The organism is Snodgrassella sp. W8132 (assembly GCF_016100865.1).
Taxonomy (GTDB): domain Bacteria; phylum Pseudomonadota; class Gammaproteobacteria; order Burkholderiales; family Neisseriaceae; genus Snodgrassella; species Snodgrassella alvi.
In genome coordinates this window covers 126,712-242,054 of the sequence record NZ_JACFRQ010000001.1, presented here as the reverse complement: position 1 = coordinate 242,054, position 115,343 = coordinate 126,712, and the positions used below count along the sequence as shown (strand labels likewise).

General features: G+C 41.1%; 105 protein-coding genes, 3 tRNA genes and 1 pseudogene (1 of these 109 running past the window's edge). 38 read left to right on the top strand and 71 right to left on the bottom strand.

Annotation, left to right across the window (positions count from 1 at the left end; all coding sequences use genetic code 11):
• Positions 1-99 precede the first annotated feature (99 nt).
• Positions 100-390, top strand: coding sequence for a ribosome assembly RNA-binding protein YhbY (yhbY, locus tag H3U82_RS01130; protein WP_041881436.1), 291 nt, complete (start codon positions 100-102; stop codon positions 388-390).
• A gap of 86 nt (positions 391-476) precedes the next feature.
• On the opposite strand, the gene greA is transcribed toward yhbY, so the two are convergent.
• Complete coding sequence (gene greA / locus H3U82_RS01125; protein WP_025331212.1) at positions 477-953, bottom strand: transcription elongation factor GreA; 477 nt, start codon at positions 951-953, stop codon at positions 477-479.
• A gap of 645 nt (positions 954-1,598) precedes the next feature.
• On the opposite strand from greA, the gene H3U82_RS01120 reads away from it, so the two are divergent.
• Positions 1,599-2,033: a hypothetical protein gene (locus H3U82_RS01120; RefSeq protein ID WP_198208780.1), complete on the top strand. Its 435-nt coding sequence runs from the start codon at positions 1,599-1,601 to the stop codon at positions 2,031-2,033.
• A 371-nt stretch (positions 2,034-2,404) separates the two neighbouring features.
• Here the strand turns inward: H3U82_RS01120 and H3U82_RS01115 are convergent, their stop codons facing one another.
• The 15 genes from H3U82_RS01115 to H3U82_RS01045 form a co-directional block, all read right to left on the bottom strand.
• Positions 2,405-3,007 (bottom strand): TIR domain-containing protein, encoded by a 603-nt coding sequence (locus H3U82_RS01115; RefSeq protein ID WP_100126226.1) that lies wholly within the window; start codon positions 3,005-3,007, stop codon positions 2,405-2,407.
• On the bottom strand, positions 3,004-5,061 hold the full coding sequence (locus H3U82_RS01110; RefSeq protein WP_198208779.1) for a TIR domain-containing protein: 2,058 nt from the start codon (positions 5,059-5,061) through the stop codon (positions 3,004-3,006). The genes H3U82_RS01115 and H3U82_RS01110 overlap by 4 nt, the downstream gene beginning before the upstream one ends.
• 54 nt (positions 5,062-5,115) lie before the next feature.
• Positions 5,116-5,712, bottom strand: a complete 597-nt coding sequence (locus H3U82_RS01105; RefSeq protein WP_198208777.1) for a TIR domain-containing protein — start codon at positions 5,710-5,712, stop codon at positions 5,116-5,118.
• A gap of 997 nt (positions 5,713-6,709) precedes the next feature.
• A complete protein-coding gene (locus H3U82_RS01100) occupies positions 6,710-7,243 on the bottom strand; it encodes a single-stranded DNA-binding protein (RefSeq protein WP_198208775.1) in 534 nt (177 codons plus the stop codon).
• Between the two features lie 84 nt (positions 7,244-7,327).
• The gene (locus H3U82_RS01095) at positions 7,328-7,951 is read right to left on the bottom strand and encodes a lytic transglycosylase domain-containing protein (RefSeq protein ID WP_198208773.1); all 624 of its coding nucleotides are present in this window, start codon (positions 7,949-7,951) and stop codon (positions 7,328-7,330) included.
• 222 nt (positions 7,952-8,173) lie between these two features.
• Positions 8,174-8,536, bottom strand: coding sequence for a hypothetical protein (locus H3U82_RS01090; protein ID WP_025331216.1), 363 nt, complete (start codon positions 8,534-8,536; stop codon positions 8,174-8,176).
• A 78-nt stretch (positions 8,537-8,614) separates the two neighbouring features.
• Positions 8,615-9,535: a VacJ family lipoprotein gene (locus H3U82_RS01085; RefSeq protein ID WP_198208771.1), complete on the bottom strand. Its 921-nt coding sequence runs from the start codon at positions 9,533-9,535 to the stop codon at positions 8,615-8,617.
• A complete protein-coding gene (locus H3U82_RS01080; protein ID WP_025331218.1) occupies positions 9,532-9,816 on the bottom strand; it encodes a lipid asymmetry maintenance protein MlaB in 285 nt (94 codons plus the stop codon). Before H3U82_RS01080 ends, H3U82_RS01085 begins: the two co-directional genes overlap by 4 nt.
• A 2-nt stretch (positions 9,817-9,818) precedes the next feature.
• The gene (locus H3U82_RS01075) at positions 9,819-10,415 is read right to left on the bottom strand and encodes a phospholipid-binding protein MlaC (RefSeq protein WP_025331219.1); all 597 of its coding nucleotides are present in this window, start codon (positions 10,413-10,415) and stop codon (positions 9,819-9,821) included.
• A 57-nt stretch (positions 10,416-10,472) separates the two neighbouring features.
• Entirely contained in the window at positions 10,473-10,982 is a 510-nt protein-coding gene (gene mlaD, locus H3U82_RS01070) for an outer membrane lipid asymmetry maintenance protein MlaD (protein ID WP_084547255.1), read from the bottom strand.
• 24 nt (positions 10,983-11,006) lie between these two features.
• Positions 11,007-11,783 carry a lipid asymmetry maintenance ABC transporter permease subunit MlaE gene (gene mlaE, locus H3U82_RS01065; RefSeq protein WP_078475685.1) on the bottom strand — a complete coding sequence of 259 codons (777 nt, stop codon included), beginning with the start codon at positions 11,781-11,783 and terminating at the stop codon, positions 11,007-11,009.
• Positions 11,783-12,583, bottom strand: a complete 801-nt coding sequence (locus H3U82_RS01060) for an ABC transporter ATP-binding protein (RefSeq protein WP_084563372.1) — start codon at positions 12,581-12,583, stop codon at positions 11,783-11,785. Before H3U82_RS01060 ends, mlaE begins: the two co-directional genes overlap by 1 nt.
• Before the next feature lie 75 nt (positions 12,584-12,658).
• Positions 12,659-13,651, bottom strand: a complete 993-nt coding sequence (gene pdxA, locus H3U82_RS01055) for a 4-hydroxythreonine-4-phosphate dehydrogenase PdxA (RefSeq protein WP_084565504.1) — start codon at positions 13,649-13,651, stop codon at positions 12,659-12,661.
• 135 nt (positions 13,652-13,786) lie between these two features.
• Positions 13,787-14,746: a peptidylprolyl isomerase gene (locus H3U82_RS01050; RefSeq protein ID WP_198208769.1), complete on the bottom strand. Its 960-nt coding sequence runs from the start codon at positions 14,744-14,746 to the stop codon at positions 13,787-13,789.
• Positions 14,746-17,082, bottom strand: a complete 2,337-nt coding sequence (locus H3U82_RS01045) for an LPS-assembly protein LptD (protein WP_198208768.1) — start codon at positions 17,080-17,082, stop codon at positions 14,746-14,748. Before H3U82_RS01045 ends, H3U82_RS01050 begins: the two co-directional genes overlap by 1 nt.
• A gap of 59 nt (positions 17,083-17,141) precedes the next feature.
• Between H3U82_RS01045 and amgK the strand changes: the two genes are divergently transcribed.
• Positions 17,142-18,146 (top strand): N-acetylmuramate/N-acetylglucosamine kinase AmgK, encoded by a 1,005-nt coding sequence (gene amgK, locus H3U82_RS01040; protein WP_084565505.1) that lies wholly within the window; start codon positions 17,142-17,144, stop codon positions 18,144-18,146.
• A gap of 70 nt (positions 18,147-18,216) precedes the next feature.
• Here the strand turns inward: amgK and H3U82_RS01035 are convergent, their stop codons facing one another.
• From H3U82_RS01035 to mraZ, 20 genes are all read right to left on the bottom strand, one after another.
• The gene (locus H3U82_RS01035; RefSeq protein WP_025331227.1) at positions 18,217-19,194 is read right to left on the bottom strand and encodes a hypothetical protein; all 978 of its coding nucleotides are present in this window, start codon (positions 19,192-19,194) and stop codon (positions 18,217-18,219) included.
• Positions 19,195-19,264: 70 nt separating this feature from the next.
• Positions 19,265-20,026 carry a class I SAM-dependent methyltransferase gene (locus H3U82_RS01030; protein ID WP_084585935.1) on the bottom strand — a complete coding sequence of 254 codons (762 nt, stop codon included), beginning with the start codon at positions 20,024-20,026 and terminating at the stop codon, positions 19,265-19,267.
• Complete coding sequence (locus tag H3U82_RS01025) at positions 20,026-21,510, bottom strand: sigma-54 dependent transcriptional regulator (RefSeq protein WP_198208767.1); 1,485 nt, start codon at positions 21,508-21,510, stop codon at positions 20,026-20,028. Before H3U82_RS01025 ends, H3U82_RS01030 begins: the two co-directional genes overlap by 1 nt.
• Positions 21,503-23,077, bottom strand: a complete 1,575-nt coding sequence (locus H3U82_RS01020) for an ATP-binding protein (protein WP_143556003.1) — start codon at positions 23,075-23,077, stop codon at positions 21,503-21,505. Before H3U82_RS01020 ends, H3U82_RS01025 begins: the two co-directional genes overlap by 8 nt.
• Before the next feature lie 6 nt (positions 23,078-23,083).
• Entirely contained in the window at positions 23,084-25,402 is a 2,319-nt protein-coding gene (gene parC, locus H3U82_RS01015) for a DNA topoisomerase IV subunit A (RefSeq protein WP_198208766.1), read from the bottom strand.
• Positions 25,403-25,748: 346 nt separating this feature from the next.
• Positions 25,749-26,927, bottom strand: a complete 1,179-nt coding sequence (gene ftsZ, locus H3U82_RS01010) for a cell division protein FtsZ (protein WP_084552070.1) — start codon at positions 26,925-26,927, stop codon at positions 25,749-25,751.
• 114 nt (positions 26,928-27,041) lie between these two features.
• The gene (ftsA, locus tag H3U82_RS01005) at positions 27,042-28,277 is read right to left on the bottom strand and encodes a cell division protein FtsA (protein ID WP_025331233.1); all 1,236 of its coding nucleotides are present in this window, start codon (positions 28,275-28,277) and stop codon (positions 27,042-27,044) included.
• Between the two features lie 42 nt (positions 28,278-28,319).
• The gene (locus H3U82_RS01000) at positions 28,320-29,096 is read right to left on the bottom strand and encodes a cell division protein FtsQ/DivIB (RefSeq protein WP_198208765.1); all 777 of its coding nucleotides are present in this window, start codon (positions 29,094-29,096) and stop codon (positions 28,320-28,322) included.
• Positions 29,080-29,991, bottom strand: coding sequence for a D-alanine--D-alanine ligase (locus H3U82_RS00995; RefSeq protein WP_025331235.1), 912 nt, complete (start codon positions 29,989-29,991; stop codon positions 29,080-29,082). The genes H3U82_RS01000 and H3U82_RS00995 overlap by 17 nt, the downstream gene beginning before the upstream one ends.
• Before the next feature lie 65 nt (positions 29,992-30,056).
• Entirely contained in the window at positions 30,057-31,469 is a 1,413-nt protein-coding gene (gene murC / locus H3U82_RS00990) for a UDP-N-acetylmuramate--L-alanine ligase (RefSeq protein WP_232336087.1), read from the bottom strand.
• A 78-nt stretch (positions 31,470-31,547) separates the two neighbouring features.
• Positions 31,548-32,615, bottom strand: a complete 1,068-nt coding sequence (gene murG / locus H3U82_RS00985; protein WP_198208764.1) for an undecaprenyldiphospho-muramoylpentapeptide beta-N-acetylglucosaminyltransferase — start codon at positions 32,613-32,615, stop codon at positions 31,548-31,550.
• 37 nt (positions 32,616-32,652) lie between these two features.
• Positions 32,653-33,807 (bottom strand): putative lipid II flippase FtsW, encoded by a 1,155-nt coding sequence (ftsW, locus tag H3U82_RS00980; RefSeq protein WP_198208763.1) that lies wholly within the window; start codon positions 33,805-33,807, stop codon positions 32,653-32,655.
• On the bottom strand, positions 33,804-35,150 hold the full coding sequence (gene murD, locus H3U82_RS00975; protein WP_198209941.1) for a UDP-N-acetylmuramoyl-L-alanine--D-glutamate ligase: 1,347 nt from the start codon (positions 35,148-35,150) through the stop codon (positions 33,804-33,806). The genes ftsW and murD overlap by 4 nt, the downstream gene beginning before the upstream one ends.
• A gap of 64 nt (positions 35,151-35,214) precedes the next feature.
• Positions 35,215-36,300, bottom strand: a complete 1,086-nt coding sequence (mraY, locus tag H3U82_RS00970; protein ID WP_025331240.1) for a phospho-N-acetylmuramoyl-pentapeptide-transferase — start codon at positions 36,298-36,300, stop codon at positions 35,215-35,217.
• Positions 36,301-36,450: 150 nt separating this feature from the next.
• The gene (gene murF / locus H3U82_RS00965; protein WP_084565513.1) at positions 36,451-37,809 is read right to left on the bottom strand and encodes a UDP-N-acetylmuramoyl-tripeptide--D-alanyl-D-alanine ligase; all 1,359 of its coding nucleotides are present in this window, start codon (positions 37,807-37,809) and stop codon (positions 36,451-36,453) included.
• A gap of 22 nt (positions 37,810-37,831) precedes the next feature.
• Positions 37,832-39,310, bottom strand: a complete 1,479-nt coding sequence (locus tag H3U82_RS00960; protein WP_084565514.1) for a UDP-N-acetylmuramoyl-L-alanyl-D-glutamate--2,6-diaminopimelate ligase — start codon at positions 39,308-39,310, stop codon at positions 37,832-37,834.
• A 76-nt stretch (positions 39,311-39,386) separates the two neighbouring features.
• Positions 39,387-41,129, bottom strand: a complete 1,743-nt coding sequence (locus tag H3U82_RS00955) for a penicillin-binding protein 2 (RefSeq protein WP_084552074.1) — start codon at positions 41,127-41,129, stop codon at positions 39,387-39,389.
• 66 nt (positions 41,130-41,195) lie between these two features.
• Positions 41,196-41,471: a cell division protein FtsL gene (gene ftsL, locus H3U82_RS00950; protein ID WP_084552075.1), complete on the bottom strand. Its 276-nt coding sequence runs from the start codon at positions 41,469-41,471 to the stop codon at positions 41,196-41,198.
• 24 nt (positions 41,472-41,495) lie between these two features.
• The gene (gene rsmH, locus H3U82_RS00945; protein ID WP_100125802.1) at positions 41,496-42,440 is read right to left on the bottom strand and encodes a 16S rRNA (cytosine(1402)-N(4))-methyltransferase RsmH; all 945 of its coding nucleotides are present in this window, start codon (positions 42,438-42,440) and stop codon (positions 41,496-41,498) included.
• Entirely contained in the window at positions 42,437-42,892 is a 456-nt protein-coding gene (mraZ, locus tag H3U82_RS00940) for a division/cell wall cluster transcriptional repressor MraZ (protein WP_025331245.1), read from the bottom strand. The genes rsmH and mraZ overlap by 4 nt, the downstream gene beginning before the upstream one ends.
• Positions 42,893-43,145: 253 nt before the next feature.
• Between mraZ and H3U82_RS00935 the strand changes: the two genes are divergently transcribed.
• Both H3U82_RS00935 and H3U82_RS00930 read left to right on the top strand, forming a co-directional pair.
• On the top strand, positions 43,146-44,330 hold the full coding sequence (locus H3U82_RS00935) for a class I SAM-dependent methyltransferase (protein ID WP_370524404.1): 1,185 nt from the start codon (positions 43,146-43,148) through the stop codon (positions 44,328-44,330).
• A gap of 244 nt (positions 44,331-44,574) precedes the next feature.
• Positions 44,575-45,612 carry an NADH:flavin oxidoreductase/NADH oxidase gene (locus tag H3U82_RS00930; RefSeq protein ID WP_084563388.1) on the top strand — a complete coding sequence of 346 codons (1,038 nt, stop codon included), beginning with the start codon at positions 44,575-44,577 and terminating at the stop codon, positions 45,610-45,612.
• Positions 45,613-45,677: 65 nt separating this feature from the next.
• Here H3U82_RS00930 and ybaK read toward each other — a convergent pair whose 3' ends face one another.
• On the bottom strand, positions 45,678-46,166 hold the full coding sequence (gene ybaK, locus H3U82_RS00925) for a Cys-tRNA(Pro) deacylase (RefSeq protein WP_025331248.1): 489 nt from the start codon (positions 46,164-46,166) through the stop codon (positions 45,678-45,680).
• A 256-nt stretch (positions 46,167-46,422) separates the two neighbouring features.
• On the opposite strand from ybaK, the gene H3U82_RS00920 reads away from it, so the two are divergent.
• The gene (locus H3U82_RS00920; RefSeq protein WP_174830553.1) at positions 46,423-46,782 is read left to right on the top strand and encodes a RidA family protein; all 360 of its coding nucleotides are present in this window, start codon (positions 46,423-46,425) and stop codon (positions 46,780-46,782) included.
• Between the two features lie 52 nt (positions 46,783-46,834).
• On the opposite strand, the gene argJ is transcribed toward H3U82_RS00920, so the two are convergent.
• The 6 genes from argJ to H3U82_RS00890 all read right to left on the bottom strand — a co-directional run bounded on the left by argJ (position 46,835) and on the right by H3U82_RS00890 (position 53,301).
• Positions 46,835-48,052: a bifunctional glutamate N-acetyltransferase/amino-acid acetyltransferase ArgJ gene (argJ, locus tag H3U82_RS00915; RefSeq protein ID WP_198208761.1), complete on the bottom strand. Its 1,218-nt coding sequence runs from the start codon at positions 48,050-48,052 to the stop codon at positions 46,835-46,837.
• A 60-nt stretch (positions 48,053-48,112) separates the two neighbouring features.
• Positions 48,113-48,895 carry a CDP-diacylglycerol--serine O-phosphatidyltransferase gene (gene pssA / locus H3U82_RS00910; RefSeq protein ID WP_198208759.1) on the bottom strand — a complete coding sequence of 261 codons (783 nt, stop codon included), beginning with the start codon at positions 48,893-48,895 and terminating at the stop codon, positions 48,113-48,115.
• Between the two features lie 27 nt (positions 48,896-48,922).
• On the bottom strand, positions 48,923-50,101 hold the full coding sequence (hflX, locus tag H3U82_RS00905) for a GTPase HflX (protein WP_198208757.1): 1,179 nt from the start codon (positions 50,099-50,101) through the stop codon (positions 48,923-48,925).
• 75 nt (positions 50,102-50,176) lie between these two features.
• Positions 50,177-50,938 (bottom strand): phosphatidylserine decarboxylase, encoded by a 762-nt coding sequence (locus H3U82_RS00900; RefSeq protein ID WP_041878867.1) that lies wholly within the window; start codon positions 50,936-50,938, stop codon positions 50,177-50,179.
• Between the two features lie 237 nt (positions 50,939-51,175).
• Positions 51,176-52,705 (bottom strand): ubiquinone biosynthesis regulatory protein kinase UbiB, encoded by a 1,530-nt coding sequence (gene ubiB, locus H3U82_RS00895; RefSeq protein ID WP_198208755.1) that lies wholly within the window; start codon positions 52,703-52,705, stop codon positions 51,176-51,178.
• 86 nt (positions 52,706-52,791) lie between these two features.
• Positions 52,792-53,301 carry a HugZ family protein gene (locus tag H3U82_RS00890; RefSeq protein WP_025331254.1) on the bottom strand — a complete coding sequence of 170 codons (510 nt, stop codon included), beginning with the start codon at positions 53,299-53,301 and terminating at the stop codon, positions 52,792-52,794.
• A 322-nt stretch (positions 53,302-53,623) separates the two neighbouring features.
• Between H3U82_RS00890 and H3U82_RS00885 the strand changes: the two genes are divergently transcribed.
• Entirely contained in the window at positions 53,624-54,178 is a 555-nt protein-coding gene (locus H3U82_RS00885) for a hypothetical protein (protein WP_174830555.1), read from the top strand.
• 88 nt (positions 54,179-54,266) lie between these two features.
• Here H3U82_RS00885 and obgE read toward each other — a convergent pair whose 3' ends face one another.
• The 3 genes from obgE to rplU all read right to left on the bottom strand — a co-directional run bounded on the left by obgE (position 54,267) and on the right by rplU (position 56,178).
• Positions 54,267-55,400, bottom strand: coding sequence for a GTPase ObgE (obgE, locus tag H3U82_RS00880; RefSeq protein WP_198208747.1), 1,134 nt, complete (start codon positions 55,398-55,400; stop codon positions 54,267-54,269).
• Positions 55,401-55,576: 176 nt separating this feature from the next.
• Entirely contained in the window at positions 55,577-55,849 is a 273-nt protein-coding gene (gene rpmA, locus H3U82_RS00875; RefSeq protein ID WP_025331257.1) for a 50S ribosomal protein L27, read from the bottom strand.
• Between the two features lie 20 nt (positions 55,850-55,869).
• Entirely contained in the window at positions 55,870-56,178 is a 309-nt protein-coding gene (rplU, locus tag H3U82_RS00870; protein ID WP_198208746.1) for a 50S ribosomal protein L21, read from the bottom strand.
• A 248-nt stretch (positions 56,179-56,426) separates the two neighbouring features.
• On the opposite strand from rplU, the gene H3U82_RS00865 reads away from it, so the two are divergent.
• From H3U82_RS00865 to H3U82_RS00855, 3 genes are all read left to right on the top strand, one after another.
• A complete protein-coding gene (locus H3U82_RS00865; RefSeq protein WP_174830557.1) occupies positions 56,427-56,792 on the top strand; it encodes a serine hydrolase in 366 nt (121 codons plus the stop codon).
• Positions 56,793-57,194: 402 nt separating this feature from the next.
• Positions 57,195-58,169: a polyprenyl synthetase family protein gene (locus H3U82_RS00860; protein WP_174832091.1), complete on the top strand. Its 975-nt coding sequence runs from the start codon at positions 57,195-57,197 to the stop codon at positions 58,167-58,169.
• Positions 58,170-58,217: 48 nt separating this feature from the next.
• Positions 58,218-58,292 (top strand) — tRNA-Arg (locus H3U82_RS00855).
• A gap of 33 nt (positions 58,293-58,325) precedes the next feature.
• Here the strand turns inward: H3U82_RS00855 and H3U82_RS00850 are convergent.
• The 5 genes from H3U82_RS00850 to H3U82_RS00830 form a co-directional block, all read right to left on the bottom strand.
• Positions 58,326-59,381: a nucleoid-associated protein gene (locus tag H3U82_RS00850; protein ID WP_198208745.1), complete on the bottom strand. Its 1,056-nt coding sequence runs from the start codon at positions 59,379-59,381 to the stop codon at positions 58,326-58,328.
• A 58-nt stretch (positions 59,382-59,439) separates the two neighbouring features.
• Positions 59,440-60,603: a sugar transporter gene (locus H3U82_RS00845; RefSeq protein ID WP_198208744.1), complete on the bottom strand. Its 1,164-nt coding sequence runs from the start codon at positions 60,601-60,603 to the stop codon at positions 59,440-59,442.
• An 861-nt stretch (positions 60,604-61,464) separates the two neighbouring features.
• A complete protein-coding gene (gene ptuB, locus H3U82_RS00840) occupies positions 61,465-62,109 on the bottom strand; it encodes a retron Ec78 anti-phage system effector HNH endonuclease PtuB (RefSeq protein ID WP_304944956.1) in 645 nt (214 codons plus the stop codon).
• Between the two features lie 13 nt (positions 62,110-62,122).
• Entirely contained in the window at positions 62,123-63,751 is a 1,629-nt protein-coding gene (gene ptuA / locus H3U82_RS00835) for a retron Ec78 anti-phage system effector ATPase PtuA (RefSeq protein WP_025331265.1), read from the bottom strand.
• Between the two features lie 2 nt (positions 63,752-63,753).
• Positions 63,754-64,692, bottom strand: coding sequence for a retron St85 family RNA-directed DNA polymerase (locus tag H3U82_RS00830; protein ID WP_025331266.1), 939 nt, complete (start codon positions 64,690-64,692; stop codon positions 63,754-63,756).
• Positions 64,693-65,137: 445 nt separating this feature from the next.
• Between H3U82_RS00830 and H3U82_RS00825 the strand changes: the two genes are divergently transcribed.
• Entirely contained in the window at positions 65,138-66,844 is a 1,707-nt protein-coding gene (locus H3U82_RS00825) for a formate--tetrahydrofolate ligase (protein ID WP_198208742.1), read from the top strand.
• 505 nt (positions 66,845-67,349) lie between these two features.
• On the opposite strand, the gene tal is transcribed toward H3U82_RS00825, so the two are convergent.
• Positions 67,350-68,405: a transaldolase gene (gene tal / locus H3U82_RS00820; RefSeq protein WP_198208741.1), complete on the bottom strand. Its 1,056-nt coding sequence runs from the start codon at positions 68,403-68,405 to the stop codon at positions 67,350-67,352.
• Between the two features lie 206 nt (positions 68,406-68,611).
• On the opposite strand from tal, the gene H3U82_RS00815 reads away from it, so the two are divergent.
• The 8 genes from H3U82_RS00815 (at position 68,612) to H3U82_RS00780 (ending at position 74,160) form a co-directional block, all read left to right on the top strand.
• Positions 68,612-69,586, top strand: coding sequence for a KpsF/GutQ family sugar-phosphate isomerase (locus tag H3U82_RS00815; protein ID WP_198208740.1), 975 nt, complete (start codon positions 68,612-68,614; stop codon positions 69,584-69,586).
• 41 nt (positions 69,587-69,627) lie between these two features.
• A complete protein-coding gene (kdsC, locus tag H3U82_RS00810) occupies positions 69,628-70,161 on the top strand; it encodes a 3-deoxy-manno-octulosonate-8-phosphatase KdsC (protein ID WP_198209937.1) in 534 nt (177 codons plus the stop codon).
• The gene (gene lptC / locus H3U82_RS00805; protein ID WP_037392710.1) at positions 70,158-70,742 is read left to right on the top strand and encodes an LPS export ABC transporter periplasmic protein LptC; all 585 of its coding nucleotides are present in this window, start codon (positions 70,158-70,160) and stop codon (positions 70,740-70,742) included. The genes kdsC and lptC overlap by 4 nt, the downstream gene beginning before the upstream one ends.
• Complete coding sequence (gene lptA, locus H3U82_RS00800; protein ID WP_038648995.1) at positions 70,723-71,226, top strand: lipopolysaccharide transport periplasmic protein LptA; 504 nt, start codon at positions 70,723-70,725, stop codon at positions 71,224-71,226. Before lptC ends, lptA begins: the two co-directional genes overlap by 20 nt.
• Before the next feature lie 9 nt (positions 71,227-71,235).
• Positions 71,236-71,979, top strand: a complete 744-nt coding sequence (lptB, locus tag H3U82_RS00795) for an LPS export ABC transporter ATP-binding protein (protein ID WP_078475710.1) — start codon at positions 71,236-71,238, stop codon at positions 71,977-71,979.
• A gap of 6 nt (positions 71,980-71,985) precedes the next feature.
• On the top strand, positions 71,986-73,362 hold the full coding sequence (gene rpoN, locus H3U82_RS00790; protein ID WP_198208739.1) for an RNA polymerase factor sigma-54: 1,377 nt from the start codon (positions 71,986-71,988) through the stop codon (positions 73,360-73,362).
• Between the two features lie 64 nt (positions 73,363-73,426).
• Positions 73,427-73,765: a ribosome hibernation-promoting factor, HPF/YfiA family gene (gene hpf, locus H3U82_RS00785; protein WP_198208738.1), complete on the top strand. Its 339-nt coding sequence runs from the start codon at positions 73,427-73,429 to the stop codon at positions 73,763-73,765.
• 191 nt (positions 73,766-73,956) lie between these two features.
• Positions 73,957-74,160: a glycine zipper 2TM domain-containing protein gene (locus tag H3U82_RS00780; RefSeq protein ID WP_025331276.1), complete on the top strand. Its 204-nt coding sequence runs from the start codon at positions 73,957-73,959 to the stop codon at positions 74,158-74,160.
• A 63-nt stretch (positions 74,161-74,223) separates the two neighbouring features.
• Here H3U82_RS00780 and H3U82_RS00775 read toward each other — a convergent pair whose 3' ends face one another.
• A complete protein-coding gene (locus H3U82_RS00775) occupies positions 74,224-75,789 on the bottom strand; it encodes a TerC family protein (protein WP_025331277.1) in 1,566 nt (521 codons plus the stop codon).
• Positions 75,790-76,066: 277 nt separating this feature from the next.
• On the opposite strand from H3U82_RS00775, the gene yihA reads away from it, so the two are divergent.
• On the top strand, positions 76,067-76,714 hold the full coding sequence (yihA, locus tag H3U82_RS00770) for a ribosome biogenesis GTP-binding protein YihA/YsxC (RefSeq protein ID WP_198209935.1): 648 nt from the start codon (positions 76,067-76,069) through the stop codon (positions 76,712-76,714).
• A gap of 132 nt (positions 76,715-76,846) precedes the next feature.
• Here yihA and H3U82_RS00765 read toward each other — a convergent pair whose 3' ends face one another.
• The 13 genes and pseudogenes from H3U82_RS00765 to hisB all read right to left on the bottom strand — a co-directional run.
• Positions 76,847-78,277 (bottom strand): cell wall metabolism sensor histidine kinase WalK, encoded by a 1,431-nt coding sequence (locus tag H3U82_RS00765; protein WP_084565536.1) that lies wholly within the window; start codon positions 78,275-78,277, stop codon positions 76,847-76,849.
• Positions 78,278-78,319: 42 nt separating this feature from the next.
• Positions 78,320-79,003 (bottom strand): response regulator transcription factor, encoded by a 684-nt coding sequence (locus H3U82_RS00760; RefSeq protein ID WP_025331280.1) that lies wholly within the window; start codon positions 79,001-79,003, stop codon positions 78,320-78,322.
• Positions 79,004-79,165: 162 nt separating this feature from the next.
• A complete protein-coding gene (locus tag H3U82_RS00755; protein ID WP_198208737.1) occupies positions 79,166-80,974 on the bottom strand; it encodes a PglL family O-oligosaccharyltransferase in 1,809 nt (602 codons plus the stop codon).
• A gap of 111 nt (positions 80,975-81,085) precedes the next feature.
• Positions 81,086-81,853, bottom strand: coding sequence for a twin-arginine translocase subunit TatC (gene tatC / locus H3U82_RS00750; RefSeq protein WP_025331282.1), 768 nt, complete (start codon positions 81,851-81,853; stop codon positions 81,086-81,088).
• Between the two features lie 13 nt (positions 81,854-81,866).
• Positions 81,867-82,343 (bottom strand): Sec-independent protein translocase protein TatB, encoded by a 477-nt coding sequence (gene tatB / locus H3U82_RS00745; RefSeq protein ID WP_084585739.1) that lies wholly within the window; start codon positions 82,341-82,343, stop codon positions 81,867-81,869.
• A 9-nt stretch (positions 82,344-82,352) separates the two neighbouring features.
• Entirely contained in the window at positions 82,353-82,553 is a 201-nt protein-coding gene (gene tatA, locus H3U82_RS00740) for a Sec-independent protein translocase subunit TatA (RefSeq protein ID WP_025331284.1), read from the bottom strand.
• Between the two features lie 84 nt (positions 82,554-82,637).
• Positions 82,638-82,985, bottom strand: a complete 348-nt coding sequence (locus H3U82_RS00735; RefSeq protein WP_078475718.1) for a phosphoribosyl-ATP diphosphatase — start codon at positions 82,983-82,985, stop codon at positions 82,638-82,640.
• Positions 82,986-82,997: 12 nt separating this feature from the next.
• Entirely contained in the window at positions 82,998-83,414 is a 417-nt protein-coding gene (hisI, locus tag H3U82_RS00730; RefSeq protein ID WP_025331286.1) for a phosphoribosyl-AMP cyclohydrolase, read from the bottom strand.
• A gap of 51 nt (positions 83,415-83,465) precedes the next feature.
• The gene (hisF, locus tag H3U82_RS00725; protein ID WP_025331287.1) at positions 83,466-84,233 is read right to left on the bottom strand and encodes an imidazole glycerol phosphate synthase subunit HisF; all 768 of its coding nucleotides are present in this window, start codon (positions 84,231-84,233) and stop codon (positions 83,466-83,468) included.
• A gap of 34 nt (positions 84,234-84,267) precedes the next feature.
• A complete protein-coding gene (locus H3U82_RS00720; protein WP_025331288.1) occupies positions 84,268-84,597 on the bottom strand; it encodes a hypothetical protein in 330 nt (109 codons plus the stop codon).
• A gap of 147 nt (positions 84,598-84,744) precedes the next feature.
• The gene (hisA, locus tag H3U82_RS00715; RefSeq protein WP_084553800.1) at positions 84,745-85,482 is read right to left on the bottom strand and encodes a 1-(5-phosphoribosyl)-5-[(5-phosphoribosylamino)methylideneamino]imidazole-4-carboxamide isomerase; all 738 of its coding nucleotides are present in this window, start codon (positions 85,480-85,482) and stop codon (positions 84,745-84,747) included.
• A gap of 49 nt (positions 85,483-85,531) precedes the next feature.
• Positions 85,532-86,179: an imidazole glycerol phosphate synthase subunit HisH gene (hisH, locus tag H3U82_RS00710; RefSeq protein ID WP_198208736.1), complete on the bottom strand. Its 648-nt coding sequence runs from the start codon at positions 86,177-86,179 to the stop codon at positions 85,532-85,534.
• A gap of 529 nt (positions 86,180-86,708) precedes the next feature.
• Positions 86,709-87,299, bottom strand: a pseudogene (gene hisB, locus H3U82_RS00705) (imidazoleglycerol-phosphate dehydratase HisB); the annotation flags it as partial.
• A gap of 242 nt (positions 87,300-87,541) precedes the next feature.
• Between hisB and H3U82_RS00700 the strand changes: the two are divergent.
• The 9 genes from H3U82_RS00700 (at position 87,542) to H3U82_RS00660 (ending at position 95,912) form a co-directional block, all read left to right on the top strand.
• Positions 87,542-88,501: a PhoH family protein gene (locus tag H3U82_RS00700; protein ID WP_041878921.1), complete on the top strand. Its 960-nt coding sequence runs from the start codon at positions 87,542-87,544 to the stop codon at positions 88,499-88,501.
• 205 nt (positions 88,502-88,706) lie between these two features.
• Positions 88,707-89,549 (top strand): SDR family NAD(P)-dependent oxidoreductase, encoded by an 843-nt coding sequence (locus H3U82_RS00695; RefSeq protein WP_198209932.1) that lies wholly within the window; start codon positions 88,707-88,709, stop codon positions 89,547-89,549.
• Between the two features lie 49 nt (positions 89,550-89,598).
• Positions 89,599-90,219: a TetR/AcrR family transcriptional regulator gene (locus H3U82_RS00690; RefSeq protein ID WP_198208735.1), complete on the top strand. Its 621-nt coding sequence runs from the start codon at positions 89,599-89,601 to the stop codon at positions 90,217-90,219.
• Positions 90,220-90,391: 172 nt separating this feature from the next.
• A complete protein-coding gene (locus tag H3U82_RS00685) occupies positions 90,392-91,384 on the top strand; it encodes an MDR family oxidoreductase (protein ID WP_198208734.1) in 993 nt (330 codons plus the stop codon).
• Positions 91,385-91,542: 158 nt separating this feature from the next.
• Entirely contained in the window at positions 91,543-92,148 is a 606-nt protein-coding gene (locus tag H3U82_RS00680) for a nucleoside triphosphate pyrophosphatase (RefSeq protein WP_198208733.1), read from the top strand.
• Positions 92,149-92,182: 34 nt separating this feature from the next.
• Positions 92,183-92,425, top strand: coding sequence for a hypothetical protein (locus H3U82_RS00675; protein WP_084553790.1), 243 nt, complete (start codon positions 92,183-92,185; stop codon positions 92,423-92,425).
• A 209-nt stretch (positions 92,426-92,634) separates the two neighbouring features.
• Positions 92,635-93,258 (top strand): LexA family transcriptional regulator, encoded by a 624-nt coding sequence (locus H3U82_RS00670; protein WP_198208732.1) that lies wholly within the window; start codon positions 92,635-92,637, stop codon positions 93,256-93,258.
• Positions 93,259-93,268: 10 nt separating this feature from the next.
• Positions 93,269-94,666: a 3'-5' exonuclease family protein gene (locus H3U82_RS00665; protein WP_198208731.1), complete on the top strand. Its 1,398-nt coding sequence runs from the start codon at positions 93,269-93,271 to the stop codon at positions 94,664-94,666.
• Entirely contained in the window at positions 94,650-95,912 is a 1,263-nt protein-coding gene (locus H3U82_RS00660; protein WP_198208730.1) for a Y-family DNA polymerase, read from the top strand. The genes H3U82_RS00665 and H3U82_RS00660 overlap by 17 nt, the downstream gene beginning before the upstream one ends.
• A gap of 211 nt (positions 95,913-96,123) precedes the next feature.
• Here H3U82_RS00660 and H3U82_RS00655 read toward each other — a convergent pair whose 3' ends face one another.
• Genes H3U82_RS00655 through H3U82_RS00645 form a run of 3 tightly spaced genes read right to left on the bottom strand, consistent with a single transcriptional unit; the run spans position 96,124 to position 102,156 of the window.
• Positions 96,124-99,450 carry a DEAD/DEAH box helicase family protein gene (locus H3U82_RS00655; protein ID WP_110414538.1) on the bottom strand — a complete coding sequence of 1,109 codons (3,327 nt, stop codon included), beginning with the start codon at positions 99,448-99,450 and terminating at the stop codon, positions 96,124-96,126.
• A 28-nt stretch (positions 99,451-99,478) separates the two neighbouring features.
• A complete protein-coding gene (locus tag H3U82_RS00650; protein ID WP_110414539.1) occupies positions 99,479-100,660 on the bottom strand; it encodes a restriction endonuclease subunit S in 1,182 nt (393 codons plus the stop codon).
• Positions 100,657-102,156 (bottom strand): class I SAM-dependent DNA methyltransferase, encoded by a 1,500-nt coding sequence (locus tag H3U82_RS00645; protein ID WP_110414540.1) that lies wholly within the window; start codon positions 102,154-102,156, stop codon positions 100,657-100,659. Before H3U82_RS00645 ends, H3U82_RS00650 begins: the two co-directional genes overlap by 4 nt.
• Before the next feature lie 891 nt (positions 102,157-103,047).
• Between H3U82_RS00645 and H3U82_RS00640 the strand changes: the two genes are divergently transcribed.
• The 5 genes from H3U82_RS00640 (at position 103,048) to H3U82_RS00620 (ending at position 111,170) form a co-directional block, all read left to right on the top strand.
• Complete coding sequence (locus H3U82_RS00640) at positions 103,048-103,593, top strand: cysteine hydrolase family protein (RefSeq protein ID WP_100125772.1); 546 nt, start codon at positions 103,048-103,050, stop codon at positions 103,591-103,593.
• A gap of 602 nt (positions 103,594-104,195) precedes the next feature.
• On the top strand, positions 104,196-105,647 hold the full coding sequence (locus H3U82_RS00635) for a DUF3375 domain-containing protein (protein WP_110414541.1): 1,452 nt from the start codon (positions 104,196-104,198) through the stop codon (positions 105,645-105,647).
• Positions 105,644-106,438: a DUF4194 domain-containing protein gene (locus H3U82_RS00630; protein ID WP_198208729.1), complete on the top strand. Its 795-nt coding sequence runs from the start codon at positions 105,644-105,646 to the stop codon at positions 106,436-106,438. Before H3U82_RS00635 ends, H3U82_RS00630 begins: the two co-directional genes overlap by 4 nt.
• Positions 106,431-109,814 carry an ATP-binding protein gene (locus H3U82_RS00625; RefSeq protein ID WP_110414543.1) on the top strand — a complete coding sequence of 1,128 codons (3,384 nt, stop codon included), beginning with the start codon at positions 106,431-106,433 and terminating at the stop codon, positions 109,812-109,814. Before H3U82_RS00630 ends, H3U82_RS00625 begins: the two co-directional genes overlap by 8 nt.
• A 153-nt stretch (positions 109,815-109,967) precedes the next feature.
• Positions 109,968-111,170, top strand: coding sequence for a DUF3322 domain-containing protein (locus H3U82_RS00620; RefSeq protein ID WP_078474210.1), 1,203 nt, complete (start codon positions 109,968-109,970; stop codon positions 111,168-111,170).
• Between the two features lie 197 nt (positions 111,171-111,367).
• On the opposite strand, the gene H3U82_RS00615 is transcribed toward H3U82_RS00620, so the two are convergent.
• Positions 111,368-111,443, bottom strand: a tRNA-Lys gene (locus tag H3U82_RS00615).
• 2 nt (positions 111,444-111,445) lie between these two features.
• Positions 111,446-111,521 (bottom strand) — tRNA-Asn (locus tag H3U82_RS00610).
• A 674-nt stretch (positions 111,522-112,195) separates the two neighbouring features.
• On the opposite strand from H3U82_RS00610, the gene atoD reads away from it, so the two are divergent.
• The 4 genes in view from atoD to H3U82_RS00590 are tightly spaced (at most 19 nt apart) and all read left to right on the top strand, a layout consistent with a single transcriptional unit that may run on beyond the window.
• Positions 112,196-112,852, top strand: coding sequence for an acetate CoA-transferase subunit alpha (atoD, locus tag H3U82_RS00605; protein ID WP_025331310.1), 657 nt, complete (start codon positions 112,196-112,198; stop codon positions 112,850-112,852).
• A 12-nt stretch (positions 112,853-112,864) separates the two neighbouring features.
• Positions 112,865-113,521 carry a 3-oxoacid CoA-transferase subunit B gene (locus H3U82_RS00600; protein ID WP_025331311.1) on the top strand — a complete coding sequence of 219 codons (657 nt, stop codon included), beginning with the start codon at positions 112,865-112,867 and terminating at the stop codon, positions 113,519-113,521.
• 5 nt (positions 113,522-113,526) lie between these two features.
• Positions 113,527-114,873: a TIGR00366 family protein gene (locus tag H3U82_RS00595; protein ID WP_025331312.1), complete on the top strand. Its 1,347-nt coding sequence runs from the start codon at positions 113,527-113,529 to the stop codon at positions 114,871-114,873.
• Positions 114,874-114,892: 19 nt separating this feature from the next.
• Positions 114,893-115,343: the 5' end (the start) of an acetyl-CoA C-acetyltransferase gene (locus H3U82_RS00590; protein WP_198208728.1), read on the top strand. The gene runs 731 nt beyond the window's last position; the window shows 451 of its 1,182 coding nt (coding positions 1-451); it begins with the start codon at positions 114,893-114,895; its stop codon lies beyond the right edge, outside the window.

Sequence of the window (115,343 nt, the reverse complement as noted above, 5' to 3'; positions counted from 1 at the left end):
CTCAACTATAAAAAATCGTCTGTCTCATTTAAAATAGCTCAACTCTGAATCTAACTTGAATAACAGGCTAATCAGATCGTAATCAATCCGGAAAGTAAAATGGCAACAGATAAATTAAACAGTAAAGAAAAAATGGCATTAAAAGCTCGTGCACATCAATTACATGCAGTAGTACTGATTGGTCAGCACGGACTGACTACTGAAGTAATCACCGAAACCAATCGTAATCTTGATGCACATGAACTGATTAAAGTACAGGTAGCAGGTGACGATCGTGCAGCGCGTATAGCCATTGCAGAAGAACTATGTAAAGCTACTCATGCCGAATTAATTCAGCATATTGGCAAACAACTAATATTATTCCGCCGCAAAGAGAATCCGGCAGAATAAATAAAAGCGATTCATTACATGAATCGCTTTTATTTTATCCGGCTAGTTTCTGTAAAACAGTAAACAATTTTTTAAATGCAGATAAATTAAATATAAAACACTTCAAGAATTTCATATTCGCGAATACCGCCCGGTGCCTGAACTTCTGCCACATCACCCTCTTCTTTACCAATCAGAGCACGTGCTATAGGTGAACCGACATAAATTTTAGCCTGTTTAATATCTGCCTCATCTTCACCCACAATCTGGTAACTCACTACTTCTTCGGTTTCCAGATCCTGCATTTTCACTGTAGCACCAAAAACCACCTTACCATCAGCATTGGTTTCTTTTGGATCAATAATATGCGCCAGGGAAAGCTTGTGCTCAATTTCAGCAATCCTGCCTTCAATAAAGCCCTGTTTTTCTTTAGCAGCTTCATATTCTGCATTTTCCGACAGATCGCCATGCGAACGTGCTTCAGCAATTGCTTCAATCACAGCCGGCCGAGCTACACTTTTAAGCTCTTGTAGCTCTTGTTTCAGCAAATTAGCACCAATTACGGTCAACGGAATTTTTTGCATCATATTTCTCCAAGATACCGCTGCAGAATGCATCAACGGTATTTCGTATTAATAACAAAAAGCAAGCCGCCCGATTTTGGCGGCTTGCGCTGTTCCATAGGTGCTATTTTAGCAGACCGGTATAAAATAGCAACGTTTATAACGACTATTTCATAGAATAATCAGCTAATTTAATTTGCCATAATATTCATCATCAATACTGCGGCTTTGTATGTTCATTAATCTGATTAATCGCACCAATCATCGCCAAATTTATCTGATGTCGAACTGCATTTAAATATATTTAATAAAAATATACATATTTTAATTCTTTTATTAATCTATGCCTCGGTTACCTAATCTTTTAGTTATTTCATAATATACAGTAAATCAATTCAACTTTCTTTTATGAAGTTTAAAAAATTCAGTTTCGCCTGATAAGGAGAATCACCTGGATATATGTTCTTTGTTGATATTTATCAGAACAAATTTACCAAAAGAATACTACTGCTAACTATTTAAAAAATATATACATTAATTGGTTTTTGATAAAATACTCAACATCACTACGCTAATTAGATTTAAATTAGGCTATTAGTATATCCTTTCGCTCTTGTTTTATATCTAATCAAATAATCCCGTTTAAAAATCCAAAATTATTTCAATATGAATCTATTTAAAACAAATAAAAATTTTGTAGCTATGCTATTAGTAATATTGTTATCTGCCTGTAATAAAACCAAATCATTAGAAGAAAGCTATAAAACAAATACTCTGAATGTAAATACAGAATTTATTACTGAAAAGAATATAAATATTAACCAAATACAACAGGTACCAGTTGATACTTTAGTATCAAAATACCCACCATTAACAGATAGTACTTTTATTTTAGGCAAAGGAGATGGTTTGATTACAGAATTCAGAATCCGTTTAAAAAAAACATTTACAGAAAAAGAAATTGAAAACAGAGACATTATAATCAGAGAAGTAATATGGTCTTGCAATCAAGATGAAAATTTAACTATTTGGTATGAGAAAAAACAACATCAATGGGTTCTAGTAGACCATTTAATCTGGCATAAAGATGCTTTATTTTAAAATCTATTTTTAATTATCAAATATTTTAATTGTTACTGTAATATACTTGGCTATATTATTTTATATACAAATTCAATTATGTACATTAATTTTTTCAGTTCTGAAAAAACAGATCGTAAACATAAAAATATAGCTCAGTTTATGAAAAAATTTAACCAAATTTCAACAGATAAAATTTATTATCAGTTTAATCCTTTAAACATAGATAGATAAAGCAAATAGCATGAACTTTAATAATTTTTACCTTTTTTTGGCATTATTATTTATCTTTTTGGCAAAACTTACCCTTCTACAATAAAAAATTTTAATATTTAAATCTACATTTTCCTTTTAAATTTTGAATAAAATTTGACCACCATGCTATTAGTATTTTATGAATTACGCTCTTTCATTTCTCTACCCAAATCATATTCACAATCAGCTTTACCATTAAATGTAAGTTCTATAAACCATTTTAATTTATTTTTATCTATGATTAATTCATCCCATTCAACTACTGAAATTTTAACTTCTGGTTTAAGCAAATTATCAATAATTCTTTTAGGCAAATAAGGAAAATAATCTTCAAATTCTTTTCTTGAGCTTATATTCTTCAAAAAAGTTTTATTCTGATAAAGTCCTTGTTTTTCTTTTTCACCATGCGAAATAAATTTATATTTTGGTTTAGTTGATGGAAGCTGAATTACAAGAATTCCTGATTTTTTATTTATCTTTCCATTATACATACTGGAATAAATTTCCCAGTCAATATGTTTCCTGTTTTTAGTATCTGTTCCAACTAGTAATATTGTTACTGTTGTATCTTTTAAATAGTTATCACGAATTATTTCACGAATTGTTTCTTGAGGTAAACTATCATTAATATCGCCTGTATCTACAGAACCATCAATAAAAATATCCAATTCTAACAAAGCTTCTTTTGCCCATTGATCATTTTTATGATGATAACTGATAAAAACTTTATGTTTGGTCATTTACATATTTCCTTATTTGAAAAATTTTTAATACCTTTTAAGATTAAATGAACACATTCATCTATAAAAGGTGTTACCATTAATCTAATATAATCGCCAGATGTTAATCCTACTTGTTGTGCTAGTTTATCAATCGAAATGTCTTCAATTATTGATTTAATTTCTTTATAATCAGTATGATGTTGGTACCCTGATGCAATAGTTTGAAGTTTTTTATAGCCTTTATTATGACTAATTTGCCATTGTTCTGTAAATTCTTCTGCTAACTCCTTATTTCTGATTGAAATACATAATTTTTCTATTAAACCACCAAGCCCACCAACCAAGAAAATCGGTTTACATTCGTTATAAGCGATTAGGAATTCCTCTAAAACTCCAGGCATTTTTCCTAAGTATCTTTCAAATTTACCACCAGAGAATATTCTGATATCAGATTCTTTAATGGACTTCTCTCGCATCTCTGTCAGACATCTAGACCAAATATATTTATCATCAGCACAATTTGGTTTAGGAAATTTACTATTATGAATCAATTTTTTTACATCTTCAGGTATACTAACATACACAGGTTCCACGACCGTACAATAATTTGCATACCATCTCCTTATCTCTGGATCAACATTCAGACTCTTCGGATCAACATACAAAGTCCAAGCTAAATAATTTTTAACAAACAGCTTATCTATTTGTAGGCGATCTCTCAACACTGTGGCTTCATCAAGGATAAATTGTGTAAAACCATCCTCTCTTAAATCGCCACTATAAATTAATGTATGCTTCCTTGCTAATAAATGACGAGCCAAAGATTGAGAAAATCGTTTTAGTTCATCTAAATTTTGGTTTTGTGTATTATATCCGTCAAATTTATAATCAGAGATAGATAATCCAATACATAAACTTTTATTTTCTGTACCGTATTTATCATATGACCACAAAGGAGTAGAAACTGTTATATTAAAATAATTCGCCCATTCAGTTTCTTCCTTATATAATGGTGGTTCTGGATAACAAATTATTAAGTTACGTCTTTTATTTTCTCTTTCAAGTATATTTACAATCTGCTGAATTTCTGGCGGTCTTGCAAAAATTTCTGATTTTTTATCTATCCACTTTTGATTTTTATAATATATTAATAATTTATATGCGTGCTCAAAACGAATTGTTTCTAACAAAGCCGCAATTAATATTCTTAATATATCTTTTTCTTTTAATGGTTTTGCTGTAATATGTACACAGGGGATATTTGATGCTGCAGGAAAAATTCTATCTTCATACTTTTCTAAACTATTTACGAGAATAATTGGACGCTGTTCTCTCTTTGCACATAATATTTCTCTTTGACACCAATAGCGAGAAGAATAAGCATCACTTTCAATAGCAATTACTGTAGATTTTTTAATATAATTTTCAATTTCTTTATTAAATTTAAATCCAGGTGAAATCGTATTTGCATCAAAAAAATGTTGCATATTAGATTTATCTAGAAATTGTTTAATTTTTTCAGCATGCTTTAAACCTGTATCTCCTTTTTTAGCATGACTTAAGAATAAACGAACGGAAAAATCAACCCCTAATTCATTATTGTCAATATCTTTTAATCCAAATCGATATAACTCATGCGACAAATTCAAAATCGCATATTCTGTTTTATTTTTATCTTTCCATTCAAAGAATCGAATACAATTAAAATTTTTCAAAGGATCTTCTGATGTATGTTGCATTCCTTCTTTTTGAACAGCAACAGGAACAATATGATAATTTTCTTGGGTAGGTAATGAATTAATATATTTATGCCAAGACGAAAACATCAATGTATTTGCACTAAGAAAAAGAAAAATGACATCTTTTTCAGCTAATTTTTTAGGCGAATTTGATGGAGCCTGTTCCTCTTCTTTGGAACTATATAAGAATGTAGGAATATTTAGCTCTCGAGAAAACGGACGCTCAATATCTCTTGTAAGGTGGCGTCTAAAATCCTTAATGATAGAATAAATTTTGTCATTAGGATGCCAAATAAAATGTACTGCTATTGGGGGAACAATTTGTTGTATCATTTACTGTTTTTAGATAAAAAAAATTTAAAATAAATTTATCAAACCTTTATAAAACTATTCCCAATGTGAACCAGAACGGTTGTTAACAAAATAATCACGACTATTATCGTGTACCCCAGAATTTCTTCTTTGATATGCCTCATGAATCCATTTTTTTAATTCGTAGGAAGATAAAGGGTAATTATAAATTTTTGCATAACCGCTTTGAATATTATCATACAGTCTTGGTGGGATGTTGCAAGGAGTGTAAGTAACACAATTTTCTGTTTTTTTTGCATCAGAAATACATTTTAATTCCAAATGTGGCTCATAATTTGGACTTGGTAATAAAATGCCAATTAAGCCAGAACGAGAATTTTTAGATGTTTGGGTTAGGCTATAACCAATCTCCCAATCTACATGTTTACGCTTCCATGTACTTGAACCAATCAATACAATAGTTACAGTTGAATCAGAGATAAAATTATCACGAATTTCTCGACGAATTGTAGCTGTACTATTTTTAGGATCTATTTCTCCATCACTAACAGAACAATTGACAAAAATTGAGTTAAATTCCTGTGAAAATTCTTTCTCAAATTTCTTACGACAACTATCATCTTGATGATGAAAGCTCAGAAATACTTTGTGTTTTGGTATATCATGAAACATAATCACTTTTTTAAATATAAATAAATTAACTTAATTTATATTGTTATATATCTAATCCAATATTTATTATTTATATTTTACATATATTTACCATAATAGATATATTTTCTACTTTTTTACCACTTATCTTACTTTTTTAATTATCATCTAAGGACTTCTATTTATGCAGATAGTTTTTACATTTTTTATTTTTGCTGGAGGCTTTTATTAATTATTATTCTAATTATTATTGATGGTTTCGAGTCATCCCTATATCAATAAATATAATTTTAATTGTCAATAGTTTTTTAATCTTTAATTTTTAGTAAAAAAATTAAATTTTTTAATGTTTCAATTACTAATGATCATCTGAATTAGAAAAATTCGTAATAGACATTAACTGATCGCATAGCCTATTTAGCAACTTTCTTTATGATTTTATTGATAATATTTTAGTCTTGATGTTTTAATTAGAGTAAATAATCTAGTCAATTTTTATAGATATTAATCATATACACAAATTAATTTAGAAAATTAATATATTCTGAAAGATTTGTTAATCTATTTTGTTGATAACTTTGAGAAAATGATAAATAAATGTTAATAGATTGAGTTCGATCTTTTATTAAAACGTTTCTTCTCATTTATACGGATTTTTGTTCAATAATATTTAGCTTCATGCCTTATAATAAACTCTAATCCATCAACCACAGTTGCGTCCTCTAATTTACTTCTAAATGTATTCACCGCAAATTGACAGTGTAGTTTTATAGTGATCCAATGTTAAATAAAAATCTAACATTTCAGTTTTCTTATTAACCAAATAAAGGAAAATTTTTTATTTGAAAAAGGGTTGTTTTTTATTTATTCATACCATCTTAATTAGTAAAATCAACATATGTAGGTACTATTAAAACAAACTAGGATATATAAAAAATAAACTGTAAAAAAGAGAAGTCTTTTTCTACAACGACTTCTCTTTTTTACAGTTTATTTTAATAGTACCTTACTATAAAATTTAGAACGGAATATCGTCATCTATATCATCTACCGGAGCAGGAGTAGGAGCAGGTCGTGGTGCCTGACGGCGCGGAGCTGCCGGTGGCGGACTGGAAGCAGCAGGTGCAGCATCATAACCGTCCTGATTATAGTTACCTCCCTGTGCATAGTTGATTCCGCCATTCATCTGATCATAGCTATTACCTGAGCCGGAAGCACCGTCATTGCGACTGCCCAGCATTTTCATTTCACTGCCGATAATATCGTATGCGGTGCGTTCGATACCATCTTTACCGGTATATTTACGGCTTTGAATCCTGCCCTCAATAAACACCTGACTGCCTTTACGCAAATACTGGCTGGCTATCTCACCCAATTTACCGAACAGAGTAATATTATGCCATTCAGTACGCGTCTGGCGTTCACCATTACGGTCACGCCACTGTTCATCAGTAGCTATGGAAAAGTTGGTTATTGCATCTCCGCTGGGCATATATCGTGTTTCAGGATCACGACCCAGACGGCCAACCAGGATGACTTTATTAACAGACATGGTGGTTTCCTAATAATGAATACAGGCTGTTCGAGATGACAACCCATAATAAAAAGATTACAAATATCGCAGAATGCCGGGAATTCAGGCCCATTGCCAGTGCCGTTGCCAGGCATTGATAACAGCATTCGAGTAAGTACTACGCCCTAAGCTACCATTATAACGCGCCAACGCTCTTACCATATTACCATTCTCACGATTTCGATAATAACGCAGGATAGTACATCCGTAACGTAAGTTAGTGCGAATATCGAATAAGTTATGTTCCGGACGACCAATTTGTTTTACCCAGAAAGGCATTACCTGCATTAAACCGCGGGCACCTACTCCAGAGATAGCATATTGACGAAAACGGCTTTCTACTTCGATCAAACCAAGTATAACCTGAGTATCCAGACCAGCACGCATTGATTCATACTGAATATTGGTTAATAAACGTTTACGTGCATAATCATCAGGAATATGTGAAGCAAGACGGCCCGACATTGCATTTAGCCAGCGGCTTGCCTCTGCAGGCGAAGAAAAAATTAGGCGCGGAGGATTGGCATTATTAACAGCATTGCGCATGATCGAAGCAACATCATCAGAAAGGGTTTCTTCACGCTGTGCACCTGCCAGCACCATACGCGGCACAGCTATCCCCAGTAAGGTAGCACTGCCTGCCTGTAACAGCCGGCGTCGCGAGACAGATTTATTTCTGTACGGCATATAATTTAATTCCGTTTGTGTATCGTATACAAACTGATTGCAAGATTACGATAGGTAATTTTAATTGATTATATTAAATATAGTTAGATATTTTAAAATTTATACAGTAATTTTTATGACAATATGAGTTTTTCAATTCACAGAATCCATACCAGACAACTGTTTTAAAGAAAAAAGCCAATATCAATATTGGCTTTTTTCATGATATAACAGCTGAACTGCTTAACTCAGGGCGATCGGTACAAAAGCTTCACGCGCCAGTTCTTCTTGTGCCAGATCAGTTACTACTGTGGAAAATTGTACACCAAACCAGTTTCTGAAATTTTCAAAGCTCAAATCAGGCCACAAGTTTTCATCCTCACACCAGTCAGCCAGTTCTGCTGCAAAGATATCCTCATAACGCTGTTCGATTTCAACCCACAAGCTATCTATATCTTCACTGGCGGAAGTCAGATAGGCATTGGCATCCTGTTGCAAAATATCCAGAGATAACTGTTCCAGATCAATATCAGGCAATTTTTGCAACCAGGCCCAGAATGGTTCAAGCGGAACAAGCAAAAATACACTGCGGTTAACTTCATACATAGTCTTATTCCTTGTTTTATACTGATCTGAATTTCAGTTTTCGGAATGATACTTTTTACTGTTATAAAATACTAACGTTTAATGCACATTCCAATAGGGCTGACTTGCCGAAACCGGAGATTCAGTCAATTTGTCGCCCGTATTTTTATCTGGTGTTGAATCAGTTGTTGCCGGAACATTATCATCTGATTCAGTTACTTTTTTAACAGATTGACTTGATGATACAGAAGCCGGCTGGGTAACGGCATTATCGCTACCCGGAGCTACCAGATTATCTATATCGTCATCATCTTCATCATCTGCCGGAAACAATGAGCCGCCTACCTGATTGTTACGCAATTTCATATATACATCACGCATGTATGTATAGCGATCCAGTGCGGCATCATTCAAGCTATCGGTTACATCCAGCAATGCTTCACGCGAGGCTACTCCATTCAGGCCGGTAAGACTCCAGCGTACAGCATCTTCCTTGAAAATAGCATTTTCTATCGGGAATACATCAGTAATGGTACTTCCGATACTATCACGTACTGTCGACGGACCCAAAAGAGGATAAACAAAGTAATTACTGTTTTTCCAACCCCATGAGGCAAAGGTATCACCAAGGGTATTTTTGTTGTTCGGAATCCGGCCTGCATCAGCAATATCCAGTAAACCGCCCAAGCCAAATGTAGTATTAATACCAACGCGCACGAAATCTGTACTGGCTTTCTCAATATCCAGACGCAGCAGATTACTGCCAAAACTCACTACATCGCGCAAGTTATTGAAAAAGTTGTTAACGCCTGTACGTACAGGTGAAGGAGTGACTTTTCGGTAACCGCGGGCAACCGGTGTCATGATATAACGATCAAGATGATCATTAATATTGAACATCACCCGGTTATAACCCTCATACGGATCTTTATAAGTATAGGTCTGTTCCGCTGCCGCCCAGCCAGCCTGACTGAGCACAAGCAGTACACAGCCTGTTAGCAACTTTTTCTTACTACTCATTGTAATGATTCCTCTACACCGTAAAGTGCCATCAGGGTAATGAGTCCCGCCGGCACACCGGCGATGTGCAACATAAATTTCTGTCTGTGCGCCAGCCGCTTAGCCGCCACGAGCAATGCCACGCAGGCAGAATCGGCTTCGGTTACACCACTGACGTCCACTTTTTCTATTTGTCCGGTTTGGATATAGTCACAGAAACGTTTGAAATCGTTTTCTCCTACTGTACCCATAGTTACCTTGTCATGAATCATCAGGGTTTTACCCTGCACGTTGGTTTGCATGATTATTTACCGTTTTTGGCACGTAAATCCGCTACTAAACCATCTATGCCTTTCTGGCTGATAGTCTGATTAAACTGGTTGCGGTATACAGTCACCAGACTGGCACCTTCTACAGCTACATTGTAAATACGGTATATATTGCCTGCCTGATACAGGGTGTAATCCATACGTACTGGTTTACTGTTAGGTGTTGTAACATCTACACGCACAATGATTTCGCGTCCGCCCTTATTAACGACAGGATTACTGTATACATTTGCCTGAGCATTTTTAAATTTCAGCATAGTGCCGGAATAAGTACGGATTAACAGGGTTTTAAACTCCTGAGTTAATGCCTGCTGCTGTGCAGTACTGGCGGTACGCCACGGAGCACCTACCGCCAGTGCAGTCATGCGCTCAAAATCAAAATACGGAATAGCATAGTTTTCAGCCTGACGGCGTACCTGATTATCATTTTTACCATTGGCTGAACTTAAAATATTCAATACCTGAGTAGCATTGTCTTTAAGCTGGCTTACTGCCTGCTGTGGTGAAGCAAATGCCATACTAATGCTCATAATCGCAATACTTACCGCCCCGAAAAATGAAGATTTATTCAGTTTCATTAATATATTCCTTTAATTAAATCAAATTTGTTTATCTACTGTTACTTTTACTTATTCACTTGCAGAAGCAGCAGTATCTGTTTTTTTATTATCGCTTTTGGCATTACCCTCAGCAAAACTGGTCATAAATTTACCAATTAACTGTTCCAGCACCAAAGCTGAACTGGTAATAGTAATATTATCCCCATCGGCCAGATTATCCGGGTCGCCGCCTTGCTCCAGTCCGATATACTGGTCGCCAAGCAAACCTGAAGTCAGAATCTGCGCTGAAGTGTCAGTACTAAACTGGTACTGTTTATCAATTTTTAAAGTCACTTTAGCCCAGTAAGTTTTCGGATCAAGTACAATTTTGTCTACCCGGCCAACCACAACACCGGCTGCTTTGACAGGCGCCTGTGTTTTTAAACCGCCAATATCGCTGAACGAGGCCGATAAAGTATATGTAGGCTGGGAAGAGCCGATACCATTACCGCCGGCTACCCGAAAAGATAAAAATAGAATTGCCACTATGCCTATTAAAACAAATAGACCAACCAGCATTTCCAGACTGTTTTTTTTCATATCATTACCTTGTTAATCTGCACCCTATTTGGTAAACATCAGAGCAGTCAGCATAAAATCCACTGCCAGAATAGTTAGTGAGCTGGATACAACAGTACGTGTATTGGCGCGCAAAATACCTTCTGATGTCGGTTTTGCATAAAAACCCTGATAAACAGCTATCAGAGTAACAACTACGCCAAATACCAATGATTTAATTAAACCATTTACAACATCGTAGTAAAAATCAAGATTATTCTGCATTTGACCCCAGAATACGCCGTTATCCATGCCAAAATATTTTACGCCAATCAGATAAGCACCATAAACGCCGGCAACATTGAATATTGAAGCCAGTAAAGGCATGGAAAGTACACCTGCCCAGAAACGTGGGGCGATAACTCTCGCCACCGGATCAATAGCCATGACATTCATGGCTTCCAGTTGTTCAGTGGTTTTCATCAAACCTATTTCACTGGTCATTGCACCACCGGCACTGCTGGCAAACAGTATTGCAGCCAGTACCGGACCAAGTTCGCGCAGCATGGCGGCAGCCACCATATAACCAAGAATATCAGCAGATTTAAATTTAGCCAGCTGTGTATAGGCCTGTAACCCCAGTACCATTCCGACAAACAGTCCTGATACTGCGATAATGACAATAGAAAGAACACCGGAAAAATACATTTGCCGGATCATCAGGCGCGGACGGCGTAAAACTGTTCCGCTGCGCAGCAAGGCGGCAAGCAGAAATAATGCTGCCCGCCCCAGATGCTGGACAAAACTCAGGGTTTTTGCACCCAGTTGCTCGATTGCTTTCATCACGCGATGTCTAAATCCTGTTGTAAGGTGGTGGTAGCCGGATAACGAAATGCTACCGGGCCGTCTGCCTGACCATGAATAAACTGATTTATCCATGGTGAATCCAGTTCACGCATTTGTTGCGGTGAACCGGAAAAAATAATTTCACCGTGTGCCAGAAAAACCACATGGCTGGCAATATCCAGAGATTGCTGGATATCATGTGTCACCATTACACTGGTAGTTTGTAAGGCTTTATTGACCTTACTCACCAGACTGGCTATTACCCCGAGTGAAATCGGATCCAGGCCGGTAAATGGTTCATCATATAGCAATAATGCCGGATCAAGTGCAATTGTACGAGCCAGTGCTACTCGTCTTGCCATACCACCGGAAAGCTCGGATGGCATTAATTGCTCTACCCCGCGTAAACCAACTGCATTCAGTTTCATGACCACCAGATCATGTATCATGCTTTCCGGCAAATCAGTATGTTCCCGCATTGGAAAAGCAACATTATCGAATACTGATAAATCCGTAAACAAAGCACCAAACTGAAACAGTACGCCCATGTTACGGCGATGGTAATACAGTTCTTCGCGGCTGAATTCGGCAATATCACGACCATTGATCAATACTTGCCCCTGTTGTGCACTGATCTGGCCGGTAATTAAACGCAACAAGGTTGTTTTACCACTTCCGGAACTACCCATAATAGCGGTAAAACTGCCCTGCTCCAGTTTAAAATTAATATTTTTTAAAATGGGTCGGTCGCCATAAGCGAAAACCACATCTTTCATTTCAATAAACGGCGTAGCCATATTGAGAATTCCCATGCCGTATAGCAACTTAGATTTTATGATGTCTGTTGGTATTTATCAAATACAAGTGCGTAATTACTGCCCTGCTTTCCAGTGCCTGCTCATATCCACTGCAGCATGAATTGCTGCAAATAAACTGCTGCTGGTTGCTTCACCAGTACCGGCAAGATTCAGCGCAGTACCATGATCCACTGAGGTGCGGATAAAAGGCAGTCCCAGAGTGATATTAACGCCCTCTCCAAAACTTGCATATTTTAATACCGGCAATCCCTGATCATGATACATAGCCAGAACAGCATCAGCCTGTTCAAGCATGAAAGGCTGAAACAGTGTATCTGCCGGAAATGGTCCGGTTATTTGCATACCCTGCTGTTGTAACTGGCTGATTACCGGAATAATAATATCATTTTCTTCATTTCCAAGATGACCGCCTTCACCAGCATGCGGATTGAGACCGGCAACCAGAATACGTGGCTGTATCAGCCCGAATTTTGTCTGCAAATCATGATGCAGAATAGTTAGTACTTCGGTTAATAATTCAAGTGTCAGGGTATCTGCTACTGCCCGCAGTGGTAAGTGAGTAGTGGCTAAAGCCACTCTCAGACCGCCACCGGCAAGCATCATTACTACTTGAGAAATAGCACTTTTAGCAGCCAGATATTCCGTATGGCCGCTAAAAGCAATACCGCTATCGTTGATAATTCCTTTATGAACCGGAGCAGTGACTATAGCAGCAAATTCACCCTGTTCTATGCCAGTATATGCTCTGTCCAGTAATTGCAATACATAAGCAGCATTTTGTACGTTTAATTTTCCTGCCTGAACAGATACCTGAACTGGAATATGACAAACTTCCAGTACTCCGGATACAGGTTTGTTACTATCTGGCTGATAAGCCTGTATGGTAATTTTTTTATTCAGTTGTGCCGCACGCTGCTGCAATAATTGCATATCTCCCAATACCACAATGCGTTGCGGCCAGTCCTGGCTGGCCAGATCCAGACAGATATCTGGACCGATACCTGCCGGCTCTCCGCTAGTAACAGCAATAATTAACTGATTCTTCATAAAAATAAGCCAGAATTATAATGATATTTTTCACAGAAAAATCAATAAAAAATACTTAGCTATCAGAATATACAAACTCTACATTTCGACACTGATACAGGCTGCACGCATTGCAGAAAAGTTGTTTTTATGCAGTTAATCCAAAGGACGAATACTGATATAGGCCTGATTATGTAACTGTTTCAGGAAATTCTGCAGTAGAATTTCGCGTTTTTCCTGTACCAGTACTGCACGCATCCCGTTACGCTGACGTTCTTGCGGGCTGTCATTGCTTCTGACAGCCACCAGACGGATTACGTGCCAGCCAAACTGAGTACGCACCGGCATGGATATCTGACCCGGCTGCAATGATTTCACCGCAGCTTCGAATGGCGGCACAGTCTCACCATCGATAATCCAGCCCAGATCTCCGCCATTTTGTGCACTGCCATCCTGAGAATACTGCCGTGCCAGCTGATCGAATGAGGCACCGGAACGTGCCTGCTGAGCAATCTGTTCAATCAGTTTTCGTGTGATATCGTTATCGTTTTTCAACAGAATATGTTGCACATGATAGGAATAGGCTGTAACCGGTGGCGGCAATGGTCGCCCTTCCTGCTGGGCACGTGCAATAGCATCATCTACCTCTGCATCACTGACCTGACTTTTGCCCATTACTTCACTTTGTTCAATTTTCTGTGCCAGCAGGTTTTCCGTTATGGTGCGGCGCAGCTGATCTTCATTCACACCTTCTTTAGCAATGCGCTGAATCAGCTCTTTAACTGTCATATGGCGTTGTGAAGCAAACAGTTCAATTGCTTCGTTTACATCGGCATTAGTCAGGCGGATATTGGAGCGCTTGGCAGCTTGCACCAGTAAATCCTTACGTATCAGCTGTGCAAGTGCCTGCTCGTGTAAATCTGCATTACTGATATTTTGTCCTTTTGGTAACTGTGAACGCATCTGGGCTGCTACTAAGTCCAGCTCGCGACGTGTTATTACATCATCATTGACAACTGCCACAATGTTATCAACTGGTTTGATATCCAATGCCATTGCCGAAGGCAATACTACAGCCAGCATAGTTGCTGCCAGCCAGGAATGTATCTTTTTCATTAATGTTTTACCTCATAAGTATTGCTGTAACCGGGAATTTGTGAAGTGAGCTGATTTAGGGAACCATTTCCCATACCTGTCAGGTCACGCAACTGCAATTGGAATAATACGGCGGTTTTGCGTTTTTTGTAATCATCTGTATAGCGGGAACCTACCAGTCCGGCACTCCAGCAATGACATGGACTCTGGTACTCTATCCCTACTGTCTGATTCAGAGATGTACTACTATTAAAATCATAATCCTGCCGTGCAACCAGAAAGTAATTACGGGTTAGCGGCCATTGAATACCGACATCTATTGTACGCATTTTGCCATAAACATCATCGTATAAATTTTCATAACGACCATATTTATAGCGAACACTGATAGTTTTACCTGCATTCGGTGTATAGCGGATGCCAAAGTTATAACTTTCAGATGTTTTTAAATCCTGATTGTAATGCCAGTTAGTTTCAGCTGTGATGTGCTCGCTCAGGGCAGCACGTCCAAAAGCCACCATATCAGAGCGTTTGCGTTCTTTATTTTTAGGCGTGTTGTCATTCAGTTTGACGTTATCATCACGGAAATAAAAGCGCTGACCAATACCGGCTGCGAAACGTTCAATACCGTTAGTACTATCATATATCCGAGATTGCAGCGCCGTTGTCATAAAATTAGCCGCATTGATTCTGTCCTGTCCTGAATAACGGTTTTCATGAAATAACTGATCATAAGTAAAACTGTTTTCGGCTGTATCAAACAAAGGCATATCATTCTGATTACGTCGCGGTATATAGGTATAAAACAGACGTGGTTCCAGTGTCTGAATATATCCCTTGTTTAATCGATTGTTTTTCCATAAACGCTCAAAGGTCACGCCTGAATCCACACTAAGTAAAGGTACGGCACGATCCATACTGCGGCTATCCTGATTATCCTGCCGGTTCATATCATAATGAGTGGCATGAAAACTCAGTTTTGGCCGGATATACCCCCAGTTATTGGAATAGTCAGCAGTAAATGTTGGCAATAACACCAGACGGGTACCATTGGGATATTTATGTATCCACCAGTCTTTATGACCAGTTTCCCTGCCCTCAAAATGGGTTGCTTCAGCATAGACATTGACTGCGTAATGATTACCAAAATAACGGTTCCACGTAGCAGATAAACGAGGTAAACGTGAGTAAGGCTGATCCTTATATCCACTGATTGAGGCCAGTGTCTGATATTTTTGCACCATTAAACTGCCATCAAATGTCCCGCCCCATAAATCTCGGTGGTAATTCAGCCATGCCTGCCGGTTCAGATTAGAACTGCCATTATCTCCGCTCCAGAAATCACGCCGGTAATCATCATCTGAGACCTGATGATAGTCAATACCGCCGGTTAATCCCTTTGCTAGTCTCTGGGAATGGGTAAAATCAATTTCAGCACGATTTTTGTGACTGCTTTTCTGATCATTCGGCACCCAGTCAGCACTAATCTGTCCCTGATAAGTCGGCTGCAGGTAACGGAAATCACCACCCAGCTGTAGACCACGGCTGCTAATAAAATGCGGCCGGATAGTTGCATCATAATTAGGAGCCAGATTCAGATAATAAGGAGTCATTATTTCAAAACCGTCAGATCCTCCTTTAAGTGTAGGCGTGAGAAACCCGCTTTTACGATTGCCGTTTAACGGAAAATCGATCCATGGTGTGTAAAACAGAGGAACACCGCCAAATACCAGCGTTGCATTACGGGCTACCCCGACATTTTTATCATAATCCAGATCAATACTGCCTGAACGGATATACCAGCTGTCATCGCCCGGATTACAGGTGTTGAATTTAGCACTTTGCAGACGATAGCGATTTTTACCACCCATCTGTATCTCGTCCCCGACACCTTGCAGACGCCGGTTATCATTTTCCATTTCAAAGCGGCCGGCATCACCGACACCCGTACTTTTAGCCATGTCGTAAGTAACATGTTCACCGGTAACACGTCCCTTACCATTATCTAAAGTAAAGTGATCACCAGCTTTAACAATCTGGCTTTCCTGATCATAATCAGCCCAGTCTGAATTCAAAGTGACATCATTACGCTCAATAATGACACTCCCTTTTGCATGTACCTGAACCTGTGACTGCCCGTTGACATCGTCAGCCACAACCCGGGTAACATCAGTACCCGGATTAGCTTCACCGCTGCTTTGTACAGGTTTAACAAAATTTTTCGGTCGCTGTGGCGCTGTACAAACATTTCCTTCGCCCATAGACAAAGGTGAGGCCGCAAGAACAAACCCGGGCAAAGTACAAAAAACCGTTGTTAAGGCCAGAGCTAATGGTTTTGGAGAGAATAAGTAGGACAAAGTATCACCTAAACGGCTTTGCCAGTTAAAATAGTGTTTATTTTAACCTGAAAAATGTCATGCAACGAGAATCTGAATTAAAAAAATGGTTTCATACCTGCTATCCGCAACAGGAATTTGTTCTTAGCTTTGCAGCTGCTGATGCTGATTTCCGACGCTATTTCCGCGCTACTTTTACTGACGACCGTACAGTAATCTGTATGGACGCCCCACCGGATAAAATGAGTATCCTGCCATATATTAAGGTACAAAAGCTTTTTCAGGCTCTTAATGTTCCCGAAATCTATCATCTGGATACACAGCAAGGATTTATGGCTCTGGAAGATTTTGGTAATACCCCTTATCTGGCTGCACTGCAACAGGATAAACGTACTGAAGTACACAAAGTATTGCTGCTGGAAGCCATTGATGAACTCATCAAACTGCAACTTTCAAGCCAGCCGGAGCAACTACCATTATATGATGAAGCCGTACTAAAAAGGGAAATGCAACTTTTTCCTGAATGGTATGTTCAGAAAGAACTTGGTTTATCATTAACTGAGAAACAGCAACAGTTATGGCAGCAGACAGTTAACAATATATTACCGGTAATATTGTCACAGCCACTGGTCTATGTACATCGTGATTTTATTGTTCGAAATATTATGCTGACCCGCGACCGCCCTGGTATTCTTGATTTTCAGGATGCATTGTATGGTCCGATTACTTATGATTTGGTATCACTATTACGTGATGCATTTATCGAATGGGACGAAGAATTTATACTTGATATTGTCATTCGTTACTGGGAAAAAGCAAGAGCTGCCGGATTACCGGTACGTACCGATTTTGATCAGTTTTACCGTGATTTTGAATGGATGGGTGTACAGCGCCATCTGAAAGTTGCCGGTATCTTTGCCCGCTTATATTACCGCGATGGTAAAGATAAATATCGCGGTGAAATTCATCGCTTCCTGAAATATTTACGCAAAACCAGCCGCCGTTATGGTGAATTGCGCCCGCTACTGCAATTAATTACTGAATTAATTGGCTCAGAAGAAGTTCAGACAGGTTATACCTTCTAATTAAATTAAAATTATTAAATATCTGCCAAGAAATAATAAAGCTGCCTTAATTCCTAAGCAGCTTTATTATTTAATCTGCAGAAATATTAAATAAAAATTTTAGTTTCTGCCAAAATCCCATTACTGCATAATTATTTAACCGGTTATTTAAGTGCCATTCCTGTTGTTTCATTTGTTCAAGTAAATTGTGTAAATGTGATGCTTCAGATTTCATTTCTTCGTACTTTAAATTTATATAATTAAGCTCTCTTTTTAAATTTGCTTGTTCATTATCATTTAATAGCTGCTTATTTTCTAATTCACGCTTATATGCGTCTTCAAGAGAAATAATCTTATCCGTATAAAATTTATGATTCACCGGATCTGAACGTATTTTGCCATATACGTTTTTCTCAAAAATCTTCTTTAGTGAGAAATAATAGTTTTCAACATCTGCAACTGTAAATTTTATTTCACCGCCAAACTCTGTCTCTAGTTTTAATTTTTTTGAAATACTCACTTCAATGATCGGTATATGATTCTTTTCAAAAGAGTGTATTTTTTTAGAATAACAAGCATTAGTATAAACAACCTCTATAGCCAGACATCCTTTCCATTTTTCCTGTAATTCACACTCAGAAGAAAAATAGCCAACAAGGTCGGGATAATATTTTTCCTCATCTTGATCAAAATGCTTAAATCGAAGACACGGCTCAACTAAAAATTTTGAAAAATTTAAAATATATTTATTTTTATCAATAGTAAATTTAATTACAGGCATTTCCAGTAATATCACTGTCGCTGCAGAATGGTAAATAGACTCTTTATTGTTTTCATCAATTTCGTCGGATTTATACCGAAAAAAGCCATGTTCAGTTGGAATTAACTCCAGACGATTAATTTCATCGTATTCCGTTGAGTAAAACGTTAATTCCAGATATTTTTTAAAATTTTGTTCTTTTAATCTCAGAACATCCCAGATATAAAAAATTTTTGGCTGCAAAGATTGATTTTCGCAGATAAAACATTGATTTTTATCTTTAGCATATGCCCAGATTTTTCTAGCCAATTGTTATTCTCCCCTGTATTAAGTTTAAACAAAATAATTCAGATTCACAAAATTGATTTCTTCCTTAAAACTACAAAGGCATATACCCATCAAATCGCGTTGTTTTACCAAAATACTGAAAAGCCGGTGTCTTTCCTGCTAAAACTGCCCCATTAGCTGGTCTTTTTACCACGACCCGTTTTCGGGCTAATTTCTGTGCTGCGAGTAATAAAGCCTGATCATTATTCATATCCGCATTACCCAGCAATTCATGAAAATAAGCCATTTCTTTTTTTACTGCTGCTGCTTTTTGCTTTTGCGGATACATCGGATCCAGATAGACCACATCAGGCAATGGTATCTGTTTTTGTTCCGCGTCTGGTAAAGTGATACTGCCATAATGCAGATGAATCTGCTGTGCTATATGCGCAGTCTGTTTATCAACCATCGCACGTTTCAGCCCGTCCGCAAATAAAACATATACATAAGGATTCTGTTCAAATACCACAACTTCCAGTCCCAATGATGCCATTACAAAAGCGTCCCGACCTAAACCTCCGGTAGCGTCCCAGACAAGCGGCCGGTTTTTGGCCTGAATAGCACGTGCCAGTAATTCTCCCCCACCAAAAAGCCGCCGGTGCCGTGCAGTACCTTCTACAAAATCAACCCGCACGACCCCTTTTTGCCCGGCTTTAGCTAAAGCAAGACTGTCATTTTCGTATATCAGATATAATCCCTGTTCGGGTGGTTGTTGCTGATAACAGAGTTTTTTACTGGCTAGCAATTTCTGTAAAGGAGTGATCAGATCAGTTTTATCTGCTATCTGACCGGTTAAAATCAGAGGCTTTACCATCAGACAATCCCTAACCGTTCCATCCGGTAACGCATAGAACGAAAACTGATACCCAGTAATTTGGCGGCCTGTGTTCGGTTATATCGGGTTTGCGCTAAAGCCTGTTCCAGGATTTTTCTCTCTATTTCATCCAGATAATCCTGTATCTGAGTTTTTCCGAACTGGTAATCCTCAATTTCCTCATTACTATCTGCGGATAGATTACTGCCGGCATTCTCTGCAGATTCAGTACGCGGATTATCCAGCTGATAGCTATGAATCTGTAAATCATCTACCTCAATAATATGATTTTTCGACAGTGCAATAGCACGTTCCAGAATATTCTCCAATTCACGGAAATTACCGGGATAACTGTATTGCAACAGTACTTTTTTTGCTTCCGGTGTTAATGTCATGGTTTCATCATGCAAAATTCGTTGCAGTAAAACCCGAATTAACTGCGGCAAATCATCACGTAATTCACGTAATGGCGGCATGGTAATAGATACAACATTTAAACGATAAAACAAGTCCTGACGAAACTGACCTGATTCAACCAGAGCATTTAAATCTTTATGGGTTGCACAGATAATACGGACATCAACCTGCTTTTCTTCCATTTCGCCAATCCGGCGTACAGCACGTTCCTGAATGGCCCGCAATAATTTAACCTGCATCGATAGTGGTAAATCAGCTACTTCATCCAGAAATAATGTTCCGCCGTCCGCATGCTGAAAAAAACCAGCCCTATCTGATTCTGCTCCGGTAAAACTGCCTTTTTTATAACCAAAAAACTCACTTTCCATCAATGCTTCAGGTATGGCACCACAATTTACAGCAACAAATGCCTTGTCTCTGCGTTCTGACTGTTCATGAATACTGCGCGCTGCCTGCTCTTTACCACTGCCTGATTCTCCGGCAATGTATACCGGCACGTTACTTTTAGCCAGCTTGCTGATCAACTGACGTACTTCTGTTATTAACGGAGAATTACCCAGTAAACGTTCACGTACCGGCTGTTCGTTAACCATTGCGGAAGTATCTTCATTTTTTTGTTTATTTTCAGACTGTTTAAATGCGGTTACCATTTTATTATCTATTTCGGTTTCGGCAGTATTATTGATTGTAATAACAGATTTAACCAGAGTACGCAGCTGCGCCAGAGTAATGGGTTTTTGTAAGTAATCGAAAGCACCATTTTTCAGTGCCTGTACAGCCTGCGCTGCATTTCCGTAAGCGGTAATAACTGCAATCGGAATATCCAGATTATGGGCAGTAATATAATCAACAATCTCCAGCCCTGAGCCATCCGGCATACGCATATCCGTTAGCACCAGAGAGAAAGCATGCGTACGTAAAGCCTTTTTTGCCTCAGCTACACCAGCGGCAGTTTTTACGGACAAACCCATTTTAATCAGGGTTAACTCCATTAAATCACGAATATCGGCTTCATCATCTATTATCAGTACCGGCTTTTCTAAGTCCATCTGATTATTATTATTCATCAACCATCCTTGGCAAGGTTAATTCAAATCCATTAACTTCAGGGCGATAAATTAACTGACCATGATTAGCCTGAGCCAGTTCGCGCGCCACATATAATCCAAGACCGGTGCCGCTGGATTCAGTCGTGAAAAACGGTTCAAACAAATACAACTGATTTTCTGCACTGACACCAGCACCATTATCAATTACGGTAATGGAAATTTCATTTTGCTCTTCTATACAAAAAATAACACGAATAGCATTTTTATTCTGCAAACTATGACGCCAGGCATTATTCATCAGATTCCATATAATCTGCTGCAAGTGTACCGAATCACACCAGACGATTAAATCCCCTTTATCGGCTTGTAGTTCAATACAATCCACAGCCTGCTGCCTGATCAGTATAAATTCCTGCATAAAGGCAGTCCAGAATACCCGCAAATCAATTGCCTGTTTATTTTTTTTATCCCGCTTATTCAGCATACTAATATCTTCAAGCATTTTATCAATACGACTGATATTGTTCTCTATAATATTAAACAGCCGCAGTCGTGTCGAATCATATTCTTCTTCCTGTAACAATTCATTGGCCTGTCTTATTGCAGACATCGGATTACGAATTTCATGAGCCAGATTAGCCGTTAACTGGCCTAATGAGGCCAGTTTAATGGCCATAGCCTCCTTATCAATTTCAGTACGCGAACGCATTGATAACATCAGTAAAGGCGTATTTGCTTCCTGTAACAAGCGTGCATGCACCCTCATCGGCCAATTATTCAGTGTACAGTTTATTTCGAAAATATTTTTCTGTTCAGTGTGCCAGTAATGCATAACCTGACGAAATAAAGCAGTTTGTTTATCAACCAGCAGCATCGGGAAATAATTCTGCGCCTTCCGGTTAATCAGCCACACCAGACCGCTTTCATCCAGTACAACTACCCCCTCCTGTACATAATTAAAAGCACGGTCGAGCAAATTCCGGTAACTGTTCAGCATTTTTGACTGCTGATATTGCAAACTTTGTGAACGCGCCAGTAAAGTAGCGGCATAGGCAGTCAGACCGGCCACAAGAAAGACAGCGGCAATCAGCATGATGGCAATAATGCATATCCGCATACTGTGATTAGCAAAACCATTACGGCTTAGCTGCGTCCAGGTAATGATGACAATCAGTAAAGTTACATAACCGGCATAAATCATCGGATACCGGCCACGGCTGAACAAACAGGCCGAACCGACAAATGGCAGAAGTAAAATACCAAAACCGCTATCCACTCCTCCACCCATATTCATCAGCCAGGCTATCATGGTAATGTCTACAGCAGAATTAACATTTGGTAGTGCATCCGGCTGATTCTGCCAGCGTGGCACCAGCATGGAAAAGACAATCAGAATACCGTAGAGCGCTGCCCAGCTATACAGTTCAATTTTATTGAATATGGGTACAGCCAGACCGGGCTCATCCATACTGCGGGTCAGCAAATAAAACGTCATAATTGAAAACAGCAGACTTATACGCGCAATATTGAGCAAAGCAGAAAGCCTGTCCAGATATTGCGGCCAGCCATTTATATACGTTTTCATACCGGCTTAGTTTCCGTTATCCAGATCACCATAGACGGCAACGATATCACCCGAAACGCTTAATTCCTTACCTTTATGTCCGCGTTTATTAAGAATATCCTGAACGCGTAAGGTTTCCTGATAGCGTCCGCCACGTTTTCCCTGAGTCTCCAGTTTAAATTCCGATTTATTTGTCAGAGTAAGATAAAGCAGTTTCTCATTAGCCGGTAAACTCATAATTTGCAGACCACGGCCTTTAGCCATCACTTTCAATTCATGTAATGGAAAGGCCAGCAGACGATTGGCACTGGAGATGGCAATAAGTTGAGTCTGCCCGTTTACAGACAGGCAGGCAGACGGTACAGGAAGCGGCGGCAGCAATGCCTCATCACTATTAACCGTCATAACAACTTTACCGTTTTTAGTACGGCTGACCATATCTTTAAATGCAACCACAAAACCATATCCGCCACTGTTACTCAGTACATAATGCTGTTGCGGCAAGGCACTGAGCATAGCTACAATTCTGGCACCTTTATCTAAATCAACCAATGAACCTGCAGGTACACCATCACCACGTCCGCCCGGAATACTGGCAGCATCCACACTATAGGCTCGCCCGTGCGAATCAAGTAAAACTACCGGCCAGACTGTACGTCCCTCTACTGCCTGAAGCAGACCGTCACCTTCCTTGAAAGTAGTCTGGCTTAAATCCAGATTGTGTCCTACACGCGTTTTCAGCCAGCCCTTCTGTGACAATATCAGCGTAACTGGTTCATCTGCAGTAGTTCGTGTAAGCGTAGCCCGCTCTGCCGGCTGTATCAGTGTACGCCGGTCATCTCCATAGATTTTGGTATCAGACTCAATTTCTTTGATAATCAGTCGTTTTTTAGCTTTATCATCTTCCAGAAGGGTTGTTAACTGATCATGTTCCTGCTGTAGTTTATTCAGTTCTGTTTCCAGTTTAATCCATTCCAGTCTGGCCAGCTGGCGTAAACGGATTTCCAGAATATCATCCGCCTGTATCTCACTTAAACCGAATGCAGACATCAATTCATTTTTGGGTTCATCTGATTCACGGATAACCCTGATGACTTCATCAATATGAAGAAATGCCGTTTGCCGCCCATGTAAAATATGAATACGTTTTTCCACCTGTGCCAGGCGGTATTGCAAACGCCGGGTTACAGTAAGTATCCGAAAATCCAGCCATTCACGCAAAATCTGATATAAATTCTTTTGTGCCGGTTTATTATCCCGCCCCATCATAACCAGATTGACCGGCACATTCCCTTCCAGACTGGTTTGTGCCAGCAAAGTATTCATAAATTCTTCAGGTTGAAGACGACTGGATTTCGGTTCAAACACCAGACGCACCGGTGCCTGACTATCTGATTCATCACGCACCCGCTCAAGCAGTGATAGCATTAATGTGCGCATATTCTGCTGTTCCTGAGTCAGATTTTTTTTACCAGCTTTCGGTTTGGGATTAGTCTGTTCTTCTATCTCAGCCAGAATTTTTTGCGCAGAAGTACCGGGAGGTAATTCTGTGACAATAGCCCGCCAGTGTCCGCGTGCCAGTTTTTCAATTTCATAACGTGCGCGTACACGTATACTGCCTTTACCCTGTGCATAAATTGCCTGAATATCCTCTGGTGCAGTAATAATCTGACCACCACCGGCAAAATCAGGACCGGGTAAATACTGCATTAAGGCTGCTGAATCCAGCTCAGGTTTTTTCAACAGAGCCACAACAGCTGCACTGACTTCGCGTAAATTATGTGAAGGAATTTCAGTTGCCAGACCTACTGCAATACCTGAGGCGCCATTAAGCAATATCATTGGCAGGCGTGCCGGTAATACAGAGGGTTCAGCAGAACTGGCATCATAATTGGGCACAAAATCCACGGTACCCATATCGATTTCCGATAACAGCAATTCAGCAATTGGTGCTAAGCGTGCTTCGGTATAGCGCATAGCTGCTGCGCTGTCACCATCACGTGAACCAAAATTGCCAATACCGTTAATCAGAGGGTAACGCAAGGTAAAATCCTGTGCCATCCGAACCATAGCATCATAAGCTGATGAATCACCATGCGGATGATATTTACCTAGTATCTCACCAACCACACGGGCAGATTTTACCGGTTTGGCACCATGAGCCAGCCCCATATCTTTCATAGCATACAAAATGCGTCTCTGAACCGGCTTCTGCCCGTCAGCCACATCCGGTAATGCCCGCCCTTTTACCACACTCATGGCATACGCAAGGTAAGCACGTTCTGCATACTGACCAAGTAACAGATGATCATCACTGCGGTCTGATTGTTGAATAGATTCACTCATACTTATTCTGACTTAATTAAATTCTTCTGTGGAACAGATTATCTAAGCTACCTATTGTAAAGGATTTTGCTTTTATACCCAAAACTACTGCTTTTGGTTTGATGAAATAACAAAACAGAAATTCATGTTATAAAAACCATTATCATTTCAGTAAAATATTGTTGGTTTTTATACAACACAAACTTTTCAGAAATTGCACTTTTTCTAAAGAATAAACTTTTTATCTAACTTTTTAAAAAAATTTTCTTATGCCGGCAATATATCGTATTTAAATTATATATATTGATTTTAAAAATAAAAAAGCTGTCCGGAGCTTAGTCCGGACAGCTTTAATAACTTTAATCAATTAATCAGCTTGTCGGCGAATGACTGCCGGAATTTCGAAGTCATCCAGCACAGACTGATTTGAGAAATCAGCAGCAGCCAGATTCATCCCGCGTGCACTGCGTCCTGAGCGTACCACACTTCCGATATCCGGATAGGCATCTTCAGTACCAGTGGCCTGTACGGTTTGCAAAACACGCAAACTGCTCGGCTGCTGGTGATGTAAAACTTTCTGTTCCTGCAATCCGGTTGCAATAATGGTTACGCGGATTTCGCCTTCTTCCATACTGTCATCTTCAGAAGTACCGTATTTCAGGGCGGCATCATCATGTGCATATTCATCAATCATGCACATAATTTCTTTGTATTCAGACATTTTCAGGCAGCCTGGTGCGGTAGTAATATTAACCAGCACACCCTGTGCGCCATCCAGAGTCACGTCGTCCAGAAGCGGGCTAGCAATAGCCTGTTCTGTAGCAATACGGGCACGGTCAACACCATGTGCACTGCCTGACCCCATCATGGCCATACCCATAATACTCATGACATTTTTCACATCGGCAAAATCCAGATTAATGATACCCGGATTAGTAATGACTTCAGCAATTCCGGCTACTGCATTACGCAATACATTGTCTGCCGCACGAAAAGCCTCACGCATACTTACATCTTCACCCAGTGCTGACATTAATTTGTCATTTGGAATCACAATGAGTGAATCAACGGTATTTTTAAGAATCTCAATCCCGTTATTAGCAACGTGAATACGTTTACCTTCATATTCAAACGGACGGGTAACAACAGCAACAGTCAGAATACCCATCTCTTTTGCTAGTTCTGCAACTACCGGAGCCGCACCTGTACCTGTACCCCCCCCCATACCAGTGGTGATAAACAACATATTCGCTCCGCGAATAGCATCAGATAATGCTTCGCGGTCTTCCATTGCGGCGTTACGGCCAATTTCCGGATCGGCTCCTGCGCCGAGACCACGGGTGAGATTATTGCCCAGCTGAATGCGTTTAGATGCTTTACTGTTTTGTAAAGACTGTGCATCAGTATTGGCACTGATAAACTCAATACCGGCTACCGCATTTTCCACCATATTGTTAATAGCATTACAGCCACCACCGCCGATACCAATGACTTTGATAACTGCAGCACCGACTACCGTCTCCACAACATCATATACCAATTGCATTTATGTCTCCTGACAAAACCTATGCATAAACGTCATCTGCCCTTGTATAGCTATCATTATATAGACAGTTATATACAATGCGCAAAAGTTCTGTCATTTAATGTTTGAGTTTAGTTAAAAATTGTTCTTAAACCAAGTCTGTAATTTTTTAAGCCATGAATCTTTCGGTTCAGAAGCTGCTGCCACAGGCATGTCTGTTTTGTTTTCTTCTTCACAGGCAGACTGTAACAGACCAATAGCAGTAGCATAACGCGGATTGCGAATCCGTTCTGAGACACCACCCATTTCCTGCGGCACACCAATTCGGGCTGGCAGATTAAATACATCCTCTGCCAGCTCGACCATTCCGGGTAATAATGATGCTCCGCCGGTAAGAACTATGCCTGAAGTCAGCACATCCTCAGGAAAACCGGAACGGCGCAATTCATTCAGTGTCAGTTCCAGAATCTCTTCCACGCGCGGACCAATTACACTTGCCAGTGTCCGACGCGAAATCTGGCGCGGATTACGGTCGCCCACACTGGGCACTTCAATCATATCATCAAGACCGTCCATGGTTGCCAGTGCCACTCCATGATTGATTTTGATGTATTCAGCTGCACTGTGGGGTGTACGCAACGCTTGTGCCAGATCTTTGGTAATCAAATCCCCTGCCACCGGAATAACGGCTGTATGCCTGATAGCTCCGTTAGTATATACAGCAATATCTGTCGTGCCTCCACCGATATCAATAACACAGACACCCAGATCTTTTTCATCTTCAGTCAGTACTGCCTGACCACTGGCCAGTGGCTGTAATATCATTTTATTGATTTGCAAACCACAGCGATTGACACACTTCTGGATATTCTGCATCGCTGTTACAGCACCGGTAATAATATGTATGCGCGTGTCCAGACGAACCCCGCTCATGCCAATGGGTTCACGCACACCCGGCTGATTATCAATAATAAATTCCTGCACTACTGTATGTAAAATATCGTGATCCGGCGGAATATTGACAGCTTTTGCTGTTTCAATTGCACGATCAATATCAGCCTGACTCACCTCTCCGTCCTTGATTTTAACAACACCCTGTGAATTGAAACTGCGAATATGATTACCTGCAATACCGGTTGTTACACAGTCTACCTGTACATCAGCCATCATCTGCGCTTCTTCCATGGCCTGTTTGATTGCTTGTGCAGTGGTTTCAATGTTGGTCACCATACCTGCTTTCAAACCACGCGACGGGGCCTGTCCTAAACCAACAATGTGGATTTCATTATCTTCCTGAACCTCACCAATAAGAGCGATTACTTTTGAAGTGCCGATATCCAGTGCACTGATGTATTTTTTACCTTTAACCATGGTCATCACTTTAAAATCAAATAATCAATCGGTCTGTCCGGATCAATCCAGATTTGCTTCATACTGATCCGCCACTTCAGATGCATTTACTGTTCTGGTACTTGCAGCTGAATTAGCCTTATTTTTGTACCGTAACGCAAAACCATCCGGATAACGCAAATCTATATAATCGATATTACTGGCCTGTTTCTGTAAAACCTGTGGCCATGCCCAGACAAAATGAGCCAAACGCTGTTCTACCTTTTCCCGCCCCAGTTTCAGGGTAATTCCGTTGCTTAAGGTCAGCTGCCAGGCAGAACGATTACTTAACTGTAACTGCTGAATATGCAGACCTGTTGATTGCAACAAATTTTCGAATGTTAACAAATGTACGGTCATGTAGCGAGCAGAACCGCTGCTTCCAACAAATACCGGCAGCTGCTCATAAACTACTGCATTAAATATCTGTCCGTCAGTATCCACCAGCTGCTGGTCATTCCAGCGTGCAACAGGGTCCCGTTCCCTGATGTCTAACTGTACCGTATCCGGCCAGATTCGTTTTACCTGTACTTTATATACCCAGGGTAGTTTAGCCAATGCAGATTGTGCTGCACTTACATCCACAGTAAAAATATTACCCTGCAAATACTGTCTGCTGATTTGTTCAATTTCGGCCGACTGCAAATGCTTCAACGGATGTATTACCTGAATTTGCTGGACCGGAAAATATGGTGAATGCACCAGCCAGGATCCGCCTGCTGCCAGCAGGCAGAACAATACACATACATATAACCACCGGTAAAGCCGTTTTAAGGCCTGTGCATTATCCCAAAGTCGCATGACTTAAAATTTCAACACACAAATCTTCAAAACTCAAGCCAATTTCACGTGCAGCTTTAGGCACCAGACTGTGTCCGGTCATACCCGGTACAGTATTAACTTCCAGAATATAGATTGTACCGTCCGCATCACGCAGAAAATCTACTCGCCCCCAGCCTCGACCGCCCAATGCTTTAAAAGCACGGGCTGTCAAATCACGCATATACTGCTCATCCGCCGGTGTCAGATCAGCCGGACACAGATACTCGGTATCATCGCGGTGGTATTTAGCTTCATAATCATAAAATTCTGTTGCCGGAACGATGCGAATACTGGGCAATACCTGTTCACCAAGAATACCACATGTATATTCACCACCTTCGATTGCCCGTTCAGCCAGAATTTCACCATGGTACTGTTTCAGTTGCTGATAAACTTGTGCCAGCTCACCAGTCTGCCTGATTTTCACCACACCCACACTACTGCCTTCTGCTGCCGGCTTAACAAATAAAGGTAAACCCAATTCTTCTTCTACCGCAGCAAAATCACTATCGTCATGCAACACAATAAATGGTACGCAAGGCAAACCAACTCCCTGCCAGACCAGACGACTACGGAATTTATCCATACCCAGCGCACTGGCCGCAACTCCGCAACCGGTGTAAGGAATACCAAATGCTTCCAATGCCCCCTGTACAACTCCGTCTTCTCCATAAGAGCCATGCAGAATATTAAAAGCCCGGTCAAAGCCGGCACTGACTAGTTCAGACAATGGCCGCTCAGACGGATCAAATGCATGTGCATCTATACCTCGGCTTTTCAATGCAGTAAGAATTGATGCACCACTAGCCAGTGAAACTTTACGCTCACTGGAGAAACCGCCCATCAGTACGGCAACTTTACCAAAATCACTCATTGTTTGTCATTAATCCTGTTTTTCTTTTAATAAGAACAGTATGTGAAATAATTAAACTGTAGTCATTATACTGCAGCAGACATTCCGGTAAGCATAGCAGGTACTTTGTTAATACTGCCGGCACCCATATTGAGCAAAACATCACCATCTTGCAAGACATTTAATAACGTGGGCGCCATTTCGTCTACGTTTGCCACATAAATCGGCTCAACTTTGCCTAGCACCCTGATCGCACGCATTAATGCCTTACTGTCAGCCGCCACAATCGGGTCTTCACCTGCTGAATACACTTCTGTTAAAACCACGCCATCAGCTTTACTCAAAACCTGAACAAAATCTTCAAATAAGTCCCGTGTCCGTGTATAGCGATGTGGCTGGAATGCTACGACCAGACGATGCTGAGGATAGGCACCTCGTGCAGCAGCTATGGTTGCAGACATTTCAACAGGATGATGACCATAGTCATCAATCAGTAACGCTTCGCCACCATTCGGTAATGCAATCTCACCGTACTGCTGAAAACGGCGACCCACACCTGCAAAACTTTCCAGCCCAAGCTGAATTGCCGATACTGAGACACCAATCTCCAGTGCAATCCCGATGACAGCCAGTGCATTCAGAACATTATGTCGCCCCGGCATATTGACCGTCACACTAAAAGGTTTTATGCCTTTTTTACGCGTATGAACATCAAAATGCATTTGTGCACCATCGGCAACAATATTAGTTGCATATAAATCAGCACTTTCATCCAAACCATAGGTAACAAAAGGTTTCTGAATCAACGGTAAAATCTGGCGCACATGCTCACTGTCAATACATAGAAAGGCTTTGCCGTAAAACGGCATGCGATGCACAAAATCCACAAACGCCTGATGTAGTTTTTCTACATCATGATCATATGTATCCATATGATCGGTATCAATATTGGTAACGACCGTAAATAATGGTGTTAGATACAGAAACGAAGCATCTGATTCATCTGCTTCAGCAACAATATATTCACCTTTACCCAGCTTGGCATTGGTTCCGGCCGCAGTTAACCGACCACCAATAACAAAAGTCGGATCTAACTCTGCTGCTGCCAGTACTGAAGCAGCTAAACTGGTAGTTGTGGTTTTACCATGTGTACCGGCAATGGCAATACCGCGACCAAAACGCATGATTTCAGCCAGCATCATGGCTCGCGGAATTACCGGAATTTTTTGTGCCTGCGCTGCTACCACTTCCGGATTATCTTTTTTAACAGCTGTTGATGTCACTACTACATCTGCACCAGTAATATTTTCAGCACTGTGTTCAGAACAGATACGCACCCCGATTGCCTGTAAATGCCGGGTTGCGGCATTATCAGCCAGATCAGAACCACTTATCTGATAACCTTCATTATGTAAAACTTCTGCAATACCGCACATACCGGTTCCGCCAATCCCTACAAAATGAATATGGCGGATACGGTCTTTCATGTTTTCTTTCATACTTTATAACTTTTCCGGCCAGTCTGAATTGCGATTGACAGCTCGAGTCTGCAACAATTCATCCGGCTCAATCAAAATTTAACGGATATTCGCCAGTGCTGCTGCCGCAACCTTAGCCGCACTGTCAGGCTGAGCCAGCGCACGTGCTTTAATCGCCATGTCTAAACAGCGTTCGCGCGATAAATCGGCCAGCGTAGCCATTAATGTCTCTGCATTCAGATTCGTCTGCGGTAATAATATTGCCGCACCATCTTTAACCATAAACTGTGCATTAGCTGTCTGATGGTCATCTACCGCATGCGGATAAGGCACCAGAATTGCCCCTACTCCGGCGGCGGTTAATTCAGCAATTGTCAGTGCACCTGCCCGGCAAATCACCAAATCGGCATCACGATAGGCTGATACCATATCTGTGATAAATTCAACACATTGTGCCTTTACTGCACACTGAGCATAATTCTGCTGTAACTGTGCCAGTTTATTTCGTCCGGACTGATGCAGCAGTCGCGGACGCTGTTCAGCCGGTAACAAAGCCACAGCCTGCGGCACAATCTGATTCAATACATCAGCACCCAGACTTCCACCAACTACCAGAATATTCAGCTCACCATTTCTACCGTTAAAGCGCTGTTGCGGTAGTGGTAATGCAGCAATATCAGCACGTACCGGATTACCTACCAGTCCGTTTTCATTTGCGAATACTTGTGGAAATGCATACATTACCTGATTGGCAAAATGAGCCAGCACTTTATTAGATAAACCAGCAATCGCATTCTGTTCATGGACAATCAAGGGTAAACCGCATAGCTTTGCGGCTATACCGCCCGGAAAAGTAACAAAACCACCAAAACCGATGACTGCATCTACTTGATGCCTGCGAATAATTTGACGTGCTGCCGCAATGGTATTTAATAAGGTAAAAGGTAGCATTAGCTTACGCTTTAGCCCGTTACCTCGTATTCCTTTGATTGCCAGGGTTTCCAGTGGTATGTCGTACTGCGGAACCAGACGGGTTTCCATTGCCCCGTCACTACCCAGCCAGATAATACGATGACCCTGTGCCTGTAATGCCTGAGCAACTGCAAGCGCAGGAAAAATATGTCCGCCCGTTCCGCCGGCCATGACCATGAAAGTTTTTACACTCATTATTTTCCCGTCAAAACTATCAGAGTTCTGTGATTATTTATACTTTGAATCCACGCATCACACGCCGGTTCTCATAATCCACTCGCAACAGCAAACCCACACTGATTAAAATAATCATAACAGCTGAACCACCATATGACAGTAAAGGCAGAGTCAGCCCTTTAGTCGGTAACAGGCCAATATTCACACCAATATTAAAAAAGCTTTGAATACCCAGCCAGATACCAATACCCTTGGCGACGAAAGAACCATAAAACAACTCTAAATCACGAGCCTGTTTACCAATGGAAAAAGCACGGACTACCAGCCAGATATAACAAAACATTAATACCAGAATACCGACAAAACCGAATTCTTCTCCAATGACCGCAAGAATGAAATCCGTATGAGCCTCAGGTAAATAAAAACGTTTTTCCAGACTGGCTCCCAGTCCGACACCAAACCAGCCGCCGCGCCCGATTGCCATTAATGAATGCGTAAGCTGATAACCTTTACCCAGGGGATCTGCCCACGGATCAAGAAAACCGGCTACACGTGCCATACGGTAAGGCTCAAACAGCACCAGCATAACCATGGCCAGCAAACCAAAACCTACTACAGCCATAAACCAGCGAAACGGTAAACCAGCCAGAAAAAGCAAGCCTACCGCAATAACAGAAACCACTACAAATGAACCAAAGTCCGGTTCCAGCATAATCAGCCCGAGACCAAGTCCTACCGGAATACCTGCAAACCAGACTTTTTTGAATTCTTTCAAGATTTCAGCACGTCTGGTAAAAAAACTGGATAAATACAAAATTATCGCCAGTTTAAAAACTTCGGTAGGCTGGATATTAACCATCCCTACATTAATCCAACGTTTGGCACCGTTAATTTCTCTACCCATTACCAGCACCAGAATCAACAGCACGATACTGAGCAGCAACACCAGTGGTGTCAGCTTTTTCCATGTTCGCAAAGGAATACGTGCAGCCACACAACCAAGTACGCCGCCGCACAATAGAAAAATAGCCTGACGAATCAGATAAAAATAAGTACTGCCGCCATCATGCTTTGCATATGCAACTGAGGCCGAGTAAACCATGATCAGACTGAAGCTGGCCATCAATGCCACCATCCATAACAGTGACTGATCAAAAGTATATCCGCGTCGCAATAGCTTGCGATCCAGCAGACGTGATTCAGTAATCATGCTGCGCTACCCTGCAATTGACGGACGCTGGCAATAAATACCTCACTGCGATGTGCATAACCCTTAAACATATCATAGCTGGCACAAGCCGGACTAAGCAGCACAATATCTCCCGGATGAGCCAGTTCAAAAGCACGTTCAGTAGCGTGCGGCAAATCGTCATAGTACTCTACCGGATAGGAGGCTTGTCCGAGAACTGCACCAAGCTGATGACCATCCACACCAATCAGTAAAACTGCACGTGCCTTATCCTGTAATGCAGCCTGCAACGGAGTAAAATCCTGACCTTTACCCTGTCCGCCCGCAATCAGCACAATAGGTTTATCCAACCCGAGCAATGCAGCACAGGTAGCACCAACATTAGTACCTTTGGAATCATCAATAAATGTCACACCTTTCACTTCGGCTACTTTTTCCACACGATGCGGTAAACCTTTGAAAGTGGGCACATATTGAAGCAATTGTGCACGCGGCAAGCCAATGGCTTCACATAAAGCAAATGCAGCCAAAACATTGGCCGCATTATGTGTACCCTGTAAAGACAGAGCATCACAAGCCAGCAATGGTTCATTACCGGCACACAGCATATCTTTATTCAACCAGAAATCAGTATTATGCTGTAAAGAAAACCATTTCACCGGCCGGTTATGCCGTACCATAGCACGACAAAAAACATCATCGGCATTTAACACTTGTATGGCCTGGCCACGAAAAATCCGGTCTTTGCTATGCGCATAATCCAGAAAATCATCATAGCGATCCAGATGGTCTTCTGATACATTCAGTACTGTGGCAGCAGTCGCATTCAGGCAGGGAGTAGTCTCCAGCTGAAAACTCGATAATTCCAGAACCCAGACATCTGCTGCTTTACCTGCTCGCTCCAGATAGGCTTCCAGTACTGGTGTACCAATATTACCTGCCACCACTGTATCAAGTCCGCATTGCGCACATAAAAAACCCACCAGGCTGGTAGTAGTGGTTTTACCGTTTGAACCGGTAATTGCAATAATTTTACTGTTACTGCTTTCAAGTAAATCAGCCAGAATAGCCACATCACCCAGCACGACACCGCCGGCACGTTTAAAATCAACAATAGCAGGCTGACGTTGACTGATTCCCGGGCTTAAAGACAGAATATCAAACTGGTGCTGTTCAAACACTGTTGCCAGCTCTCCGGTATATACAGCAACCTGATGACGCCCAGTTAAAGACTGCAATTGTTCTGCATCAGGCTGGGCATCATAAATAGCTACATCAGCACCTGCCTGAGTTAAAAACTCCAGCATTGAAATTCCGGTACGCCCCAGCCCTGCAACTAAAACCTTTTGATTACGCCAGTCAATCATGGTTAAGTCCTACACTAAATTTAACCCAAATGTATATCGTCTGATCCTGCTTATCTGACTACTAACGGATTTTCAGGGAAGCTAAACCAACCAGTACCAGAATCATGGTAATAATCCAGAAACGTACTACAACCTGAGTTTCTTTCCAGCCTTTTTGTTCAAAATGATGATGAATCGGTGCCATCAGAAAAATACGTTTACGCCGTAATTTATATGAACCTACCTGCAGCATGACAGACATTGCCTCAACAACAAATAAGCCGCCCATAATTACCAGCACAATTTCCTGACGCACAATCACAGCTATCGTACCCAAAGCTGCACCTAAAGCCAGTGCACCGACATCTCCCATAAATACCTGTGCCGGATAAGCATTAAACCACAGGAATCCTAGACAAGAACCACAAATAGCAGCGCAGAAAATCATAACTTCATTCGCACCGGGGACATGCGGCAGCTGCAGATAATGAGCAAATTCAGCATGACCGCTGACATAAGCAAAAATTGACAGACCGGCAGCAACCAGCACAATAGGAAAAGCAGCCAGCCCGTCCAGTCCGTCAGTCAGATTTACTGCATTAGAAGTACCGACAATGACAAAATAAGTCAGAATAACAAAACCAATGCCACCCAGCGGGTAAGTAATTTCCTTGAAAAAAGGAACAATAAAAGTATTTGTAGAGCTTAAGTGTGCCACATAAAACAGCACCAGACCGGCTACCAGAGCCACTACAGACTGCCAGATCATTTTAAATCTGGCTGAAACCCCGTGCGGATCTTTGTAAACTACCTTTTTCCAGTCATCATAAAAACCCAGAGCACCGGTACTCAGCATAACCAGCAAAAGTATCCAGATATAAATGTTGGCCAGATTAGCCCATAATAATGTGGTAACAGTGATAGCCAGTAAAATAAGTGTACCGCCCATAGTTGGTGTACCGGTTTTCACCAGATGGGTTTTGGGACCGTCATCGCGAACAGCCTGCCCTACTTTGAGCTGAGTTAATTTGCGAATCATCCACGGACCGAATGCCAGACTCAGCCCCATGGAAGTCAGTGCCGCCATTACGGCACGAAAGGTAGTATATTGAAATAAATGGAAACCATTTATCCAATAGTGAAAAATTTCTGCTAACCACAACAGCATGGTTGTTTTCCCTTGTCACAGCCAAAGCCATAACCGTTATTAAATAATTTATTGCTATATGAATGATGCATAATCATCCAAATAGCCTGAGCCGGATAAAAACGGCTATTTTAAGTCGTTCAGCACTACTTGACGAGAGTTAGCAATAATTTATTTCTGTGTTATTGCTTGTACTACATCTTCCATATGCATAAACCTTGAACCTTTTACCAGAATGGTAGCTGTCTGCTGATCCCATGCACGTAAATCATCAATTAGTTTGTTTCGATTCGTATAAAATGCATCCGGTACACCATAAGCTTCTGCTGCAAACCGCGCTTCGTCACCAATAAAAAATGCCGCATCAATACCGCGTGCCCGTATATAAGCACCTACCTCTGCATGCAGAGCAGAAGCATTATTGCCTAGCTCACCAATAGCACCCATCACAATAATTCGTGGCGCAGGAAAAGCCGCCAAAACATCGACAGCTGCCTTAAATGCATCCGGGTTAGCATTATAAGTGTCATCAATTACCAGAGCGCCATGCACACTGTGCTTTTGTTGCAATCTGCCTTTAGCATTTTCAAATGATTTCAGTCCCTGTAATGCCGCTAAGGGCAAACCGGCACCCAGAGCAAGTGCACAGGCGGCCACAGCATTATGTACCATATGCAATCCCGGAACCGGTATTTGTAAATTAACCACCCCTTGCGGACTGCACAAATCAAAACAGACACTTAATGGCTGCAGTACAATATTGCCGGCATATACATCACCCTGTTCTGTACCAAAGCGGACACATTGCTTACCTTGCAAAGCTGAAATATAAATATCTGACTGACCATCATCAGTAGGAACAAAACCGGTTCCATTCGCATTCAGCCCCTGATAAATTTCACTTTTAGCACGGGCAATATCAGCAACATTTGAGAAACCGCAGCCGATATGAGCACGCAGTGCGTTGTTAACCAGAGCATAGTCCGGTTTGGTCAGACCAGTTAAATAACTCAGTTCTCCGGTATGATTCATACCCATTTCAATCACAGCATAGCGATGCTGCGGCTTTAACTGTAATAATGTCAGCGGTAAACCAATATGATTATTAAAGTTACCGGCAGTAGCCAGAACCGCACTAGTACCTGCATGATGCCGCAAAATTGTAGCCAGCATTTCTTTTACCGTGGTTTTACCTGCTGAACCGGTAATACCAAACACTTGCAATGCCGGATTAACCTGCATTCGCCATGCCTGTGCCAGCTCTCCCAACGCTTTTTCTGTGTCTGCAACTACCAGACATTTCGCCTTATTTTGCCAGTCTGAGCGACTGACAATACACAACTGAGCTCCCTGAGCGAGCACTTCATCAACAAAATCATGACCATCAAAGCGTTCACCCTTAATGGCTACAAATACATCACCCGGCTGAATCTGACGACTATCAATAACTACCCGTGTGACCGGCTGATTATTATCAGGTAACACTTGTCCAAAAGTCTGATAAATAAAATTAAGATCTAAATTTGACATATTATTAAGCAATTACAAAACTTTAGACTCGCTGTTGCAAAGCTGACCGTGCTATTTCAAAGTCTGAAAAATGCTGCTTCTGACCACCGATATCCTGATAGGTTTCATGACCTTTTCCTGCAATAAGAACAATATCGTCAACTGCTGCATGATTTACAGCATAATTAATCGCAGATTTGCGGTCTGCTTCTACCAGCACCGGTTCAGCAACAGCGGGCAAAATATCGTTAATAATTGCCTGCGGATTTTCTGTACGCGGATTATCGCTGGTTACGACAACATAATCCGCTCCTGCAGCGGCTGCGGCTCCCATTAATGGTCTTTTACCTGCATCACGGTCTCCGCCACAGCCAAAAACACACCACAAATGCGCTCCGTCAGGTTTAATTTCCTGCAAAGTCGATAATGCTTTTTCCAGTGCATCCGGTGTATGAGCATAATCAACCACCACTAGCGGCTGATTACTTCCCATCAAACAATCCATACGTCCGGTAGCAGGATTAATCTGCGGCCAGACAGCAATTACCTCATTAAAAGTAAAACCATTAGCACACAATACACCTATACAGGCTGCCAGATTCTGAGCATTAAACCGACCCAGTAAACGTGTATGTACTACTTCGTTTCCCCACGGCGTACACAAATGCACCTGCATACCACTTGCTGAAGCTTGAAATTGACTAATATGAATATCTGCATCAGCATGAAAACCATAAGCCAGTACAGTTAACTGCGGACAATCACGGCATAAATCCTGCCATAACCGATAGCCGAACTCATCATCAATATTAATAATGGCGTGTTTCAGCCCCTGCCAGTAAAACAATGAAGCCTTGCAATCACCGTAACTTTGCATGCTATGATGATAATCCAGATGATCCCGGGTCAGATTGGTAAAAACAGCACTGGTAAAAGGGACACCAACGACACGGCTCTGATCCAGACCATGACTGGACACTTCCATGGCAACGGCTGCAGCATTATTTTCAGCAAAATCACGTAACCATGTCTGATTAGATACCGCATCCATAGTAGTATTGGCAGTATCATGCAGCTGTTGCCAGTATCCATTCCCTACCGTACCCATAATGGCACATTTTTTGCCAAGAATATCTGAAGCCTGCGCCAGCCATTGTGACACTGACGTTTTACCATTAGTTCCGGTCACTCCCCAGACACTCAGCTTTCTGCCCGGATAGTCATAACAGGCAGCAGCCACCAGTCCGGCACGCTGACGTAAATCTTTTACAGCCTCATTCGCTACTTTCCAGCCGGTCTGCCATACAAACTGACCATCATCATCCCAGAAAACAAATTCTGCACCATTATCAATTGCAGCCTGTATAAAATCACGACCGTCACTATACTCACCCTGACAGGCTACAAATACATCTCCGGGCTGTACCTTTCTGCTATCCACCCGCAGTGTACGGCCGGCAATCAGCCGACTTGTTTCAGCACTTAAATGATATTCAGGCAAAATTTTTTTCAGGGAAAACATAACACTGTCGATTCAAACATTTTTATCGGGTACAAACAGACAGACAATCTGTGCAAACACACAGATTGTCTTCAGATTAATGCGTTTCAGAATGTGGCGCGGATTTTACCGGTCTGCTCGGAGAAACACCAAGTACATTCAGAGTGCCAACCATTACATCATGGAATACCGGACCGGCAACCGGTCCGCCGTAATAACCATTAGTAGTAGGATTCTGAATATTGACTGCTACAATAACTCGCGGATTGTCTGCCGGTGCAAAGCCGATAAATGTAGCCATATGCTTGGAATCAGAATAGTGTCCGTCTACCAGCATTCGCGCAGTACCTGTTTTAGCGGCTACATCATACCCGTCAATTGCCCCCTGCAAACCGGTACCACCGGGCTGCGTTACAGCAATCATCATATGGCGTACTGCCTTTGCAGTCTTTGGCTGGATAATCTGCTCACCCTGCGGGGCACTGTTCAGCTTAAGAAAACTCACTGGCAGTAGCGCACCGTCATTGGTAAAGATAGTATATGCCCGTGCCAGCTGGAGCAGACTCATCTGTATACCATAACCAAAAGACATAGTAGCCTGCTCAATCGGCCGCCAGTTATGCCAGTCACGTACTACTCCCGGTGTTTCACCCGGAAAACCGGAATGCATCCGGTGCCCGAAACCGACAGAAGTATACATGTTGTACATTTCTTCGGGCGTAAACATTGCAGAAATTTTACTTGTACCAACATTAGATGATTTCTGAATAATGCCGCCCACATCCAGATAAGGATAATTATGCGTGTCCCGTACTGTCGCCGGTCCGATTTTATACGGTAAAGTATTAAAACCGCTGCCTGGTTTGATTTTTCCGCTATCCAGCCCTTTAGCAATGGTAAACGGTTTCATCGCACTACCCGGTTCAATCATATCAGTTACCGCACGGTTACGGCGTGCATCACTATCGGTGGCACCCGGATTATTAGGGTCATATCCCGGTGAATTTACCAGAGCAAGAATTTCACCGGTTTTACCATCCAGAACCACAACTGAACCAGCTGATGCAGTGTGATACTGCATTGCTTTATTTAACGATTCATATGCAATTGACTGAATCCGCTGATCCAGAGACAGCACCATATTCGTACCATTCTGAGGAAGACGGTTACGCGGAGAATCCAGACTATCAACAATATTACCTTTATTGTCGCGCAAAACAACTTTAGCACCATCAATACCATGCAGACTGTCTTCACGCGATAATTCCAGTCCTTCCTGCCCCTTACCATCAATATTGGTAAAACCGATAATATGGGAAAAAATCGGTCCCATCGGATAATGGCGTTTACTTTCATGCTGAAAGGCAAGACCTTTAATATTCAGCGCAGCAACTTTTTCTGCAACCTCCGGCGACAATTGTCTTTTCAGATAAATGAAGTCTTTATTACGGCTAAGGCGGCTTTTAATGGTTGCCGCCGGTACATCAATTAATGCAGATAACTGTTGAATCTGAGTATCTGTCGGCATCTGCTCCATAGCAGAGGGCATAGCATATAAAGAGTCTGCGGGTGCACTGATGGCCAGTGCGGCTCCGTTGCGATCAGTAATTGTGCCCCGGGTAGCCGTGAGCGGCAGAGTACGGACAAAACGCTGATCACCCTGCTCTTTCAGAAATTCATGTTTCTCAGTCTGCAAGTAGATACCACGTCCGATTAGCATAGCAAAAGCTATAGCCAGAGCACCTAACACCAATACAATCCGCCCGTTAGTGGTTACAGGCTTAGCCTGTTTTACCTCACGGGGCAGCATGCGCGGCTTATAATCGTTTTTAATTAACATAGTAGTTTGTTCCACTGCCGGAAATACTGCCTGAAGCAGTACTCCATTATTCTCTGACCCGTCACATCACTGCTTAACCAAACGCGGCGCATCCAGCATCTGCGTTTCAGCCAATGACGGCGAATGCAAATTCTGCCGGGCTGAAGCATCCTGAATCAACTGATGATTAGATAACTTTGCCTGCGCTAACTTTAAGCGACTAAAGTCTTCGTTCAAAAGACTTTCCCCTTTTTGCGCTTTATCCAGCGCAATAAAAAACTGACGCGAACGATCCTGTACTGTTACAACAGCAAAAGCTGAAGCCAGTACCAATATAAGCAAAATAATGTTGATTTTATTCATAATTAATCAATCATTAATCTTAGTTTAATAACTGCGTTCGGCTACCCGTAATACCGCTGAACGGGCACGCGGATTTACTTCAATTTCTGCCAGAGCAGGTTTTTGCGCCTTGCCTATCAGGCGCAACGGCGGCTGCTCACGTTCTGCTTCTTTAACTATAGCCCAGCGCGGTAAAGGAGCCGGCTTGCTATGCTGCTGCATAAATCTTTTTACAATCCGGTCTTCCAGTGAATGAAATGAAATCACCGCCATCCGTCCACCGGCAACCAGACATTCCATCACTTGCGGAAGTACCACAGTTATTTCTTCCAGTTCACGGTTAATAAAGATGCGAATGGCCTGGAAGGTACGTGTGGCCGGATCCTGTCCGCGTTCACGAGTACGGACGACTTGTGCGACGAGGCGCGCCAGCTGGCCGGTTGTGGTAATCGGGCTTTGATCCCGCTGCGCCACAATTGTCCGTGCAATCTGGCGACTAAACCGCTCTTCACCATAATTTTTAATTACCTCGTGTATATCCTGCTCTTCTGCCACAGCCAGCCATTGGGCTGCTGACTGTCCGCGCGTAGTATCCATACGCATATCCAGCGGTGCATCAAAGCGGAAGCTGAAACCGCGACCTGCATCATCAATCTGAGGAGAGGAAATACCCAGATCAAATAAGGCGCCATTTATCCGGCTGATACCCAGCTGTTGTAACGACCGCTTTAATGCAGAAAAACCTTCATGTACAACCAGTACCCGTGCATCCTGCCTTGCCAGTTCCTGTGCTACAGCAATCGCCTGCGGATCCTTATCAAAAACAACCAGCCGCCCGTCTTTCCCGAGCTGAGACAGAATCAAACGCGAATGGCCGCCACGGCCAAAAGTTCCGTCAACATACACGCCGGCCGGCTGTACCTGTAAACCGGCAACTGCTTCATTCAGTAAAACGGTAACATGACCGCCATTATTTATCTGTTCACTCATAATTGCAGTTGAGTCTTACCCAACTCTGCCGCCAGCATATCTTCATCCATATCCAGTGCAGCATTATTCTGCTCTTCCCATAATGCCCTGCCCCACACTTCAATGCGGTTGGCACGACCCACAACATAAACTTCACGCTCAAAATTCACCAGACGGCGCAAATGTGCCGGTAGCAATACTCTGCCGGCACTGTCTAAATCCAAAGTATCCGCATTATGCAACAGTAAATTCTGATAGGCCTGCAATACTCTGTTGCCTGCCACAGGAAGCTGTAACAGCTGAGCTTCCACACTGCGCCATGATGACTCGGGATACAGTAACAAATGTGTGCGCTTTTCCAGTGTGGCAACCAGTACCGGAGTGAAATGACGCGCCAGCAAATCACGAAACTTGGCCGGAATCGCCAGTCGTCCTTTACTGTCTATACTTAATTCATACGCGCCGCCAAACACTGTTCAGCTCCTATTCAATATAACGGGATTATCCCCCACTTCGCCACACCTTTACACACTTATTCACACTATAAGGCAATTTTGCATACAGGGTCAATGTAATCCAGTCAAATTCCGAAGCCGAATAAAAGTAATCTAAAATACAAAAATATATTTAAATCAAATCATTATTTTAATAATCATCCAATCCAGTCCCTATGTGCCTTTTCAGACACTTGACCAGGGTCAACATAAGCCAAAATCAGCGTTTATAATGACCATCTTCTTTACAATTTCCATCATCTATCCTATGGATAATTTACCCACTCCTGAAAATGCTGCATTAATCAGTTCGCAGAAATTATCTGAACTTATTCAGCAGAAAATCCGGCAGCAAAATAACTGGCTTTCTTTTGCCGACTACATGCAAATGGCACTGTATACGCCTGACTATGGTTATTACACCGGCGGAGCACAAAAATTCGGTCGTGATGGCGACTTTATTACTGCACCTGTTCTGACTCCTTTGTTCGGGCAGACGCTGGCGCATCAATTAGATGCACTATTGCCACAAACAGCAGGCAATATTTATGAATTCGGTGCAGGAACCGGTCATCTGGCAGCATCTGTATTACCAGCTCTGCACAGCCAGCACTTTCAGCACTATTACATTATTGAACTTTCTGCAGAACTGGCGCAGCGTCAGAGAGAATATATTCAGACTCATGCACCTGATCAGATACATAAAGTTACACACCTGACTAAGTTACCTGAACAGTTTGACGGTATCCTGATAGGAAACGAAGTTCTGGATGCCATGCCTGTTCCGGTCTATCGCCGTCAGGCAAATCAGATAACAGAAATGGGCGTTAGCTGGCTGGATAACCAGTTTATCTGGCAGGATAAACCTGCTAGCAGCGCAGCAATACAACAGGTCATGGAAACTTTCCCTGATACAGCAGAATCTTATCAGTCTGAGCTGCATCCGCAACAATATGCTTTTGTAGCAACACTGGCACAAAAGCTGAAACGCGGAGCAATGATATGGATTGATTATGGCTTTGACACAGCACAGTATTATCATGTTCAGCGTCGTCAGGGTACGTTAATCGGTCACTACCGGCATCATACCGTTCATGATCCGTTCTTTTATCCCGGACTCACTGACTTAACAGCTCATGTTAATTTCACCCGTATTGCTGATGCCGGCATTGATAATCATCTGGACTTAATTGGTTATACCAATCAGGCAACATTTCTGCTTAATCTGGGTATAACCGAATTACTCACAAAAACCGGTAAACCGGAAAAAAATGCATACATTCAGACTGCTTCAGCCTGTCATACCCTGCTGGATGCACATGAAATGGGCGAGTTATTTAAAGTCATCGCATTTGGAAAAGATATTGACGTAGACTGGCAGGGATTCATATATGGGGATTTGTGTCACAAATTATAGATAATTTAAATTACAAATAAGTTTTATTTGTAAGTAAATAATAATTAATTATGTTTATCAAACAAGATATTATTATATGATGAACTTGATGAAATATATGCTGATAGCAGGCTGTATCTGCCTGTCAGATATCATTCAGAGAACTGGATAAGAAGTAATAAATCAATAAAAATAATCTGAATATTGTTTTTATACATTACTTACTGCACCCAATCAGGAATCAGATAATCAAAAGGAACAATCAATGTCATTATTATTATCTCCTATAACCATTGGTAATTTAAATCTGAAAAACCGAGTAGTTATGGCACCAATGTGCATGTATGAAGTAAAAAAGGAAGACGGTATCGTTACACCTTTTCATTTTGCACATTATGGCGCACGTGCCATTGCCAATGTCGGTCTGATTATTATAGAAGCCACTGCCGTACAGCCGGACGGACGAATTACCAAACACGATTTAGGTTTATGGGATGATAGTCAGACAGAAAAATTCACTCAGCTGGTTGATTCACTACATTATCTGAACAGCAAAGTAGGTGTGCAGCTGGCACATGCCGGACGCAAAGCTTCAGATGCATTACAGCCAGTTGCACCCAGTGCTATTCCTTTTAATAGCAGCTCGAAAACGCCAAAAGCATTGAGTAAACCGGAAATCACACAAATCAAAGAAGATTTTATTGCTGCAGCCAGACGAGCCCGGCAAGCCGGTGTGGATGTAATTGAAATCCATGCTGCACATGGTTATCTAATCAGTGAATTTCTTTCACCGCTGAGCAATCAGCGTACCGATGAATATGGCGGTTCTTTAGTGAATCGTTATCGTCTTCTGCACGAAATTACTCTCGAAATGCGTGCAGTATTTTCCGGTTCATTATGGGTACGCATGTCTTTATCCGACTATGACAAAACCGGTCAGCAAAACAGTATTGCCGACTGGCAGGAAATATGTCAGTGGCTAGAACGTGACGGCATAGATGTTATTGATGTATCCACCGGCGGTGTTATGGATTACGCTCCAGATATCCCGGTGCATGGCGGTTATCAGACACCTTTTGCGACTGCCATGAAGCAAGTAGTCAATATTCCAGTAGCAACCGTTGGCCTGCTGGATAGCCCTGATCTGGCTGAATATATTTTACAAACCGGTCAGGCAGATTTGATTATGGAAGGAAGGGTGTTATTACGTAATACCAACTGGTTAACCGAAGCAGCCCAGCAGCTGCATGATCATAATTATCAGCCTTTTAATAACTCTTATCAGCGCGGACTAATTAAATAAAAATTTCTATTAGCCAGCAAACAAACAGGCCAGACTTTCACGTCCGGCCTGTTTGTTTGCCGATATTATTCCGTCTCTGTTGCCACCTGCACTGATTGCGGCTGCAGGCAGGCCAGATATTCTGGCTGCATCTGTACCAGAAATCCACGCTTACCCCCATTAATATAAATCAGTGGTAAAGAATAAATACTTTTTTCAACATACACCGGTAATCCGGCCTTGTTGCCAAAAGGACTGGTTCCACCAACCAGATAACCAGTCCATTTATTAGCTTGCTGAGGGCTGGCTGGTTCTATATGCTTCATACCTAGCTCACGTGCCAGTTGTCGGGTAGATATATGCCGGTCGCCATGCATCAGCACAATCAAACCTTGCTTATGCTCATTTTGCAGCACAATGGTTTTGATCACTGCATGCTCGTCTACGCCCAGCGCTAATGCTGATTGTGCTGTTCCGCCATGCTCAACATAAGCATACTCACGCGGTTCAAACGGTATCTGGTGAGCACGCAAAAAACGGATAGCAGGAGTAACCGGAAATTTACTTTTACTCATCAATTATTTTCATCAACTCAGGCAAAGATAACGGATTATTATTTTACTACTTAATGAAAAATGATGGTTATCATATAGCGATATCTCGATAGATTCAGAAGATAGTATTGATATAAAAAGGCATTGCTTATATTCTTTTGCTGTCTGTTTTTTTTCAGGCCAGTATTGCCCGGCCACAAAATAAATTCTTGCAGTAACAAATAACATTGTAGCTCAGGCTATTTTCACAAGAACCAGTATATGGGTATTGAATTTTATGAGTATTAAATTTTACGAGAGCGGTAACCGCCTGGCAGAAGCCACCATTGTTAACGGCCTGATATTTCTTGCAGGACAAGTTCCAACTAATGAAGATGGCGACATCACTGCGCAAACTGCCAATGTTCTGGCACAGATAGATACTATTCTGCAAGCATGTGGCAGTGATAAGCAACATATTTGTGAAGCTGTAATTTACCTGAGCAATATGCAGGAATATGAAGGCATGAATCAGGCATGGGATAACTGGGTTACACCGGGAAGAGCGCCGGCACGAGCCTGTATACAAGCTGCGCTTGCTAACCCTGACTGGAAAGTAGAAATCAAACTAACAGCTGTACAAAAAGAAATCCTTTAAAGCACTGAACCCGCGTTAAACGCGGGTTCAGTAATTGCTGATTCAGTACAGCTTAGCTGCGATAATCGGCATTAATCGTCACATACTCTCTGGATAAATCACAAGTGTAAATCTTTGCCCGTGCTTCCGCACGTGCCAGATCAATGGTTACGGTAATTTCATTCTGTGCCATTACCTGCTGACCAGCCTCTTCTGTATAGCTGGCAGCCCGGCCTCCATTTTCTGCCACCAGCACTTCACCCAGATATACCTTAATTGCTGCCACATCCAAATCAGCAATACCTGCATAACCGATTGCGCATAAAATACGCCCCAGATTCGGATCACTGGCATAAAAAGCTGTTTTTACCAATGGTGAACGGGCAACAGCATAGCCTACCTGTCTGGCCTCTGCTTCAGTCAGAGCATTGCGTACATCAATAGTAATAAACTTGGTTGCGCCCTCACCGTCACGTACGATCGCCTGTGCCAGTTCCAGTGCCAGATCAGCCAGTACAGTTTTGACGGCTAAGTAATCTTTTCCGGCTACTGACTCTATCCGCCCCAGCTGAGACTTACCTGTGGCTACCACCACAAAACTGTCATTAGTAGAAGTATCTCCGTCAACAGTAATCGCATTAAAAGATGTGGCTGCTACTTCAGCTACCATTTGCTGCAACAATGGCTGGGCTATAGCCGCATCAGTAAACACAAATCCGAGCATAGTAGCCATATTTGGATGAATCATGCCGGAACCTTTGGCAATACCGGTGAAACGTACTTTATGCCCGTTAATATAAACTGTACGGCTGGCCATTTTAGGAACAGTATCCGTAGTCATAATGGCAGCAGCAGCCCGCGGCCAGTGTACAACTTTCACTTTCGGCAAAGCAGCCACAATTTTATCTACCGGCAAGGGTTCGAGAATCACACCGGTAGAAAACGGTAAAACCTCTGATGCACTGCAACCAATCTGCTGTGCAACCTTGTCACATATCAACTGCGTATCATCCAGCCCTTGTTTGCCTGTACCGGCATTGGCATTACCTGTATTGATTACCAGTGCACGCACTCCGGCGTCTGTAGCCAGATGCTGTTTAGCAATCTGCACCGGTGCAGCACAAAAACGGTTTTGGGTAAATACAGCGCCGATGCTGTTTATTCCGTTAAGCACAATAAGCGTTAAATCATCGTGTTCCGGTTTTTTGATTCCGGCCTGTCCGACAAATACCTGCACGCCGTCAATGGCTAAAATCTGCTCATCAGCAGGCACGGACAAATTAACTGCCATTACTATTCTCCTTTAATCAATATATCAGCTTATTTTTTCAGCAATAGAAAGTGCTCATCATTATTCTGGCTGAAATTTGCGTTTAGTCAGCAAGCGCCAGATAAACATCACATAACCGGACAAACTATAGAGCAGAAAAAAGGCAAACAGCACTACTGATGGTTCCCATGTCACTACCAGTAAGCCAATAACAGCCAGAATCATTACAAAAAAAGGTACTTTACGATAAACATTAATTTCCTTGAATGACCAGAACGGTATCTGAACCACCATGGATAAACCGCCAAACAGAGTAATAATCAGGCACAACCAGTCTACATGAGGTAAACCCTGAAAAGTATGGCTTACCCAGATTAAGCCGATTACCAGTGCAGCTGCCGTCGGGCTGGGAATTCCGATAAACCATTTCTTACTTACTTTACCAATCAAAGTATTGAACAATGCCAGCCGCAAGGCCGCACAGGCACAATAAATAAATGCTACCGAGTAACCGATTTTACCAAAATGAAATAACTGCCATTTATACGCAATCAAGGCAGGAGCCACCCCGAAACTTACCATATCAGCCAGACTGTCGAGCTGTTCACCAAAAGCACTCTGACTGTTAGTCAGACGGGCAACCCGTCCGTCCATACCATCCAGCAGCATAGAAATAAATACCGCAATCGCTGCAACTTCATAATGACCATGCATCGACTGTGTAATGGCATAAAAAGCGGCAAACAGCGCCGCCAGCGTAAATGCATTAGGCAGCAAGTAAATACTGTTATCTCGCAGCCGGCGGCGCCGGTTCGGACGATGGGGGCGATTTGGTTTAATTACATCATTTTTTTCTTGAGTCATATTCAGCTAAATCCTCAACAGGCAATATTAATACTCATCCTGTTTATTATGTTGTGCATATTTCATACCTGCCATTTCTATCATAGCTGTACGTAAATCATCCAGTCCGCTGCCATCCTGTACCGATATATAAACAGCCTGCGGACGACCATGTATATCACGCACAATCCCCTGCATTCTTTGTTCAGCAGGCAATTTATCAATTTTATTATAAATAATCAGCTGAGGTATGTTTTCTGCACCAATTTCCTGTAATACCGTATTCACAGCATCTATTTGCCGCTCAAATTCCGGATGGGTAATATCCACCACATGCAGCAGCACATCAGCCAGCGCAGTTTCCTCCAGTGTCGCCGCAAAAGCAGCCACCAGTCCGTGCGGTAAATCGCGAATAAAACCCACAGTATCGGATAATAAAACACTGGTCTGGTCATTCAGATACAAACGGCGCACTGTATTATCCAGGGTGGCAAACAGCTGGTCTTCTGCCATGACCTGAGCTTTGGTTAAACGGTTAAACAGACTGGATTTGCCTACATTGGTATAGCCCACCAGCGCAAAGGCCGGCAGTGTACCCTGATACCGGCTTTTACGCTGAGTTGCCCGCTGCCGGCGCACCTGCTGCAATTGCTGGCGCAGACGGGTAATTTTCTGCCTGATCAGACGGCGGTCAGTTTCCAGACGTGTCTCACCCGGGCCGCGTAAACCAATACCGCCTCTCTGGCTCTGCAAATGACCATAACCACGCACCAGCCGGCTGGATAAATGAACCAACTGAGCCAGCTCCACCTGCAAGCGCCCCTCCTGACTTTGTGCACGACGGGCAAATATAGCGAGAATCAAGCCAACCCGATCTAATACCCTGCACTGGAGCAGCCTTTCAAGATTACGCTCCTGCGTAGGCGTCAGCGCATGGTTAAAGACCAACAGATCAATTCCGGCTTCAGCTACTGTTTGTGCCAGTTCTTCTGCTTTGCCTTTACCCACAAACAATGCACTGTCCGGCTGCTGACGTTTACACGGCACAACTTCCACTAAATCTGCTCCGGTAGCACGTACCAGCTCCTCAGCTTCAGCCAGTGCCGACTCAAACAATACTGTCCGGCGCCCGGCAGCAACCGGAAAATCCTTATCCAGCAATACCCCTACCAGCAGCACCCGCTCTGGCTGCTGCTCAGATAAATTGGTCTTATAGAATCTGCTCATCATTTACCGGTTTGAACGACAACAGGCTGCCTGACCTTACAAAGGACAAACAGCCTGTATAACAATTAATAGCCTTTATTCCTGAGACAGTACATGCCGTGCGGCAGCTGCTGCCCGATTAGCAGCTTCTGTGACCAGATCTGCATGTTCTTCAGTATTACTTTGCGGTTCAGCACTGATATCAGGAGCCTGCAATGGCAAAGTTGCCAGTACTGTACTGCTGGCACTGACCTTATCACCAATAGCCACCAGCGCAGTAGCATCTTCCGGCAAATAAACATCTACCCGCGAACCAAAGCGGATAAAACCATAGCGGTCACCGCGATGTAATAAATCATGCGCATTTACGTAGCACAGAATACGCCGTGCTACCAGACCTGCAACCTGTACAAATGTTACCGGCCGGCCGGTTTTGGTTACCGCAAGAACTGCATTACGTTCATTTTGTGCACTGGCTTTATCCAGTGCAGCGTTCAGAAAGCTGCCTTTAAAATAATCAACACGCTCCACTTTGCCATCAATAGGGCTGCGGTTAGAATGCACATTGAATACATTCATAAATACACTGATTTTAAGAGCATTCACACCACGGTACGGATCGGTAGTTTTTTCCACAACCACAATACGTCCGTCTGCCGGACTCAGCACATCTTCGGGATTTGCAGGAATATCACGGGCAGGATCACGAAAAAACTGCACCACAAATGCTGTCAGCACCCATAAAGGCAGCGACCACCATCCGCACCAGAAAAAAGTTAATATGCTCAGCACCAGGCTGCCAATAATAAACGGCCAGCCTTCCTTAGCAATCAAAGGATAAGGATACACACGCGACACAAGGCTACTCCTTTACAGATGAGATACTGCGGATGAACCGCGAGCTAAAACAATGACAAAATTATAACCCGAAATCCGTACCTTAAAGCACCGCATATAACTATAAGCAGATTTCAGCATAAGAACAATATAAAAACAGTACAATTATTAACCAAAGACCAGCTGAACCATAACGGTTACCATCTCAGCACCGCAAGCTGATACCCGACAACTTCACATTGAAAACACAGTTAAATTTTATTTAAAGAGAAAAACTGCCAGCATCACCAGAGCAATTACCGCCAGCCAGAAATTCATCTGCCGCTGTGTACGCAGCAGATGAATATAGGCATCACGCCATTCAAGCTGACGCTTTTCATCTACAAGGGCATTAAGTTTACGCGGCAGTGCAGGCAGCATTTGCGCCCAGTCCGGTGCTTCCTGCTTTAGCGTTTTCCATAGCGCTTTCAGACCAATCTGGTTATGCATCCAGCGGGTCAGAAACGGTTTGGCAGTTGCCCATAAATCCAGCTGAGGATCCAGCTGTCTTCCCAGTCCCTCTATATTAAGTAATGTTTTTTGCAGCAGCACCAGCTGCGGCTGAATTTCCACATTAAAACGACGACTGGTTTCAAACAACCGCATCAGCACCATACCAAAAGAAATTTCTGCCAGCGGTTTATTGAAAATCGGTTCACATACAGCACGCACTGCTGCTTCCAGCTCCTCCACTCGCGTATCTGCCGGTACCCAGCCGGATTCCACATGCGCAGTGGCCACCCGATGATAATCACGATTGAAAAACGCCAGAAAATTAATTGCCAGATAGCGCTTATCATAATCTGTTAACGTGCCGACAATACCAAAATCCAGTGCAATATACCTGCCGTCATCTGCGACCATAATATTGCCCGGATGCATATCCGCATGGAAAAAACCGTTGTCAAATACCTGAGTAAAGAATATTTCTACCCCATAGCGTGCCAGCTGGTGCAAATCTATATTCTTTTCACGCAACTTATCGGTACTGGCAACCGGAGTACCGTCCATCCATTCAATTGTCAGCACCCGACGCGCACAATAATTATAGTAAACAGCCGGAATAATCAGCATAGTGCTTTTACTGAACTGCCGCCCGAGCAGGCTGGCATTTGCGGCTTCCCGCATCAGATCAAGCTCATCATGCAAATAATTCTTAAACTCTGCGACTACTTCGCGTGGCTTTAAGCGTTTACCATCTGCAAACAGCCATTCTACCCAGCGCGCTCCTACAGCCATCAGAGCTAAATCCTGATCAATAACCGGCGCGATGTCAGGACGCAGAACTTTTACTGCAACCTTTTGACCGATACCGCCGGCCTCATTGAATAAATAGGCTTCATGAACTTGAGCAATAGATGCACTGGCTACCGGCTGCGGATTAAAGCGGGCGTAAATTTCTGCCAGCGGCCTGCCCAGCTCAGTTTCAATCACCCGGATTGCCACATCACTGGCAAATGGCGGCACCCTGTCCTGCAGTAAGGCCAGCTCACGCGCGTAATCAGCAGGGATTAAATCCGGCCGGGTGGATAATACCTGACCAAATTTAACAAAAATCGGACCCAGACCTTCCAAAGCCAGACGCAACCGTACCGCTGCATCCAACTGCCGGTATTTGCGTCCGCGCGGCAGTAAACGTATCAGCCTTTGCAGCCATGACGGATGTACATGCTGCTGAACCAGATCCAGCAGACCATATACATACACCGTATGGATAATTACCCAAATTCGTTTAGGCCAACACCACATGCACGCAGCTCCGGTTTGTCCGAATAAAACGACTATTGTACGGGATTTTAACCATTTTTACCGAGCAATCGCTGCGCACAGCGTCATCACACTGTTTTAGCATTCTTTTCAGTCAGCTGTATTGCACCATCAACCTTACCCGGCATAAAGACATAAGCGCGGCCGAAGCCAGTTACAAGGCGAGCCTTTTCCAGTTGCAGACGAAACAGCATGAAATCCGGCAATTCAGACAGCACATCTACTGTATTGCCCAGTTTTGTTTTCATTGCCTGTAAAGCGGCAATGCCATCAGCTGTGTTTTTTTCAATTACCGTAACCGATACCGTATAATTCAGCCGGGCACGGGCAAAAATATTGCGTGCCGAAGCTTCATCTTCAATCAGCATCACACTGGCCTGCTCCTGTTGCTGCAAATTCTGTGTATGCGGTGCCAGACCGGATAATAAGATATACAGACAACCATCATATTCAGCAAAAGGCGCATAGCTTGCCTGAGGGGTACCATCCTGTGCTACCGTAGCCAGAACCAGAGAATTTAATTGCTGTAAACGTGTTACAGCAGCCTGAAGCTCAGCGACATTCTGTTGCTCACTCATACACTCATTCCTGTATCAGATTAACAATAACCAAAATTAATGATAATAATTTCCATCTGAAAATTCAAATTCCATTTGACCGTCATACCATTATTTATCATCGGCGAGGCATCATTATCAAACATACCGGGCACGGAAAAAAAGATGAACACAAATAAATCATCAAATCAGAATGCCATTAAAATCAATAAAATCGGTAATTATTTACCCGTATCAGAGTATTAATAACAATATAATAAGCTTTCACAGGCCAAAAATTAGGTAAAATTACCTTTCAGACATTATTCAGACTGAATTTAATCAATCAGCAGTGGTTAGTTACATGAGTACTCAGCATAATCCGGCAGCCAGTCAGCCTCAGAAGCGTTCCGGTCAGTTTAAACAGCGACTGCTTAAACTGATTTTATTTTGCGGCTTCTTTATTTTATTTATTTTCCTGCTTGCCGGTCAGGACAGCAGAACTGCGGCCAATCACAAACCATGGCACCGCGATCTGACTATTGCAGCCTTTGAACCGGACGGCTCATTTCTTGCCCTGCCCTATTCTTACGTTCAGCAGTACACACTGGCCAATACCACTTTTCTGGCTAAAAAGCCTGACGGCAGCAAACAGAAAAATGATAACGATACCTTTAGTTATAAAGTTATTGAACAAAACGCACAACAACAGCTGATACGAACCAGCCTGCGTACATCACGCAGCATTACCATTGCCACCTATCAGGCTACCGCCGGTACAGTCACACCGATAAAATCAACGGTATATACAATAGATCAGATATCAATGGCTGCCGTTCTGGCATTAGTCAGCGTCTTGCTCCTGCAATTGATATATCGTTTTATTCGTCGACGTACTGTCAGAAAAAGGGCAAACTAATTTCTCAGTACCATCAATTTTCTGATTCATTCCAATACAAAAAAGCCACCTGCAACAGGTGGCTACATCAATTATCCAGATAGCAGAATTATTCCGGCTGTATCAACCCGTTTGTAGCCGGCACTTCCGCCACAACAGGTTGTTCAGCCTGCTGTTTTGCCAGTAATTCATGCTTCACATCCAAATAACGCTGTATGGTCTGCACCAGCTCCTGCGTACCCTCACGTGCCAGTCCACTGATTTGAAATACCCGCGGGGTTGTCAGATCAAATTCAAACTGATCATCCGGCTGCGGGTAATCCCAGCCAATATCTGCCAGAAACTGAGCCACACGTTCGGCACGCTCATCATCAGCCAGCATATCAATTTTATTCAACACCAGCCAACGCGGTTTATCATGCAAAGCCTCATCATAACGGCGTAACTCTTCAATAATCGCCAGCGCCTCTGCTGCCGGTTCCACACCTTCATCGAAAGGAGCCAGATCCACCACATGCAGCAGCAAACCGGTACGCGACAAATGTTTCAGAAACCGGTGCCCCAAACCGGCACCTTCAGCAGCACCTTCAATCAACCCAGGGATATCAGCCATAACAAAACTGTGATTGTCATCACTGCGTACTACCCCCAGATTAGGATGCAACGTTGTAAACGGATAATCAGCCACTTTTGGCCGTGCAGCCGAAACTGCACTAATCAGCGTAGATTTCCCTGCATTCGGCATACCGAGCAAACCCACATCTGCCAGTACTTTTAGCTCCAGCAACAAACTACGCGCCTCACCTTCTTCACCGGGTGTGGCCTGCTTAGGAGCACGGTTTACTGATGATTTAAAATGAATATTACCTAAGCCACCCTTACCGCCTTTAGCCAGACATACCCTCTGACCATGATGAGTTAAATCCGCCACAACCTGTTCCGTATCAACATCACGAATCAGCGTACCTACCGGCATTCTCAACTCAATATCATCAGCTCCGCGACCATAACGGTCTGAACCATGACCTTTTTCACCGTTTTTAGCCTGATAGCGTTTAACAAAACGATACTCCACCAGGGTATTAATATTTTCATCGGCTACAGCCCAGACACTGCCGCCTCTGCCGCCATCACCGCCATCGGGGCCGCCCTTAGGCACAAATTTTTCGCGGCGGAAGCTGGCCGCACCATTGCCGCCGCGGCCGGCAACTACCTCGATTTTTGCTTCATCAATAAACTTCATATCATTCTCAGTTTGCAATATTTATGCCGGGCAACCAGTCTCAGTAATACCCTTGTGAACACCTCATAGCATGATTATAGCCAAAGTACAGAATATCTGTGCTGCCTCTTCACACCAGCTGACCTGATAACAAAAAAGCCCTGCCAGACAAGGCAGGGCTTAACATCAGTAAAAACTTACTCGTCTGCGCCGGTATACGGACGCACACTTACGGTTTTACGGTTCAGCGCGCCCTTAACGGCAAATTCCACATAACCATCCACTTTAGCGAACAGAGTGTGGTCTTTACCCATACCTACATTTTCACCCGCGTGAAAACGGGTACCGCGCTGACGAACAATAATTGAACCAGCCGGAATCAGCTCATTACCAAAGGCTTTAACGCCCAGGCGTTTGGCTTCTGAATCACGACCGTTGCGGGAGCTACCGCCTGCTTTTTTGTGTGCCATTCTGTTATTCCTTCACTCAATTAGGCAATCGCCACGATTTCAATCTGGGTAAAATTCTGGCGGTGACCCTGACGTTTCTGATAGTGTTTACGACGACGCATTTTAAAAATACGTACTTTATCGTGACGGCCATGTGCAACCACTTTAGCGGTTACTTTAGCGCCCTCAATAAAAGGCATGCCCACTTTCACCGCTTCACCGTCAGCAATCATCAAAACTTCATTCAGTTCGATCTGGCTGTCGAGTTCTGCTGGTATCTGTTCTACTTTTAATTTTTCGCCAACGGCAACTTTATATTGTTTACCGCCGGTTTTTACGACCGCGTACATACTCAACTCCAATAGGAATTCAATTAAAAAACAAAAATTAAATTTCCGCAAAAAACGGAATTTGCGATTATATCAACGCATGATTTTACTGTCAAAACAATAATAAATATCTCATGGCATATATAGCTCAGATTAGTTAAGTCAATTAAAAATTAAGCCCTGCCGAAAGCTATTTATAGTGTCGCCGGGCATATGCAAGACTCGTTACATTCACAGACTGGTTACAGCCAAAGCAAGCCGCTCAAACTATGACATTAGATGTCTTAGATGGCGTATTAACTGCTGTCACTCAACAATCATTAGAGGAAATAATAAAAAACAGCATAACCATTCCCTTAAATATGACAAATACCGGTTTTACCTTACCGGATAATCACCAACCGGTTACTCACTATCATAATGCTTTATCGCAGCCACTCCCCATGCCAAGCCCTTATTGCATGCAATTAGATGAATCTTGGAATAACTGGATTTTATCCTATAATCCGAAACGCATATTTAATCCTGAAACCTATCATTCAGGCAGTTCCGGCACGGTTGGTAATCCACCTGATTTTATGCAATTTATTTTAGCATTAACTTCTTTAAATAATGCTTTAAGTTCCGCTAAATGAATGGATAAAATGGCGAAGTACTACATAACTGATTTATATTAATAATTTACCATACCCAGACTTGAGCTGAATTATTCATTGTCATAAAATTTGCTCTCCGGTCTACCGTACAAACACACAAAAATACTTTACAAGTATTGCAGCATAACTGCTAACCAGCTGCCGGATATACTACCATTTCTGACGGATGCACCGCTTTGAGCATAGAATTTCTGTTCCGGCCTGTGTATATATCAGCATAATTTACCTGACCGATTCACATTTGCATCTTTATTAACCCAATCTAACTTTTCTCATTTCCCAAATGAATTTCAAGTATAATAATACACAAAAGTGCCCGGCAGTTTCGGGGACACATGGCTAAAACACATCATCATTACCAGTTGCAGAAACACTAAACACATGCTTGAGAACCTGCCTTATTTCCAGAAACACCTGCCTGAAGACTTAAACCGTGTTAATGCGGTAATCAACCGTGCTGTTGAATCCGAAGTTGTCCTGATTTCACAAATAGGCCAGTATATTATCAGTGCCGGCGGTAAACGCCTGCGCCCGATAATTACCATCCTTGCCGGCAAAGCTCTGGGCTATACAGAAGACCCGCTTTTTTCACTGGCCGCCATGGTGGAATTTATCCATACCTCCACATTGCTGCACGACGATGTAGTGGATGAAAGCGACCTGCGCCGCGGCCGGGAAACTGCGAATAATCTGTTTGGCAATGCCGCTGCTGTACTGGTGGGCGATTTTCTCTACACACGAGCCTTCCAGCTGATGGTTGGCTCCGGCAGCCTGCGTATTCTCGAAGTGATGGCAGAAGCCACCAATATCATTGCTGAAGGTGAAGTCATGCAGCTGATGAATATTGGTAATATTGATGTCACTGAAGAACAGTATTTACAGGTAATCGAATACAAAACCGCCAAACTTTTTCAGGCAGCGGCACAGGTAGGTGCCATACTTGCCAAGGCTACAGAACAACAGGAACTGGCTTTAAAATATTACGGTACATATCTGGGCTCAGCTTTCCAGATTATCGATGATGTACTGGATTATGCCGGTGATGTAGAAACCATTGGTAAAAATGTCGGCGACGATCTGGCTGAGGGCAAACCTACCCTGCCGCTAATTTACCTGCTTAATCAGGGCAGTGCTGCGGCCAAAGCCGATGTACGCCATGCTCTGGAACACGCCGACCGCAGCTATTTCAACAAAATTCACGATCACGTAATCAACTCTGATGCACTGGCTTATTGCACTATGCAGGCAAAAAAAGCCGTAGATGCCGCAATTAACTGCCTGAATGAGTTACCGGTTAATGAAACCACCCAGGCTATGCGAGATTTAGCCTTGGCATCTTTAGCCCGAATCTCTTAAAATAGCGGGCTATGGCAGATTTCAGCCATAGCCCTGTTTTTAAAAAGTCTCGCCGTAGTTCAACGGATAGAACACATGCCTCCTAAGCGTGCGATACAGGTTCGATTCCTGTCGGCGGGACCACTTATCAGACTTAACTGCGCAAGCTTTTAATCATCAGTTTTCTTCCTGATAATAAATCTTATAAAACTTACGTCCGTCTTCATCCCGTCCTTTTTCAATCATATCTTTACCACCGTGGATATAGATATGAAAATTTTTATCCAGCTTCACCACGCTTTTAAAATATTTCTCCTGCTTTTTTACCGCTTTGGGAGAAATAGCAAAGCTTTTAACCGGTTCTAATTGATTTTCCTGCGCATAATTCTGGCTGAAATCCTGATATTGCTGAATCAGATCATCATTTGCAAAAACCCGCTGCTCAAACTCCTGCAAATCAAACTGCTCATTATTTTTAAAATAATCAACAGACCTGTTCAGCAAACCGATTTTTTCTGATTTACTCTCCTCATCATCAGCATCCATGGTCTGAGCAATAAATTGCTTGGCTGTTTCCATAATCTGAGTAGTCTGATGATATTCATTATTAACAGGTCTGATACTTAAAAAATCTTCAGTCCAGTATTTGGCCTCTGCATGTTTGTTGGTATTATCCACAACAGCAACCAGATAGCCCTGCTCTGAATGCAGATTAAAAATCAGACAGCCTTTATCCAGCTTCTGGATGCTTAATCCTTCAATATCAGCTAAATCATAACCATTCTGCCGGTCTTCAACTTTCAGAATTTTTTGCTTGTTTTCTGATTTAAAGATGCCAATACAATCCACTACTTCATCATCTACTGTACAGTCGGCAAGATAAAATACGCCCAATTCACCGGGCTTAATTTGCGGATGATTACTTTTATCATACAGATAACGCCCCATGTTTTTAGACTGATTAATAAAATCATCAATATCTGTATGCTCAAACATGGCTTTGATAATGGTATAAACCGGATTGAGCTCTAAATCAGGAAAAAAATGAAACTGATACAACTCATCAAATTTAAAATTGGAAGTAATTAATTTATTAAGTGTTTCTTCCACATTTTCATAATTACTTAATTTATCACACAGCCGCACACCATCCGCAGTACTTTTATTGCCAATACTGTGTATGATCAATCTACTAATATTTCCAAGAACAAATTTCGGCATAGATTCAAACATTCTTATAATCAATAAACAAAATTAATAAGCGCTGGTTATACCCGCGCTTATTTGCTTTTTACCAAGCTTTTCTGGATAACAAGAAAAAAAGTATTAACGCGAGGAGAACAAAAATAGCACCAACCAACCCAATATAATGAGTTGACAGTTTCACTAATACCTGGCTGCCGACAAAGGCTCCTCCACCGATACCTATATTATAAATGCCTGAATAAACAGATGTGGCAATGTCAGTCGCATCAGGGGCTGCATCAATCACTTTACTTTGCATTACCATACCAATAATAGTAATGGCTAATCCCCATATCACGCCTTGTATCATCGCGGTGTAGAGACTAAAGGAGCTAAAATAGAGTGATAATAAGCACGCCATCAATAATATCACGGGGACAACTAATATCGCTGTCGGATATTTACATGCGTATCGAGTAAAAATAACACTACCAATCATGCCCGAAAATCCAATAACCAATAAGAGATGGACAACAATTTCCTGACTGAATCCGCCCACTTTCATCATAAATGGCGTGATGTATGTATAGGCAGTAAAATGCCCTGTGATAATAATAGCCGTTAATAAGTAAATATTGAGTAAGGCCGGGCGTTTTAACACTTTTGGCAGATTTTTGATTGAAATGGTATTTATACTAGGAACTTTAGGAAGTAAGTAAATCAATAAAACTAAAATACCAAAGGCAATGCCACCAATACATAAAAACGTGACACGCCAACCGACTAATTCCCCTATTTTGGTACCAATAGGAATTCCGAGCACCGTTGCCATTGATGTGCCAACTACGATAAAACTCATTGCTTTGGCTTTTTTGCCATTCGGCGCCAATTGAACAGCTAAAGGCGTGGTAATAGCCCAAAATACAGCATGTGCACAAGCGATACCAATACGAGCTGTCATTAAGCTATAAAAATTCCAGGCAAAGCCAGCTAATAAGTGGCTGCCGATAAATAAACAAAACAGCAAAATAAGGAGTTTACGACGCTCCATTCTGGATGTTAATACGGTTAAGGGTAAGGATAGTAATGATACTGCCCATGCATATATCGTTAATAATAACCCTGCATGAGCGACATCCATCGAAAAGCTTTCTGCAATATTAGGCAGTAAACCAACCGGTACAAATTCGGTGGTATTGAAAATAAATCCGGCAAAAGCTAAACAAAGAATCGACGACCATATCTGAGAGCGCTTTTTAGCATTGTTCATGATTTTACTTAACGACGGGATAAATTAATTGTTGGTAATTATAACTGGAGATTAACCATTAAAAGCTCAATTGGTATGCTAGTATTAACGCCACCAATCAACTTATCAATTAATTAAAATTCAGTAATTTATCCTAATCACTTAGTAATACATAATTTTTAAAATTGTTGGAAACAAATTTTGTTGTCAATAACTATTGAATCAATAAAGGAATTAATTAGATTAAATATTATTTTTAACATTAAAAATAATATTTATTTACACTAAATAAAGAAAGCAGTTTAAAGAGTTTCAAGTGAGCTAATATAATTGAGAGGAAGGTCATATATTAGCTCCTTTGTGCTATTATGATGTTAATTGACTACGCACATATGCAACCATATCTTTAGGAAAATAAATAAAGCGGTGCAGAGGTCTATCGTCAATATTTTTTTATGCTACCGCTGCTGCTTCAAAACACCAATAGCCAACAAAAAGAACAGCAATCATGTGAATTTTTTTGTTGATTTAGTTGTGGCTCTAGCACTTATGCTCAACTCTTACGAACTGCCGTCGGCAGGGTAGCTTTTCTTATTATTTCTTGCTGGAGCTGAAAAGGTAAACTTAGTTCGGCATACATTAGCATATTTACGGTAAAGTTCTTTGATAGGAATGCCAGCTTCAGCTTCTTTTAAAATGGAAATTCTCTTTGAAAATACCATTGAAAATGTTCTATTTTCTTGTTATACCATTTTAGGAAATAGTTACATTCGATTCTTATTAGCCGGAAAGTAAAATCAAGCTTTTCTAAATTTTCAAATAATCTTTTACCTCAATAAAAATATTTAAATTAAATAAAAATTTAAAATAAACTATGCAATGCTATTTATTCGGATCAGCACAATATAGAGAATCAATAAACGAAGGGAATTCAAACTGATCCATTTGTCTAAATAAATTTCCTAAAAATTCAGGATTGTCATTATAATCCTGGCTATTGAGCATCTGTGTAAAGAAATTACCAATTTTTTTTCTTCTATTAACTAAATTAATTTCATTCAAATTGAAAACTCTTATTGTTTCTCCTGCTTTATGTGCATCTCTACAATTTAAATCTGACCTAACCCTAATTTTCCCATTCAATATGTAAGTAAAATATTGTTTTGGATTATAAGTTTCAATATCAGGTTTTATTAGATGATTTACATCATAATTCTCTGTTTTAGAATTATCTTTATGTTTCCCACAAGTATTTTTATCGTTACAGGAAAGAAAAAGATTATTCCATTCCAATTCATTCTTGGGAAATTGATGACGGCATTTAAAATGTTCTACATGATAGTTTTTTTCTTCTTTTCTTAATTTACATTCACAATAAGCACATAATTCTTCCTGCATGCTATAGAGCTCTTCTGCAATTATGTTATAAGTATCGTGATCATTTCTTTTCAATTCATTCCATGAAGAATATTTTTTTCTAGCGCTTTCCAACGCTTGCGGTTCCCGAGTACGCTGTATATATTTCATAATCAATTATATTTTATCTGAATTTATTTTTCGCAATCAGTTTTCTAAATTGAATTAATCTATCACAATTTAACATTTCTGGATGTTTATCCCCAAAATGTTTTTTTAGGCTATCGTACAATAGCTCTGCCTCAGGGGTATTATATTTATCTTCTTGTATATACTGTTGTAATTTATTTAAATCATTAGATTCCTTTACATCAGGAATAGAGTATGTTCCCATAATTCTTTCCAAAATATCAGAGCTCATTACTCCTCTTGTTTGCAATTCTGGCTGCTGCACATCATAATCATCATTAGCTAATTCTATTAATTGTCTAATTTGCCTTTTATAAACAGTTGAAAGTACCTGCGGGCTATGTGTTGTGACAATAAATTGAATGTTAGGAAAAATTTTAGTTAGATTAATTAGTATTTGCTGCTGCCATTTAGGATGTAAATGTAATTCTATCTCATCAATAAGTACAATACCTTGACCATTTAATGGATTTTCTAGATTAGGATTCAGAACTAACAGACGATAAGTTAAATCTGCAACTATACCTAAAAATGTTCTTTGACCATCAGATAATTGATTAATATTGATTTTTTTTTCATTTATATGCACATAGATTTCATCGACACCAGATGATATATCTACATATATCTCTTTTATTTCTGGTATACATTCAGTTATGGCTTTTTGTAATGTTTTAATCTTATCTAGTGCATTATTTTTTTCTGCGTTTAAGTTTACATCATCAACTTGAAAGTGTTCTTCTAACAGACTCAATAAAGAAGTTGCATTCTGACCTTGTTTATGTAGAATTAGTTTAATTTTTTTTTCTAAAAGACCGTTTGCATCATTTGAATGGATATTTTTTCCTTTTTTGTACAAATAAATAAACCATTGTTTAAAATCAATAAATTTAATTTCATTTTTTAAACATTGATTATAAACATCAAATCGATTTTCTCGATCTTTTATTTGTTCTGAAGTACGGTCAAATTCTCCTATAAACCGTTTAGCTGAATAAAATATAAATAATGGCAAATTAATTAATTGCTGGTTATTGATAACCCGCCATATACCAGCTAAAAACTTTAAATCGCTGACTGAGCTATCCTTTTTCTCACTCATTCCTTTAATTGCTCGCGCAATGGAGCCACTACACCGTTGTTCTCCAAATTTAAAATTAGTTTGTATTTCTCCATAATCTTCTGCTTCATTTTTAATATCACTATAACCAATTCGGTCACCATTAGCATTTTCTTTAATTAAACCTGCCACAATCCAACTTAAAGATTTTGCTATACATTCTAAAATGGTAGTTTTACCAGAGCCATTTTCTCCAATTATGACGGTTAAATCCCGTTCAAATTTTGTTTTAAAAGAATGAAATTTTCTTATATCTTTTAAAACCAAAGAATCTAAAATAAATTGATTTTTAGGGCTTATATAATCATTAGTATTATCATGTTTTTGTGTTGTGGTTTCTAAAAATTCAACACATTTCTGAAAATAATAATTTTTTTTCTCAATTAAATCAGATGATTTAGATAGTAATGATAGCTCATATAATTGGAAAGTGGAAAATATATTTCCATTCTCAGAATTTTGTTTCAAATTTCGTAAAGAACTAGTATTACCCATACTTTGCATACCTATTCCTTCATAATATTTTTTAGTACTTCATAACCATATTTATGCGCTAGTGAATGTATAAAACTAATTTCTACACTCTTACAAAAATTCAATAAACCTTTCAAATATTGTATATCGTCCTTTTCTAACTGTGTATATTTATATTGATGTACTAATGCTCGTATATATCTTTTTCTTTGTCTTCCTAGAGATAATTTATTATCATTTGTAATAGTAATACCAGTTATATGCCTATTATGTGCTTTGGAAGAAAAGATTGTTTTCGAGTTATTTACCCTCAATTTATTATTAAATAGATTTTTTAAATTTTTATTTACTTCAGCTGGGATTGTATAAAGTATATTCTTTTTATTTGTTGAAAATGTTAAGTCATCTGCATAACGGGTATAATTAACTTCAATACACACGCAATATTCTTTTATTAATTCATCAAATCGATACATAACAAAATTTGAAATTAAAGGTGAACTAGGCGCGCCAATACTTAAAATCAAATTTTCCTGTTTTGTTTTTTTTATATTGGGATCCCAAAACAAAAGTCTAGAAAATAATAATTTTTCATCTTTATCTAACATATCTGAATTGGCACTTTCCCACTCACTCCAGAATAAATCAGGGGTAATAGAATTGAAAAAATTCTCAAAATCCATTTTTAATAAGTAGGAATTATTTCTATGAATTTCTGCATTTTTTTGAATGTTTTTGTTTTTCTGATAAGCCATAGCACAATCATGTACTGGTAAGTATTGGGTAAAAAGATTAGTAAATTGACGCTGATATTCTTTTAATTGTTTAGTAGGCTGTGCAATTGTTCTATAGCCATAAGTTCGTTTAAGTATTTTGTAAACTTTATACATTTTAGGAGCGTTTAGCAGAAATTCTTGCAGATTTTCAACAGATAAATCCAGACTTTTTGCATATTTAGTTATATTTTTCATTTTCACGCACCTAATATAAATAAGTACAAAAAGCCCATAAGCAATAATACTCTGGGCTTTTAATCTTTACTAAAGGAAGCGAAATAAACAGTTTCGAATGAGAAACTGGTTATTTCGCAACCAAATCCACACAATAAATTTGAGTCCGGCTAAACACCAGACTAGACAATAAAGTCTGTAACGCTAAAGATTAAATTTATAATATATATATTGTTATATTTTATCAACTATTTTTAAGCTTCTCTCAATTATTTCTTTATTTAATCAGAAATATATGTATTAGTTTATAAGACAAATTTGTAGCAGAAAGACATAATTTGTTAAAGTAAGGGTTAGAAGGTTTTATATAACATATACTTTATTAAAAAATTCTTTAATCTTTAAAAGCTATAAAAGTTAATTTATTCCTGTGTAAAAACTAAATTTCATAATAAGGAAATTTCATATGGCTTCTAGCCCAACACTACTCCCCATCACCGAAATTGCCCGCAACAGCAGCATTCCCGAACAATACCTTATTCCTTACGGCCATGAAGTAGCCAAAGTAGATTTGAAGGTGATTCAGCCGGATAGCAAACAGGGCAAGCTGGTGCTGGTGTCGGCCATTACGCCAACACCACTGGGAGAAGGTAAAACAGTAACCACTATCGGGCTGAGTCAGGGGCTGAATTTTATCGGTAAGAAAGCGATTGCCTGTATTCGCCAGCCCAGTCTGGGGCCGGTATTCGGGGTAAAAGGCGGGGCAGCCGGCGGCGGTAAGGCACAGGTTTTGCCGATGGAAAAGCTGAATCTGCATTTAACCGGTGATATTCACGCTATTACAGCGGCTCATGATCTCGCCTCTGCAGCACTGGATGCACGCTTATACCATGAAGAACATCTGGGCGAGGAGTTTACGGCACAAACCAAGCTGCCGCGGCTGAATATTGATAAAAACCGGATTGTCTGGAAACGGGTAATCGACCACAACGACCGTGCATTGCGCCGGATTAAAGTAGGTGTGGGCGGTGGTGTTAATGGTGTGGAGCGTGAAGACGGATTTGAGATTTCTGCTGCGTCCGAATTAATGGCGATTCTGGCGCTGGCGACGGATTTACAGGATATGCGCCAGCGTATCGGGCAGATTATTCTGGCTTATGATACTCAGGGCAATCCGGTTACGGCAGAAAAACTTCAGGTAGCCGGTGCGATGACGGTGTTACTGAAAGATGCGATTAATCCGAACCTGATGCAGACAGCAGAACAGACCCCTGTACTGATTCATGCAGGACCGTTTGCCAATATTGCTCATGGCAATTCTTCAGTGCTGGCGGATATGGTCGGTCTGCAAGTGGCGGATTATGTGGTAACAGAAGCTGGTTTCGGCTCTGATATGGGCATGGAGAAATTCTTTAATATTAAATATCGCCAGACCGGGGTGGCGCCTTCATGCGTTGTATTGGTAGCCACGGTACGCAGTCTGAAATCGAATAGCGGCCGGTTTAATATTAAGCCGGGTCAGCCGTTACCGGCAGAAGTTACTCAGTGTAATGTTGAGCTGCTGGCTGAAGGCAGTGCTAATCTGGGCTGGCACATTCAGAATGCGAAAAGCTATGGCCTGCCTGTGATTGTGGCTATTAACCGCTTCCCGTACGACCATCAGGAAGAGCTGGATTTTGTACGCCAGTATGCGCTGGAACACGGTGCCTGCGCATGTGAAATCAGTGATGCGTTTACTCAGGGTGGTGCGGGTACTCAGGCTCTGGCTCAGCATGTGGTCGCTGCCTGCAATCAGGAAAATTCGGTTACTCTGCCCTATGCTGACAATATGCCGCTGCCGGAAAAAATTCAGACCATGGTGAAGAAATACGGAGCACGTCAGGCTAATCTGTCGGCACAGGCTATGCAGAATATTGAAGAAATCAAACTGCTAAAGCTTGATCATTTACCGTTATGCATGGTTAAAACACCATTATCTATCAGTGCAGACCCGAATCTGAAAAATGTTCCGACAGATTTTGATGTTGAAATTGCCCGTTTACAGGTATCGGCCGGTGCGGGCTTTATCCGTGTATATGCGGGTAATGTGATGACTATGCCGGGGCTGGGTACTCTGCCTGCTTATCAACAGATTGATATTGATGCTGAAGGTAATATTGTCGGTTTACATTAAAATTTAACAGAGCCGCCGGTCGGTTGCCGTCTGAGTGAAAATTCATGCTTATGCCACAAGAGTTTTATGCTTTTGTGGCATTTTTATGTATATTAGTCTGAATTCAGCAGCCATGAACATCTGAGCCTTGGATAAAGATTATGGCTTATGACCAAAAGCTGGCTGCAATACCGATTATAAGGTTAAGATTAATTCAGCGCGGCTTATATGGTATTTTTCTGATTATTATTTATGTTTAGATTATAAATTATAGTTGTTATTATTAATTTTAAAGTTGAAAATCATTAAATATAAATTTAAAAATTAATTTATTTATCTATACATTAAATTATCAAGTGTTATTTATCATTTAAATTAATATTTTTTAAGTTTTATATTACAAATGTATTTTCAATATGCTTTTTTTAATCTAAAATTATAAAAAGCTTACCGATTATTCTGATAAGTCTAACCGGTAAGCCACAATTCAAATTTCCGTATGTCTGTTGTGTTTTATTTATTCCGTTTAAACCAGAGGTTGCAGTAATGCATCGAATGCATCCACAAACTGTTGTAAGCCTTCTTGCTGCAAGCGCACTGCGAGGGATTCAAGATTAATACCCAGCTTCTGAATTTCAATCAGTACGTTTTTAGCCTGCTGCACATTCTGTGTCAGTGTGGCATTAGCATGTCCATGATCGATAAAGGCATTAAGCGTGTTGGTTGGTACGGTATTAATGGTGTCAGCACCAATAATATTTTCTACATAGCAAACATCGGAATACGCCGGATTTTTAGTCCCTGTGGATGCCCATAGCAAACGCAGTGGTGCTGCCTGCTGTGCTGCCAGATCGGTAAATTCATGGCTCTGGATAAATTCCTGCCATTCAGCATAAGCTGTTTTGGCCAGTGCAATGGCGGTTTTACCCTGCAAAGATTCCGGCAGAGTAATGTCCAGAGCGCTGTCAATGCGGGACAGGAAAAAGCTGGCGACTACCTGAATACGGTTAACCGGCAGATTTTGTGCCAGACGCTGGCGAATGCCGGCAGCGTGTGCCTGCCATGCTTTGCTAAGCTGGGTTTTAGAAAACAACAGGGTCAGGTTAACATTAATGCCCTGTGCAACCAGTGTGGTTAATGCCTGTATTCCGCTGTCTGTTGCTGGTACTTTTATCATGACATTGAGCCGGTTAAGAACTTCCCATAGTCGCTGGGCTTCGGTAACGGTAGCATGAGCATCATCGGCCAGATCTGGCGCCACTTCAAGGCTAACAAATCCGGCTTTACCCTGACTGCGTTCATACAAGGGCAGACAGACATCACATGCAGCCTGTACATCGGCTACGGCCAGTTGTTCATAACGCTGTTTGGGGGACAGTGGCTGTTGTTTTAGCTGGTTAATTTCATTCTGATAAAGTGTATCGCTGGCAAAGGCTTTTTGAAAAATGGCCGGATTGGAAGTCACGCCACTGATACCCGCCTCAAGCATGTGTGCCAGTTCACCTGACTGAATCAGGTTCCTGGAAAGATTATCCAGCCAGATTTGCTGCCCCAATGTATTGACTTGTGCTAATACGGCCATATTATTTCCTTATAGTAAATATACGTTAGATATGTTTTATTAAGGTTAATCAATCGATTAAACTGGTTATTCATGAATTATGGATTACTCTAACGAGGATGGTGTAATTTGACAAGTTCCGAAGCAAACAAAATAACCGGTATCAGGTTATAATCCGGTTAAATTTATTGTGTTTTCGTTTGCTTATTATTACTGCTGATGATGTTATGAATTTACAGGATAAATATTTAGGCTGGGGTAAAGAAGTTTTTGCTATTGAAGAGCAGTCGATACGTGAAGTTGCCAATAGTCTGGATGAGCATTTTGCTGAGGCGGTAACCACCATTCTCGACTGCTGCGGACGGGTGATTATCACCGGTATGGGCAAAAGCGGGCATATCGGGCGTAAGATTGCCGCTTCGATGGCGTCTACCGGCACACCGGCTTATTTTGTACATCCGGCTGAAGCAGGACACGGCGATCTGGGTATGATTGTTGATGGCGATGTGCTAATAGCATTATCCAATTCTGGTGAAAGCGAGGAAATTCTGGCGCTGATACCGGCCATCAAACGTAAGCATGTGCAGTTGATTTGTATAACTGGTAAAACCAGTTCAAGCATGGCGAAACATGCGGATATCCATTTATGCGCACATGTATCACAGGAGGCCTGTCCGTTAGGGCTGGCTCCAACATCCAGTACGACGGCGGTAATGGTATTGGGTGATGCACTTACAGTGGCACTGCTGCGTGCACGCCAGTTTACACCTGAGGATTTTGCGCTGAGCCATCCTGCCGGCAGTTTGGGTAAACGCCTGTTATTAACAGTGGCTGATGTTATGCATGGCGACCAAGATATGCCTCTGGTACAGGAAGATACGCCTTTGCGTGAAGCCATTGTTACTATGAGTGAAAAAGGTTTGGGAATGCTGCTGGTAGTCAATACTGCCGGAGAGCTTTGCGGTTTATTTACAGACGGTGATTTACGCCGTTTATTTCAGGATAACCAGCAATTAAAGGAATGGCTGATGGTCGATGTAATGGGACATACCCCTAAAACCATCACTGCCGGCCGGCTAGCGACGGAAGCCCTGAAAATCATGCAGGAGAATCATGTAAACGGGCTGGCAGTAATTGATGCAAATAATCGTCCGGTTGGTGCACTGAATATGCATGATTTATTACAGGCACGGATTGTTTAAATGCGTGAGAATGTTATGACTGAGGAATGCCGATGAATACGATGATGTCTGCCAGTGCGGTGGTTGAAGCTGCCCGGAAAATCAGGCTGTTTATTATGGATGTAGACGGTGTACTGACTGACGGTCGTATTTTTATCCGTGATAACGGCGAGGAAATCAAAGCGTTCCATACACTTGACGGCCACGGATTGAAGATGTTGCACCGCCACGGCATTCAAACGGCAATTATTACCGGACGCGATGCACCTTCTGTCGGTATCCGGGTACAGCAGCTTGGCATCGGATATTATTTTAAAGGTATTTCGGATAAACGCAGCTGTTATCGGCAATTATTACAGCAGCTTGGTTTAGATGAGCAGCAATGTGCTTATATCGGCGATGATGTCGTAGACTTACCGGTTATGAAACATTGCGGGCTGGCAGTTGCAGTACCCGGTTCTCATCCTTTGGTGTTACAGCATGCTGATTATGTTACTCGTGCGCCCGGCGGATCCGGTGCAGTACGTGAAGTCTGTGATTTATTACTGGATGCACAGGGCTTTCTGGCTCAGGATATGGCGGAGTATCTGGCATGAATGTGATTCGCAGCCGCAGTAACTGGGCATTTCCGCTGATTCTGGCAGTAGCCCTAGGCGGCATAAGCTTCTGGCTGGACCGGATTACTGATATCAAGACAGTGGAAGTTCCTCTGAATCCGAAAGAGCCTAAATATGTGATTAATTTAATCGACGGTGAACGGTATGATGAGCACGGCCAGTTAAGTGAAACTATTCACGCTACTGCTGCCCGGCAGTTTCCGCAGCAAACTGTTATTTATATTGATAATCCCAATATGGGACTATATAAAAACGGTGCTGAACTTTATCGTATTAAGGCCAATACCGGACAGTACTATACCGACAGCCGCAAGGTAGATTTACTGGGACAGGTAGTCTGGAACAAAAATCCGGTGGGAAATGAACCGGCAGGACAGCTGGAAACCAGTGTATTACATGTTGATACACAAACTCAGGTAATCAAAACTGATGCACAGGTTTCTTACCAGTATGGTATATCTCACGGTACATCACAAGGTTTCGAATACGACAAACAACGCGGCTTTCTGAATTTACCCGCACGCGTAAAGGCAATTATTTATGACCCGCACTCTCATTAACGGCAAAATTTTAGCAGTCTTTTGTCTGCTTGCCGGCAGTATGCATGCATGGGCACTGGAAAGTGACCGGCAGCAACCTATTCAGATTGAAGCCGATCAAGGCTCTCTGGATAAACAGAATCAGACAACCATATTTACCGGTAATGTAAAAATGCGGCAGGGCAGTATGTATATGAATGCAGCCCGTATCACTGCGCATAAGGATAATGCCGGTAACCAGACAATTATTGCTGATGGTAAGCCTGCTACGTTTGGACAACAGCTGGAAAAAGACGGCATGGTAACCGGTCACGGAGATAATGTACATTATGAAAGCCTGAGCGGTATTGTTACGATTACCGGTAATGCTCAGGTAAACCGTGGTGGTGATATGGCACGCGGTGCAGTAATTGTTTATAACACCAATACTGAGGTTTATACCGTTAAAAGCGCGCCTAAAGGCCGGGTACACGTTATTATCCAACCGCAACAGAAAAAGAAATAATCCATACTCATGAATGTAATGCCTACTGTGCCGCCAAGTCAGCTTCGTGTCAGCGGCCTGAAAAAAAGTTTTAAACAGCGTCAGGTAGTTAACGATGTCACACTGGAAGTCAACAGTGGCGAAGTAATCGGACTGCTTGGTCCGAATGGTGCCGGTAAAACCACCAGCTTCTATATGATTGTAGGCCTGATAGCGGCTGATAGCGGCAATATCATGCTAGATGGGCAGGAAATTACTCATCGTCCGGTTTATGAGCGGGCTCGTCTGGGTTTGGGATATCTGCCCCAACAACAATCAATCTTCCGTAAAATGACAGTAGCCCAGAATATCAATGCTATTCTGGAAATTAATTATCCGCCGGAAAAACGAGCCGAACAGCTGGAACTGCTACTGGCCGACCTGCATATTGAGCACTTGCGCAACAATGTTGCACGTTCCCTGTCTGGCGGTGAACAGCGTCGAGTCGAAATTGCGCGGGCACTAGCTATCAATCCACGTTTTATTCTGCTTGATGAACCGTTTGCCGGCGTTGATCCGATAGCATTGATTGATATTCAGAATCTGATTTCTTTCCTGAAACAGCGTGGTATCGGCACACTGATTACTGACCATAATGTACGTGAAACCCTGCGCATCTGTGACCGTGCATATATTATTAATCAGGGTAGTGTACTGGCTTCCGGTGTACCGGAAGAGCTGGTTAATAATGAACAGGTACGCGCTGTTTATCTGGGTGAGCATTTCGAGTATTAACTGCTTATGCAAAGGCCAGCTACTCATCTCCGACTCAGTCTTACAACCCGCCTTAGTCCGAAGCTGCAACAATCGCTACAGGTGTTGCAGCTATCTACGCTGGAATTGCAGGAACTGGTAGCTGGCTGGTTGGCGGATAATCCTTTTCTTGAGGAAGTAGAAAATACATCTGAAGACAGCTTTTCTGATACTCAGTATGTACAGCCGCCACAGCTGGGTATTATGCAAGCCGAAAGTGATGTCTGGGACACGATTGCCGACAATCCTGATATGTATGAATTGCTGCGCCGGCAGGTATGTGAATACGATCTGGATGACGTTACGGCAGCACAGGTGTATTTTCTGATAGAGAATCTGAATGAGCAGGGTTATCTGGACAGCAGTTTAACTGATCTGATAGAAAATGCACCGCTGGAATGGCGGCTGGACGAAACAGAGCTGGCACAGGCGCTGACGATTCTGCAGCAGTTTGAGCCTACTGGTGTTGGTGCTCGGAATTTACAGGAATCCCTGTTACTGCAACTGGATAATCTGTCTGACGAATCTGTCGATAATGATGAAATTCATACCTGCGCGCGCTTACTGATTAGCAAACACTTTGGTCAGTGGCTGAGTACCCATCAGTTTAAACAACTTTGCCGGCAATTGCCCCAGTTTTCTGCAAACACACTTGAAACAGCCTGTAAACTCATTGGCGCACTGAATCCTTATCCCTGTTACGGATTACCTGATCGTAATGGTATTCTGTCTATACGCCCTGATATGGAAGTTTATATCAATAAAAGTGGTAATTGGCAGATACGCCTTCTGCATGATACTTTTCCTCAGCTGAGAATAGAACCCAGTGTCGAAGAGTGGATAGAGCAAAAAAGCACAGAGATGGATACTATGTGTAAAAACAAATGGCAGGAAGCACAAACGTGTCTTCACAGCTTGCAGATGCGTAAAACCACTCTGCAACGTCTGGGCGAATGGATTTTGCAGCAACAGCAGGATTTTTTCAATTTTGGTTCTCTGGCGCTGGCTCCTTTAACTATTAAAGAAACAGCTCAGGCTCTCGAACTGGCAGAGAGTACTGTTTCACGGGCAATCAATCAGAAATACCTGACCTGTTCACAAGGTGTTTTTCCTCTACGCTATTTTTTCAATCAGTCTGTTGCAGCAACGGATGATGGAACAGGTAACAGTCAGACAGCAATTAAATCACTTCTGCAAAGTATAATTAACGGAGAAGACCCGCAACATCCCTATTCTGATACACATTTGGTAAATCAGCTGGCTAAGCAGGGTATTAATCTAGCCCGGCGCACAGTTGCAAAATATCGTGAGGACTTGAAAATTCCTCCGGCGCACCAACGTAAAGTACAGTACAGTAATCATTAATTTTCAGTTAACTTTCATAAAATTTATCCTGTTTTTTCCTAAACCCTTTAAAAAGGATCAGGCTATGAATCTTAAATTTATTGGACAGAATCTTGATGTTACCGCAGCTCTGAAAGACTACACACTGAATAAACTGGAGCGCATTATCCGTCATGCCGATCAGGTCATCAGCGCAACTGTCACTTTCTCTGTATTTAAAGTACAGAAAAAAGCTGAAATTGATTTGCATCTTTCCGGTAAAGATATCCATATTGAATGTCTGGAAAATGATATGTATGCTGCTATCGATTGTCTGATGGATAAACTGGACAGGGCTGTGATTAAATATAAAGAAAAAAGGCAGCCTTCACACCAGACACCCGAAATATGTACTGACACGGATACTGCTACTGAACTTGAATAATCGGCAGATATTTTGAATACATCTGTAAAATGCATTTGTGATTTTGATTGCAGTTTTTTACTAAACTGCTTTGCTAAAGGTATATAATTAACTTTGAAATAATATTTTATTTGTAGTTAAATAGTTTATAGGTAACGTATAAATATTAATTAACACGCAATTCTTTATTCTGAATAGAAAGAGGTATTAACATGAAATCAAGTCTAAAAACACTGGCTTTAATAGCTGCAGTAGCTGCTTCTCTCTCTGCCTGTGCTGATATGACCCCAGCTCAGCGTAATACTGCTGCCGGTGTAGTAGTAGGAGGTGTGGCTGGTAATCTGTTAGGTAAAGATACCGGTGCTACTTTAGGCGGTGCTGCGCTGGGTGGCGTTATCGGTAGCCAGATTCAATAATCAAATTAGTTAACGAAAAAAGCCTGCTGTTATCAGCGGGCTTTTTTATGGCTATCAACCGGATTATTCAGATTCCGGCTGTTCAATTTTACTGATACGTACCCGTTCCAGACGGTGCCCGTCTTTGTTCAATACTTCAAAACGGTAACCGGCATAATCGATGGTATCTCCGACATCCGGAATATCCTGCATTTCTTCCATAATTAATCCGGCTACAGTATGGTACTCAGCGTCTTCCGGTAAAGTAGGCAAATGCAGGTGCTGAGCCAGAATGGCATACTCAAGACTGCCGTCTACAGTAACGCTATGATCGGCATTTTGCTGGATACTGGGTGCATCGGCACGTTCATACTCTTCCGGAAAATCACCGGCAATGGTTTCCATTAAATCTTTCATGCTGACCAGTCCGAGTACAGCGCCAAATTCATCAACTACCAGCGCAATATCAGCACTTCGCGAACGAAACAACTCCATAGCATCTAGTACGGTGCTGCTGTCCGGTAAGACCAGTGGTTGCCGTAATGCAGCCTGAATATTTAATTGCTCTCCGCTTAATAACTGGTTAAGTAAATCTTTTTTATTTACAAATCCCAGTGGCTCATCAATTCCGGCTTTTCCTACTACTACCAGTCGTGAAAATGGTGTGCTTTGTAATTGTTGGCACTGCTGCTCACGTGGCTGAGATAAATCCAGACGTTCAATATCACTGCGCGGTGTCATGACACCCATTATCGGACGTTCGGCCAGAGTAAGCACGCTGCGAATCATGGATTTTTCATTTTCTTCAAAATGTTCGTCATCATCAGTTTGCGTACCATTTTTAGCCAGCTCTTTTTCACGCAGTCCCATCATACCCAGCACGCTGTCAGCGGTACGGTAACGCCAAGAGCGACCAATCATATCGTTACGACGGGTATTCCGGGTAGAAATCTGATTAAATATCTCGATCAGAATAGAGAAAGCAATAGCGGCATACAGATAACCCTTAGGTATTTCAAAGTGTAAACCTTCAGCAATCAGGCTGAACCCTATCATGAGTAAAAAGCCCAGACACAGCATCACTACTGTAGGATGGCGATTTACAAACTCTGTTAATGGTCCGCTTGCCCAAATCATCATTGCCATAGCAATAATTACGGCCAGCATTGCCACTGTAATGTGTTGCACCATGGCGACAGCGGTAATGACTGAATCAAGTGAAAATACCGCGTCAAGCACGACAATTTGTAATACCACACTCCAGAAACTGGCATAAACGGAGACATTGGTAATTGACGCCATAGCAGTATGCCCTTCCAGCCGTTCATGCAACTCAGTTGTTGCCTTATAGAGCAGGAAGAGCCCGCCGCCAAACATAATCAGATCTTTAACTGAAATGGCAAAACCGCTGATATGTACAAATGGCTTGGTCAGGGTAATGATAAAAGACATCAGTGCCAGCATCAGAATGCGGATCAGCACTGCCAGAGACAAACCAGCTATACGGGCATGGTCGCGCTTTTTCGGACTGGCTTTATTCGCCAGTATAGCTACAAATACAAGATTATCGATACCCAGAACGATTTCGAGAATTATCAGGGTAATCAGCCCTACCCATGTGGCCGGTTCTCCTAACCAGCTAAAATCCATTTTCTTTTCCTATGCGTTAAATACAAACAGGCAGCCTGCTACATGAGCAAGGCTGCCTGAAATCAGAGAAAAACACGTCTACATGCAACAATACAACTGCCCGAGACCCCGTCTTCCATCTGAAAGTTTCCTTAAAATAATCTTAATTGCAGTTTAGCAGTATAAAACAAAAAATCAAGTGCCCCTAAGTTAAAATCAGCGTTAACATCAGTAGCTAAATCCGGATTAAGCTTAAAAACATGGTATGCTACTACCTTACTATTTTTTTTATGTATCCATGAATCTGTTTCGTCACGCCTGCTTTTATACTACCGTTAATCATCTGAAAGACCTGCCCGCAACCAGTGCAGAAATTGCTTTTGTCGGCCGCAGCAATGCAGGTAAATCAAGCGCAATCAATACACTGACTAACCATACTCGTCTGGCCTATGTATCCAAAACTCCAGGCCGTACCCAGCACATTAATTTTTTTGAACTGACTAATGGCGGGTTTATGGTGGATTTACCCGGTTATGGTTACGCTCAGGTACCTGAGGCAATTCGCAGACATTGGGTGACACTGCTGGGCGATTACCTGCAGACACGAAAGCAACTGATCGGGCTGATTCTGATTATGGATGCCCGCCATCCTCTTAAAGAGCTGGACAAACAGATGCTTGATTTTTTTGCGGTAACCCAGCGCCCTGTTCATATTCTGCTCTCCAAGGCAGATAAATTATCAAAAAATGATCAGATTAAAACCTTGGCCAGTGTTAAAAAAGCGCTACAACCTTACATTGCCCGCCAGCAAGTTACGGTACAACTGTTCTCCAGTCTGAAAAAGCAAGGTATAGATGAGGTCAGTCAAATTGCCACTGACTGGTTTACCCGGCAAACTAATCTGATAACAGACGCGGAAAAACCAGACCAGAGAACCACAGATTAATAGTTATCTGTTGCACTATGCATCTGCCAGGCTAAAACCATATCGATATTGAAATTTAAATAGTAGCAGTTTACATACAACTACAACGTATTCTTCGGAGAGAACCTGCCAGCCGGATAAGTATAAATAACTTTATCCGTTGGCTACAGGCAACTGATTTTTATTTTTCTGGCGGTTCCTGTTTCTGCCCGGCGTAAATTTAGGCAGTAAAAAATGCATACTTAAACCCTTGGGTTGTTGATTATCTGCATAAATTTTGCCATGGTGACGATCAATGATATGTTTAGTTAACGCCAAGCCTAAACCTGTACCCGGTTTATTAGCACTGCTGTCTGCACGATAAAAAGCAGTAAAAATATGCGGTAACTGATTTTCTGCCACACCGGGTCCATTGTCACTGATATCAACCTGCCATTGCTGTTTACCACCCTCATGCAGATAAACTTTAATTTCACTGCCATCAGGGCTGTAATTAATGGCATTACGCACAACATTATCAAAAGCCCGATATAAATAGCTTTCATTGGCTTTTACCATAGCAGTATCAGGAATATCACACTGCCATGATAAAGTCTGCTGATGCTGCATAGCTATGGACTGATTGTCTTCCACGATTTGCTTGATTAGTGGCACCAAAGACAAAGGTTCCAGCGTAATAGGCAAATCAGAAGTTTCCAGCCGTGACAAGGTAAGCAGTTCACCTACCAGTAAATCCATACGCCCCAGTTCACTTTCCAAACGCTGCAAGTGTTGTTCCTGTTTTTGTGGTTGTACGTGAATCAAACCAATAATCGCTTGCATGCGTGCCAGCGGAGAGCGCATTTCATGTGATACATGGTGCAACAGGTGACGCTCTTTTTCCACAAGCTTCTGCAGTTTATCTGCCATATTGTCAAACTGCACAGCCAGAGAATACAGTTCATCACGACGTTCTGATAGCTGATGAGAAACACGGGTCTGCAAATTCCCGTGAGCCAGACGATCCATCCCGCGCCACAATACGCGGATTGGCTGAGTAATGTTATTAGCCAGTATATAGGCTGTTAATAAACCTACTATAATAATAAAGCTGAGAATGATAAATTCGTGCCAGACTGGTGCAATGGGTAAACCAGGAATAAAAAACGGGCTCGGCGGACGTGGAGTGCGTTCATGGTTCCAGCCGCGAATCATGAAGAGATATTCTTCACCCAGTGAATTATAGGCAATCTGTACGAGTTTTGAGTGCGGATGTGACAAAGCGAACTCATGTGCTTTATCAATATCCTCAGGATCAATAGGGCGCCCTAGTATGTCATTTTTATTGTCACCGGTAATAACATACAGGTTTTCACCACCCGGACTATTCCCCCACTCAACCAGTTGTTCGCGTATACCGGCATCACCACGTGCCTGAAACGCATTCATGGTGCTGCTCAGCAGATTTTCTTCAAAATTGCGCTGTTGTTTAAACCGTGTTTCGGCTAAAGTGTTTTGTACCAGCCAGAATGAAGAACTGGCCACAAAAATGGCACAAACAATTACAGCACAAAAAGTAGCAAAGATACGGGGGAACAGTTTCATAAATCAGAACAGGCTGTTTATTAACAGCCTGTATCCACTGGTTCAGTTTTTTACAAACAGGTAGCCCAGACCACGCACAGTCTGAATCAGACTGGCATTGCCCAGCTTATGACGAATACTGGATATATGAACGTCGATACTGCGATCAAATTTAGCCAGCTTCCGGTCTAGTGCTTCCAGAGACAGTGTTTCTTTGCTAACTACCTGTCCGGCATGACGCATCAGCACTTCCAGCAGATTGAATTCGGTACTGGTCAGCTCCAGTGGTTCTTCTTCAATAGTAACCTGACGTTTAGCCGGATAAAGTACTACACCACTGGCTGCAATACTGTTCGGAATGCCATTCTGGTCATTGTCATGACTTTGATGTGTACGGCGGAGGATAGCATTGATACGAGCCAGCAATTCACGCGGCTGACAAGGTTTCGGCACATAGTCATCCGCACCCATTTCCAAACCGATAATGCGATCAATATCATCGCCTTTGGCGGTTAGCATAATAATCGGAATCTTGCTTTGAACCCGTACCGTTTTCAATACATCTAGACCGTTCATTTTCGGCATCATGGAATCCAGAACCACTACATCATACTGACCGGTTAAAATTTCTTTAACACCGGCTTCACCATCAGCAACGCGGCTGACTTCCAGACCTTCTGCTGTCAGATATTCAGTGAGCAGTTCAGTCAACAAATTATCATCATCAATTAATAATACGCGATTCATATCATCCTCCTAAATGGAAGTGCGTTGTCTGTATTGACTACAGACGAATTTACTATATTTACACTTTGTATCTTAACATGTAGGTTGAGATTATCTTTACAATAACAAGGCTTTTTCTCATTTTTTCATTAAAAAGCACTATGTTAAATATTTGTCTGAACTCTATAAACAATTCACTTTCTGCATGCTTTGCTGCTGATATTTCAGGCAATCTTGTTGCAATTGTGGTATTACTGCCACGGCCTGAGGCTGCTGTTTAAATCTGCTTATAAAACCAGGAACAAGTACAGGATAATAATGACTTACATGGCTGAACCACTCTTTAGCCTCATTATTCTGATGTGCTTGCTCTAAGTAAAATCCGCGCATGAAAGTGTTGCTATACGGGCGATACCGTCCGGCAAGTAATGCAGCCTGTTTACCCCATAAAGGTAAAAAAGAATCAGTAACATTCAACTTTTCGATAATTGCCATGTCTACATAATAACGAAGAAAGTATATTTGATTACGCAAATCATGCATACGGCTTACTTGTTCAGCCTGGGGCAGATTACGTTCAGCACGCACTTTTAAAAAACGCTGATAGTTCATCATTTGCCACAGAAGCAGAACCATCGAAATCAATACCACTATGGCGCAGAACTGATTTACGCGGCCGGACGCCGGACGGCAAGACCGTTTCAAGTCCTCCTGTGATACAGGCGTTAGTGCCACAAACAAAACAAACACAGCAAGAAAATAGCTGTACCACAGCGGATATTCCAGCATGCTGTGGCATAAAGACACCAGAATCATACTGATCAGCACAATTGATGCCGGATTAAATCCCTTACGTAAATGAGGCCAGATAACCCATAAAAAGCAAGCACTGACAATTAGCAATCCGACTATGCCTGTTTCAGCCAGTAATTGTAGTACCAGATTATGACAATGAGTAAACAGCACAGTATTTTCATACTGACGAAAACCATTCGGATAAACATCTGCAATAGCAAAGCCCTGATATGAATAACTGCCCCAGCCATAACCAAACCACGGAGCGCTTTGAAATATCAGCCAAGCCTTATGCCACTCCATTTGTCTGCCTGACCGGGCAAATCCACCCTGTTCCAGCCGTGCTGTTCCGGATTGAAAATTGATATGCAGCAACATGTCAAATAATGGGCTTAATATCAGCTGAAACAGCAATACCAGACCTATGGCAATACCCAGCATCAGCAACAGGCGATTCGCTGCAGAGCCGGCACGCCAGCGCCAGAAAAATAGTGACAGTCCTATTACCAGCACATAGACAACAATCGTCCGTGAACCGATCAGTCCCATAATGCCGGTAAACCAGATTAATAAAACCCATACCAGCCAGTTAGGCAGACGTCGTTGTTCCCATAAAAAGCACAGTGCCAGCACGCCCCACATCAGATAATGCCCGAGATGATTGCGCTGTGCCAGCTGACCATAGATGTAATGATTACCCGGACCGCGCAATATTCCCGGTATCCGGTCTGCAATATCAGCAAACTGCATTACACACACGATTGACTGTAGTAGTACACCCAGTACAAGAGCCATCGCCAGAATAGTGACAGCCTGAGTCTGGCCTATGCGAATCACCCATGCCCGTGCAGCCCATGCGAGCAAAGCCATTACTACAAATACCAGAGCAGTCAGATCAGACTGGCTGATATAAGTAAGATGCATAACTCTTGCCTGTAGCATCAGCAAAAAAGCGAGCAATAGCAGACTGATACAGGCAGGAGGAAATGAAAACTGAGTTTTGCGTGTCAGTACCGTTAATCCAGTCAGACAAAGAGCAAAAAATAACGTCCCGGCTTCCAGATAAAAGCTTGACAGCGTACCTACCCGCCAACTCGACATAAATGGCACAATGCATAAAGTCAGCATCCCCAGCCACCATATCAGTGTGGACAGACGGCAAATACTCGGACACGAATCAATTTGTGACTGATTCATACAACTCTCCAACGAATAACATCATTAGCCGGCTTATATTATTTATTAAACAGGCTGCCTGAAAATTCTCAGGCAGCCTGTTATTTCAGTAAAAAAGCAAAAGTGACAAAACTATTCTCTTCCCGAGTGGACTGTTAAAGCAGTCTTTTTGTTACTACTACCCCAACAGCGACACACCAGAATTCCTACTTCATAAAGAAGAATCAGCGGTATAGCAAGTAATGTTTGCGACAGCACATCCGGTGGAGTCACTACGGCAGCTACAACAAAAGCACCTACCACCACATAGGCACGGGCTTTTTTCAATTGCTGAACAGACACTACTCCGATTCTGTTTAACAGAATCACCAGTACAGGCACTTCAAATGTTACTCCGAATGCTACAAACATACCTAGAATAAAAGACAAATATTTATCTATATCAGTTGCCATACTGACACCGACAGGAATAACACCGGTAAGAAAACGGAAAATAACCGGAAAAACCAGATAGTAGGCAAATGCCATACCTAAAGCAAATAATAAAACACTGGCAATCAGTAATGGCAGTATCAGACGTTTCTCATGTCTGTACAAACCCGGTGCCACAAAAGCCCAGATTTGATACAGTGTATGTGGAAGTGTCAAAAGAAATGCTGCCATTAGTGTTACTTTTAACGGAACAAAAAACGGGGCAATCACTTCTGTGGCAATCATATGCTGACCTGCCGGAAGATTCGCCATTAATGGTTCAGCTACAAAAGTATAAATTTTTTGCGCAAAGGGCACCAAAACTGCAAAGCACAGCAGCAGAATTCCCAGAATCCACATCAAGCGGCGACGCAATTCCAGCAAATGATCAATCAGCGTCAATTCAGTATTTTCTTCAACCTGCTTCACAATCGGTTATCCATCAATGTCGGCGTACCCGCAGTTTAGGAGTAATGCTGTGCCGCGGTCGCATATCCCGCCGGCGTTGCAAAGCCTGCCGGCGTAACGATACCCGATGCAGCAACGGTGCTTCCCTTACCGGCAAATGATAATCTTGTGACGACCCAGAGAACTCAGGTGTACTGTCTGTTTCAGCCTGCTGTTCCTCTTTAGAGAGCTGACGTTTAAGTGCATCTACTTCACCGCGGATACTATGCACATTGGCATTGATATCATGCTCAAAAGAACGGGCTGCGGCTTCAATACTGTCACGCGCCTGCCTGAATTCTGCCACACCGGCCTGCTGGCTTAGTTCGGTTTTAACATTATTAATGAAATTCTGAATGCGCCCGACCCAGAGACCGGCACTGCGTGCTACCTTGGGTAGTCGCTCCGGTCCGAGTACAACCAGAGCCACAGCAGCAATCAGTAAAATTTCACCAAACCCCAAACCAAACATAAATGCTTTCTACACTTTGCTGTCGTCTTTATTATGTTCGATTACATCATCATTTTTTGTGCTTTCCCGGTCACTTTCGTTCAGTCCCTGCTTAAAATCGTGTACAGCTCCGCCCAGATCTTTACCAAGATTACGTAATTTTTTGGTGCCAAAAACCAGTACAACAATCAGTAATACCAAAGCCCAATGCCAAATTGAAAAACTGCCCATGATGTTATCCTTTACTTCAACTGCCTAAAAAAACATGCGCCTGCTGTTTACTCACAGCTGCGCATATTTAAAATTCCATTGTAATTACTGTGGCTGGCGACTGGCTTTTTCAGTCAGACCAGACACATTTTGCCGCTGCTGCAATTCCTGCAATACATCTTCAACCCGAATCTGATGATAAGTTAATAACACCATCGTATGAAACCAGACATCAGCAACTTCTTTAACTAAATGCTGTTTATCTCCGTCTTTGGATGCCATTAATACTTCACCGGCTTCCTCAATAACTTTTTTCAGGATTTTATCTTCACCGGCATGCAATAACTGAGAAACATAAGAAGTTTGCGGTGAAGCCTCACGTCTGCTGTCCAGCACATCAGCCAGTTCAGTTAATACTCTGGAAAAATCTGCTTTTTCCGGCACTTGTGTCATCCTGCTTCCTCTTTAATCAGTATGTGTGTGTCCTTTGGCAGGACATGTATATATTTCATTTTCATTTTTGATAACCGGGTCAGTGCTCTGCCAGTCACCATCATGATAAACACGATAAAAACAGCTGGCATGTCCGGTATGACAGGCAATACCTCCGGACTGCTCAACCAGCAGCACCAGTGCATCACCGTCGCAATCCAGCCGCATTTCATATACCTTTTGCGTATGCCCGGACTGTTCACCTTTCATCCATTGCTGCTGGCGTGACCGGCTGTAATAATGAGCCAGACCAGTACTTACTGTCTGACGCAAAGCTTCGGCATTCATCCATGCCACCATAAGAACGCGCTGAGTATGCCTGTCCTGCACCACCGCGCAAACCAGACCTTTATCATCCCACTTTATCGCATCCAGAAGCGTATCAAACACTGCAATTGTCCTTATTTTCAGGTAAACATACAACCATTATCGGCAGCCAGATTAGATACGCATCTCAATACCGGCCTGTTTCATGGCTATCTTGGCATCCTGAATACGTACTTCACCAAAGTGAAAAATACTGGCAGCCAGTACAGCATCAGCATGACCTTCCTGAACACCTTCTATCAAATGTTCAATATTGCCCACACCTCCTGATGCAACAACAGGAACCGACACAGCATCACTTACAGCCCGGGTTAACGGTAAATTAAACCCTGCCCGGGTACCATCACGGTCCATACTGGTCAGCAAAATTTCACCAGCTCCGCGTAAGGCCATATCCTGTGCCCAGGCTACTGCATCGAGTCCGGTGTGTCGGCGTCCGCCATGAGTAAAAACCTCCCAGCAGGTATTCTCGGCATTGACTGCTTTAGCATCTACGGCCACAACAATTGCCTGATTACCGAAAAATGCACTGGCTTCACTAACCAGTTCAGGATTGGTCACTGCTGCGGTATTAATTGATACCTTATCAGCACCGGCATTAAGTAAGCGGCGCACGTCTTCAACACTGCGTACGCCGCCCCCTACTGTCAGCGGAATAAACACTCGGCTGGCTACCGCTTCAATAACATGTAAAATCGTATCACGATTATCCGAACTGGCAGTAATATCCAGAAAAGTCAGCTCGTCAGCACCTTCATCATTATAACGCTGTGCTACCTCAACCGGACTACCGGCATCACGCAAAGAAACAAAATTAATTCCCTTAACTACTCGCCCGTTATCAACATCCAGACAGGGAATAATACGTTTGGCTAAAGCCATAATAATGCCATCTTTCTCTGCTACTGAGCAGCAATCATTTACCTAGCCACTGCGCAACCAGAGCAAAAATATGATTCTGATAAAAATAGTAAACAATACCCACAACTAATGTATAAATCACGGCACTGGTAGTACTTACAGCAATAATATCAAAGAGCCATATGACAATGAATACAAATACCCATTGTGCTATCCATCCTACTAACCAGACATTGTTAACTTCCGGCCATGCATGTTCTATGATGCTGCTGAATACCATCATCGCCATCGTAAATATACTGGCCTGAAAAAAAGTCTGTCTCGGGCGGTTCATTGTAAACAATAGCCATAAAACTATTACTACCGCACCTAAGATGCTAACCATAAACGTCCTCCCTGATTACCTGTACAGTTACAGTCCAAAAATCATATTGGCTATCGGTATTAATCGAGTCCTATATGATTATTATTAATTTATACAAAATCAGATTATCAGAAAATATTCTGATACAAGCACTGTCAGCAAAATTTATTACTTATACTGATCAGCCATCCGCTGTGCTGCGGCCAGATCAAGTGAACCTTCATAAATCGCGCGTCCTACAATAGCTCCGGTAACACCCTGCTCGGCTACGGCACATAAAGCTTCCACATCGTTCATACTGCTCACCCCGCCGGATGCAATAACCGGCACAGAAGCTGCCTGTGCCAGCTTGACTGTGGCATCAATATTCACACCACTCATCATTCCGTCACGACCAATATCAGTGTAAATAATACTGTTAACACCATCATCCGCAAACTGTCTGGCTAGCTCAGTAACATGGATATCTGTCACTTTTGCCCAGCCATCAATGGCAACCATGCCATCTTTAGCATCCAGCCCGACAATAATTTGTCCGGGGAAAGCTGCACATGCCTGACGCACAAATTCGGGATTATTCACAGCTGCTGTACCAATAATGACAAAACTCAGTCCCAGCCGCAGATATTGTTCAATTGTATGCAAATCACGAATGCCACCGCCGAGCTGCACAGGCACATTATCCGCTACCTGTTCAAGTATCGCTTTGATGGCGGTCATATTTTCTGGTTTTCCAGCAAAAGCACCATCCAGATCAACTAAATGCAAACGACGCGCACCCTGCTGACACCAGTGCACAGCCATCTGTGCAGGCTCATCAGAAAATACAGTGGCTTTTTCCATCAGCCCCTGTTGAAGACGTACACACTGTCCGCCTTTTAAATCAATTGCTGGAATCAATAACATATTAAATTCAAATATACTGACGAGTTAAACACCGGTACCTTTACTTCAATTAAAACGTACCATCCCACCGCAAAAAATTACCCAGCAGCTGCAAACCGGCCGCATGGCTTTTTTCAGTATGAAACTGCGTAGCAAAAACATTATCTCTGCCTGCTATACAGGCAAAATTACCGGCATAATCAGCCGTACCCAGAATAATTGACGGATCCTCTGGTCGCAGATAATAACTATGAACAAAATAAAACCATTCATACTGAGCCACACCGGCAAATAAAGGATGCTCTTGCATCTGATGTACACGATTCCAGCCCATATGCGGTATTTTCAGTGGTCTGCCATCAGTACTTAATGCAGCCTGAAAATGCGGTACCGTACCCTGAAACCAGCCTAATCCGGCCGTATTACCCTCTTCGCTACATTCAAACAGCAATTGCGCGCCAACACAGATACCAAAAAACGGTTTGCGCCGCAATCCGTCTTCCAGTGCATCAGCCAATCCGCTCCGCTGCAAAGCAGCCATACAATCCGGCATAGCCCCCTGACCGGGAAAAATAATTTTATCAGCCTGATATACCTCATCCGGTTCGGCTGTCAGAATAACTTCCGCCTGCATCTGCTGTAACTGGTTTGCTGCCTGTACAGATTTCAGCACTGAATGCAGATTTCCCATACCATAATTGACAATGGCTACTTTCATCTTCATATCTTTATAAAATCAACTGAACATACCTGCAGCAAAAGTTTATCCGGAGTCCGGTTATCACTAACGGGCTGCCTGCAAAGAAACAGCTTGTTATCATACATGAACACCGGATAGCTGAAAATCTGAAACTGGCAGATTATGATACGTAGCCATAATCTTGCTAAAAAAACACATATTTATCAGCAATTATGCTGATTATTTCCATATTATCCATCAGAATTTTATTATCCGGTGACTGATTTCATTTATTTTTATCCGTTAAATTCAATGACAGCTAACCGTAAAAAAATAATCCTAAAGATATAAATAACCGGCATATTCATCAGCAATTTGTTGTACAAGCCGATAGAAACTGTAATCAATCACTTCAAATACAATATAACGTATATAAGACAGCCATCAGTAATTGTGATTTGCAAAATAAATTATTGCAGATGGTTTCATAATTACTCGTACAGACCGACATAAATAAATTTATCCGCCAATGTATACACACCAGCGGATTAGAATCTATACAAAACCATTATGCAGTCAGCGTACCTTTCGTCGACGGCATCACCCCTGCCATTCGCTCATCCTGAGTAACAGCCATTCGCAAAGCACGACCGAAGGCTTTAAAAATCGTTTCTGCCTGATGATGAGCATTCAAACCACGCAAATTATCAATGTGCAAAGTCATCATGGCATGATTCACTAAACCATGAAAAAATTCACTGAACAAATCCACATCAAACCGGCCGATTAACGCCCGGGTAAACTCTACGTTATAGACCAGACCGGGGCGACCGGATAAATCCAGCACCACCCTGCTCAAAGACTCGTCCAGCGGCACATAACTATGACCATAACGCGTAATACCGCATTTATCACCCAGTGCCTGTTTTAACGCCTGTCCCAGCGCAATGCCAATATCTTCAACAGTATGATGATCATCAATATGCAGATCTCCGCGACAACGGATATCCAGATCAATCAACCCATGACGGGCAATCTGATCAAGCATATGCTCCAGAAAAGGCACTCCGGTATCAAAATTTCCTACACCGGTGCCATCAAGATTAATACTTATTTGTATTTTTGTTTCACTGGTATTACGCGTAATTGTCGCAGTTCGCATGCAATGTTCCATTTCAGAATTATTTATATATGCAGTAGTATAAATTGCCTGCAGCATTTCTCCACCACACCTACAATCTATATCAACTCATTTCTGCCGGCAAGGTCAGCCGGTGTTTTCTTTAAGCAAACACAAAAAACACTTTTATCAGATAAAATATTATCAAATCATCCTCTCTTGCTTTCGATCAGCCTGACTACATATTAAAATCAATATTTATCTTTTTATTTATTGTAATTATGAGTCAAACCAGCCATTATCAGTTACATCAGATAGACAATATTTCTCTGCAACGCCTGTGCGGCGTATTAGACCAGCACATTATCAGCCTGGGCAAAGCTCTGGATCTTGAAATTACCCGTCGTTTTGACCATTTTACCTTAAGCGGAGAACATATCAGTCAAGGAGTGAAAGCATTGGAGAATCTGGCCAGCATAGCGCGTGAGCGCGATATCAGCGATAGTGACATCCATTTAGCTGCGGTAGAAGCCAAAACCACCACCCAGGAAAATTCAGACTACCATGAACCCAAAGTCTGGACACTGCGCACCCGCCGCGGCAACATCAGCGGGCGCACCCCGCGTCAGAACGGTTATATACAGGCATTATTAAAACATGATGTCGTATTTGGTCTGGGACCTGCCGGTACCGGTAAAACCTATCTTGCTGTCGCCGCCGCAGTAGATGCCATTGAAAAACATCAGGTAGAACGTATCGTACTGGTTCGTCCAGCTGTAGAGGCCGGGGAAAAACTCGGATTTCTGCCGGGCGATCTGGCACAAAAAGTCGATCCGTATCTGCGTCCCCTGTATGACGCCCTTTATGACCTGATGGGCTTTGACCGTGTGACCAAACTACTGGAAAAAGGGCTGATTGAAATCGCACCTTTAGCCTATATGCGCGGACGCACACTTAACGGGGCTTATATTATTCTGGACGAAGCCCAGAATACCACACCGGAACAAATGAAAATGTTCCTGACCCGTATCGGCTTCGGAGCCAAAGCAGTGATTACCGGTGACATCAGCCAAATCGACTTACCTAAAAATATCAAAAGCGGTCTGAAAGATGCGCGTGAAAAACTCAGCAACATTGAGGGGATTTATTTTCACGTATTCACCAGCGAAGACGTAGTACGCCATCCGTTAGTACAGAAAATTGTCGACGCTTATGATGAAGCAGCTGAAAAAGAACAGTAATCTTTTAATTAACGATTAAATGAAGCACGCTGATAACGCAATAAAATAATTTGATTACCGGCAGAAGCTGCATATTCCGCACAGACAGGAAAATGATATTTTCCCGCCTGCTGCTAACAGCATAACTGTCAAACAACCCGGATATATCCATTTTCCGGCATGTTAAACTACATCCGGTAAATAAATTCCAACCGACATAAATATGATGAAAACTATTCTGATCACAGGCTGTTCCAGTGGTATCGGGTATGCAACCGCTCAGCTTCTGCGACAAAACAACTGGCGCGTTTATACAAGCTGCCGTCGGGCAGAAGATGTTGAGCGCTTACGTTCAGAAGGTTTTCACAGTCTGCAACTGGATATTACCAATGATGAACAGATACAGGCAGCTATCGAAACCGTAATAGCCGAATTCGGCCACCTTGATGCTTTATTTTGCAATGCCGGTTACGGTCAGACAGGCGCAGCCGAAGATCTTTGCCGGGCAGCCTTACAGGAACAGTTTAATACCAACGTATTCGGCACATGGCAATGCATCAACGCAGCAATGAAAATTTTCCGGCGTCAGCAGCATGGTCGTATTCTGGTAAATTCCAGCATACTGGGCTATGCAGCCATGCCATGGCGCAGTGCTTATACCAGCAGTAAATTTGCACTGGAAGGACTATGTGATACATTGCGTCATGAAACTCATGCCAGTGGTATTTATATCAGCCTGCTTGAGCCCGGACCAATCACCAGTCGCTTTCGTCCCAATGCACTGATTAAATTCAAACAATATATAGATGTTAAAAACAGCGTGCATCGTGCCGCCTATCAGGCACAGCTCAACCGCCTGCAGGCAGCCGGTTCTGTCGCACCATTTACACTGACTGCCGAACAATGCGCCCAGGTCTGCGCCCGTGCACTCAATGCCAGCAAACCTAAAGCACGTTACCCGGTTACCGTACCGGCACACCTCTTCTGGTATCTGAAAAAATTCCTGCCCATCAGCTGTCTGGACTGGCTATGTCGCACTGCCGTCAGAAAACAGGGAAAACCAAACTGACCCCTGCCACAGCCATTTGTCCCAACCAGCCCGCAAAAATCTTATAACAATGACAGAATTATTCAGTACACTTTCATTATCCCGCAAAGGTAATAACACCAGAATCGCCCTTATCCGCAGCGGCGTAGCAGCCATGACCACACACGGCTACATCAGTGCCAATATTGAAAGCATACTGAAACAGGTAGGCGTACCCAAAGGTTCTTTTTATTACTATTTCAAGAGTAAAGAAGAGTTTGGCACAGCTATACTCCAATACTACGACCACTTTTTTACTGAAAAACTGGAACAACATTTATTAAACCAGAATATCTCTTCCGCACTGGCCAGAATTAATACATTCTGCACAGATGCCAAAACCAGCATGGCCAAATATCATTTCAACAGAGGTTGTCTGGTGGGTGAACTAATGCAGGATGAATCTCTTCTGCCACAAAATTATCCTGCTTTACTCAATAACATCCTGCACAACTGGCAGGAAAAAATAGCCGGTTGTTTGCAGCTGGCGCAACAGCAGCAAGAAATCAGTTCACAAACAGACTGCACAAAACTGGCTTACTTCTTCTGGCTTGGCTGGGAAGGTGCAGTCAGCCGTGCCAAATTACTCAAAAATGCAACGCCGCTGGATATCTTTACCGAACAGTTTTTTAATCTGATAAAAAACCATTAGTCAGCTTCCAATATCTGTTGCCAGCCATAATTAATAACACTCTACTTAACTGAAATTTAATCAAAATCCCTTATATACTCGGATAGATTCGGCAATAATTACTTACAACTAGACAACCGGTCTATAATAAAAACAGACCATTCGTCTAGTTAACTGCAACAGGAATATCATCATGCTATCCAAAGCCATACTCTTAGAAAAAAATCAGACTGAATTTTTCTGCAACATCCACAATATTAGTGAAGACACCCTGATGCAACAATCAGGTGATACCCTGATTGAGGTGCAGTATTCAAGTTTGAATTATAAAGATGCTCTGGCTATTACCAACAGCGGACCTGTGGTACGGCAATGGCCGATGATTCCCGGTATAGATGGTGTCGGAACCGTTATTAGCACCAGCAGTAAGCATTTCAAAGCCGGAGATAAAGTGATTTTAAATGGCTGGGGCTGTGGAGAAACCCACTGGGGCTGCATGAGCCAGCGTGCTTTTCTCAATGCAGACTGGCTTATCCCCCTACCCGCAGGCATAACTGCCCGACAGTCCATGATTATCGGAACCGCCGGATATACAGCAGCCTTGTGTGTACAACGTATAATCGAGCATGGCATTACCCCAAAACAGGGTAATATTCTGGTTACCGGAGCCACCGGCGGTGTCGGATCAGTGGCGATTATGTTACTCACCCGACTGGGCTATACCATTACCGCAGCTACCAGCAAAATCAACGATACAGATTATCTGCAGCAACTAGGTGTGCAGCATATTATCGACAGCAAAACCTTGTCTGATACAGGCAAACCATTACAAAAGGAACAATGGTCGGCAGCCATTGACGTGCTTGGTTCTCATAGCCTGGCTAATATCTGCGCACAAATCCGGTATGGTGGCATTGTTACCGCCTGTGGACTGGCGCAGGGTATGGATTTTCCGGCCACAGTTGCACCATTTATTTTGCGAGGTATCACTCTGGCAGGTATTGATAGCGTCATGGCATCACGGGCAAAACGTATTGCAGCTTGGGATTTTCTTGCCAGACATCTGGACATTCAGCAATTAGAAAATATCGCGCATACCATATCGCTGAATCAGTGTCGCGACATTGCAGAAGATATCATTAGTGGTAAAATCCGAGGACGATTTATTGTCGACGTAAACCATTAAACCGATAATAGTAAACCTAATCTGCTGCCGGATATGACTTGCAGCTAACAAATATCCGGCATAATCTTTTATTATATCGTTAACAAGCAACATGCTAACTTAAAGCAATACTAAAATAACCATAGTCAATTTCAACCATACATAATCATCCTGTATCAATGAATCCGCTAACCGTCTATCTTGCATCAGGCAGCCCGCGCCGGCATGAAATCCTCATTAATCTTGGCTACCATGTATTGCGGCTAAATGCAGAGATCGATGAAACCCCCTATCCGAATGAAAACGCCACAGATTATGTCCGGCGCATGGCAAGCATGAAAAACCGTGCAGCACTCAATGCCTGGCAGCAAAGCAAACAACAGCCACCAGAGTTTCCCCTTATCAGCGCCGATACCACCGTCAGCCTGAATAACCTGATTCTCGGTAAACCGGAAAATATCAACGATGCAACTCGTATGCTTAAACTGCTGTCAGGACAACAACATCATGTCCATACAGCAGTCTGCATCTATTGGCAAAATCAAACCTTTCAGACCCTGCAAACCAGTACAGTCAGTTTTGCCGCCTTAAATGATGAACAGATTGCCGCTTATATTGCCACCGGTGAGCCATTGGATAAAGCCGGGGCTTACGGTATTCAAGGGCTGGGCGGAATGCTGGTCGAGCATATCAGCGGCAGCTTCACCGGCATCATGGGTTTGCCTGTATACGAAACTACTCAGCTGCTCACCCAATGTGGCTGTACACCACTTACCCGATCATAATAAGCAGAATTAAATCAGCATCCGTACAACTATCATGAAAATTTCTCTTCCACTATTCACTCTTACACTTATCTGCCTGACAGCCTGTTCACATAATGAGAGCACACACAGCGTCAGTGAAGCCGCAGCTATCACCGCTTCGGATATCCAAAGTACCCATCTGGAAACCACCACTACCCTGGACCGGATTGCGGATGAAATAAACTCAGCCAGTAACGCTTCAGGCTCAAACAGCCACCCGGCCCGTCCTGCCTCCCTGCCTGCACAACATCAGTAAACTTATTGTCTGCCATCCCGGCTTATCTGCATTCGATAGCATCAATACAAACCAATTCAAAACTATAAAATAAGTTAGCTTTGATTAGTATGGGTAATATCGGACAGCATAACAGATAAAAAACAAACCATTACCAGCCATCCGCAGCAGGCATAATTGACGCAGAAAAATCAAAAATCTACCATTCTTGATTAAATAACTTAATCAAGATGAGCACAATTGTGGTTGATACAGCAGCAAAACACAATCAGCATGGCGGCGTAAGAGCCGGCGCCGGACGCAAAGCCAGAATTGCCGGACCCAAAATAGTCAAACGCATTCCCGTCAGCCTGATACCGGCAGTAGAACACCTGATGAATCAGCTGGCTGTTACCCCGCTGCGACCGGCACAGCATTTGCCTGCTGACTGCTGGAAAATAGCCGACAACCTCACGCGGCTCAACATTCCCTTAGCTACCGAAACCATTCCCGCCGGCTTTCCCAGCCCGGCAGAACCCTATATCAGCGATTATCTGGATTTCAACCAGTATCTGATAAAAAATCAGGCTGCCACCATTGCCGTACGCTGCGGTGGTGATTCTATGCAGGATGCCGGCATCAGCCGCAACGATTTGCTTATCATCGACCGCTCCCTCACACCCAAACACCGTGATATCGTCATGGCCGATTTAGGTAATGAATTTACCATCAAACGACTGCACAAACTGGATAACAGCCGCATCGAACTACACTCCGAAAACAGCAGCCAGTCTTATCCCAATTTCAGCTTAAAAGAAGGCGACACCCTTGCCATCGTCGGCGTCGTAACCTACGTTATCAAACATATCCGCTAACCCAGAAACCATGTTTTCAGATCAGCAACTTGCCTTTGTCGATATCGAAACTACCGGCGGACGCACCACCAGCGACCGTATTACCGAAATCGCAGTTATTTACACAGAAGCCGGACAGCAGCAGCCACAAGCTTTTCATACTCTGCTTAATCCCGATACCAGCATTCCGCTTTTTATTCAGTCTCTTACCGGTATCAGCAATAAAATGGTAGAAAAAGCACCTTATTTCGATAATGAAATTGCCGACCGGCTGGCAGCCATCTTCAAAGAGCGAATCTTTATAGCGCACAATGTACGTTTTGATTACGGCTTCATCAAAGCGGCTTTCAAACGTCTGGGCAGAACATTCAACCCGCAGCAACTGTGCACCGTTAAACTGTCGCGTCTGCTTTATCCCGAACACAAACATCACGGACTGGACAAAATTATTGCCCGCCATAACATCGACATGCAAAACCGTCATCGAGCCTTTGCCGATGCCCGGGCTATCTACGACTTCTGGCAGCAGCTCAGACACAACTTTCCCGCAGACATCCTGCATCAGGCCTGTAAAACCATCATGCAGCGCCCCAGCCTGCCCGCTCACCTGCACAGCGATGTTCTGGATAACATCAGCGACGATTACGGCGTGTACCTTATTTATGGTGACAACGACATTCCTCTGTATATTGGCAAAAGCAAGCAAGTTAAAACCCGCCTGATGAGCCATTTCAGTCAAGATGTACACAACAGCAAAGAAATGAGCCTGTCACAGCAAGCCAGAAAAATCGACATTATCCCCTGTAGCGGCGAACTGGACGCCTTGCTCACCGAATCAGCTCAGATTAAGCAGCGTCAGCCCATTCTCAACCGCCGCCTACGCCGTCAGAAAGACCTGTTCAGCTTCCGGCTGAATACCAATACTAACGGATACAATACCCTGAGCATTGTACCCATGCGCCACGTTCAGCTTAACCGCGAACAGCACTATTACGGCCTGTTTCACAGCAAAAGCGATGCACAGAAAAGCATTAAAAACATCATCAGCAACACCGATCTGTGTCTGCAAACTCTGGGGATCGAAAAAGGTAGCAATAACCGCCCCTGCTTCCGCTATCAGCTGCATCAGTGCAGTGGTGCCTGCATCAACAAAATTACCGCCGACATACATAACCTCAAACTTGCACTGGCCTTACAGAAAATTAAACTGGCTGCATGGCCGTTTAGTGGTTACGCCTATATAAAAGAACAGCACAAATACCACATCTTTCACCACTGGATTTATCTGGGCAGTGCCGGCAATACCGACGAACTGCAAACCTTGCTCAATCAGCCGCAAGGACAGCTTGATCGCGATATCTATCAAATCATCCGTCAGCATAAACATCTGCTGCAAGCCCTGAATCCTGCCCATGTTTGCCCTGATTGACGGCAATAACTTCTATTGCTCCTGTGAAAGAGCCTATCGCCCCGAAATCAGGCAGCAACCCGTTATCGTACTGAGCAATAACGATGGCTGCGTCATTTCCCGCTCCAATGAAGCCAAAGACATGGGCATCAGAATGGGCGTACCTTACTTTCAGATTCAGCACCTCGTGCGGCAAGGCAAACTAATCGTCTTCTCGTCCAACTACGAGCTGTATGCCGACCTGTCGCGACGCATGATGAGCACCATCGCCTCACTGGTACCGGCCATTGAAATCTACTCAATCGACGAATGCTTTGCCAGCCTGCACGGTCTGAACAACCTGCATCAGCTCGGCCACAATATCCGCTCCCGTATCCAGCAGTGGGTAGGTATACCGACATGTGTCGGCATTGCCCCTACCCGTACACTAGCTAAATTTTGTAACCATCTGGCCAAACGCCACCGCCATCACTTCAATGGCGTTGTTGTCTGGACAGACTGGAATCAGAATATCAGACAACGAGCCCTTGCCAGCGAGCCGGTTACCGAAATCTGGGGGATCGGCCGCAGAACCGGCCACAAACTCGCCGCCCAAGGCATTCACACCGCTCTGGATTTCATCAATGCCCATACCCCAACCTTAAGAAAACAATTTGGTGTTGTACTCGAACGTACCCAGCGGGAAATGCAGGGAATTCCCTGTAGCGAACTCATCACAGAAGAAGCCGGTCGCCAGAATATCGTCCGTAGCCGCAGCTTCGGCAACATAGTTACCAATCTTGACGGTTTACAGGCGGCCATCAGCCATCACATTACCGCCGGAGCAGCCAAACTGCGCGAACAAAACAGTCAGGCACATATCATTGGTGTATTTATCTACACCAACTGCTTTCGCCACGACCTGCCACAATACAACGGCTACCGGATTACCAAACTGCCTCAGGCCAGTAACGACACACTCACCCTCAACCACATTGCCCGGCACCTGTTAAACAGCATCTACCGTTCCGGCTACGAATATAAAAAATGTGGAATTGAACTGAGTGGCATCGAACCAGAGCACACATTCCGACAGTTAGATTTACTCTGTCACAGCCAGCACAATCACCGCCCTGAACTAATGAGAGCATGGGACAACATCATCAGCCGCTACGGCCGCAGCAGCATCCGGCTTGGCAGCGAACTGCAATCCGGCGACTGGCTCATGACCAGAACTAATTTAAGCAACTGTATTACAACCAAATTTACAGAAATATTAACTATCTGAATACCTTGCACAGACTATCCATAACCAAGATCGTTTTTAGAGAATAGGTTTTCAGTGCAGGTTAGGATTTATAGGTGGTTAAATCAGTTAACAATGTCATATTCGATACCTCGTTATTTTTGTCAGAATGAAAGATACATTATATCGAGACGGAAAAAACTAATTCACTATTACAAAGTTTATTTTTAGGTAGTTCTATTTGTATCTTATACTAACTCGCAACAATAGCTGAGTGTAAGGTATTAACATATTTTGAAATAAAGGCTACATTATCGCCAAACACTTCCTGCCAGTCATAGCTGTCAAAAGGTGACTCATTGATCAATATATCAGTAGTGATATCACCATTTTCATTCACATAATTTATAATGGTTTTTAAATACTCTTGCTGTTGTGAATTAAGCTGATTATCGGATAAAAACTGACTAAAACGTTTTTCAGCGGCTTGTTTATCCAAACCAACAATAGAACGTATAAAGGCAGCTACATTACCGCCCGCTAGAGTATTAAAAGTAAATTTATTATATTCCTCTCTTGTTCCAAGTTCGTTCCATAATACTTTTTCAAGTTCAACAGTATCAGCACGAGTAATAGGCTCAAGATTACGTATTTTTTGAATAACGGGATTCCAGGAGTTTTCAATTAAATAATCGATAACACGTTGTTTGTAAGTTTTCACAGAAAATAAGCTTTCTGTTTCACCTATATATTCAATAAAGTCTTCAATATCTACATTAAATGTTTGACCATTAGCATCGTCCTTTAAATGCTTTATTAAATCACGCAACTCAACACGCACATGTTCAAGTTTATCCAGTTCTAGTGTTTGCCAGAAACTATCCGTTAATACCTCTTTAATAATTGCGATTTTCTCTTTTATCTCTTTAATAGTACCTTTCTCATAGAGTGCCTGTACTAAATCGATGACACTCTTTTGGCTTTTACTTGCCTTTTTAGACTTATTCAATAAACTCAATTGAATATTAAATAGTAATAAATCAAATTTCTTGGCACTTTCATCTTCTTGGGTAGGGCTTAATATAGGAGCAATATAGGTTTTTAACTCATTGAGGTCTAACAGAGAAAGATACTGCCAGCTATCAGCTAACCTAAACTTATCAACATATAAACGGTTTTTTCTTACATTAATATGATTTGGATTAAGTGTTTCAATCTGCCCTTTCAATTCCGTTTTTAATGCATCATGCAATTGCCTTGCATATTCATCCTCTTGATATTTAGTGGATTGCAACTCAAAAGCAATTTCGGATTTTAAGCAAAAAATTCTATCTGTCAGCGATTGCGTGGCTTTTGCATCAGCACCCTGTGGATTAAGGCTAAAAAACTCAAAGTTTTGGCAATAATCAAAGATATAAAACTCTTCTTTATCTGCACCTGTGCCGAAGATATCAGGGGATAGCCGAGTGCCGCGGCCAATCATCTGCATAAATTTAATCTTGGATTTTACTTCTTTAAAAAAGACTAAATTCAATAAATCAGGAATATCAACACCTGTATCCAGCATATCCACAGATATAGCTATCTGTGGGTCTTTATCTCTCACTTCGAAACGTTCAATCAGGTTCTGTGCATAATTAACCGAATAATCAATTAATACACAAAACTCAGCACCGTATTGCGGGTACAATTTTTCAAAGCGTTCAACGATTTGTTTGGCATGTTTGTGGTTGTAGGCAAAGATTATGGTTTTACCAATACGCTCACCGCTTTGTACCTTTAAGCCATTACTCATTAAATCTTGCAATACTTTATCAATAGTATTGTCATTAAAGATATAGTTAAACATTTCTCTATTAGCAATATCACGTTTATAGTCTTCATCTTCTATATCGTGAATAGTAGTTTCGTATTCCCATACTTTTTCTAGCTGATCTTTTTCGTCTTGGCTTAAGTCATCATACTTTATACCTTGTCGCAAATGCTGAGAATGCCTTTTAAAGCCCTTATAAGGAACAAGATATTTATCAGCAATGGCCTCTTCTAATTCATAACTAAAATTGGGAATGCCTTGCTCAGCCTCAAACACTTGATAGGTACTGCGATCTATATCTTCCCTGGGGGTAGCGGTTAAACCTAACAATAACGAATCAAAATAATCAAAGATAGCACCAAAGCGTCCAAAAATAGAACGATGTGCCTCATCAACAATTATTAAATCAAATCGCCCAATAGATAACGCTTTAGCATCACTATCTATATGCTTAATCATCGTATGGTAGGTAGAAAACATAATACGTGCATTAAGGTCGCGTTTTTTATTAGTATGGTCAGATAAAATGCAAGTAGTTACAGAGGGCAAAAGCTTAGTAAAGTTTTTATGTGCTTGTTTAACAAGTGCAGTACGGTCAGCTAAGAAAAGCACATTTTTAATCCAGTTATTACGATATAGCAACTCAATCAGCGAAATAGCTACCCGCGTTTTGCCTGTCCCGGTAGCCATAACTAATAAAGCGCGGCGATGCTTTTTATTAAAATGCTCACATACCACAGTAATCGCCTGTTTTTGGTAAGCTCTATTGGTAATTTCATTTTTGATTGTCAGATCAGTTATATCCTTACGTTTTTTACGCTGAATAAGTAGTTCTAACTCATCAATAGTGTGAAAACCAAACACTAATCTTGAGGGATAACCTAAACCGTCTATCAGATGGGTTTCATAACCATTGCTACAATAAATAACAGGGCGCTCACCATATCTTTTTTCTAAACAATCTGCATAAAGCGTAGCTTGATGCTTACCTACAGACACGCTCTTACTGGTCTTTTTGGCTTCAATTAAGGCTAAAGGAACACCATTACGACCAAATAACACATAATCTACATGGCCTTCGCCTGAATTACTTGGCATACCTTCTACAAAAATTTCAATACAGGCTTTACTAGGCGTTATAATATTTTTCTTTGCTAAAACTTCCCAACCCGCTTCACGCAATTGTTGGTCAATATAGAAACTGCGTGTTTCCGCTTCGGTAAAATATTGGGGATTCTTAGCATTAAGCGTACCGTATTCTTGTATTTGTTCACGGTATTTATGAATAACCTTTTTTTTGGGTTCTACAAAGGTTGCCGATGCTTTACTAATACTGCCTTTATTTTCTGTAAGGAGTGTTTTATCAAAAGTCGCCACATCAGTAACTTCACCGAGTTTTACTAATACAGCGCTGACAAAACTATGCAGATTTAATAAAGAAAATAATGACTCTTTCGCCGTAACCTTTTCTAAATGGGCAGCATTATTACCCGCTCGGCGAATATAATGCAAAGCAACCATTAACTCATTATCATTAATAAAACGACGAAAATCTTCATTATCCACTAATTCAAATAGGCTACTACGTTTAGGGATTACCCAATTATGTAGGATATAGATGATTTTAACAGTATATTCTAAGGCAAACCTTGCATTAAGCGCTGATTGCTTTGGGTCGCTTTTTTGATTTACTTCAGCTTCATGACAGTAGTTATATAACTCTGCAAAATCAGATAATGTACTCAGAAAATCAAAGTTACGTTTCATAATTAGGGCACCTACCTAACGAATGTAGTTAATTAAAATATTTATCCATCGTATAGTCAAATAAAAGTTGCACATCAGTAATTGATTGATTAATCAATGATTTTTTTTGCTCTATAGCTTTTATTTTTTCGGCAAATTGGTTTTGAAGTGATATAGGAGGAAGCCCTAAAGTTATATCTTTTATAAACTTAACAGATCCTATATTTTGAATTCCACTCCCTTTCTTTTCAACATTTATTATTAATTGCTTCATTAGAAAAAGAAAAAAAATGCTTATAATCTTATTTTCTAAAAGAGTAAACTTTAATAATGCTTGATTAATAATTCCTCTTTCCGCATTTGCAGGAATTTCAAAAAATTCTCCAATAGTTCCTGAACAACTCATAATAATATCTTTAGGCAGTACAGTAAATCTCTTAAGGCTTTTATATAAGAGTTCATCTATATAATATTGTCCAATAAAAGCATCCTTTTGTATTGCATGCTTTTGTTCATATACTTTATATGTAAATTCGGATTTTTGTACAAAAAAATCCTTTTTTAAAGTACTTCCAAAAGGGCCTCTTACAATAGATGAACAAATATTCTCTAATTTTTCAGTTTCCCAATATTTTTCATTTTTTAAAGGATCACCAAACATATCATAAAAAGTAGCTTGAACAAGTTTATCCAGTTCTGCAAGCTGTTCTTTCTTTTTGGTAATAATATCGCTTAGTGTATCTAGTTCTTTTACTATTTGTTCTTGGATAGGAAGAGGAGGAGTAGGAATAATAAAATTTTTTAACCATCCAGTATTCAAATTTTTTATTGCAATTCCTTGAATATTACTTAGAACTTGTGAATAAAATAAATCTGACTTCATCCAATACTTTAAATAATAATTACAAAGGATATTGCTGTCCTTTATTCTCATATATCCTAAACTTACAAATGTACAAAACGAAATATCTGTTTCTATAACATGAGGATATCCTATAGTTCCCACTCGTCCGAATAGTACATCCCCTTTTTGAGGTTTAGCTCCATTTGGGGCTTTTTCAAACTCCTCTTTACTAATAAATTTTGTAGAATTAAAAGATATTTCTCCATTTGTAATATTCTTGACTGATAAAAAAGGAATGCCTGATGTTGTATAAGATGGAGTATGTGTAAATCCAAGACCAATATCTACTAGCTCCTCTATTTTTTGATATGAAAAATCTTCATTCATTCTTTAGTTAACCTTTCATAGTTAGTAATGGCTTGATCTATTTCATTTTGTAGCATTTTAATACGAGCTAATACTATTTCAGGTTTTTCATATTCTACTTTTTCTCGTTCAACTTTTTTATATTTATTAACCGTTAAATCATATCCATTAGCCACTATTTCATCTTTAGGTACAAAAAAAGATTGCTCTTTACGGGTACGGTTAGCTTCATTTTCTAGATTATTATAACGAGCAACAATATCAGGAATATCATTAGCTTCAATTTGACTACGTTTATCATCTAAACTATAGCCATCGGCGCGCATATCATAGAACCAAACCTTATCGGTACCACCTGAATCGGTTTTCGTAAAAATTAGGATGGCTGTAGAAACACCTGAATAGGGTTTAAATACGCCTGATGGCATAGAGATAATAGCTTCAAGTTGCTGGTTATCTACTAACTCTTTACGAATGGCTAAATGCGCTTTACTACCACCAAATAGCACACCATCTGGCACAATAGAAGCACAACGCCCGCCTGATTTTAAAATACGAATAAATAGACTTAAAAAAAGTAGCTCAGTTTTTTTAGTTTTAGCAATAGTTAATAAGCTATTATCTACCACTTCATAATCAAGGCTACCTTTAAAGGGTGGATTAGCTAATACCAGTGAATAAAGATTTTTATCTTGATTATCTTCGGAAAGGGAATCTTGGTAATTAATATTTGGATTATCTACCCCATGCAGCATCATATTCATGGCGCCAATACGTAACATGGTCTGATCAGTATCAAAACCATAGAACATAGTGTTTATATAATGCTCAGCATTTTCTTTTCTGGCTAACTCTTTTTTATAATGCTCGCTAATATACGCAGCTGACTCAACAATGAAGCCTGCTGAACCCATAGCAGGATCACAAATATTATCCTCAATAGTGGGCTTCATTAGCTGTACCATCATACGAATAATATGACGAGGAGTCCGAAATTGGCCATTAGTACCACTAGCTGCCATTTTCCCTAAAATATATTCATAGACATCGCCCATAGTATCTTTATCATTCATGTCGAGGTTATCGATACCATCTACAATTTTGGATAAAGTCCGTTCGTTAGGGATCATAAAAATGGCATTAGCCATATAGCGACTAAAAGCGCTATCTTTACCTGTACCTAGAGTTTTGATAAACACAAATACATCATTGCGAACGATATTAAACATATTTGTGGCATTAAAATTTTTGAATTTGTGCCAACGTAAATCTTCATAGGGAAGCGTTTGTTCTGTCTCTGGGTTTTGCCAGGATTCACCATCTTTAAAAATAGGGGCTTTAATCGTGCCACCTAGTGCCTGAGCATTTGCTTCTCTTTTGAGCTGGCTGTCATCCAGCATTTTTATGAAAAATAGATAAGTCATTTGTTCCAATACAGCAATAGAGCTAGTTAACCCTGCACTCCAAAACGTATCCCAAATACTATCAATTTGACTCTTATGGTCGCCTGTAATCATCTATATACCAATTAATATATTATTTATCTTTCATTCTAGAAGAAAAAAATCAATTAACTAAAGAGTTAATTGTTAATCTCTTACTTCAATAGTTTTTATTACTATTTTTTATGCTAAGATATTGATTTAACCTATTAAAAATAATCACATTTTATATTAAACTACAATAGCTTTTATATATCTTCTCCTGCCATTCTCAGGCACCAAAGCCATATAAGTAAGAGCTATACTTCTTTTTCAGTATAACTTTATTTGATGTAGTATTGAATCATATCCTGAACCACAGCATATCTCAAATCATGAAAAGCCTTACAAGATAAGGCGTTTAGGCAAATTATTGAAAGACCGTCTATCTTAATAGACATAGACACTGAAATTTTTTTGTGAATTTTTTAAAGTTTAACTGACAGTGTTTTGAAACGAAGAATCACTCTCTATTAATACATCTCCAAATCTAACTCAGATTTAATTCTGAGTTAGATTTGGAGAGAGGATGAACTAAACGTAAATGCAATAGAAAACATCAAAATGCCTAGGCAAGTATAAACAAAACTACGTATCAGTTTGTATATACAGATAAGTACAAGATGTACTTATTAAAAAAATGATTTACTTTAAATTTGTACTTCAATTAAGTATTTTTAGATAGTTTTCAATTATTTTATATCGATTATATAAACATATAATCATTTGTTTTTTTATGTTATTTAAGACAATTCAGGATGTCTATAGATTAAACATTGGAGCGGACACGAGATTCGAACTCGCGAATTCAACCTTGAATAAAAAATAAAATTATACAAACACCAATAGACACAATAAAATAAAATCAGTTTAACTTATGATTTATAATTCACAGAGCTCAGACAACAACAATTTGATGAATGACATATGAAAGCACTTATTTCAATCGACTATACCAACGACTTTATTGCCACAGACGGAGCATTGACAACCGGTCAGGCTGGACAAGCCATAGAAAATGAAATGGTAAATTTGACTAAAACGTTTATTGAGCAGAAAGATTTTGTCGTATTTGCTATTGATGCGCACGAGCCTGATGATAAATACCATCCAGAAAATAAATTATTTCCACCGCATAATATCATAGGTACCAACGGCCAAAATCTCTTCGGTTCATTGAAACAGCTCTACACAGCCAATCAAACCAATCCGCAAGTTTACTGGATGAACAAACGCCACTACTCTGCATTCAGCGGAACAGACCTGGATTTACGCCTGCGTGAAAGAAATATTACCGAAATACATTTAACCGGCGTATGTACTGATATCTGCGTATTACATACAGCAGTTGATGCATATAACCTTAATTATCAAATTGTCGTTCATCAGCATGCTGTTGCCAGCTTTGACCCGGTAGGACATTCATGGGCATTAAAGCACTTTCAGAATACTTTAGGAGCTACCATAATCTGATTATTTACAAACAATATAACAGGGCAATTAAACAACTCATTTTCAATTTTGACTGATTATTTTCCCAGTAAAAACTACATACCTATTTAAAAATATAGCTTTTAGCTATAACCACCCTACTTTCGTTTATTCTGTACTGAAATCACAAAATATACAAAAATAAATGATTAATTAATACAGGTGAAACTTTCTACTCATCACAGTAAAATATCAGAAATCTACTACATAAATAAAACCACTTGAGCAAAACTCTTTACATAGAACCATTCAGAGAAGAATTCTATAATGATATATAGTAATAACAACTCTAATTATCCGTAAAAATTAAAATCATAACAATATCGATATAATAAATAACAAATCAATAATTGGTAAATAAGCCCATAATATAATTTAATGCTTAAATTAGTAATTAAAATAAAAATTAATATATAAAATAAATTCTTTATTAAAAATTATATTTACTTTAACAATCATTCCTGAATTCGTTGTAAAAAAGTAGATAATCACCTAAATAATCAGTTTTAGATATTCTAAATATATGCTTTATACTTAAAATAAAGTTAATATTTAGATTTCCATTAGAGTAGAAAAACTAGGTAATGAACTTTTCACATTCACTAGCAAAATATAGGCGACTTTATGAAGAAAACAAGGTCTGGAAATTACTTAGAGCAACTACAGCGCCTCTCATTTTAGCTTTTATTGAGCAAGTATTTTCGTCTGGACAAAACGAAATATCCTATAGTCAGGCTCGCATTTTATTAGATGCAGAGTTGGAAAAAAACCACTGGTATGCCGATACACCAGCAGCTATTTATATTAATCAATGGGTCAAAGATGGCTGGTTACGTGAGATGGACAATAAATTGACCAAAACAGATACATGCGAAATTGCATTACGTTTTTGTCAAAGCTTTGATGAGCGTAACATAAACACCAGTGCTTCACATCTACGTATTGTACAAGAGGCTGTTAGAGAACTGGTTATCGCATTAAACGAAAATCCTGAAGAAAGAATTGCCTTACTTAATCAACGTAAAGCTGAGCTGGAAAAAGAGATTACAATCATACAAACTAGAGGTATCAATACATTATCTGACCAACAACGAAGGGAAAGATTGAGAGAAATCTACCAACTTGCTTCAGTATTAACCAATGATTTTCGCTATGTTGAAGATGAGATTCGCCGTCTGGATCAAGAAATTCGCATCAAAATGATAGAGAAAGATAATAATCGCGGAGAAGTATTGCAAGCAACTATGGATCAAGAAGCTTTACTTGCTCAAAGCGATGCGGGTAGCGCATTTGAAAGTTTTTTTCAGCTGCTTTGTGATTCAAACCGCTCAACCGAATTCAAAGAACAACTAGATATTATTCTTAATCAAATTTCAGACAACTATTTACAACCGCGACAACGAAAATTTCTCAAACGCCTATTACAGGAGCTCACTCAAGAAAGTGAACATATATTTCAAATTCGTCGTCGAACAGAAGAAAATTTGAAAACTTACATAAAAAGTGGTGCAGCACAGGAAAAAAGAACTGTTGATCGACTCATAACACAACTTGAACAATTAGCAGTTAATTTCAGCAAAAATAATATTAACCTTAAACAAGCTACCCACTTAATTTTACCTACTGGTAATATAGAAATTAATTCTCCCGATTCAATATGCTTAAAAGAACCAATCGCTGCTATACAAATAACTGACATCACTGAGCATACAAATTCAGTAGTCCCGAGTGAAACAGTATTAACTTTATTAGATACCATCCAAATTAAAGAAGTGGCTGATTCAATCTATCATAATCTGTGTACCTTTGGACCATTAACTATAGCCGGCCTAGTTGAAAAAAAACCAATTAATTTTGGACTAGAAGAATTAGTAGCCTATTTAAGAATTGCACAACATATTCAAGCAACTGACTTAAATGAAAAAGAGTCTATTATTATTCAAGATAAGCAGGGTATTCAAATCAAAGCTACCCTACCTAAATATTTACTCAGTGCCTCACTTTTTCCCGACAATTTGGAAGAGCTTTCTTTATGAACGAAGAAAAAAATAATAAATCAACATCAGGTGGTGAATTTTTTGATCAATTTTGTGCAAAAATGGTTACTAATGATCCAATTACTCCAACAATTGATGAGTCTATTCAAAACCAAGTAGAAATTGAAACAACACAATCACCATTATTACAATCTGATAATAATCCACAACCAGAGTCCAGCTTACTTCCCAAAGAAGCCAAACATGCTTTAGTAGCCCTGCTCAAAAATGGTGTTATTTTAGCTTCACAAAAATATAATCTTTTTTCTATTATCAGTCATTACCATGTTCAAATTGATTCTTACTTAGCCAATATATATCTAAAATTAATATTAGATCCAACTACAGGAGTAGCTTACGTAGCACAGATGAGTGAGACATTAGAAGAAAATGATGAAATATCACCATTAATTCATAGGCGACAACTGACAGTTCACGACACATTGATATTACTTGTTTTACGTAAATACTTTCAGGACCGAGAAACAGTCGGTGAAAGTAAAATAATTATTAGTTTTGAGCATATTGAAGAACTTTTAAAACCTTTTGCACCCATAACAAATCATTCAACCATCGAAAGGAAAAGCCTTAATGCGGCATTAAACCGCATGAAAGAACGTCATATCCTTGCTAACGTACGTGGCAGTGATGACCGTTATGAAATTACACCTATCATCCGTTATGTTGTGAATGCTAACTTTTTGGAAAACATGCTTTTAGAATATAAAAAACTAAGTGAAAAAGTGCAATCAGATAAAGCAGATACAGTGAAAGAAGAATCAAATGAATAAATCCATAATTGATAATGAGCCATTTAACGATGGTCAAATTCGCTTAAATGAACTTTCTGTATATAACTGGGGATCATTTCATGGTTTGCATACGGCCAAAATTGATCCTATCGGTACATTGGTTACTGGAGATAATGGTTCAGGTAAAACCACATTTATTGATGGATTAATGGCATTACTGCTGCCTGCTGGACGTGCTAGTTTCAACGTTGCTGCAGCTCAAGGAGATAGTAAAGATAGAACATTACTTTCCTATATGCGCGGTAATTTCGGTTCAGCACATGACGGCAGCAAAACAAAAGTAAAAAGCAAGCGAGACCAATCAGTTATTACTGGTCTACGAGCCTGTTACAAGGCTGACAATGGTAATTACATTACACTAGCAGTATTATTTTGGGCTACTCCAACAGCAACATCTTCTGCAGATATTTATCGTCACTATGTTATTGCTAATCGTAATCTTCAACTTAAAGAATTACTAGAAAATTTTAAAGATGGTGAGCGACGTACTCTTAAGCAGTATTTAAGTAATGATGCAACCATTGTTTATTCAAATAACATTTTTGATGACTATCAAGCAATGTATCGTAAACTGCTACATATTGATAATAAAAATGCTCCAGCCCTATTATCCCGAGCTTTGGGTTTGAAAAAAATCGATGATTTAACAGCCCTTATTCGTGAATTAGTACTGGAATCAAGCCAAATTAAAGAAGAAGCTCGTAATGTTGTAAAAGAATTTTCGGCCTTAGAAGCTACTCATAACGAGCTAACTGATGTCAAAAAACAATATATACATTTGGGTCAATTACCTGAACACAATCAAGCTTTTATTAAATATATACAAATATTGAATAAACTTGAACAAGAAAAAAATGGATTAATTCCTTATTTTGGTGAACTAAAAAGTAAATTGTATACAAATAAGCTTCAAGAATTACAACAAAAAATTGATTTTTTACAGCAACAAATTAACGAACAAGAACAAAATAAACTAAATATAAATCAACAGATTGAATCATATCATGCCGCTTATCTAAAAGCTGGCGGCGATAGTATTGAGTCTTTAAAAAGAGAGCTTGTAAAAGCCAAAGAAGACTATAACCGCATAAACCAACAAGCATCAATATATCAACGGGAAACCAAAACATTAGGTCTAAATTCAGAACTGATTCAAATAAATTTTGAAAATAATCAAAAAAAGGCAACAGACAAACTACAAAATCTGAATCAGAATAAAGAAAATGCATTAGTTAATTTTGCTCAAATCCGTGCCCAATTAAACAACTTAATGAGTGAATATCATCAGACCGAAGAACAAATTAACCAAATAAAGTTAAGACCTGATTCTAATATTGCATTCAGATTTCAGCAACTACGCGACGAAATGATCACAGATTTAAATTTAACAATTGAACAATGTCGCTTTATTGGTGAATTAATTAATGTCAAAGAAAGCGAAAATATCTGGCAAGGAGCAATAGAAAGAGCATTAGGTGGACTCAGAACCACAATGATAGTCCCTTATAATGTTTTCTCACAGGTAACACGCTGGTTAAATACTCGTCATACAGGCCTACATGTTAGAGTACAAGTTGTACCAGAATCATTTCAAAAATTAAAGTCACAAATCGAATTTAAACCTGAAGGCTATTTACACAAGTTGATTTGGCGTGATCATCCTTATCGTGACTGGTTAAAGAAACATTTGGAGCGTTTCGATTTAACTTGTGTAGATTCTACTGAACAGTTAGATAAAACCCCTTTTTCCATAACACAGGCTGGTTTAGTTCATCTGGAAAAAGGTCGTTTTGAAAAAAAAGACCAAAATAAAATCAATGATAAAAAATCTTGGCAACTTGGATTTTCTAATAAAGCCCGATTAGCAATATTAGAACAGGAGTTGTCTTCTTTAACAGAAGATATTGCAAAACAAAATACGCTTACTCAGAAAAAGCGTAATGATTTGCAAACTATTGAACAGGAAATAGAACTATGGAAAAATTTACAAAAATATAGCTGGGAAAGTATCAATTTACCGCGGTGTATAGCTGAAGTTGATAGCATCCAAAAAAAACTGACAGAGTTACAAAATGGTGACGACTTAGAACAAGCTGAATCACGGTGGAAAGAGGCCAAAAACGCTTATGAAAATTTACAAGATGAAATTAAAAAGTTATACAAAGAACAAGGTAGTCACAATACTCAAAAAGACAATTTAAACGTATTGCTTCAGCAGGCACAAAAAGATTCAGATCAAGGAATTGAACACGATATAAGATTAATGTTAAATCATCGTATTGGACAATACAAAGATGATACTTTGCCATTAGTAATAGAGCAACAAGATTTTTATTACAAACAAATTGACGAATCCCTGAAAAAAACAAATCAAAAAAAAGAAAATATAGGAAAAGAGATAGTTAAAATCATGTCTTCTTTCCAACAACAATGGCCTATTATTGCTAATGATTGGATTCCAGACATTTCTTATATTGAAGATTATATCAATCACCTATTCAAACTGGAGCAAGAAGGATTGCCTCAGTTACAAGAACGCTTTAAAGAACGTTTAAATAAACATGCAACTGAATCATTAGCAAGAATTCAGCAACAATTAGAGGCTGAAAAAGATGAAATTAGAGAACGTATTCAGGTAATTAATACAGTATTAAAACGTACTGAATTTAGAAAAAACACTTACCTAAAATTAAATACCAAAATTGAACAATATACAAATGTAATAGAATTTTCAAAATTACTTAAAAATGCTCTAAGCTTATTTACTAGTGATGACCACGAACGACGATTTAATATATTAAAAGAGATAGTCTCACAACTGGATAAAGCCAGCAATCTCGCAGCACATACATTAGAAAGCCTACGTCTACTTGACCCTCGTTATCAGATGTCTTTTTTTGCTGAAGAGCTAGATAATCAAACTGGAGCTGTCATAGATGTGCTTGAATCTTCTAGTGGTAAATCAGGCGGTGAAAAAGAATCATTTGCAGGCACTATAGTTGCTGCTAGTCTCGCCTACGCACTTACACCAGATGGATATGATAAACCCGTATATTGCACAGTATTTTTAGACGAAGCATTTTCTAATACAGCTGAGTCAGTTAGTCGGAGGGTGCTGCGCGTATTTAAAGCATTGCATATACACGTTAATTTAATTACACCATATAAAAACCTTAATCTAGCACGTGAAACAGCTCGTTCCCTGCTTATTGCTGAGCGAAACCAACAAACACATGAAAGTAGCTTAAGTGAAGTAACATGGGAAGAAATAGACGCCCAACGTGAATTAATTAAAAACTCTGAAATTATGAAACAAGCCAAATCTCTTGGTATTGAGATCACTTCAACGCAATAATTATGGATTTGATATTATGTATTATAGTGTAATCTAAATATGCATTAAGAAAGTTTCTTTTCTATTCTCTAAATACGCATAAATGTTATTAAATAATCTCAATATGATTATAACAATATTGATTAGAGTGATGTACATAATAATAAACTGCTTATGACAAAATTAAATGAAAATTGGGGCAAACTACCCGATGAGGTTTACAGCCATATTAAAAAGCTAGAATGGGATAAACAAAAGAATCTCAAAGAGCGTTTAATGCATAAACGAAAGTTTCCAATTGAAATATCTCTAGGAACACCAACTGGTGACCAGATACTTGATAATATGATGTATTTTAAAAATTTTATTAATCAATGGAAAGATTTTCCACAACAGCATTGGATAAAGTGGCAAGATAAAAAATACAATACTTTAGGTTTACAACGCATTCCTGTAACTTTAATTCTTAATAATCTGAAAGAACTATTTGAATTTCTAGGACCTGATATTGAAAAAAAAATTGAAAAGCTAAGCAAGATAATTGAACCATTAACGACATACGACCAACGCTTTTATCCAATTTTAATTCAACATTTATCAATAGTTGAACAATTAACTCCTCAGGAATCAATTAACATTACTAGTTTATTACAGCAACTTACTCCAAATATGGGGAAAGGCTTATATTTGCGTTCCTTACCTTTGAAAGGTATTGATACCAAGTTTTTAGAAAATAATAAAATCCTGGTGAGTGCTTTACTTGATGTTCTCTATAACAATGCAATTACACAAGCTGGTAATTTATTGAAATGGCTAGGATGTTTAGACAATCCCAAAGGCTGGTTAATAGTTAAGCCATTATGCAAAAAAACACAAGAATCTTTAGCTGGCTTGCCTATCTTACAAATGGATCAGCATACCCTAACCCATTATGAATTACCCGCCAACAACATTTTAGTAGTAGAAAATATTCAATCTGGTTTATCTCTACCAGAATTACCTGATACGATTGCTGTTATTGGTTGCGGTAATAATGTGAATTGGCTTAGTGCACAATGGTTAAAAAATAAAAGAGTAGCGTACTGGGGAGATATTGATAGCTGGGGATTAAAAATATTAAGTCTATCAAAAACCTTATGTCCTCATATTCAAACACTTATGATGGATGAAGAAACATTAAAATTATATAAAAACAATATGGTAACTGAATCAGAATCTTATTCTGATATTCCTGTAAACTTAGACTCATCAGAAAAAGATTTATTTATTGTTTTACAATCCAATAAATACAATGCTAACCGATTAGAACAGGAAAAGTTACCAAATGATTATATCCAAAAAAAATTAAAAGAGTGGAAAAATAATCAAAATTTTTAATTAGCAATTATTAAAATTTAAGCTCTATTATAAAAATAAATATCATAACATTTTAAAATTAAAGCTTTCACCTTCAAACACTCACCTAGATTTTTAAAATATATATTACATTTTCTAATGTAAAAAACCGTACCAAATAATTATTGGTACGGTTTTATCATTATATTTATCAGTTAAAACAGCCTGATAAAGAAATCTGGTGGGTCGTGAGCGATTCGAACGCTCGACCAACGGATTAAAAGTCCGCTGCTCTACCGACTGAGCTAACGACCCTTTGGCTCCCCGACCAGGGCTCGAACCTGGGACCTGCGGATTAACAGTCCGTCGCTCTACCGACTGAGCTATCAGGGAAAGGAAGAGCGCATTATAGGGGTCGATATTAAACTCGTCAAGCCTTTTTAGCCATTTTAAGCCTCAAAAACGGCTTAATAAATACAAATCATTGGTAGTTCTATATATTTAATTGCAGATATGGTTGTATAGCTTAAATTCTATTTGCTTTTATACTCTAATGAACGTATTCAGGTTCTGCGCTTATTAGTTCAGACCAGAAGATTGATAAAATATATTATGGTCTATTCACGCCAAGCAGATACTATATAGTTTTTTCCTTATACAAATTACTTTATCGGAATTTTCCTGAAGAATTTATGATAAAAATAAACTGAAGTATTTTTATCAATATAGAATTATTTATCCAATAAATCATAATATTAATTATTTTCCTAGATTATTCTGATACTTTATTTTCTTGTCTGCTGGTGTAACTAAAATCAATGTAATTTCTTACTTATCATTAATGTCAAATAAATAATAAATCTTTAATCGTGCAATTTTTTTTGCACGCAAGTGCAATTTTCTGCGCCAAGTTTATTTAAAAATCTTTTGTCATATAAAATTTCTATATATAAATCAATATTTTATTATTTTATTTTCCTTATTCCAATCTGGTATACAAATTGCAATAGCAAAGTGGCTTGCTTTTAAGCATAGATGAATTTTTAACGTGTAACAAGGAGCCGTTGATGCAAACAAAATTAATCACTACCGATAAAATCCGGGATTTTCTTAAAGACGGTATGACGATTATGTTTGGCGGTTTTATGGGGTGTGGTACGCCGTCAAAGATTGTTAATGCAATTCTGGAATCGGGTATTAAGGATATAACACTTATCGGAAATGATACAGCTTTTGTAGACACTGGTGTCGGACCGCTGATTAATAATAATCAGGTCAGAAAAGTGATTACTTCCCATATTGGCACCAATCGTGAAACAGGCAGAAGAATGATTGCCGGTGAGATGGAAGTTGAGCTGGTACCGCAGGGTACGCTGGCTGAACGGATTCGCTGCGGCGGTGCCGGACTGGGCGGAGTTTTAACACCTACCGGAGTGGGTACGATTGTTGCTGAAGGCAAGAAAGTTTTATCTGTTAATAATCGTGAGTATTTACTTGAGCTGCCAATCCGTGCTGATTTAGCCATCATTCATGCGCATAAGGCTGATTACAACGGTAATCTGGTCTATCAGTATGCTGCACGTAATTTTAATCCGCTGATTGCTACCGCTGCTGACACGGTGATTGCTCAGGCTGATGAACTGGTAGAAGTCGGCCAGATACATCCTGATGCGGTGATGACACCGGCAGCATTAGTTGATTTTATGGTTAGCACTAACGATTAAGGAATAAAGACAATGGATAAAAAAGAATTAATTGCTCGCCGTGTTGCTCAGGAATTACGTAACGGGGATGTTGTTAATCTGGGGATTGGTTTACCAACTCAGGTGGTGAATTATTTGCCTGAAGGTATCAATATTACGCTGCAATCAGAAAATGGCTTTCTGGGGCTGGGGCCTAAAACAGTTGATGAACCGAATATTGTTAATGCAGGCGGTCAGCCTTGCGGCATTGTTCCCGGTGCGGCGATGTTTGACAGTGCATTTTCTTTTATGCTGATTCGCGGCGGTCATGTCGATGCCTGTGTGCTTGGCGGACTGGAAGTTGACCAGCATGCCAATCTGGCTAACTGGATGGTACCGGGCAAAATGGTGCCGGGTATGGGCGGTGCTATGGATCTGGTTACAGGTGCGAAAAAGGTAATTATTGCCATGGAACACTGTACTAAAACCGGTGAACCGAAAATATTGCCGGAATGCACTTTACCGCTTACTGCGAAAGGTAAAGTCAGCATGGTTATTACTGAACTGGCTGTATTTGAATTTATAAACGGTCAAATGTATCTGATTGAAACCGCTGAGGGTGTGGATGTTGATACTGTAAAAGCGCACACCACGGCAGAGTTTATTGTTGCGGATAATCTGAAAACGATGTCCATTGCTACAGGGGCATAAGTTTTATGATTTCACGTTTATCCAGACATACGACTAATCTGGTCAGTAAATATCTGCCTGACCCGCTGATATTTGCTTTACTGCTTACTTTTATCATTTTTTTCATGGCCTGGGGATTAACTGATTCACAGCCTCTGGGTCTGATAAAAATGTGGGGGGACGGCTTCTGGAATTTGCTGGCCTTTGGTATGCAGATGGCCCTGATTGTGGTTACCGGCCATGCCTTAGCCAGCTCCCCTCCGGTGAAATCTGTTCTGGTATCTATTGCCTCTCTGGCCAAAACTCCTACACAGGCAGCCATGCTGGTTACTTTTGTCGGCTGCATTGCCTGTATTTTAAACTGGGGGTTTGGTCTGGTTGTAGGTGCCATGCTGGCAAAGGAAGTGGCCAGACAGGTTAAGAATGTGGATTATGGCTTACTGATCGCCTGTGCTTATATTGCTTTTATGACATGGGGTGGCGGTTTGTCCGGGTCAATGCCTTTAATGGCGGCAACTCCGGGGAATCCTGTTGCGCACTTTATGATTAGTGACGCTAATCCGCAGGGTATTGTGCCGATTTCTCAGACGATGTTTTCAGCCAGTAATATTTTTATTACTTCTATGCTGATTATCTGTTTACCTCTTCTGGTGCGGTTTATGGTCAGAACTGACGGTAAGGTGAATGTGGTTAATCCGGAGCTGCTGGCACCGGAACCCGATTTTCAGCGTAAGCTTGACCGGAAAACAGCTACCATAGCTGAAAAAATGGAAGAAAGTAAGCTGCTTTCTTTGCTGGTAGGTGCTCTCGGTATCAGTTATCTGCTGATTTACTTCTATCATAATGGTTTTAATATCACTATTAATACCGTTAACCTGATCTTCCTGACTGCCGGTGTTTTGTTACACCGTACACCTATGGCGTACATGCGTGCTGTCTCCAATGCAGCCAGAAGCACAGCCGGTATTATTATTCAGTTTCCGTTTTATGCGGGTATTCAGCTGATGATGGAACATTCCGGTCTGGGTGGTCTTATCACTGAATTTTTCATCAATATTGCCAGTAAGGATACCTTCCCTATCTGGACATTCTTCAGTTCCGGCATTATTAATTTTGCCGTACCGTCAGGTGGCGGCCACTGGGTTATTCAAGGCCCATTCGTGATTCCTGCCGCACAGGCTCTGGGTGCTGATTTAGGTAAATCTACGATGGCAATTGCCTACGGCGAACAATGGATGAATATGCTGCAACCATTCTGGGCATTACCTGCACTGGCTATTGCCGGTCTCGGGGTGCGTGACATTATGGGATATTGTATGACAGCGCTGATATTCACTACGCCGATATTCCTGATTGGCCTGTACTTTTTCTAGTTAAAAAAGGGAGTTTATTATGACAAAAACCGTAATCGTCAGTGCTGCACGCACCGCCATCGGCAGTTTTAATGGTTCACTTGCCTCTGTCAGTGCCATTAATTTGGGGAAAGTTGTTATTGACGAAGCTTTAAAACGTGCTGCACTGGATGCCGGTGCGGTAAATGAAGTGATTATGGGTAATGTGCTTCAGGCCGGACTGGGACAGAATCCTGCCCGGCAGGCTGCACTGAATGCAGGTATTCCCAGCAGCGTACCGGCTTTTACTGTAAATAAAGTATGCGGCAGCGGACTTAAATCAATTGTACTGGCCACACAAAGTATTTTAACCGGTGACAATGATATTGTTGTCGCCGGCGGTATGGAAAATATGTCTCAGGCACCCTATCTGCTTGGCAGTAAAGCCCGCTGGGGGCTGAAAATGGGTAATGCCGAACTGTACGATACCATGGTGAATGACGGATTAACCT

What these genes read in the sequence shown, in the direction of transcription:
- H3U82_RS01105 (WP_198208777.1), bottom strand. Translation starts at nt 5,712, where the DNA reads ATGTTTCATGATATACCAAAACACAAAGTATTTCTGAGCTTTCATCAT.
- yihA (WP_198209935.1), top strand. Translation starts at nt 76,067, where the DNA reads ATGAATCTGTTTCGTCACGCCTGCTTTTATACTACCGTTAATCATCTG.
- H3U82_RS00935 (WP_370524404.1), top strand. Translation starts at nt 43,146, where the DNA reads ATGACCATCTTCTTTACAATTTCCATCATCTATCCTATGGATAATTTA.
- H3U82_RS00865 (WP_174830557.1), top strand. Translation starts at nt 56,427, where the DNA reads ATGACATTAGATGTCTTAGATGGCGTATTAACTGCTGTCACTCAACAA.
- lptA (WP_038648995.1), top strand. Translation starts at nt 70,723, where the DNA reads ATGACCCGCACTCTCATTAACGGCAAAATTTTAGCAGTCTTTTGTCTG.
- H3U82_RS00670 (WP_198208732.1), top strand. Translation starts at nt 92,635, where the DNA reads ATGAGCACAATTGTGGTTGATACAGCAGCAAAACACAATCAGCATGGC.
- kdsC (WP_198209937.1), top strand. Translation starts at nt 69,628, where the DNA reads ATGATGTCTGCCAGTGCGGTGGTTGAAGCTGCCCGGAAAATCAGGCTG.
- rsmH (WP_100125802.1), bottom strand. Translation starts at nt 42,440, where the DNA reads ATGAGTGAACAGATAAATAATGGCGGTCATGTTACCGTTTTACTGAAT.
- H3U82_RS01020 (WP_143556003.1), bottom strand. Translation starts at nt 23,077, where the DNA reads ATGAAAACGTATATAAATGGCTGGCCGCAATATCTGGACAGGCTTTCT.
- H3U82_RS01060 (WP_084563372.1), bottom strand. Translation starts at nt 12,583, where the DNA reads ATGGCTACGCCGTTTATTGAAATGAAAGATGTGGTTTTCGCTTATGGC.
- H3U82_RS00830 (WP_025331266.1), bottom strand. Translation starts at nt 64,692, where the DNA reads ATGAAAAATATAACTAAATATGCAAAAAGTCTGGATTTATCTGTTGAA.
- H3U82_RS00645 (WP_110414540.1), bottom strand. Translation starts at nt 102,156, where the DNA reads ATGATTACAGGCGACCATAAGAGTCAAATTGATAGTATTTGGGATACG.
- H3U82_RS00600 (WP_025331311.1), top strand. Translation starts at nt 112,865, where the DNA reads ATGGATAAAAAAGAATTAATTGCTCGCCGTGTTGCTCAGGAATTACGT.
- rplU (WP_198208746.1), bottom strand. Translation starts at nt 56,178, where the DNA reads ATGTACGCGGTCGTAAAAACCGGCGGTAAACAATATAAAGTTGCCGTT.
- ftsL (WP_084552075.1), bottom strand. Translation starts at nt 41,471, where the DNA reads ATGAATAAAATCAACATTATTTTGCTTATATTGGTACTGGCTTCAGCT.
- H3U82_RS00595 (WP_025331312.1), top strand. Translation starts at nt 113,527, where the DNA reads ATGATTTCACGTTTATCCAGACATACGACTAATCTGGTCAGTAAATAT.
- H3U82_RS01115 (WP_100126226.1), bottom strand. Translation starts at nt 3,007, where the DNA reads ATGACCAAACATAAAGTTTTTATCAGTTATCATCATAAAAATGATCAA.
- pdxA (WP_084565504.1), bottom strand. Translation starts at nt 13,651, where the DNA reads ATGAAGAATCAGTTAATTATTGCTGTTACTAGCGGAGAGCCGGCAGGT.
- hisH (WP_198208736.1), bottom strand. Translation starts at nt 86,179, where the DNA reads ATGAAAGTAGCCATTGTCAATTATGGTATGGGAAATCTGCATTCAGTG.
- H3U82_RS01100 (WP_198208775.1), bottom strand. Translation starts at nt 7,243, where the DNA reads ATGTCTGTTAATAAAGTCATCCTGGTTGGCCGTCTGGGTCGTGATCCT.
- hpf (WP_198208738.1), top strand. Translation starts at nt 73,427, where the DNA reads ATGAATCTTAAATTTATTGGACAGAATCTTGATGTTACCGCAGCTCTG.
- amgK (WP_084565505.1), top strand. Translation starts at nt 17,142, where the DNA reads ATGCAACGAGAATCTGAATTAAAAAAATGGTTTCATACCTGCTATCCG.
- H3U82_RS00620 (WP_078474210.1), top strand. Translation starts at nt 109,968, where the DNA reads ATGACAAAATTAAATGAAAATTGGGGCAAACTACCCGATGAGGTTTAC.
- H3U82_RS00860 (WP_174832091.1), top strand. Translation starts at nt 57,195, where the DNA reads ATGCTTGAGAACCTGCCTTATTTCCAGAAACACCTGCCTGAAGACTTA.
- H3U82_RS00655 (WP_110414538.1), bottom strand. Translation starts at nt 99,450, where the DNA reads ATGAAACGTAACTTTGATTTTCTGAGTACATTATCTGATTTTGCAGAG.
- murC (WP_232336087.1), bottom strand. Translation starts at nt 31,469, where the DNA reads ATGAAAGAAAACATGAAAGACCGTATCCGCCATATTCATTTTGTAGGG.
- H3U82_RS00960 (WP_084565514.1), bottom strand. Translation starts at nt 39,310, where the DNA reads ATGTTTTCCCTGAAAAAAATTTTGCCTGAATATCATTTAAGTGCTGAA.
- H3U82_RS00930 (WP_084563388.1), top strand. Translation starts at nt 44,575, where the DNA reads ATGTCATTATTATTATCTCCTATAACCATTGGTAATTTAAATCTGAAA.
- rpmA (WP_025331257.1), bottom strand. Translation starts at nt 55,849, where the DNA reads ATGGCACACAAAAAAGCAGGCGGTAGCTCCCGCAACGGTCGTGATTCA.
- mlaE (WP_078475685.1), bottom strand. Translation starts at nt 11,783, where the DNA reads ATGAAAGCAATCGAGCAACTGGGTGCAAAAACCCTGAGTTTTGTCCAG.
- yhbY (WP_041881436.1), top strand. Translation starts at nt 100, where the DNA reads ATGGCAACAGATAAATTAAACAGTAAAGAAAAAATGGCATTAAAAGCT.
- H3U82_RS00890 (WP_025331254.1), bottom strand. Translation starts at nt 53,301, where the DNA reads ATGAGTGAGCAACAGAATGTCGCTGAGCTTCAGGCTGCTGTAACACGT.
- ftsZ (WP_084552070.1), bottom strand. Translation starts at nt 26,927, where the DNA reads ATGCAATTGGTATATGATGTTGTGGAGACGGTAGTCGGTGCTGCAGTT.
- ptuA (WP_025331265.1), bottom strand. Translation starts at nt 63,751, where the DNA reads ATGCAAAGTATGGGTAATACTAGTTCTTTACGAAATTTGAAACAAAAT.
- parC (WP_198208766.1), bottom strand. Translation starts at nt 25,402, where the DNA reads ATGAGTGAATCTATTCAACAATCAGACCGCAGTGATGATCATCTGTTA.
- H3U82_RS00825 (WP_198208742.1), top strand. Translation starts at nt 65,138, where the DNA reads ATGGCTTCTAGCCCAACACTACTCCCCATCACCGAAATTGCCCGCAAC.
- pssA (WP_198208759.1), bottom strand. Translation starts at nt 48,895, where the DNA reads ATGACTCAAGAAAAAAATGATGTAATTAAACCAAATCGCCCCCATCGT.
- H3U82_RS00720 (WP_025331288.1), bottom strand. Translation starts at nt 84,597, where the DNA reads ATGGTTAGCATCTTAGGTGCGGTAGTAATAGTTTTATGGCTATTGTTT.
- lptC (WP_037392710.1), top strand. Translation starts at nt 70,158, where the DNA reads ATGAATGTGATTCGCAGCCGCAGTAACTGGGCATTTCCGCTGATTCTG.
- H3U82_RS01095 (WP_198208773.1), bottom strand. Translation starts at nt 7,951, where the DNA reads ATGCCGTACAGAAATAAATCTGTCTCGCGACGCCGGCTGTTACAGGCA.
- H3U82_RS00680 (WP_198208733.1), top strand. Translation starts at nt 91,543, where the DNA reads ATGAATCCGCTAACCGTCTATCTTGCATCAGGCAGCCCGCGCCGGCAT.
- H3U82_RS01090 (WP_025331216.1), bottom strand. Translation starts at nt 8,536, where the DNA reads ATGTATGAAGTTAACCGCAGTGTATTTTTGCTTGTTCCGCTTGAACCA.
- ftsA (WP_025331233.1), bottom strand. Translation starts at nt 28,277, where the DNA reads ATGGTTAAAGGTAAAAAATACATCAGTGCACTGGATATCGGCACTTCA.
- mraY (WP_025331240.1), bottom strand. Translation starts at nt 36,300, where the DNA reads ATGCTGTTGTGGTTAGCAGAAATTTTTCACTATTGGATAAATGGTTTC.
- H3U82_RS00760 (WP_025331280.1), bottom strand. Translation starts at nt 79,003, where the DNA reads ATGAATCGCGTATTATTAATTGATGATGATAATTTGTTGACTGAACTG.
- H3U82_RS00955 (WP_084552074.1), bottom strand. Translation starts at nt 41,129, where the DNA reads ATGTTAATTAAAAACGATTATAAGCCGCGCATGCTGCCCCGTGAGGTA.
- greA (WP_025331212.1), bottom strand. Translation starts at nt 953, where the DNA reads ATGCAAAAAATTCCGTTGACCGTAATTGGTGCTAATTTGCTGAAACAA.
- H3U82_RS00735 (WP_078475718.1), bottom strand. Translation starts at nt 82,985, where the DNA reads ATGACACAAGTGCCGGAAAAAGCAGATTTTTCCAGAGTATTAACTGAA.
- hisF (WP_025331287.1), bottom strand. Translation starts at nt 84,233, where the DNA reads ATGGCTTTAGCCAAACGTATTATTCCCTGTCTGGATGTTGATAACGGG.
- obgE (WP_198208747.1), bottom strand. Translation starts at nt 55,400, where the DNA reads ATGAAGTTTATTGATGAAGCAAAAATCGAGGTAGTTGCCGGCCGCGGC.
- murG (WP_198208764.1), bottom strand. Translation starts at nt 32,615, where the DNA reads ATGAGTGTAAAAACTTTCATGGTCATGGCCGGCGGAACGGGCGGACAT.
- H3U82_RS00695 (WP_198209932.1), top strand. Translation starts at nt 88,707, where the DNA reads ATGAAAACTATTCTGATCACAGGCTGTTCCAGTGGTATCGGGTATGCA.
- H3U82_RS00690 (WP_198208735.1), top strand. Translation starts at nt 89,599, where the DNA reads ATGACAGAATTATTCAGTACACTTTCATTATCCCGCAAAGGTAATAAC.
- ftsW (WP_198208763.1), bottom strand. Translation starts at nt 33,807, where the DNA reads ATGATTACTGAATCACGTCTGCTGGATCGCAAGCTATTGCGACGCGGA.
- H3U82_RS00780 (WP_025331276.1), top strand. Translation starts at nt 73,957, where the DNA reads ATGAAATCAAGTCTAAAAACACTGGCTTTAATAGCTGCAGTAGCTGCT.
- H3U82_RS00845 (WP_198208744.1), bottom strand. Translation starts at nt 60,603, where the DNA reads ATGAACAATGCTAAAAAGCGCTCTCAGATATGGTCGTCGATTCTTTGT.
- H3U82_RS00995 (WP_025331235.1), bottom strand. Translation starts at nt 29,991, where the DNA reads ATGAGTGATTTTGGTAAAGTTGCCGTACTGATGGGCGGTTTCTCCAGT.
- ybaK (WP_025331248.1), bottom strand. Translation starts at nt 46,166, where the DNA reads ATGAGTAAAAGTAAATTTCCGGTTACTCCTGCTATCCGTTTTTTGCGT.
- H3U82_RS00815 (WP_198208740.1), top strand. Translation starts at nt 68,612, where the DNA reads ATGAATTTACAGGATAAATATTTAGGCTGGGGTAAAGAAGTTTTTGCT.
- H3U82_RS00700 (WP_041878921.1), top strand. Translation starts at nt 87,542, where the DNA reads ATGAGTCAAACCAGCCATTATCAGTTACATCAGATAGACAATATTTCT.
- H3U82_RS00640 (WP_100125772.1), top strand. Translation starts at nt 103,048, where the DNA reads ATGAAAGCACTTATTTCAATCGACTATACCAACGACTTTATTGCCACA.
- H3U82_RS00850 (WP_198208745.1), bottom strand. Translation starts at nt 59,381, where the DNA reads ATGTTTGAATCTATGCCGAAATTTGTTCTTGGAAATATTAGTAGATTG.
- H3U82_RS00630 (WP_198208729.1), top strand. Translation starts at nt 105,644, where the DNA reads ATGAACGAAGAAAAAAATAATAAATCAACATCAGGTGGTGAATTTTTT.
- argJ (WP_198208761.1), bottom strand. Translation starts at nt 48,052, where the DNA reads ATGGCAGTTAATTTGTCCGTGCCTGCTGATGAGCAGATTTTAGCCATT.
- H3U82_RS01050 (WP_198208769.1), bottom strand. Translation starts at nt 14,746, where the DNA reads ATGAAAAAGATACATTCCTGGCTGGCAGCAACTATGCTGGCTGTAGTA.
- atoD (WP_025331310.1), top strand. Translation starts at nt 112,196, where the DNA reads ATGCAAACAAAATTAATCACTACCGATAAAATCCGGGATTTTCTTAAA.
- ptuB (WP_304944956.1), bottom strand. Translation starts at nt 62,109, where the DNA reads ATGAAATATATACAGCGTACTCGGGAACCGCAAGCGTTGGAAAGCGCT.
- H3U82_RS00660 (WP_198208730.1), top strand. Translation starts at nt 94,650, where the DNA reads ATGTTTGCCCTGATTGACGGCAATAACTTCTATTGCTCCTGTGAAAGA.
- H3U82_RS00885 (WP_174830555.1), top strand. Translation starts at nt 53,624, where the DNA reads ATGAGTACTCAGCATAATCCGGCAGCCAGTCAGCCTCAGAAGCGTTCC.
- lptB (WP_078475710.1), top strand. Translation starts at nt 71,236, where the DNA reads ATGAATGTAATGCCTACTGTGCCGCCAAGTCAGCTTCGTGTCAGCGGC.
- H3U82_RS00755 (WP_198208737.1), bottom strand. Translation starts at nt 80,974, where the DNA reads ATGAATCAGTCACAAATTGATTCGTGTCCGAGTATTTGCCGTCTGTCC.
- H3U82_RS00665 (WP_198208731.1), top strand. Translation starts at nt 93,269, where the DNA reads ATGTTTTCAGATCAGCAACTTGCCTTTGTCGATATCGAAACTACCGGC.
- rpoN (WP_198208739.1), top strand. Translation starts at nt 71,986, where the DNA reads ATGCAAAGGCCAGCTACTCATCTCCGACTCAGTCTTACAACCCGCCTT.
- ubiB (WP_198208755.1), bottom strand. Translation starts at nt 52,705, where the DNA reads ATGTGGTGTTGGCCTAAACGAATTTGGGTAATTATCCATACGGTGTAT.
- H3U82_RS01030 (WP_084585935.1), bottom strand. Translation starts at nt 20,026, where the DNA reads ATGGTAAAGCCTCTGATTTTAACCGGTCAGATAGCAGATAAAACTGAT.
- H3U82_RS01110 (WP_198208779.1), bottom strand. Translation starts at nt 5,061, where the DNA reads ATGATACAACAAATTGTTCCCCCAATAGCAGTACATTTTATTTGGCAT.
- H3U82_RS01120 (WP_198208780.1), top strand. Translation starts at nt 1,599, where the DNA reads ATGAATCTATTTAAAACAAATAAAAATTTTGTAGCTATGCTATTAGTA.
- H3U82_RS01000 (WP_198208765.1), bottom strand. Translation starts at nt 29,096, where the DNA reads ATGCGACTTTGGGATAATGCACAGGCCTTAAAACGGCTTTACCGGTGG.
- murF (WP_084565513.1), bottom strand. Translation starts at nt 37,809, where the DNA reads ATGTCAAATTTAGATCTTAATTTTATTTATCAGACTTTTGGACAAGTG.
- H3U82_RS00625 (WP_110414543.1), top strand. Translation starts at nt 106,431, where the DNA reads ATGAATAAATCCATAATTGATAATGAGCCATTTAACGATGGTCAAATT.
- H3U82_RS01025 (WP_198208767.1), bottom strand. Translation starts at nt 21,510, where the DNA reads ATGAATAATAATAATCAGATGGACTTAGAAAAGCCGGTACTGATAATA.
- tatB (WP_084585739.1), bottom strand. Translation starts at nt 82,343, where the DNA reads ATGTTTGGTTTGGGGTTTGGTGAAATTTTACTGATTGCTGCTGTGGCT.
- H3U82_RS01085 (WP_198208771.1), bottom strand. Translation starts at nt 9,535, where the DNA reads ATGAGTAGTAAGAAAAAGTTGCTAACAGGCTGTGTACTGCTTGTGCTC.
- H3U82_RS00775 (WP_025331277.1), bottom strand. Translation starts at nt 75,789, where the DNA reads ATGGATTTTAGCTGGTTAGGAGAACCGGCCACATGGGTAGGGCTGATT.
- H3U82_RS00650 (WP_110414539.1), bottom strand. Translation starts at nt 100,660, where the DNA reads ATGAATGAAGATTTTTCATATCAAAAAATAGAGGAGCTAGTAGATATT.
- tatA (WP_025331284.1), bottom strand. Translation starts at nt 82,553, where the DNA reads ATGGGCAGTTTTTCAATTTGGCATTGGGCTTTGGTATTACTGATTGTT.
- H3U82_RS00635 (WP_110414541.1), top strand. Translation starts at nt 104,196, where the DNA reads ATGAACTTTTCACATTCACTAGCAAAATATAGGCGACTTTATGAAGAA.
- mlaD (WP_084547255.1), bottom strand. Translation starts at nt 10,982, where the DNA reads ATGAAAAAAAACAGTCTGGAAATGCTGGTTGGTCTATTTGTTTTAATA.
- H3U82_RS01080 (WP_025331218.1), bottom strand. Translation starts at nt 9,816, where the DNA reads ATGCAAACCAACGTGCAGGGTAAAACCCTGATGATTCATGACAAGGTA.
- H3U82_RS00675 (WP_084553790.1), top strand. Translation starts at nt 92,183, where the DNA reads ATGAAAATTTCTCTTCCACTATTCACTCTTACACTTATCTGCCTGACA.
- hflX (WP_198208757.1), bottom strand. Translation starts at nt 50,101, where the DNA reads ATGAGCAGATTCTATAAGACCAATTTATCTGAGCAGCAGCCAGAGCGG.
- H3U82_RS00685 (WP_198208734.1), top strand. Translation starts at nt 90,392, where the DNA reads ATGCTATCCAAAGCCATACTCTTAGAAAAAAATCAGACTGAATTTTTC.
- H3U82_RS00765 (WP_084565536.1), bottom strand. Translation starts at nt 78,277, where the DNA reads ATGAAACTGTTCCCCCGTATCTTTGCTACTTTTTGTGCTGTAATTGTT.
- H3U82_RS00920 (WP_174830553.1), top strand. Translation starts at nt 46,423, where the DNA reads ATGAGTATTAAATTTTACGAGAGCGGTAACCGCCTGGCAGAAGCCACC.
- hisA (WP_084553800.1), bottom strand. Translation starts at nt 85,482, where the DNA reads ATGTTATTGATTCCAGCAATTGATTTAAAAGGCGGACAGTGTGTACGT.
- tal (WP_198208741.1), bottom strand. Translation starts at nt 68,405, where the DNA reads ATGGCCGTATTAGCACAAGTCAATACATTGGGGCAGCAAATCTGGCTG.